This is a genomic window from Leisingera aquaemixtae, assembly GCF_019801145.1.
GTDB lineage: Bacteria > Pseudomonadota > Alphaproteobacteria > Rhodobacterales > Rhodobacteraceae > Leisingera > Leisingera aquaemixtae_A.
Genome location: NZ_JAHVJQ010000005.1, coordinates 1 through 108,033 on the forward strand (window position 1 = coordinate 1; position 108,033 = coordinate 108,033).

At 64.2% G+C, this 108,033-nt stretch carries 115 protein-coding genes, 1 tRNA gene, 1 other RNA gene and 1 riboswitch (1 of these 118 only partly in view); of the genes, 49 read left to right on the forward strand and 68 right to left on the reverse strand.

Translation table 11 applies throughout. From position 1 onward, the window contains the following. Positions 1-358: 358 nt before the first annotated feature. Positions 359-973: a DUF805 domain-containing protein gene (locus KUW17_RS12970; RefSeq protein ID WP_222479776.1), complete on the reverse strand. Its 615-nt coding sequence runs from the start codon at positions 971-973 to the stop codon at positions 359-361. Positions 974-1,209: 236 nt separating this feature from the next. Here KUW17_RS12970 and KUW17_RS12975 point away from each other — a divergent pair, with 236 nt between their 5' ends. After that, positions 1,210-1,392 (forward strand): helix-turn-helix domain-containing protein, encoded by a 183-nt coding sequence (locus KUW17_RS12975; RefSeq protein ID WP_261397197.1) that lies wholly within the window; start codon positions 1,210-1,212, stop codon positions 1,390-1,392. Positions 1,393-1,508: 116 nt separating this feature from the next. Here the strand turns inward: KUW17_RS12975 and KUW17_RS12980 are convergent, their stop codons facing one another. The 4 genes from KUW17_RS12980 to KUW17_RS12995 form a co-directional block, all read right to left on the reverse strand. Continuing rightward, the gene (locus KUW17_RS12980; protein WP_222479780.1) at positions 1,509-2,426 is read right to left on the reverse strand and encodes a hypothetical protein; all 918 of its coding nucleotides are present in this window, start codon (positions 2,424-2,426) and stop codon (positions 1,509-1,511) included. A 206-nt stretch (positions 2,427-2,632) separates the two neighbouring features. Continuing rightward, the gene (locus KUW17_RS12985) at positions 2,633-2,806 is read right to left on the reverse strand and encodes a hypothetical protein (RefSeq protein ID WP_222479782.1); all 174 of its coding nucleotides are present in this window, start codon (positions 2,804-2,806) and stop codon (positions 2,633-2,635) included. After that, on the reverse strand, positions 2,803-4,107 hold the full coding sequence (locus KUW17_RS12990; protein WP_222479784.1) for a DUF6538 domain-containing protein: 1,305 nt from the start codon (positions 4,105-4,107) through the stop codon (positions 2,803-2,805). The genes KUW17_RS12985 and KUW17_RS12990 overlap by 4 nt, the downstream gene beginning before the upstream one ends. Before the next feature lie 42 nt (positions 4,108-4,149). Continuing rightward, the gene (locus tag KUW17_RS12995) at positions 4,150-4,335 is read right to left on the reverse strand and encodes a hypothetical protein (RefSeq protein ID WP_222479786.1); all 186 of its coding nucleotides are present in this window, start codon (positions 4,333-4,335) and stop codon (positions 4,150-4,152) included. 495 nt (positions 4,336-4,830) lie between these two features. Here KUW17_RS12995 and KUW17_RS13000 point away from each other — a divergent pair, with 495 nt between their 5' ends. Both KUW17_RS13000 and KUW17_RS13005 read left to right on the forward strand, forming a co-directional pair. Further along, complete coding sequence (locus KUW17_RS13000) at positions 4,831-6,456, forward strand: Hachiman antiphage defense system protein HamA (protein ID WP_222479788.1); 1,626 nt, start codon at positions 4,831-4,833, stop codon at positions 6,454-6,456. Further along, the gene (locus tag KUW17_RS13005; RefSeq protein WP_222479790.1) at positions 6,446-8,620 is read left to right on the forward strand and encodes a DEAD/DEAH box helicase; all 2,175 of its coding nucleotides are present in this window, start codon (positions 6,446-6,448) and stop codon (positions 8,618-8,620) included. The genes KUW17_RS13000 and KUW17_RS13005 overlap by 11 nt, the downstream gene beginning before the upstream one ends. Before the next feature lie 309 nt (positions 8,621-8,929). Here KUW17_RS13005 and KUW17_RS13010 read toward each other — a convergent pair whose 3' ends face one another. Continuing rightward, positions 8,930-9,802 (reverse strand): LysR family transcriptional regulator, encoded by an 873-nt coding sequence (locus tag KUW17_RS13010; protein ID WP_222479792.1) that lies wholly within the window; start codon positions 9,800-9,802, stop codon positions 8,930-8,932. A 97-nt stretch (positions 9,803-9,899) separates the two neighbouring features. Between KUW17_RS13010 and KUW17_RS13015 the strand changes: the two genes are divergently transcribed. Both KUW17_RS13015 and KUW17_RS13020 read left to right on the forward strand, forming a co-directional pair. Continuing rightward, positions 9,900-10,100, forward strand: coding sequence for a hypothetical protein (locus tag KUW17_RS13015; protein ID WP_222479794.1), 201 nt, complete (start codon positions 9,900-9,902; stop codon positions 10,098-10,100). Between the two features lie 234 nt (positions 10,101-10,334). Next, positions 10,335-11,027: a DUF2270 domain-containing protein gene (locus KUW17_RS13020; protein WP_222479796.1), complete on the forward strand. Its 693-nt coding sequence runs from the start codon at positions 10,335-10,337 to the stop codon at positions 11,025-11,027. A gap of 25 nt (positions 11,028-11,052) precedes the next feature. Here the strand turns inward: KUW17_RS13020 and KUW17_RS13025 are convergent, their stop codons facing one another. Further along, a complete protein-coding gene (locus KUW17_RS13025) occupies positions 11,053-12,036 on the reverse strand; it encodes a calcium/sodium antiporter (protein WP_222479799.1) in 984 nt (327 codons plus the stop codon). A 420-nt stretch (positions 12,037-12,456) separates the two neighbouring features. Between KUW17_RS13025 and KUW17_RS13030 the strand changes: the two genes are divergently transcribed. Next, positions 12,457-13,020 carry an outer membrane protein gene (locus KUW17_RS13030; RefSeq protein WP_222479800.1) on the forward strand — a complete coding sequence of 188 codons (564 nt, stop codon included), beginning with the start codon at positions 12,457-12,459 and terminating at the stop codon, positions 13,018-13,020. Positions 13,021-13,097: 77 nt separating this feature from the next. Here the strand turns inward: KUW17_RS13030 and ccoP are convergent, their stop codons facing one another. Genes ccoP through ccoN form a run of 4 tightly spaced genes read right to left on the reverse strand, consistent with a single transcriptional unit; the run spans position 13,098 to position 16,535 of the window. Further along, complete coding sequence (gene ccoP, locus KUW17_RS13035; RefSeq protein WP_222479802.1) at positions 13,098-13,967, reverse strand: cytochrome-c oxidase, cbb3-type subunit III; 870 nt, start codon at positions 13,965-13,967, stop codon at positions 13,098-13,100. Further along, positions 13,964-14,170 carry a cbb3-type cytochrome oxidase subunit 3 gene (locus KUW17_RS13040; protein ID WP_222479804.1) on the reverse strand — a complete coding sequence of 69 codons (207 nt, stop codon included), beginning with the start codon at positions 14,168-14,170 and terminating at the stop codon, positions 13,964-13,966. The genes ccoP and KUW17_RS13040 overlap by 4 nt, the downstream gene beginning before the upstream one ends. 11 nt (positions 14,171-14,181) lie before the next feature. Beyond that, on the reverse strand, positions 14,182-14,910 hold the full coding sequence (ccoO, locus tag KUW17_RS13045) for a cytochrome-c oxidase, cbb3-type subunit II (RefSeq protein WP_222479806.1): 729 nt from the start codon (positions 14,908-14,910) through the stop codon (positions 14,182-14,184). Positions 14,911-14,924: 14 nt separating this feature from the next. After that, positions 14,925-16,535 carry a cytochrome-c oxidase, cbb3-type subunit I gene (ccoN, locus tag KUW17_RS13050; protein ID WP_222479808.1) on the reverse strand — a complete coding sequence of 537 codons (1,611 nt, stop codon included), beginning with the start codon at positions 16,533-16,535 and terminating at the stop codon, positions 14,925-14,927. Between the two features lie 205 nt (positions 16,536-16,740). Between ccoN and KUW17_RS13055 the strand changes: the two genes are divergently transcribed. Then, the gene (locus KUW17_RS13055; RefSeq protein ID WP_222479810.1) at positions 16,741-17,580 is read left to right on the forward strand and encodes a universal stress protein; all 840 of its coding nucleotides are present in this window, start codon (positions 16,741-16,743) and stop codon (positions 17,578-17,580) included. 81 nt (positions 17,581-17,661) lie between these two features. On the opposite strand, the gene KUW17_RS13060 is transcribed toward KUW17_RS13055, so the two are convergent. Beyond that, a complete protein-coding gene (locus tag KUW17_RS13060; protein ID WP_222479812.1) occupies positions 17,662-17,919 on the reverse strand; it encodes a GlsB/YeaQ/YmgE family stress response membrane protein in 258 nt (85 codons plus the stop codon). A 197-nt stretch (positions 17,920-18,116) separates the two neighbouring features. Next, positions 18,117-19,436, reverse strand: a complete 1,320-nt coding sequence (gene glyA, locus KUW17_RS13065) for a serine hydroxymethyltransferase (protein WP_222479814.1) — start codon at positions 19,434-19,436, stop codon at positions 18,117-18,119. 116 nt (positions 19,437-19,552) lie between these two features. Here glyA and KUW17_RS13070 point away from each other — a divergent pair, with 116 nt between their 5' ends. Continuing rightward, positions 19,553-20,425: a LysR family transcriptional regulator gene (locus KUW17_RS13070; protein ID WP_222479816.1), complete on the forward strand. Its 873-nt coding sequence runs from the start codon at positions 19,553-19,555 to the stop codon at positions 20,423-20,425. A 22-nt stretch (positions 20,426-20,447) separates the two neighbouring features. Here the strand turns inward: KUW17_RS13070 and fnrL are convergent, their stop codons facing one another. Next, a complete protein-coding gene (gene fnrL, locus KUW17_RS13075) occupies positions 20,448-21,188 on the reverse strand; it encodes a transcriptional regulator FnrL (RefSeq protein WP_065269692.1) in 741 nt (246 codons plus the stop codon). Positions 21,189-21,250: 62 nt separating this feature from the next. Here fnrL and hemN point away from each other — a divergent pair, with 62 nt between their 5' ends. Then, entirely contained in the window at positions 21,251-22,606 is a 1,356-nt protein-coding gene (gene hemN / locus KUW17_RS13080; protein ID WP_222479818.1) for an oxygen-independent coproporphyrinogen III oxidase, read from the forward strand. Between the two features lie 239 nt (positions 22,607-22,845). On the opposite strand, the gene KUW17_RS13085 is transcribed toward hemN, so the two are convergent. From KUW17_RS13085 to KUW17_RS13100, 4 genes are all read right to left on the reverse strand, one after another. Continuing rightward, positions 22,846-24,435, reverse strand: a complete 1,590-nt coding sequence (locus tag KUW17_RS13085) for an ABC transporter ATP-binding protein (protein ID WP_222479820.1) — start codon at positions 24,433-24,435, stop codon at positions 22,846-22,848. A gap of 142 nt (positions 24,436-24,577) precedes the next feature. Then, entirely contained in the window at positions 24,578-25,684 is a 1,107-nt protein-coding gene (locus tag KUW17_RS13090; RefSeq protein WP_222479822.1) for an ABC transporter permease, read from the reverse strand. Between the two features lie 3 nt (positions 25,685-25,687). Next, positions 25,688-26,773: a microcin C ABC transporter permease YejB gene (locus KUW17_RS13095; RefSeq protein ID WP_222479824.1), complete on the reverse strand. Its 1,086-nt coding sequence runs from the start codon at positions 26,771-26,773 to the stop codon at positions 25,688-25,690. A gap of 9 nt (positions 26,774-26,782) precedes the next feature. After that, positions 26,783-28,708 carry an extracellular solute-binding protein gene (locus KUW17_RS13100; protein ID WP_222479826.1) on the reverse strand — a complete coding sequence of 642 codons (1,926 nt, stop codon included), beginning with the start codon at positions 28,706-28,708 and terminating at the stop codon, positions 26,783-26,785. 230 nt (positions 28,709-28,938) lie between these two features. On the opposite strand from KUW17_RS13100, the gene KUW17_RS13105 reads away from it, so the two are divergent. Then, a complete protein-coding gene (locus KUW17_RS13105; RefSeq protein ID WP_226430234.1) occupies positions 28,939-29,163 on the forward strand; it encodes a DUF333 domain-containing protein in 225 nt (74 codons plus the stop codon). An 85-nt stretch (positions 29,164-29,248) separates the two neighbouring features. Here the strand turns inward: KUW17_RS13105 and KUW17_RS13110 are convergent, their stop codons facing one another. Then, a complete protein-coding gene (locus KUW17_RS13110; RefSeq protein ID WP_222479830.1) occupies positions 29,249-29,758 on the reverse strand; it encodes a c-type cytochrome in 510 nt (169 codons plus the stop codon). 118 nt (positions 29,759-29,876) lie between these two features. Here KUW17_RS13110 and KUW17_RS13115 point away from each other — a divergent pair, with 118 nt between their 5' ends. After that, entirely contained in the window at positions 29,877-30,710 is an 834-nt protein-coding gene (locus KUW17_RS13115) for a prephenate dehydratase (protein ID WP_222479832.1), read from the forward strand. A 212-nt stretch (positions 30,711-30,922) separates the two neighbouring features. Here KUW17_RS13115 and ffs read toward each other — a convergent pair. Together ffs and KUW17_RS13125 are read right to left on the reverse strand one after the other, a co-directional pair. After that, positions 30,923-31,021: signal recognition particle sRNA small type (gene ffs, locus KUW17_RS13120), an RNA gene on the reverse strand. 63 nt (positions 31,022-31,084) lie between these two features. Beyond that, positions 31,085-33,013 carry a 5'-nucleotidase C-terminal domain-containing protein gene (locus KUW17_RS13125; RefSeq protein ID WP_261397198.1) on the reverse strand — a complete coding sequence of 643 codons (1,929 nt, stop codon included), beginning with the start codon at positions 33,011-33,013 and terminating at the stop codon, positions 31,085-31,087. 262 nt (positions 33,014-33,275) lie between these two features. Between KUW17_RS13125 and nudC the strand changes: the two genes are divergently transcribed. Together nudC and KUW17_RS13135 are read left to right on the forward strand one after the other, a co-directional pair. Continuing rightward, positions 33,276-34,259, forward strand: a complete 984-nt coding sequence (nudC, locus tag KUW17_RS13130) for an NAD(+) diphosphatase (RefSeq protein ID WP_222479834.1) — start codon at positions 33,276-33,278, stop codon at positions 34,257-34,259. 69 nt (positions 34,260-34,328) lie between these two features. After that, complete coding sequence (locus KUW17_RS13135; protein WP_222479837.1) at positions 34,329-34,796, forward strand: SRPBCC family protein; 468 nt, start codon at positions 34,329-34,331, stop codon at positions 34,794-34,796. A gap of 10 nt (positions 34,797-34,806) precedes the next feature. On the opposite strand, the gene KUW17_RS13140 is transcribed toward KUW17_RS13135, so the two are convergent. Then, positions 34,807-35,685 (reverse strand): serine aminopeptidase domain-containing protein, encoded by an 879-nt coding sequence (locus KUW17_RS13140; protein ID WP_222479839.1) that lies wholly within the window; start codon positions 35,683-35,685, stop codon positions 34,807-34,809. Positions 35,686-35,755: 70 nt separating this feature from the next. Here KUW17_RS13140 and KUW17_RS13145 point away from each other — a divergent pair, with 70 nt between their 5' ends. Both KUW17_RS13145 and KUW17_RS13150 read left to right on the forward strand, forming a co-directional pair. Beyond that, entirely contained in the window at positions 35,756-36,376 is a 621-nt protein-coding gene (locus tag KUW17_RS13145) for a TetR/AcrR family transcriptional regulator (RefSeq protein WP_222479841.1), read from the forward strand. 18 nt (positions 36,377-36,394) lie between these two features. After that, positions 36,395-36,616, forward strand: a riboswitch (cobalamin riboswitch). 107 nt (positions 36,617-36,723) lie between these two features. Next, entirely contained in the window at positions 36,724-37,128 is a 405-nt protein-coding gene (locus tag KUW17_RS13150; RefSeq protein ID WP_222479843.1) for a hypothetical protein, read from the forward strand. A 108-nt stretch (positions 37,129-37,236) separates the two neighbouring features. On the opposite strand, the gene KUW17_RS13155 is transcribed toward KUW17_RS13150, so the two are convergent. After that, entirely contained in the window at positions 37,237-37,779 is a 543-nt protein-coding gene (locus KUW17_RS13155; protein ID WP_222479845.1) for a protein-tyrosine phosphatase family protein, read from the reverse strand. Between the two features lie 143 nt (positions 37,780-37,922). Between KUW17_RS13155 and KUW17_RS13160 the strand changes: the two genes are divergently transcribed. Beyond that, complete coding sequence (locus tag KUW17_RS13160; protein ID WP_315899402.1) at positions 37,923-39,779, forward strand: DNA polymerase III subunit gamma/tau; 1,857 nt, start codon at positions 37,923-37,925, stop codon at positions 39,777-39,779. Positions 39,780-40,058: 279 nt separating this feature from the next. Beyond that, positions 40,059-40,403, forward strand: a complete 345-nt coding sequence (locus tag KUW17_RS13165; RefSeq protein ID WP_222479849.1) for a YbaB/EbfC family nucleoid-associated protein — start codon at positions 40,059-40,061, stop codon at positions 40,401-40,403. 61 nt (positions 40,404-40,464) lie between these two features. Here the strand turns inward: KUW17_RS13165 and KUW17_RS13170 are convergent, their stop codons facing one another. Next, positions 40,465-40,968, reverse strand: coding sequence for a GNAT family N-acetyltransferase (locus KUW17_RS13170; RefSeq protein WP_222479851.1), 504 nt, complete (start codon positions 40,966-40,968; stop codon positions 40,465-40,467). A 136-nt stretch (positions 40,969-41,104) separates the two neighbouring features. Between KUW17_RS13170 and recR the strand changes: the two genes are divergently transcribed. Next, positions 41,105-41,704: a recombination mediator RecR gene (recR, locus tag KUW17_RS13175; RefSeq protein WP_222480502.1), complete on the forward strand. Its 600-nt coding sequence runs from the start codon at positions 41,105-41,107 to the stop codon at positions 41,702-41,704. Positions 41,705-41,741: 37 nt separating this feature from the next. Here the strand turns inward: recR and ltaE are convergent, their stop codons facing one another. Further along, entirely contained in the window at positions 41,742-42,791 is a 1,050-nt protein-coding gene (gene ltaE / locus KUW17_RS13180; RefSeq protein ID WP_222479853.1) for a low-specificity L-threonine aldolase, read from the reverse strand. Beyond that, complete coding sequence (locus KUW17_RS13185) at positions 42,788-43,465, reverse strand: hypothetical protein (protein WP_222479854.1); 678 nt, start codon at positions 43,463-43,465, stop codon at positions 42,788-42,790. Before KUW17_RS13185 ends, ltaE begins: the two co-directional genes overlap by 4 nt. Before the next feature lie 138 nt (positions 43,466-43,603). Here KUW17_RS13185 and KUW17_RS13190 point away from each other — a divergent pair, with 138 nt between their 5' ends. After that, positions 43,604-44,491 carry a LysR substrate-binding domain-containing protein gene (locus KUW17_RS13190; protein WP_222479855.1) on the forward strand — a complete coding sequence of 296 codons (888 nt, stop codon included), beginning with the start codon at positions 43,604-43,606 and terminating at the stop codon, positions 44,489-44,491. A 24-nt stretch (positions 44,492-44,515) separates the two neighbouring features. On the opposite strand, the gene KUW17_RS13195 is transcribed toward KUW17_RS13190, so the two are convergent. Together KUW17_RS13195 and KUW17_RS13200 are read right to left on the reverse strand one after the other, a co-directional pair. Further along, the gene (locus KUW17_RS13195; protein ID WP_222479857.1) at positions 44,516-46,663 is read right to left on the reverse strand and encodes an ATP-binding protein; all 2,148 of its coding nucleotides are present in this window, start codon (positions 46,661-46,663) and stop codon (positions 44,516-44,518) included. Between the two features lie 312 nt (positions 46,664-46,975). Continuing rightward, positions 46,976-47,743, reverse strand: a complete 768-nt coding sequence (locus KUW17_RS13200) for a DUF1013 domain-containing protein (RefSeq protein ID WP_222479860.1) — start codon at positions 47,741-47,743, stop codon at positions 46,976-46,978. Positions 47,744-47,889: 146 nt separating this feature from the next. On the opposite strand from KUW17_RS13200, the gene KUW17_RS13205 reads away from it, so the two are divergent. The 3 genes from KUW17_RS13205 (at position 47,890) to KUW17_RS13215 (ending at position 50,290) form a co-directional block, all read left to right on the forward strand. Continuing rightward, positions 47,890-48,534, forward strand: coding sequence for a ribonuclease T2 (locus KUW17_RS13205; RefSeq protein ID WP_222479862.1), 645 nt, complete (start codon positions 47,890-47,892; stop codon positions 48,532-48,534). Between the two features lie 74 nt (positions 48,535-48,608). Further along, a complete protein-coding gene (locus KUW17_RS13210) occupies positions 48,609-49,145 on the forward strand; it encodes a hypothetical protein (protein WP_222479864.1) in 537 nt (178 codons plus the stop codon). Positions 49,146-49,432: 287 nt separating this feature from the next. Next, positions 49,433-50,290, forward strand: coding sequence for a DUF2189 domain-containing protein (locus tag KUW17_RS13215; RefSeq protein ID WP_222479866.1), 858 nt, complete (start codon positions 49,433-49,435; stop codon positions 50,288-50,290). 72 nt (positions 50,291-50,362) lie between these two features. On the opposite strand, the gene KUW17_RS13220 is transcribed toward KUW17_RS13215, so the two are convergent. The 3 genes from KUW17_RS13220 to KUW17_RS13230 all read right to left on the reverse strand — a co-directional run bounded on the left by KUW17_RS13220 (position 50,363) and on the right by KUW17_RS13230 (position 53,154). Beyond that, complete coding sequence (locus tag KUW17_RS13220; RefSeq protein ID WP_222479868.1) at positions 50,363-51,346, reverse strand: NAD(P)H-quinone oxidoreductase; 984 nt, start codon at positions 51,344-51,346, stop codon at positions 50,363-50,365. A 138-nt stretch (positions 51,347-51,484) separates the two neighbouring features. Further along, a complete protein-coding gene (locus tag KUW17_RS13225) occupies positions 51,485-52,300 on the reverse strand; it encodes a methyltransferase domain-containing protein (RefSeq protein WP_222479870.1) in 816 nt (271 codons plus the stop codon). A gap of 152 nt (positions 52,301-52,452) precedes the next feature. Next, positions 52,453-53,154 carry a COQ9 family protein gene (locus tag KUW17_RS13230; protein WP_222479872.1) on the reverse strand — a complete coding sequence of 234 codons (702 nt, stop codon included), beginning with the start codon at positions 53,152-53,154 and terminating at the stop codon, positions 52,453-52,455. Positions 53,155-53,273: 119 nt separating this feature from the next. Between KUW17_RS13230 and rpsU the strand changes: the two genes are divergently transcribed. Both rpsU and KUW17_RS13240 read left to right on the forward strand, forming a co-directional pair. Then, positions 53,274-53,480, forward strand: a complete 207-nt coding sequence (rpsU, locus tag KUW17_RS13235) for a 30S ribosomal protein S21 (RefSeq protein WP_005614280.1) — start codon at positions 53,274-53,276, stop codon at positions 53,478-53,480. 712 nt (positions 53,481-54,192) lie between these two features. After that, positions 54,193-55,224: a CAP domain-containing protein gene (locus KUW17_RS13240; protein WP_222479874.1), complete on the forward strand. Its 1,032-nt coding sequence runs from the start codon at positions 54,193-54,195 to the stop codon at positions 55,222-55,224. Between the two features lie 68 nt (positions 55,225-55,292). Here KUW17_RS13240 and ppk2 read toward each other — a convergent pair whose 3' ends face one another. After that, positions 55,293-56,210 carry a polyphosphate kinase 2 gene (gene ppk2, locus KUW17_RS13245; RefSeq protein ID WP_222479876.1) on the reverse strand — a complete coding sequence of 306 codons (918 nt, stop codon included), beginning with the start codon at positions 56,208-56,210 and terminating at the stop codon, positions 55,293-55,295. 243 nt (positions 56,211-56,453) lie between these two features. On the opposite strand from ppk2, the gene KUW17_RS13250 reads away from it, so the two are divergent. Beyond that, positions 56,454-57,293 carry a CPBP family intramembrane glutamic endopeptidase gene (locus tag KUW17_RS13250; RefSeq protein ID WP_222479878.1) on the forward strand — a complete coding sequence of 280 codons (840 nt, stop codon included), beginning with the start codon at positions 56,454-56,456 and terminating at the stop codon, positions 57,291-57,293. Positions 57,294-57,362: 69 nt separating this feature from the next. Here KUW17_RS13250 and KUW17_RS13255 read toward each other — a convergent pair whose 3' ends face one another. Further along, the gene (locus tag KUW17_RS13255; protein ID WP_222479880.1) at positions 57,363-57,821 is read right to left on the reverse strand and encodes an Lrp/AsnC family transcriptional regulator; all 459 of its coding nucleotides are present in this window, start codon (positions 57,819-57,821) and stop codon (positions 57,363-57,365) included. Between the two features lie 138 nt (positions 57,822-57,959). Between KUW17_RS13255 and ald the strand changes: the two genes are divergently transcribed. Continuing rightward, positions 57,960-59,078 (forward strand): alanine dehydrogenase, encoded by a 1,119-nt coding sequence (gene ald / locus KUW17_RS13260; RefSeq protein WP_222479882.1) that lies wholly within the window; start codon positions 57,960-57,962, stop codon positions 59,076-59,078. A 97-nt stretch (positions 59,079-59,175) separates the two neighbouring features. Here the strand turns inward: ald and KUW17_RS13265 are convergent, their stop codons facing one another. Further along, the gene (locus KUW17_RS13265) at positions 59,176-59,325 is read right to left on the reverse strand and encodes a hypothetical protein (RefSeq protein WP_222479884.1); all 150 of its coding nucleotides are present in this window, start codon (positions 59,323-59,325) and stop codon (positions 59,176-59,178) included. A 38-nt stretch (positions 59,326-59,363) separates the two neighbouring features. After that, entirely contained in the window at positions 59,364-59,618 is a 255-nt protein-coding gene (locus KUW17_RS13270) for a YdcH family protein (protein WP_222479886.1), read from the reverse strand. Positions 59,619-59,746: 128 nt separating this feature from the next. Here KUW17_RS13270 and KUW17_RS13275 point away from each other — a divergent pair, with 128 nt between their 5' ends. From KUW17_RS13275 to KUW17_RS13290, 4 genes are all read left to right on the forward strand, one after another. Next, on the forward strand, positions 59,747-60,694 hold the full coding sequence (locus KUW17_RS13275) for a hydrogen peroxide-inducible genes activator (RefSeq protein ID WP_261397200.1): 948 nt from the start codon (positions 59,747-59,749) through the stop codon (positions 60,692-60,694). Between the two features lie 183 nt (positions 60,695-60,877). Beyond that, entirely contained in the window at positions 60,878-61,474 is a 597-nt protein-coding gene (locus tag KUW17_RS13280) for a LysE family translocator (RefSeq protein ID WP_222479888.1), read from the forward strand. 175 nt (positions 61,475-61,649) lie between these two features. Continuing rightward, complete coding sequence (locus KUW17_RS13285) at positions 61,650-62,561, forward strand: hypothetical protein (RefSeq protein ID WP_261397201.1); 912 nt, start codon at positions 61,650-61,652, stop codon at positions 62,559-62,561. Positions 62,562-62,757: 196 nt separating this feature from the next. After that, positions 62,758-63,564 carry a mechanosensitive ion channel family protein gene (locus KUW17_RS13290; RefSeq protein ID WP_222479890.1) on the forward strand — a complete coding sequence of 269 codons (807 nt, stop codon included), beginning with the start codon at positions 62,758-62,760 and terminating at the stop codon, positions 63,562-63,564. Between the two features lie 57 nt (positions 63,565-63,621). Here KUW17_RS13290 and KUW17_RS13295 read toward each other — a convergent pair whose 3' ends face one another. The 5 genes from KUW17_RS13295 to KUW17_RS13315 all read right to left on the reverse strand — a co-directional run bounded on the left by KUW17_RS13295 (position 63,622) and on the right by KUW17_RS13315 (position 66,674). After that, positions 63,622-64,167, reverse strand: a complete 546-nt coding sequence (locus tag KUW17_RS13295; RefSeq protein ID WP_222479892.1) for a hypothetical protein — start codon at positions 64,165-64,167, stop codon at positions 63,622-63,624. Positions 64,168-64,361: 194 nt separating this feature from the next. After that, positions 64,362-64,892, reverse strand: coding sequence for a GNAT family N-acetyltransferase (locus tag KUW17_RS13300; RefSeq protein ID WP_222479893.1), 531 nt, complete (start codon positions 64,890-64,892; stop codon positions 64,362-64,364). Further along, positions 64,889-65,338: a YtoQ family protein gene (locus tag KUW17_RS13305; protein WP_039183666.1), complete on the reverse strand. Its 450-nt coding sequence runs from the start codon at positions 65,336-65,338 to the stop codon at positions 64,889-64,891. Before KUW17_RS13305 ends, KUW17_RS13300 begins: the two co-directional genes overlap by 4 nt. Beyond that, on the reverse strand, positions 65,329-65,991 hold the full coding sequence (locus tag KUW17_RS13310) for a phosphoribosyltransferase (RefSeq protein ID WP_222479895.1): 663 nt from the start codon (positions 65,989-65,991) through the stop codon (positions 65,329-65,331). Before KUW17_RS13310 ends, KUW17_RS13305 begins: the two co-directional genes overlap by 10 nt. A 47-nt stretch (positions 65,992-66,038) precedes the next feature. Then, positions 66,039-66,674 (reverse strand): class I SAM-dependent methyltransferase, encoded by a 636-nt coding sequence (locus KUW17_RS13315; RefSeq protein WP_222479897.1) that lies wholly within the window; start codon positions 66,672-66,674, stop codon positions 66,039-66,041. A gap of 87 nt (positions 66,675-66,761) precedes the next feature. On the opposite strand from KUW17_RS13315, the gene KUW17_RS13320 reads away from it, so the two are divergent. Then, positions 66,762-67,640: a LysR family transcriptional regulator gene (locus tag KUW17_RS13320; RefSeq protein WP_222479899.1), complete on the forward strand. Its 879-nt coding sequence runs from the start codon at positions 66,762-66,764 to the stop codon at positions 67,638-67,640. Between the two features lie 92 nt (positions 67,641-67,732). On the opposite strand, the gene pheT is transcribed toward KUW17_RS13320, so the two are convergent. Both pheT and KUW17_RS13330 read right to left on the reverse strand, forming a co-directional pair. Further along, positions 67,733-70,129 carry a phenylalanine--tRNA ligase subunit beta gene (pheT, locus tag KUW17_RS13325; RefSeq protein ID WP_222479901.1) on the reverse strand — a complete coding sequence of 799 codons (2,397 nt, stop codon included), beginning with the start codon at positions 70,127-70,129 and terminating at the stop codon, positions 67,733-67,735. Positions 70,130-70,218: 89 nt separating this feature from the next. Next, positions 70,219-71,034, reverse strand: a complete 816-nt coding sequence (locus KUW17_RS13330) for an alpha/beta hydrolase family esterase (RefSeq protein WP_222479904.1) — start codon at positions 71,032-71,034, stop codon at positions 70,219-70,221. A gap of 172 nt (positions 71,035-71,206) precedes the next feature. On the opposite strand from KUW17_RS13330, the gene KUW17_RS13335 reads away from it, so the two are divergent. Further along, positions 71,207-72,337, forward strand: coding sequence for a DUF2652 domain-containing protein (locus KUW17_RS13335; RefSeq protein ID WP_222479906.1), 1,131 nt, complete (start codon positions 71,207-71,209; stop codon positions 72,335-72,337). A 286-nt stretch (positions 72,338-72,623) separates the two neighbouring features. On the opposite strand, the gene pheS is transcribed toward KUW17_RS13335, so the two are convergent. Continuing rightward, positions 72,624-73,697, reverse strand: a complete 1,074-nt coding sequence (pheS, locus tag KUW17_RS13340) for a phenylalanine--tRNA ligase subunit alpha (protein WP_222479908.1) — start codon at positions 73,695-73,697, stop codon at positions 72,624-72,626. 146 nt (positions 73,698-73,843) lie between these two features. On the opposite strand from pheS, the gene KUW17_RS13345 reads away from it, so the two are divergent. Next, entirely contained in the window at positions 73,844-74,404 is a 561-nt protein-coding gene (locus KUW17_RS13345) for a cupin domain-containing protein (protein ID WP_222479910.1), read from the forward strand. A 129-nt stretch (positions 74,405-74,533) separates the two neighbouring features. Here KUW17_RS13345 and KUW17_RS13350 read toward each other — a convergent pair whose 3' ends face one another. Next, complete coding sequence (locus tag KUW17_RS13350; protein WP_222479912.1) at positions 74,534-75,427, reverse strand: LysR family transcriptional regulator; 894 nt, start codon at positions 75,425-75,427, stop codon at positions 74,534-74,536. A 115-nt stretch (positions 75,428-75,542) separates the two neighbouring features. Between KUW17_RS13350 and KUW17_RS13355 the strand changes: the two genes are divergently transcribed. Continuing rightward, positions 75,543-75,995 (forward strand): PACE efflux transporter, encoded by a 453-nt coding sequence (locus KUW17_RS13355; protein ID WP_222479914.1) that lies wholly within the window; start codon positions 75,543-75,545, stop codon positions 75,993-75,995. A gap of 90 nt (positions 75,996-76,085) precedes the next feature. Next, entirely contained in the window at positions 76,086-76,721 is a 636-nt protein-coding gene (locus tag KUW17_RS13360; RefSeq protein ID WP_222479916.1) for a DUF1326 domain-containing protein, read from the forward strand. Positions 76,722-76,778: 57 nt separating this feature from the next. Here KUW17_RS13360 and KUW17_RS13365 read toward each other — a convergent pair whose 3' ends face one another. Next, positions 76,779-77,594, reverse strand: a complete 816-nt coding sequence (locus KUW17_RS13365) for an alpha/beta fold hydrolase (RefSeq protein ID WP_222479917.1) — start codon at positions 77,592-77,594, stop codon at positions 76,779-76,781. Between the two features lie 65 nt (positions 77,595-77,659). Beyond that, complete coding sequence (locus tag KUW17_RS13370; protein WP_222479920.1) at positions 77,660-78,427, reverse strand: AraC family transcriptional regulator; 768 nt, start codon at positions 78,425-78,427, stop codon at positions 77,660-77,662. 68 nt (positions 78,428-78,495) lie between these two features. Here KUW17_RS13370 and KUW17_RS13375 point away from each other — a divergent pair, with 68 nt between their 5' ends. Beyond that, on the forward strand, positions 78,496-79,098 hold the full coding sequence (locus KUW17_RS13375) for a pyridoxamine 5'-phosphate oxidase family protein (protein WP_222479922.1): 603 nt from the start codon (positions 78,496-78,498) through the stop codon (positions 79,096-79,098). Between the two features lie 143 nt (positions 79,099-79,241). Further along, positions 79,242-80,291 carry a PAS domain-containing sensor histidine kinase gene (locus KUW17_RS13380; protein WP_222479924.1) on the forward strand — a complete coding sequence of 350 codons (1,050 nt, stop codon included), beginning with the start codon at positions 79,242-79,244 and terminating at the stop codon, positions 80,289-80,291. A 66-nt stretch (positions 80,292-80,357) separates the two neighbouring features. On the opposite strand, the gene KUW17_RS13385 is transcribed toward KUW17_RS13380, so the two are convergent. From KUW17_RS13385 to pyk, 5 genes are all read right to left on the reverse strand, one after another. Continuing rightward, positions 80,358-80,750 carry an ester cyclase gene (locus KUW17_RS13385; RefSeq protein WP_222479926.1) on the reverse strand — a complete coding sequence of 131 codons (393 nt, stop codon included), beginning with the start codon at positions 80,748-80,750 and terminating at the stop codon, positions 80,358-80,360. 204 nt (positions 80,751-80,954) lie between these two features. Continuing rightward, complete coding sequence (rplT, locus tag KUW17_RS13390) at positions 80,955-81,320, reverse strand: 50S ribosomal protein L20 (RefSeq protein ID WP_008206278.1); 366 nt, start codon at positions 81,318-81,320, stop codon at positions 80,955-80,957. A gap of 15 nt (positions 81,321-81,335) precedes the next feature. Next, positions 81,336-81,536: a 50S ribosomal protein L35 gene (rpmI, locus tag KUW17_RS13395; RefSeq protein ID WP_222479928.1), complete on the reverse strand. Its 201-nt coding sequence runs from the start codon at positions 81,534-81,536 to the stop codon at positions 81,336-81,338. 118 nt (positions 81,537-81,654) lie between these two features. Then, a complete protein-coding gene (locus KUW17_RS13400; RefSeq protein WP_222479931.1) occupies positions 81,655-81,876 on the reverse strand; it encodes a hypothetical protein in 222 nt (73 codons plus the stop codon). A 115-nt stretch (positions 81,877-81,991) separates the two neighbouring features. Beyond that, positions 81,992-83,437, reverse strand: coding sequence for a pyruvate kinase (pyk, locus tag KUW17_RS13405; protein WP_222479933.1), 1,446 nt, complete (start codon positions 83,435-83,437; stop codon positions 81,992-81,994). Positions 83,438-83,554: 117 nt separating this feature from the next. On the opposite strand from pyk, the gene KUW17_RS13410 reads away from it, so the two are divergent. The 3 genes from KUW17_RS13410 (at position 83,555) to KUW17_RS13420 (ending at position 85,078) form a co-directional block, all read left to right on the forward strand. Next, the gene (locus KUW17_RS13410; protein WP_222479935.1) at positions 83,555-84,292 is read left to right on the forward strand and encodes an N-formylglutamate amidohydrolase; all 738 of its coding nucleotides are present in this window, start codon (positions 83,555-83,557) and stop codon (positions 84,290-84,292) included. A gap of 146 nt (positions 84,293-84,438) precedes the next feature. Further along, complete coding sequence (locus KUW17_RS13415; RefSeq protein ID WP_222479937.1) at positions 84,439-84,678, forward strand: DUF6868 family protein; 240 nt, start codon at positions 84,439-84,441, stop codon at positions 84,676-84,678. Between the two features lie 85 nt (positions 84,679-84,763). Continuing rightward, on the forward strand, positions 84,764-85,078 hold the full coding sequence (locus tag KUW17_RS13420) for a DUF1244 domain-containing protein (RefSeq protein WP_065269639.1): 315 nt from the start codon (positions 84,764-84,766) through the stop codon (positions 85,076-85,078). Between the two features lie 110 nt (positions 85,079-85,188). Here KUW17_RS13420 and KUW17_RS13425 read toward each other — a convergent pair whose 3' ends face one another. Beyond that, a complete protein-coding gene (locus tag KUW17_RS13425) occupies positions 85,189-85,677 on the reverse strand; it encodes a winged helix-turn-helix transcriptional regulator (RefSeq protein WP_261397202.1) in 489 nt (162 codons plus the stop codon). Positions 85,678-85,750: 73 nt separating this feature from the next. On the opposite strand from KUW17_RS13425, the gene KUW17_RS13430 reads away from it, so the two are divergent. Next, complete coding sequence (locus KUW17_RS13430) at positions 85,751-86,575, forward strand: dienelactone hydrolase family protein (RefSeq protein WP_222479939.1); 825 nt, start codon at positions 85,751-85,753, stop codon at positions 86,573-86,575. 36 nt (positions 86,576-86,611) lie between these two features. On the opposite strand, the gene KUW17_RS13435 is transcribed toward KUW17_RS13430, so the two are convergent. The 6 genes from KUW17_RS13435 to KUW17_RS13460 form a co-directional block, all read right to left on the reverse strand. Continuing rightward, entirely contained in the window at positions 86,612-87,451 is an 840-nt protein-coding gene (locus KUW17_RS13435; protein WP_222479941.1) for an alpha/beta hydrolase family esterase, read from the reverse strand. 182 nt (positions 87,452-87,633) lie between these two features. After that, on the reverse strand, positions 87,634-87,870 hold the full coding sequence (locus KUW17_RS13440) for a hypothetical protein (RefSeq protein WP_222479943.1): 237 nt from the start codon (positions 87,868-87,870) through the stop codon (positions 87,634-87,636). 322 nt (positions 87,871-88,192) lie between these two features. Further along, positions 88,193-89,053: a D-amino-acid transaminase gene (locus tag KUW17_RS13445; protein ID WP_222479945.1), complete on the reverse strand. Its 861-nt coding sequence runs from the start codon at positions 89,051-89,053 to the stop codon at positions 88,193-88,195. Positions 89,054-89,063: 10 nt separating this feature from the next. Further along, a complete protein-coding gene (gene dgcA, locus KUW17_RS13450; protein WP_222479947.1) occupies positions 89,064-90,029 on the reverse strand; it encodes an N-acetyl-D-Glu racemase DgcA in 966 nt (321 codons plus the stop codon). Positions 90,030-90,181: 152 nt separating this feature from the next. Next, on the reverse strand, positions 90,182-91,183 hold the full coding sequence (gene dgcN / locus KUW17_RS13455; protein ID WP_222479949.1) for an N-acetyltransferase DgcN: 1,002 nt from the start codon (positions 91,181-91,183) through the stop codon (positions 90,182-90,184). A 110-nt stretch (positions 91,184-91,293) separates the two neighbouring features. Beyond that, the gene (locus KUW17_RS13460; RefSeq protein WP_222479952.1) at positions 91,294-92,565 is read right to left on the reverse strand and encodes an MFS transporter; all 1,272 of its coding nucleotides are present in this window, start codon (positions 92,563-92,565) and stop codon (positions 91,294-91,296) included. A 174-nt stretch (positions 92,566-92,739) separates the two neighbouring features. On the opposite strand from KUW17_RS13460, the gene KUW17_RS13465 reads away from it, so the two are divergent. Next, the gene (locus KUW17_RS13465) at positions 92,740-93,699 is read left to right on the forward strand and encodes an L-malyl-CoA/beta-methylmalyl-CoA lyase (RefSeq protein WP_222479954.1); all 960 of its coding nucleotides are present in this window, start codon (positions 92,740-92,742) and stop codon (positions 93,697-93,699) included. 66 nt (positions 93,700-93,765) lie between these two features. Next, on the forward strand, positions 93,766-94,380 hold the full coding sequence (locus KUW17_RS13470) for a hypothetical protein (protein WP_222479956.1): 615 nt from the start codon (positions 93,766-93,768) through the stop codon (positions 94,378-94,380). Positions 94,381-94,853: 473 nt separating this feature from the next. Here KUW17_RS13470 and KUW17_RS13475 read toward each other — a convergent pair whose 3' ends face one another. Then, entirely contained in the window at positions 94,854-95,306 is a 453-nt protein-coding gene (locus KUW17_RS13475; RefSeq protein ID WP_039183969.1) for an Lrp/AsnC family transcriptional regulator, read from the reverse strand. Positions 95,307-95,379: 73 nt separating this feature from the next. Between KUW17_RS13475 and KUW17_RS13480 the strand changes: the two genes are divergently transcribed. Continuing rightward, positions 95,380-95,976: a LysE family translocator gene (locus tag KUW17_RS13480; protein WP_222479958.1), complete on the forward strand. Its 597-nt coding sequence runs from the start codon at positions 95,380-95,382 to the stop codon at positions 95,974-95,976. Positions 95,977-96,042: 66 nt separating this feature from the next. Here KUW17_RS13480 and KUW17_RS13485 read toward each other — a convergent pair whose 3' ends face one another. Then, positions 96,043-96,876 carry a GyrI-like domain-containing protein gene (locus tag KUW17_RS13485; protein ID WP_222479960.1) on the reverse strand — a complete coding sequence of 278 codons (834 nt, stop codon included), beginning with the start codon at positions 96,874-96,876 and terminating at the stop codon, positions 96,043-96,045. 126 nt (positions 96,877-97,002) lie between these two features. On the opposite strand from KUW17_RS13485, the gene KUW17_RS13490 reads away from it, so the two are divergent. Then, on the forward strand, positions 97,003-97,965 hold the full coding sequence (locus KUW17_RS13490) for an acetyl-CoA carboxylase carboxyltransferase subunit alpha (RefSeq protein ID WP_222479962.1): 963 nt from the start codon (positions 97,003-97,005) through the stop codon (positions 97,963-97,965). Positions 97,966-98,154: 189 nt separating this feature from the next. On the opposite strand, the gene KUW17_RS13495 is transcribed toward KUW17_RS13490, so the two are convergent. After that, a complete protein-coding gene (locus tag KUW17_RS13495; RefSeq protein WP_222479965.1) occupies positions 98,155-98,598 on the reverse strand; it encodes a hypothetical protein in 444 nt (147 codons plus the stop codon). A 37-nt stretch (positions 98,599-98,635) separates the two neighbouring features. Next, entirely contained in the window at positions 98,636-99,004 is a 369-nt protein-coding gene (locus tag KUW17_RS13500) for an antibiotic biosynthesis monooxygenase family protein (RefSeq protein ID WP_222479967.1), read from the reverse strand. A 101-nt stretch (positions 99,005-99,105) separates the two neighbouring features. On the opposite strand from KUW17_RS13500, the gene KUW17_RS13505 reads away from it, so the two are divergent. After that, entirely contained in the window at positions 99,106-99,594 is a 489-nt protein-coding gene (locus KUW17_RS13505) for a MarR family winged helix-turn-helix transcriptional regulator (protein WP_222479969.1), read from the forward strand. A gap of 103 nt (positions 99,595-99,697) precedes the next feature. Here the strand turns inward: KUW17_RS13505 and KUW17_RS13510 are convergent, their stop codons facing one another. Beyond that, positions 99,698-100,111, reverse strand: coding sequence for a winged helix-turn-helix transcriptional regulator (locus KUW17_RS13510; protein ID WP_222479971.1), 414 nt, complete (start codon positions 100,109-100,111; stop codon positions 99,698-99,700). Between the two features lie 90 nt (positions 100,112-100,201). On the opposite strand from KUW17_RS13510, the gene KUW17_RS13515 reads away from it, so the two are divergent. Further along, positions 100,202-100,966, forward strand: coding sequence for a YdhR family protein (locus KUW17_RS13515; protein ID WP_222479973.1), 765 nt, complete (start codon positions 100,202-100,204; stop codon positions 100,964-100,966). A gap of 70 nt (positions 100,967-101,036) precedes the next feature. Here the strand turns inward: KUW17_RS13515 and KUW17_RS13520 are convergent, their stop codons facing one another. The 4 genes from KUW17_RS13520 to KUW17_RS13535 form a co-directional block, all read right to left on the reverse strand. Further along, positions 101,037-103,289 carry a tetratricopeptide repeat protein gene (locus KUW17_RS13520; RefSeq protein ID WP_222479975.1) on the reverse strand — a complete coding sequence of 751 codons (2,253 nt, stop codon included), beginning with the start codon at positions 103,287-103,289 and terminating at the stop codon, positions 101,037-101,039. 55 nt (positions 103,290-103,344) lie between these two features. Continuing rightward, positions 103,345-104,001 (reverse strand): GntR family transcriptional regulator, encoded by a 657-nt coding sequence (locus tag KUW17_RS13525; RefSeq protein ID WP_222479977.1) that lies wholly within the window; start codon positions 103,999-104,001, stop codon positions 103,345-103,347. 54 nt (positions 104,002-104,055) lie between these two features. Beyond that, complete coding sequence (locus KUW17_RS13530) at positions 104,056-105,876, reverse strand: adenylate/guanylate cyclase domain-containing protein (RefSeq protein ID WP_261397204.1); 1,821 nt, start codon at positions 105,874-105,876, stop codon at positions 104,056-104,058. Between the two features lie 122 nt (positions 105,877-105,998). Then, a complete protein-coding gene (locus tag KUW17_RS13535; protein ID WP_222479981.1) occupies positions 105,999-106,685 on the reverse strand; it encodes a M48 family metallopeptidase in 687 nt (228 codons plus the stop codon). A gap of 99 nt (positions 106,686-106,784) precedes the next feature. Between KUW17_RS13535 and KUW17_RS13540 the strand changes: the two genes are divergently transcribed. Then, positions 106,785-107,111 carry a TIGR02300 family protein gene (locus KUW17_RS13540; RefSeq protein ID WP_222479983.1) on the forward strand — a complete coding sequence of 109 codons (327 nt, stop codon included), beginning with the start codon at positions 106,785-106,787 and terminating at the stop codon, positions 107,109-107,111. A 185-nt stretch (positions 107,112-107,296) separates the two neighbouring features. Continuing rightward, a tRNA-Ala gene (locus tag KUW17_RS13545) sits at positions 107,297-107,372 on the forward strand. A gap of 346 nt (positions 107,373-107,718) precedes the next feature. Here KUW17_RS13545 and KUW17_RS13550 read toward each other — a convergent pair. After that, positions 107,719-108,033: the 3' end of a WbqC family protein gene (locus tag KUW17_RS13550; protein ID WP_222479985.1), read on the reverse strand. The gene runs 456 nt beyond the window's last position; 315 of the gene's 771 nt are visible here — the last part of the coding sequence; its start codon lies beyond the right edge, outside the window; the stop codon is at positions 107,719-107,721.

The window sequence follows — 108,033 nt, forward strand, 5'->3', positions numbered from 1 at the left end:
CTCGACACGCCAACTCACCCGCAAAACAATGGGGCCGAAACCGGGGGCCTTTTCGGGGCTAACGGGTCCCTCGGGTGCTTGTTTTCTTGTTTGAGAGGCCGATGGCTGGGGTGGTAGGAGACCATCGGTTCCGAGTCTCTTCATCACCTTTGCCGATCCGCTAGAGAAACTGGGGCGGTTTCTGGGGCGTTTCGCTAGCTACCCGGCAGTTTCCAACACGCTCTCCCAACATCCCAGCGCCAACATCCCAGCCAGGAGCCGCGATCGACCCGCCAACATCCCAGCCTGCCGCTATCGGCCCGCTGACGAGTGGTGGCGGTGGAGACCCGATGGTGACGTTGGCCGGTGGTGTGGGTGGTTAGACGGGGGCGTCCTTGAATTCGTCGGTCGGAACCAGCAGCAGGAACACTAGGAGCGCGAGGTTAGCTGGCGGAACGAGAACTAGCAGGAACCACCATTGATTTACTCCGGTGTCTCGAGTGCGGCGAACTCCGAAGGCGACGAGGACCGCTGCGACCGCTCCGATGCTCAGGAGCGACAGGACGCCCAGCCAGCTATCTGGCTCCATCAGAAACAGAGCAAACAACACCAGTGTCAGCAGCCCAGTCAGGATTTGTGCGATCAGGTACTCTTTTCGGGATACACGGCCAGAGAAGCCAAACACATAGCTCAACATCGGCCCGAGTTTACTGCCTGTCTCCTTCAGAACGTCCGAGCTTACCAGTGAAAGCTCCTCGGAGACGGTAGCGGCTTCGCCAGCCACCTTTCGGACTTTCTCGGCCACTTCTGGCTGTTTCAGCATCCGCTGCCCTCTTAGGAGCAGCCATCCCACCAATCCGATCACGGTAAGAGCCGCAATCGACACCCCGGCAGATTCCACTAGCAATGTCATTGGCTGTAAAACCACGTACCAAAACCAAGCCACGCCCCCGGCGGCTCCAGCTAAGAACAATCCCTTAAAAGTGCTTTCCATGAGCTTCCTCGTTTAGTGATGGATGGAGCCGAAAGCCTGCCCACTTTTCCGTCCCTTTGCGCCGCGTAGTTTCGAAGCGGCCGCCACACGCCGCCACCTGATGGTGATGAAGCAATGGCTCCGGCTCCATCTCGAATGTCTCTTAAAACCGGTAGAGCTAAAACCATCAGTGCGCAATAGCATTGAGTGTGAAGAGAACGCCCAAGAGCCCACTGAGAGATATCGTAGCGCGGAACATGAGGTTGTTTCGGGCCGAGCGCGGCTGGTCTCAGGAACGGCTTGCTGCGGAGGCCGGTCTGAATCGCACTTATCTGAGTGCCGTTGAGCGTTCCGAACAGAACATATCCATCGACAATCTTTTCAAGGTGGCAGAAGGCTTGGGCGTTGAGAGCTGGCAGCTCCTGCGAACTCAAGACTAGATCTTAGTGAAGCCAACAGAACCACTTGCAAACCGAGCTAGTACGCCTCCGCCAACTGGCTGAGGCGGTAGTCCGATCCTCTTGGTTTTCGCTGTCGGCGCGGCTCCAACTGCTCACTAAAACGGGGATTCGAAGTCTTCAACCTTTTCGTCCACTGCTTTGACCATGCGTAGAAGTGTCTCTGTCAACCCAAGAAGAAAGGCCTGACTTATCTCGTGAACTTCGCCAGTTTCTCTATCCATGCCATTCCTGTGAACACAATCATGGCGCATCTTTATCGCCTTTTGGATCTGTTCAAGCTCGCTGCTCTCGGGACTGATATCGATACCCAAGCCTACCCGGAAAAGCCCTGTTACCTTCTTCAAATTATGAAACGATACTGCGCGAAGGTACTGAAGCAGTTTCTCTTTTGCAAAGTCTTCGAAGCCAATTGCATCTGAAAGCCGGAACTCGGTACTGCCAATCTGCAACTCCTTCGACTTTAGCAAACGACTTTGGACATCCCTGTTATTGGTAACAGTCAAGATCAACGTGTCCGCAAGAAAAACTTCAAGAGCAGTGATGCTTTGAGCAAGCAACATACGCGCTAGCATCCGGGATCGCTGATCTGCCTGAATGCCCAAAGCCAGTGCTCTTATGTCATCATTCGTCTTGCAAAATGCATGAAATACCGGTCGTGAAAGGCGCTCTTGCTGTTCCAGCCAAGCGAAATAATCCTGATCGTAGTCGTCATAGTCGTCGTAGTCGTGAATCGATCCTTGTACCGGACTAGCTTCGACTTGAAGACCTGGATAATCATCAAGTTCAATCTCGCAACTATACCAGTCAGTTTTTGCCCAGCCCTCAAAACTCTGATTGCAGCTGAAGCAGAGTACACTCACCGGTAGATGCTCTTCACCTCCATCTTCGTAGACGACTGGTAGCTCAACTAGTCCGTCGACGTTCTTCTCACAGTCAGGGCAATAGAAAGATGCATCGGTTTCTTCCCATTTTGCTTCCTCCATCTCCATCATTAGCGCCTTGGCTCTACCCATTCCTGCTCCTCAACCATGCATTTGTTATTGAAGGCTGCGTCTACTTATAAGTGGTGATTGTTGCATTCCTTGCACAGCTATCGAGCTGATAAAAGGTCAATTCTGGAAGGATCCATGCCCCCTCAAGGGGGCGATTGGGTAAAAGTTTTTTCTAAAAAAAATAAAAGTGGTGTCCCCGGCCAGCACGAAGCCAGCCGGGGTTAGAGTCAAGGTATTTTTCGGGTCAGCACGTACTCCGCCAGCCAGCGCCAGTAGTCTTCAGAACCAGCGAACCCCTGAGACCGAGCCGCCAGATCTTCAGCAGCCCTACGAGAAAGACCGCCATCGTATTCAGCGATAGCGGCCCTCTCTTCGAACTCCTCAATGTTGGGAATGCTCATCCCGGCAACCGTATCTGGTCGATGATAGACCGCTTCTGCTCGTCCGAGATGCCTGCGGAGTAGATGCCGTAGGTGATCCCGTTCTCCGATCGAGCCGACTTATGGCCTACCAGAGAAGCTGTGAAGTGCTCCGGAACTCCCGTACGCTCGCACTGGGTTATGAACCACTTCCTTGTGGAGTGAAAAACCAGCCGTGGACGCTCTAGCTTCAACCGTTTTCTGACGTCAGCAAACAGCTTTGATATTCGGTCGACAGTCAGGTCAGGGAATAACGGGCCGAACTTAGGCAGATCCGTGAACAGTTCCTCCAGCGCTGGGTGTACCGGAACCAGTCGTTCAGCAGCATCCGTCTTGAGCAAGCGCAGCTCATTTGGCCTGACCCACGCGAAGGTTCCAAGGTTGCCCTTCACCACGAGGTCTTCCCGAAGCAAGCCCGCAGCTTCCCCCGAACGCATCCCCGTCAACAGGCAGGTCAGCATTACCGGATACAGATCGCGGTCACGATCCAGCAACAGCCGACGCACCTCCTCGTCGGTTGGCACGGCATAAGGCTGAGGACGGATCTTCCGATCAAACCGAACGGTTCTGAAGGGGTTGGCATCCAGGTCTCCCTCATAGACGCACCAGTCGAGGAAGTGGTTCACCTGCGACCAGATACGCTTCTGAGTTCTGACAGAGATCCGAGCCGTTCCGTTGGCGGAGAAAGCGAGCAGAGCATCCAAGCCCAAGCCTCTCGTCGTCGCTGACTTGCCGATCAGCGGGGAGAGCTTGGCGATTGCTCCAAGGAACTCCCGGCCATCGTCTCGCCCCAGACTGCACAGCGATTGTCCACCATACTTGCTAGCGAACAGTTCCACCGAATAGCGAACCGACTTGTATCCACCGTAACGAAGCTGGTTGCTCCGTTTCTTCAGATATAGCTCTGCGCGGTCGCCGGTGGGTATCTTCTCCTTCTCGATCAACGGATTAAAATCCGGACGATCCAGAACAGTACCAGAGGCTGCTAGAGAAGTTCGCAGGCGATCGAGTGCGGTCTCCGGCTTCACCGCCCATGCTGGAGTACCAACCGCGCTCTCCGGTTGGCTAAGCGCTTCCTCGGAGCGCGTCCGAACCTCAGCTACCAGGCTTTCATAGCGAGCATTCAACTCAGCAGTCCGAACCCGGGCCGTAGCGGCATCTCGCGTCTTCAGAGATTGTTTCAGCACTTTCTGGCCGAGAGCCAGAGCGACGTCTTTAGGGAAATGGCGTCTGTAGAGCCACGTGTGACCCTTCAAGTACGCATACTTGATCTGAGCAGACATAGCGTCTCCTCCTTCTAGTTTTGAGTTTGGGAAGAAAGGGCTTCAGTCGCCCTCGTAGACCCTCAGGATCAGGTCGAAGTCCGGCTCGCCGTATTCGCCTTCCAGTGGTCCATTCAGTGAGTAGCCGCCCACGCAGTCGTCGAAGACTTCAGTGATCCGGAACAGATGCTCCGGCCAGTCTTCAGAAGCGCGGATGACCACGATGTCGTCGGGTTGATACTCGACCATCAGTCGATCCTGGCGAACAGTACAATGATGATCTTGCCAATGACGATTTCGCCGCTGCCGGACCGTCTAGCCCTGATCGGCTTAGTTGCTAGCAGGTACTTTGCAAGCATTTGAGACAGCATGATAAACCTCCGTATTTGCTACCGATTTAGATACGGAGGGTTGCTCGGATTTCTGGACGAAGTTCCCTTTCTCTCAAGGTGCAACTAATAAAACTGCCTTCAGTGAGCAGAGTTCTCTACAGCATAGGGCGAGCAAAGATAGAACCAGAAGGGGTCCTTTCGATCTATGACTGCAAACTGGAAAGTTTGTAATGGGGCTACGAATCTATTCAGTTGATGGTGATGAACTTCCCCTAAAAGTGAGCGGCGTTAGCCAAGGCTCAAGTCCGTTGACGCTACGCGCAAACACCGATAGGTGGAATGACTCCCCCAGTACTTGCAATCCAAAGGTTGTTTATGTAGCTGTTATCTCAGTATTTTAGCTTGCGACCCGATGACACTATTCAGCCTTATCGATCCGATCAATGTGAGCGACTCGGGCGGCGTAGCCGGGCGTGTGGGATATGATTTTCAAGCACATGTGGCAGCTGGCTTTGTGCTGGATATGTTAGTCAATCCGGACTTGCTGCAAGTTGAATGTGAAACCGCCGATGATGTGACGCTGCGCTGGGAGAGAGACGGACGAAGCGAAATTGAGTACGTCCAGGTTAAGAGTACCGAAGAGGACGGAAAGTGGGGAATAGGCGAAATCACTAGCAGGGATCAGTCTAAGCGAGGAAGTTCCCTAATGGAAAAGTCACTCGCATGCGACAAGTTTCCTGGAACGGCATTATTTCGCTTTGTTAGCACAAGGGAAATCCGAAAGGATCTAATTCTATTTAAATTGGATCGCTCCCAGAGATCGAGACTCAACTCGGATTTTGACGCATTAGTTCGTCGATTCGCAAAAAAGTATCCAGACTTTAAATCCAAGAACGGTAAAAATACAGAATACTGGGCTCGAAATTTACTTTGGGAAGTGGCTTATTCCGAGTCAGCTGTGGAAACAAGGAACACGAAAAAACTCCTTCGAGCAGCAGAGGGTCAAGGGGTGCTTCCGTCCTACAAACAAGCTGAACTGGCCTATGACAACCTGCTAAAGGCAGTTACTCACGCCTCCAAAGCATCCAGGGTCACTAATTCACCGGAAAAATCTATCAATAGGAAGGACATCTGGCCATGGTGGGACGATTTCTTGAATCAAGTTCGAGAAGACAGCCACAGAACTATTAAAGTCTACACACTCTCTACAGATGAATTTTTCACTGTCATTTCTGAAATAGATGATTTGGCAATACGACGAGCACTAAGAGCATTTGATGCTGAGTTCGATGGCGGCCAATGGAGAGAAGCAGATTTAGCTAGCTACCTTCTAGATTGGCTGCCTGAAGTTGCGCTTCCAGCAAAGGTTCTCGCCTCGCATAACTATTTAGGCGCTCGGCAACTAACCCAAAGAGCTCTTGAGGTAGCAAGCAGAAATCCTGATGTCGAAATTGAGCGTCTAGTTGCAGAGCTTCTATTGCACTCGATTCTTAGGCATTACCATAAAAGTGAGCCGATAGCTTGCAAGTTGTTTACAACGTGCCTCGGTCACGCTCACAAGAATACTGCGCAGATAGTCTCGTCAACCACGTGCGATGAGATCTGGCTAGGTCAGGGCAGGTTGGCAACAGTTCCAAATCGCGATGACGTGGCATCTGAAATCTTCAAGCAAATTACTGAAATCATTGACCGCAAGATTCTCAAAAGCGAACGGGAAGTAATAATCCAACTGAGAGACCCAGATCACATGAGGTCAGCCAATCTCGCGCGAGTGCTTTCGAAGTACGCTAAGATGGACGAGTTTCTGAATGCTCTGCGCATACCTATTTTGCTCGCCTACGACAGTGAGATAATAGCAAAGGGAGAGCTACCTGGTTATGTGGAAGAGTTAAAAAAAGAGGCTGAGGGACTATACGCTGAGCTGAAACGAAGCTCGCCAGCGGAGTTGAAGGATATACCAGTGCACATCTTTCTTGTACCTATCAAGTGCGCCGTCTCGTTGGTAAATACTTTCAGGGAGGGCCTGGATGGGCGCTGAAGTTGGGATCTCGAAACTGAGAGAAGTGCTTTCGGATCGCGCCGCTGTTTCGGAAGATCCTTTTGGGATATTGCAAGCGATTACCCGATTGATCAATGACATTAATACGCTCGATGTAGGTCGGGAAATGGTCATTCGCGCCTTGGCCGTCCAAAACTGTTTCCCAAAAGAGCTGCAGATCATATTGCAATCTCTGATCCAGTCTGTTGGGCTTTTCCCATACCTCGACACGGAAAGCGTTGAAGATCTGAAGGATCAAATTACGGTGGAAGCCCACAAGTCTCCGTTTGAGGAAGAGGGGTTCTTGTTCCACACACTTCAACTGCGTGTCTATCGTGAGTTGTTACTTGGCAAGAACGTAGTGCTGAGTGCTAACACCAGTGTGGGGAAAAGCTTGGTTGTTGATGCGGTAATCGCATCTGGAAAGCACAAGCACATAGCCATCATCGTACCCACTATAGCTTTGATCGATGAAACACGCAGGCGGTTGTTTAGGAGGTTTGGAGGTCAGTTTGACCTTGTTACCCATCCAACGCAAAAAACTGATGCCTCACGACCGACCATATTTGTTTTAACCCAGGAACGCGCGCTTGGACGTGACGACCTTGAGGGGGTAACTTTCTTTGTAATCGACGAGTTTTATAAGCTGGACATTAACAGAGATCCGTCTGATAGAACTATTGACCTGAACATCTGCTTTGATCGCCTTGCCAGATCTGGCGCACAGTTTTATTTAATTGGTCCAAACATTGATGCGGTTAGCGGGCTGGGGGGAGATTACGAATACTCCTTCTATCCCTCAACGTTTTCCACAGTTGCCACTGACGTATTTGTGCGTAATCTCCCTCGAGATTACGACATCAGGTTCGACGCTTTGCGTGAGATTCTGTTCGAGCTATCTTCCCCCACACTCGTTTATTGCCAATCCCCAACGAAAGCCGCTGAAGTTGCCGAGTCATTGTTGGAGACTCCGGTTTTCGTAGAGCCAAAACCGCAGATGGCGAAAGCAGTGGATTGGTTGCGTACACAATACCCTAATGATTGGATTTTCATAAGAGCACTAGAAAGAGGTATCGGTATACACCACGGGAATATTCCTAGGGCGCTACAGCAGTATGTAGTACGAGCGTTTGAGCAAGGGCTCATCAAGCTTATTATTTGCACATCTACAATCATTGAAGGAGTCAATACAGTGGCCGAGAACGTCATTGTATTTGACAAACGCATTGGGAAACCGGGAACCCCTAGTTTAGATAATTTCACATTCAAGAATATCTCCGGACGAGCTGGTAGAATGGCGAAATACTACGTGGGAAAGGTATTCGTTTTAGAGTCTCCGCCGACAGAAGAGAGTTCTTACGAAGTATCAGCGGGTCTTGATGCGCAAGATGAGACCACTCCATTTTCCCTGATACTCGACTTGCCTGTGGATAGCCTCACGTCTATTTCAAAGGAGAGAATTAGAGAAGTTGAATTCTACAGCCCCCTTTCACTATCCACCATTAAACTCAATCGACACATTGATGCCGACGACCAATTAGCTGTCTTTGAGATGATTTCCGAAGATCTGCTACACTTTGAAGACACTCTAGTATGGAAAGGACATCCGAAACCTCATCAGCTTTTGAGTGTTTGCAACATCATATACTCATGCCTCGATCGCGGCCGCTCCCTTGGAAGATATGGCATAAAGACGGGCGCTGGACTTAAAGCCGCTCTAGACCTCTTGAGGACAAATAAATCTTTCCGCCCCACAATCGATTATTGGGTCGAAAATAAGAATTTTGACGATTCAGTCAGCAAGGCAACCGAGAATGCTCTGCAATTCATGAGAAGATATGTAAGTTACACGTTCCCTCGTCAGTTAATGGCAGTCAGCAATATTCAGGCAGAAATCTATCTCTCCGAGGGGCGAGAAAACGTCGGAGATTATAGCCTTTTTGCAGCTCAAGCCGAGAACCTCTTTATGGAGGTCGGACTATTCGCGCTTGATGAGTACGGCATTCCTGCTGAGCTTTCGAGAAAACTTGGGCGCGAGTTTGGCGCGGTCCCTACTTTGGGTGTTGGTTTGGAGATCGTCAAAGGAGTTAACTTGAGCACAGAAAGGTTGCACCCCTTCGAAAAAGAAATCGTTGCAGACGTGCAGGCATCGCTGAATTTCTAGCTGTTTTCCCACCACACCACCGGCCAACGTCACCATCGGGTCTCCACCGCCACCACTCGTCAGCGGGCCGATAGCGGCAGGCTGGGATGTTGGCGGGTCGATCGCGGCTCCTGGCTGGGATGTTGGCGCTGGGATGTTGGGAGAGCGTGTTGGAAACTGCCGGGTAGCTAGCGAAACGCCCCAGAAACCGCCCCAGTTTCTCTAGCGGATCGGCAAAGGTGATGAAGAGACTCGGAACCGATGGTCTCCTACCACCCCAGCCATCGGCCTCTCTCACAACATGCAGACTCCTTCAAAACGGCCAGTGCGTCATTTCTTGACCTGACGCTGCAACCAGGCCGCGAAGCTTCGGGCCTCGGGGCGGAGCACGCCGGGGCGGGTGGCGATGTGGTAGCCCTTGCCGTAACCCTCAGTGAACAAGGCGTGCAGGCGGCCGGTTTGCAGATCCTCCGCGACAAACTCCTGGACGCTGACCGCCACCCCCTGCCCCGCGCGCACCGCCTGCATCAGCAGGTTGCCCGGCAGCCGTGTCCGCGGGCCGCGGAGGCTGTTCGTGACGCCCCGCGATTCCAGCCAGCGCGAGGCCTCGGTGGTGCCCAGCTCCTCCAGCCAGGGCAAATCCAGCAGATCCTCCGGCGCCACCACCCGGCGCCCGCCCAGCAGGCTGTCTGCTGCAATCACCACCATCGGTGATTGCAGCAGCATCCGGGCCTCCAGGCCAGGCCAGGCGCCATCGCCATAGCGGATCGCAATGTCGATGCCGCCCGGCTTCAGCTCAACCACCTCGCCCCGCGGATCCAGCACCAGGTCGATCTCCGGGTGGCTGGCCTGAAACTCCGCCAGTCGCGGCATCAGCCAATGGGCGGCAAACATCGGCGTGCAGGTGACATGCAGCGGCCGGGCGGCTCCGGCGGCTGAGATTTCCTGCACCGCCGCCTCGATCGCGCCGAAGCCCAGCTGCAGCGCCCGCGCCAGATGGACACCGTCCGCGGTCAGCGCCAGCGCCCGGCCGCTGCGGTCCAACAGCGCCGCCCCTAGATGCGCCTCCAGCGCCCGCAGCTGCTGGCTGATGGCAGCGTGGCTGACATTCAGCGCCGCCCCCGCCTGCACCACATTCCCCGTCTCCGCAAAGGCAGCAAAAGCCCTGAGTGCCGCAAGCGGCGGCATGTGCAGCCAGTCCATATGTTACCCCTACTTACATAACGCGATTTTTCTTAACTCGCAGGAATCGCCCCGCCAGGCAAGAGTCAGGTCAGACGCCAGAACAGGAGGCCCCGATATGCTGATTGACATCTATGCCCGCTCAATGGTGACCGCCGCCCGGCAGGACTGCGTGCGGCTGCGCGATCTGCCGCCCGCCAAACCGCTGCCGCGCGCCTATCAGGCGCCGCCCCGCAAACCGGGTCTGCTGGCCAGGCTCACCGCCTGGCTGCGCGGCCGGCCGCCGCAGGCCCGCTGCATCAATCCGCAAAAGATTTGAAGAAAAAAGCGCCGGTTTTCCAGGAAACGCGCGAACAGATCGGAAAACCGGCGCATGGCCCGTCTGGCCTGCACGTCGGCCTCGCGGGATTTCTTGCTGCCCAGGAGGGGGTATTGGCCAAGCAGCAAACTCTTTCACCTGCGGTTTTACCCCGCCTGCGGCGCCCGCAGTTTGATGCGGATCAAACTGGCGCAAATAATTTGCCCGGTTGCAGCAGAAAACTACTCTCAGTTCATGACCAGTTTAGAGCGCGAACAGACTGCAGGCGGCGCCCGCGCGCCGCTGTCGGCGGAGGAAGTCGGCGCGCTTGCGCATCTGTACCGCGGCGAAATCTACCGCAGCACGGTCTGGCGCACCCGGCTCGACACCACCACCAACTGGTCGGTGGTGACACTGGGGGTGGCGCTGTCGATCTCCTATGCCTCGCCGGAGGCCTCGCCGCTGCCGCTGATCCTGGTCGGGGTGCTGATCATCTTCTTCCTGATGCTGGAGGCCCGGCGCTACCGCTATTTCAACGTGTTCCGCGCTCGCGCCCGCTGGCTGGAGACGCATTTCTACACCCCGATGCTGGTGGAGGGCGACCTGCACCTGGAAGAACACTGGCAGGACGTGCTGGCCGCCGACTATTTGCGCCCGGAATACCATGTCGGCGTGATGACGGCGATCGGCCGGCGGATCCGGCGCAACTACTTCTGGGTCCTGCTGATCCAGTCGATGGCTTATGCGGGCAAGCTGGCCGTGCATCCCACGGGCGTGACCAGCTGGCAGCAGGCACTGGGCCGGGCCGACATCGGCCCCTTCCCCGGCGAGCTGGTGCTGGCAACCGGCGCATTCTACGTGCTGCTGTGGGGCGGCATCGCCTGGTGGAGCGCCAGGACAGACGCCGCCCGCGCCCGCAAGCGCAAGTCGATGACCTCGATGGGCTGAGGCCCGCAGGCAGAACGGCGGCCGCTCAGGCCGGCCACAGCCACCAGACATAAGCGCCATAGCCCGCCAGCAGCGCCGCGCCCTCGCGCCGCGACACCCGCAGCCCGGTCCAGGCCAGTCCCAGGAAGGCAACGGTCACCAGCAGCATCAGCGGGTTGTCGAACCCGGCAATCCGCTCCGGCACCTCCGAAGGTGCGATCATCGCGGTGGCCCCGCCGATGCCCAAGAGGTTGTAGATGTTGGAGCCGATGATATTGCCAAAGGCCATCTCGCCCTGGCGCCGCAGCGCTGCTGCGACAGAGGTCGCAAGCTCCGGGGCCGAGGTGCCCACGGCAACGATGGTGAGGCCGATAACGGTTTCGGACACCTGCATCATGCGCGCCAGTTCAACCGCCCCGTCCACCAGCATACCGCCGCCGCCGATCACCAGCGCCAGCCCGCCCAAGGCGGTGGCCAGCGGGCGCCACAGCGGCCGCCTGGCCGTGCTTTCAGGCGTTATCGCCGGGTCCACGCCCTCAAGCGCGGCGGCCTTGTCGTACAGCGCGCCGTGGTCTGCCGCCGTTGTCCGCTCCTGCCGGATGGCGAACCAGACATAAGCCGCCAGCACCAGGACAAAGCTCAGGCCCGCCAGCCGTGTCACCGGCACGGTTGCCGCAAGCGCTGCAAAAACCGCCGTGGCCGCCAGCATGACCCCGCCGTCTCGCCGCAGCGCTGCCGACTGCACCGCAATCGGCGCGATCAGAGCCGACAGGCCGGCGATCAGCAGGATATTGGCAATGTTCGAACCGGTGATATTGCCATAGGCGATCCCCGGCGCTCCGGCCAGCGCCGCGCGGACCGAGGTCACCAACTCGGGCGCCGAGGTGCCGAACCCCACCAGAGTGAGCCCGATCACCAGCGGCGAAATCCCGAACCGCTCGGCAACACGCACCGCCCCGCGCACCAGAAACTCGCCGCCCAGGATCAGCAGCGCAAGCCCGCCCAGAAGCGGAAGCCAGATGTCAAACACTTGAGACCTTTCCGAAAACGGCGTCCGGCCTACCCGGTGCGCCAGCACTCGCCGCCCTGCCCTGCCGGCCGGAACCGGGTCGCGGGCTGCGCCAAGCGCGTCCGCCACGGAAATGAGACCGCACCACCTCCGGTTTCAAGAGGCGCGAGCCGAAATATTCCCCTCCGCCGGGCCTGTTTCGGATTGCAGCCCGCCATTCGCGGGAAATCTGCGGCCCCTTGCTGTGCGGGGCAGGCAGCGGCGGGTGATTTGAGCGGAAACCGGCGCAAATTTGCTGTAGAATGGCAAAAGACCGCCTGCCGCAAGCGGATGAGCCGCCCTCCGTTCCCGCAGCCCTTTCCTGTGCACAAGCTGAGTTATCTTGTTTCACGAGTGCGGCAGCCGGTTTAGCGGCTCCTTCTGTTGAAAGGTATGTGTGTTATGAAGTGCAAATGTTTATCCGCCCTGTTCCTCGCCTCCGCCGTCACGGCCTCATCTGCATTTGCCGGCAACTGGGAAGGCGCCTATGTGGGCGGCCAGATCGGTTACGGCTCCGGGGATTTTGATCTCGGCACGCTGACCGACCTCGACACCGATGGCGCCGTGGGCGGTTTCACCATCGGCTACCTGTGGGAAGTGGGCGACTGGGCGATCGGCCCCGAACTGCAATACGATTTCTCCGACCTGTCGATCGAATCCGGCGGGGCTTCCGGCGATTTCGACGGGATCGCCCGGCTGAAACTCCGTGCCGGCTACGACCTGGGCAACGGGCTGCTCTACGGCAGCCTCGGCTTTGCCTACACCAACTTTGACGGGCTGTCGGGCGTGGACGACATCGACTTCGACGACCCCGGCTATGTCATCGGCTTCGGCTACGACCACCAGATCAACGACCAGTGGGTGATCGGCGGCGAATACCAGTACCATAAGTTCGACGACTTCGGCACCGACGGCAACGACGTCGACTTCGGCACCTTGCACATCCGGGCCATGTTCAGGTTCTGATCCCCTGGCGCCACAGTGCGCAAACGAAAAGGGGCCGCAATCCGCGGCCCCTTTGCTGTTTCCGGTGCTGGTGCTGGTTACTCGCCGCCGCCCAGCTGGTGGACGTAGGAGGACACCGCACGGATCTCCGCCTCGGTCAGGCGGGTGTTCCAGGCCGGCATCACGCCGTAGCGCGAGTTGCTCACGGTCTCGGTCAGCGTCTCGTAGTCGCCGCCATAGAGCCAGATTGCATCAGCCAGGTTCGGTGCGCCCTGCGAGCGGTCGCCGGTGCCGTCCTCGGCGTGGCAGGAGGAACAGTTGTCGGCAAAGACAACGGCACCGGCCTCAACCTTGGAGGCATCCTGCGCCTCGCCCGACAGCGACATCACGTAGTTGACCACCTGGGAAATCTCTTCCTTCTCAAGCAGTTCGTCGCGGCCGAAGGCAGGCATCTCGGAATAGCGCGCTTCGTCGCTGTCCTCGTTGCGGATGCCGTGGGTGACGGTGGCGTGGATATCCTCCATAGAGCCGCCCCAGAGCCAGTCGTCGTCCAAGAGGTTCGGATAGCCCTTGGCGCCGGCCGCCCCGGACCCGTGGCACTGGGCGCACCAGGTCTTGAACACGGCGGAACCGGCAGACACCGCGTAGGAGCCCAGTTCGGGATCTTCCGCAATGGCGGTCAGCTCGGCCGCCTCCAGCTTGGCGTTGATCGGCGCATTGGCTTCCTCGACGGCGGCAATCTCTGCCGCCACGTCGCCACGGGTCGACCAGCCCAGGATCCCCGCCGTGGCAGAGTTCACCAGCGGCCAGGCCGGATAGGCGATGGTGTAGAGAACGCCCCAGATGATGGTGGCGTAGAAGGTCCACAGCCACCAGCGCGGCATCGGGTTGTCGAATTCCTCGATCCCGTCCCACTCGTGGCCGGTGGTGTTCGGATCGCCCTCGAATTTCTGCGATTTCTTGCTCATGCCCTCGCCTCCTTATTCGCGGCGGGTTGGCCCTGGCTGGGCGCGGGTGCGTCATCATGCCGGAACGGGATGTTTGCGGTGTCCTGGTAAGCCTTGGTGCTGCCCGGGCGGAACGCCCAAACAATCACACCGATGAAGAAGGTGAACAGGAACAGCAGCATCCAGCTGTCGGCGAACTGCCTGAGGAGTGTATAAAGTTCCATACCATCCTCCCTCAGCGGCTCGCGTCCGGGGTAAAGGTCGAGAAGTCGACCAGCGTGCCCAGCATCTGCAGATAGGCGATCAGCGCGTCGGCCTCGGAGATCCCCGGGTTGCCATCGAAGTTGCGCACGTTGATGTCCTCGCCGTAGCGCTCCAGCAGCCCGTCATAGTCGCTGTCGGGATCGGCCTGGGCGCGGAAGTCTGCCTGCGCGGCGTCGATCATCTCGTCCGTGTAGGGCGTGCCCAGGAGCGCGTTGGTGGCCATGATGTCGCCGATGTACTTGCCGTCGATCATCTTCTCCTCGAGGAAGCCGTATTTCGGCATCACCGATTCCGGCACCACCGCCTGCGGGTCGCGCAGGTGGTCGGCGTGCCACTCGTCCGAGTAGCGGCCGCCGACGCGGGCCAGATCCGGCCCGGTCCGCTTGGAGCCCCACTGGAACGGGCGGTCATACATCGACTCCGCCGCCAGCGAGTAGTGGCCGTAACGCTCGACCTCGTCGCGCATCGGGCGGATCATCTGGCTGTGGCAGACATAGCAGCCTTCCCGGATGTAGACCTCGCGGCCCGCCATCTCCAGCGGGGTGTAGGGACGCATGCCCTCCACCTTCTCGATGGTGTTTTCCAGGTAGAACAGCGGTGCGATCTGCACCAGGCCGCCGATGGTCACGACCAGGAAGCTGAAAATCAGCAGCAGGGTCGCGTTGGTCTCGAGGATCTTATGTTTGTCGAGAATAGACATAGCTTCCTGGCTCCTTATTCAGCCGGGACCGGGACCGACAGGCTGGCTTCTTTGGCCGGCGCCTTACGGACAGTCATCCACAGGTTGTAGCACATGATGATCGAACCCGCGAGGAACATCACCCCGCCAAGACCGCGCACCACATACATCGGGAACTTCGCTGCCACGGTGTCGGCAAAGGAGTTCACCAGGAAGCCGTTGGCGTCCACTTCACGCCACATCAGGCCTTCCATGATACCGGTCACCCACATCGAAGCGGCGTAGAGAATGATGCCGAGGGTGGCCAGCCAGAAGTGCCAGGAGACCAGCCGCAGGCTGTAGAGGCTCTCACGCTTCCACAGCGCCGGCACCAGGTAGTAGAGGGCGCCGAAAGTGATCATGCCGTTCCAGCCGAGCGCGCCGGAGTGCACGTGGCCGATGGTCCAGTCGGTGTAGTGCGACAGCGAGTTCACCGCACGGATCGACATCATCGGGCCTTCAAAGGTGGACATGCCGTAGAAGCCCAGCGAGATCACCATCATCCGGATCACCGGGTCGGTGCGCAGCTTGTCCCAGGCGCCTGACAGGGTCATCAGGCCGTTGATCATGCCGCCCCAGGAGGGCATCCACAGGATCACCGACATCACCATGCCCAGGGTCGAGGCCCAGTCCGGCAGCGCGGTGTAGTGCAGGTGGTGCGGACCGGCCCAGATGTACAGGAAGATCAGCGCCCAGAAGTGGATGATCGAGAGTTTGTAGGAGAAAACCGGACGCTCGGCCTGCTTGGGGATGAAGTAATACATCATGCCCAGGAAGCCCGCGGTCAGGAAGAAGCCCACGGCGTTGTGGCCGTACCACCACTGGATCATCGCATCCTGCACGCCCGGCCACACGATGACCGACTTGGACCCCCAGATCGAGACCGGGATGGTCATGTTGTTGATCAGGTGCAGCATCGCCACGGTGACGATGAAGGACAGGTAGAACCAGTTCGCCACATAGATATGCGGCTCCTTGCGCTTGATGATGGTGCCCAGAAAGATCGCCAGATAGGCAACCCAGACGATCGTCAGCCACAGATCGACGTACCACTCGGGCTCAGCGTATTCCTTGGACTGGGTGCCGCCAAGCAGGTATCCGGTTGCCGCCAGCACGATGAACAGCTGGTAGCCCCAGAACACGAACCACGCCAGGTTGCCGCCCCACAGCCGCGCCGCGGAGGTCCGCTGCACCACGTAGAAGGAGGTGGCGATCAGCGCGTTGCCGCCGAAGGCGAAAATCACGGCCGAGGTATGCAGCGGGCGCAGGCGGCCGAAATTGGCAAAGCCCTCTGCCCATTCGAAATTCAGCACCGGAAACGCCAGCTGAAACGCGATGAAGGTCCCCGCCAGAAACCCTACCACGCCCCAAAAGGCGGTTGCGATCGCGCCAGCGCGGATCACGCTGTCGAAATACTCGTTTTCTACACCGGCGACCGCCCGTTTCGGCTCGTCGGTGCCGCGCAAAGTGTACAGGAACAGACCACCAGCCACGATCATCACGATGATCGCGTGCACCTGGTAAGCCAGATCCCGCGCGTAGTTGGTGCCGATCATCGCAAACAGCGTGACCAGACCAAGCGCTATCAGCTTGATATAATTAGACATCTTGCGTCCCTTTGCCATGCCCCCGCGAATCCTGCGGATACGGGGACGTTATTAGACCGCGCTCTTCATGCAAAACGCGCCCTTTCACTGCCTTGATCTGCATCAAGACAAATCCCGGCGACATGTGACACTTCTTCCCGTGCAGTGAAACTCAAAGCACCCGCGCCATCCGGGCCTGCGGTGCTCTTTCCGCCGAGAGGTGTCAATGTCCTACAAGTCCTTGCTTACCGTACTCACAGCTGCGGATACCGCAGCGGCGCCTTTGGCGCAAATTGCGGCCCTGGCGGAGGAATTCGGCGCCCATGCCGATGCTCTCTGCCTTGGTGTCGACCGCACCCAGACAGGGTACTACTACGCCGGTGCCAACGCCATGGTGCTGCAGGAAACCCTGGCCCGCGCGCAAGAAGAGGCCGAACAGGTCCAGGCCCAGGCCGAAGCCGCGCTGAAACAGGCCGGCGTGACCTTCGGCACCGACAGCGGCGTTGCGCAGATTGCCGATATCGGCCGCCACGTGGCGCGCCAGGCGCGGTTCTCCGACCTGGTGGTGCTGGGCCAGCCCTATGGTCAGGGCAAGCGCGCGGAGGCAGAGCCGATTGTCGAATCCGCGCTGTTCGAGGGCCGCGCCCCGGTGCTGGTGGTGCCGGACAAGGGCGCGCCGCTGCACCGCCCCCAGACCGTGCTGGTGGCCTGGAACGAGAGCATCGAGGCAATGACCGCGATCCGCCGGGCGATGCCGTTCCTGACCGCCGCCGATCTGGTCCGCATTGCGGTGATCGACCCGCCGCAGCACGGCCCCGAACGCTCCGACCCCGGCGGCATGCTGGCGCAGATGCTGTCGCGCCACGGGGTGAAATGCGAAATCGACGTGCTCAGCAAGACGATGACCCGGGTGTCCGATATTCTCAACCGCCATGCCGCCGACACCGCGGCCGATCTGATCGTGATGGGGGCATACGGCCATTCCCGTTTCCGCGAGGCCATTCTCGGCGGCGCCACCCGCAATATGCTGGAACAGGCCAAGGTGCCGCTGCTGATGGCGCATTGACACTCCCGCCCGGTCGTCTCCCGGCCTGACACACAAAAAGGCGCCCCGCAGGGCGCCTTTTTCGTGCGCGTTCCGGACGAGCTACCGCGCCTTGCGGATCAGTCCGATCAGGAACAGCAGGATCACCGCGCCCAGGGTGGCATGGATCAGCGTCCAGAAAAAGCCGCCGCCCGCGGCAAACCCCAGCACCGGAAAGATCGTCCCGGCCAGGAAGGCACCAACGACGCCGACGATGATATTGCCGAGGATGCCGAAGCCCCGTCCTTGCATGATCTTGCCCGACAGCCACCCGGCCAGCGCCCCGATGATCAGCATCCCGATCAGGCTTCCAAACTGCATTGCCGCCTCCGTTTGTTGTTGCCGCAATAGTAGAGCACAACCTTGGCGCCGGGTCACCCGCTGCCGTCCGGACCACAGGGGGAACCTCTCCCGCCCGTCGTCCGCCTTTCTGACGAAAAGCGTCTGACCGTTGGGCCAGGCTCGCCAGCGGGTCCGGCACAGCCGGGCATGCGCGGGCGCGGGAGAGCGCCCAGACCTCAGCGGACGAAGTGCATGCCCTGGAAGGCGGCGCGGAACTCCGCAACCTCCGCCGCCATGGCCGCCGGATCCTGTGCCCGCAGGGCGCGGGCGATCAGTTCCGCCAGCTTCGGCGCATGTGCCACGGTGACGCCGCGGCGCACCAGTTCAGGGGTGCCGATACGCAGCCCGTTCATGTCGCCCGGCACCTCCGCAATAGGAAGGCCGATGCCGCAGGCCAGGAAGCCCGCCTTGCGCAGATGCTTCGACGCCGCCTGGCCGCCGCCGAACTCCGCCGCTTCCAGTGCGAACTGATGCGACTGCGTAATCCCTCGCGCGGCAGCAAAGACCGGCAGCCCCTGCCCCGCCAGCGCCTCTGCCAGGGCCTGCGACAGATCCGCCATCGCGCGGGCATACTCCGCGCCGTGCTCCACCCAATCCAGCAGGCTCATCGCCAGCGCCGCCGACTTGGCCGCGTCAAAGTTCGCGGTCATGCCGGGAAAGGCAATGGCATCCAGCCGCTCGGCGATTTCCGCATCGTTGGTGACGATCAGCCCGCCCGCCGGGCCGCCCAGGCTCTTGTAGGTGCTCATCGTCATCAGATGCGCGCCCTGCTCCAGCGGGTTGCCCCAATGGCCACCCGCGATCATGCCGCACTGGTGGGCGGCGTCGAACAGCACCTTGGCGCCCACCTCATCGGCAATTGCGCGGATCTCCGGCACCGGGTGCGGGAACAGGTTAAGGCTGCCGCCGATGGTGATCAGCCTGGGCCGCACTTTCAGAGCCAGGTCGCGCAGCGCGTCCAGATCGACGGTATAGCCGTCGCCGTCCACTGGCGCCGGATGGGTCTGAAGCCCGTAAAGCCCGGCACAGCCGCCCGCGTGATGGGTAACATGGCCGCCCACCGCGGCAGGCGGCGCGATGATCGCATCCCCCGGCTTGGTCAGCGCCATGAAGCCATAGAGGTTCGCCAGCGCGCCCGAGCCCACCCGGATCTCCGCGTAACGGGCCTTGAAAACCTTGGCCGCCAGCTCCGCGGCAATCACCTCGATTTCCTCGATGGCCTCCAGCCCCATCTCGTATTTGTCGCCGGGATAGCCCAGCGACGGGCGGCTGCCGAGACCGGTGGCCAAAAGCGCCTCTGCCGCCGGGTTCATCACATTGGTGGCCGGGTTCAGGTTGAAGCAGTCGCGATCGTGGATCTCCGCATTGCGGTCTGCCAGCGCTGTCAGCCGCGCGGCGGTCTCTGCGCTGGTCGCACCGGCGGTTTTGGCGGCGACCGTCTGCACATACTCCTCGCAGGCGGCGGGCACCCAGTTGCGGCGGGCAAGCTCTGTCATGGTCTGTCTCCTTCGCGCAGTGGCGGGTTTCTCTCTGCCCCATCAAAGCGCCGATGCCCCCTTGCCCGCAAATCAGTTTTCCAGAAAACTAGGGCTAGAAAAATTGAGGCTAAGTCATGGCTGTTTCCCCGCCCCCTGCCCAATCCCTGCCGCTGACCGCCCTGCGCGCGTTCGAGGCTGCCGCCCGGCTCGGCGGCTTCTCCGCCGCCGCGCAAGAGCTGGGCGTGACGCCCGGCGCGGTCTCGGCCCAGATCAAGTCGCTGGAAGACGCGCTGCAAGCACAGCTGTTCATCCGGCGCCCGAAGCAGGTGACGCTGACGGCGCTTGGCGCGCGGGTGCTGCAGGGCTTCACCGCCGCCTTTGACCAGCTCAACGCCGCCAGCCGCCACCTGCGCGAAGAAGCCCAGCCCAGCACTGTCCATATCGCCACCCTGCCCGCGATTGCGCAGTTCTGGCTGTCGCCGCGCCTGCCTGCCTTGCGCGCTGCGATGCCGGAGATGGTGGTTTCGGTCACCGCCACCGAGGACCCCCCGAACCTCAAGCGCACGCCCTATGACCTGTGCCTGTTCTTCAGCGGCGATCAGGGAGAGGTCATAGAGCAGGACGTGATATTCCCGGTCTGCGCGCCGTCGCTTGCAGCACAGCTGCGCACTCCCGCAGATCTGCAGAATGTGCCCTGCCTGTCAGACGCGGTCTGGGCGCAAGACTGGGAGCACTGGCAGCAGGCCGCCTGCCCGGGCGAGACCCTGCACCTGCGGGGGCCGCAATACTCGCTCTACTCGCTGGCGGTGGAGGAAGCCATCAATGGCGCGGGCGTTCTGATCGGCCATCAGGCGCTGGTGGCACCGCTGCTGGACAGCGGCAGGCTGGTGGCGCCATTCGCACAGAAGGCCAGTTTGCCGCGCGGCCTGCGGCTGTGGAGCCTGCGCCCCTCCGGCCCGCGCAGCCCTGCAGCGCGGGTGGCCCGCTGGCTGGCGGATAGCAGTTAGGAATTGCGGGGAACAGGCGGCCTCAGCCCAGGAAGCCGCCGTCGCTGTCGTCGCCCGCCTCTTCCATCAGGCGGCGCATATCGGGCACGGTCACATGCCGCTTGCCCTCCAGCTCGATAATGCCGTCCCGCTTGAGCGCCGAGATCTGTCGGCTCACGGTTTCCAGCGTCAGGCCCAGGTAGTCGGCCATTGCCTCCCGCGTCAGCGGCAGATCGAACACCATCCGGTTGGTGGCGCCACCCGGCGTCAGCGAGGCATCGCGGCGGGCAATGATCGACAAGAGGCTGGCGATCTTCTCGCGCGCGGTCTTGCGGCCCAGGACCAGCATCCACTCGCGGGCGGCGTCCAGCTCATCCAGAGTCATTTCCAGCAGCCGGTGGGCGATATGCGGGGTACGCTCCATCAGCTCTTCAAACGGCTTCTTGCGGAAGCAGCACATCACCACGTCGGTGGTCGCCGCCACATCATAGGCCGCGCCTTCGCGGCCCGGGCGGCCGACAAAATCGCTGGGCAGCAGCAGGCCAACCATCTGGGTGCGCCCGTCCTCCATCGTCTGGGTGAGGGAGGCGATGCCGGAGACCACAGAGCCCACGAAATTCATCACGTCGCCGGACCAGATGATCGGCTGGCCCGCCTCGTAGGTGCGGTAGTATTTGATCGCGTCCAGCTCCTCCAGCTCATCAGCGTTGCAGCGCGCGCAGACGGCCCGGTGACGGATCGGGCAGTCGCCGCATCTGGAATGGGAAAGTACAGGAGCGTTCATTCGTTGGTCCGGTTTGATCTGGGTCAAGGCTCAGGTTCGCGGGTTCCCATAACGCTAATTGAATGGAACAGAAAGCTCAATTGGCCGAACTTGGTTTGTTCGACGCCAAAGTGCCGCGCTATACCAGCTATCCAACCGCGCCGCACTTCGGCAAAGAGACTGATTCTGCGCAGTTTTCCAGTTGGATTTCAAAGATTTCCCCCGGCAGCAGCATTTCGCTCTATGTGCATGTGCCGTTCTGCCGCAGATTGTGCTGGTTCTGCGCCTGCCGCACGCAGGGCACCCATTCCGACGCCCCGGTGGAGGCCTATGCAGAGGTCCTGAAAGCCGAGATTGCGCTCTTGAAGGCGCAACTGCCCGAGGGCATCACCCTGTCGCGCCTGCATTGGGGCGGCGGCACGCCGACGCTCCTCAGCGCGGATCTGATCCGCGGCCTTGCCGCCGCCATCACCGAAGCCATTCCGCTGGCGCCGCGGGCGGAATTCTCGGTTGAGATCGACCCGAATGAAATCGGCGACCGGCGCCTGGATGCGCTGGCCGAAGCAGGCATGAACCGCGCCTCTGTCGGCGTGCAGGATTTCGACAGCACCATCCAGCAGGCGATCGGCCGCATTCAGAGCTTCGAATCCACGCGCGCCGCCATCGAGCAGCTGCGCGCGCATGGCATCACCAGCCTCAATGCCGATATCCTCTATGGCCTGCCGCATCAGACGCCGGCCATCATGACCGAAAGCGTGCAGAAGCTGTTGTCGCTGACACCGGACCGGGTGGCGGTCTACGGCTATGCCCATGTGCCCTGGATGGCCGGGCGCCAAAGCATGATCCGCTCCGATGCGCTACCCACCCCCGAATCGCGGCTGGAGCTGTTTGAGACCGCCCGCCAGCTGTTCCTGTGGGACGGCTACCGGGAAATCGGCATCGACCATTTCGCGCGGCCCCACGACGGGCTGGCGGTGGCGCAGCAGACCGGGCGGCTCAGGCGCAACTTCCAGGGCTACACTGACGATCCGGCAGAGGTGCTGATCGGCATAGGTGCCTCCGCGATCTCGCGCTTCCCGCAGGGCTATGCGCAGAACGCGCCGGGCACGTCGAACTATGTCCGCGCCATCCGCGACGGCCAGTTCGCCACCGCCCGCGGCCATGCCTTTGGCGGCGAGGACCTGCTGCGGGCGCGGCTGATCGAGGCGCTGATGTGCGATTTCCGCATCTGCCGGGAGGAGATCCTGTCGCGGTTTGCGGTGCCTGAAGACCGGCTGGAGCAGATGTTTGAAGCGGCCAGCGCGGCCTTTCCGGGGATGCTGGCTGTGTCGGCAAAAGGCCTTGCCATTCGCGAGGAGGCGCACCCGCTGACCCGGATGATCGCCCGCAGCTTTGACGCCTATGACCTGAGTCAGGCCGGCCACAGCACCGCAATCTGACATTTCCCAAAGGAACCCCGCCGCCGCCGCGCCTTGGGGCGCAGCGCTCCCGTTGGGCGAGGCTCAGCCGAGGCACCTGCGGGCGCGGGAGAAGTCCGCTGATTTTTAGGTGACACCCATTAGGTCAGCACTGCTGCCTGAATGTTTCGCGCGCGAAACATTTGGTCAAACGCGCTGCTGCAACTTGTGGGCGTTGCGCGGGCCGCGAACGCATAGATGCTGCAAAACCTGCAGCGGAGTTAACCCGCGGCAGCCAGCAGCTTGCGGGTATACTCGGCTCTCGGATTGGCGAACAGCTCCTCTGCCGCGCCGGTCTCCACCACGTCGCCCTGGTTCATCACCACCACCTTGTGCGACATCGCCCGCACCACGTTGAGGTCGTGAGAAATGAACAGGTAGGCGAGGCCATAGCGCGTCTGCAGATCGCGCAGCAGTTCGACAATCTGCACCTGCACAGTCATGTCCAGCGCCGAGGTCGGCTCATCCAGCACCACCAGCTTGGGCCGCAGCACCATGGCGCGGGCAATCGCAATCCGCTGGCGCTGGCCGCCGGAGAACTCATGCGGGTAGCGGTCCATCGCTGCCGGGTCGAGGCCCACCTCCTGCATCACCTCCGCCACCAGCTCGCGGGTGTCGCGGTGCTGGTCCACCTTGTGGATCGCCAGCCCCTCCGCAATGATCTGGGCGCAGGTCATCCGCGGGCTGAGCGAACCGAACGGGTCCTGGAACACGATCTGCATGTCCTTGCGCAAGGCGCGCAGATCGCGGGTAGACCATTTGCGCAGGTCCTGGCCCTGAAATTCAACTGCGCCCTCGGATGCAATCAGCCGCATGATGGCGAGCGCCAGCGTGGTCTTGCCGGACCCCGATTCCCCCACGATGCCCAGGGTTTCGCCTGCCCGGACCGAGACCGACATCGGGTTCACCGCCTTCACATGGCCGACAGTGCGTTTCAAAAGTCCGCGCTGGATCGGGAACCAGACCTTCAGTTCCCTGGCCGCCACCAGTTCCTCGGCGGTTTCCGGCACCGGCTGCGGCTGGCCGGAGGGTTCCGCCGCCAGCAGTTTCTGCGTGTAGGGGTGTTGCGGATTGGCAAAGATTTCTGCCGCCGGACCTTCCTCGACGATCTCGCCGCTTTTCATCACGCAGACCCGGTCGGCAATACGGCGCACGATGCCGAGGTCATGGGTGATGAACAAGAGCCCCATGCCCTCGCTTTCCTTGAGTTCCGCCAGAAGGTCGAGGATCTGCGCCTGGATGGTCACATCCAGCGCCGTTGTGGGCTCATCCGCGATCAGGATGTCGGGCTTGTTCGCAAGTGCCATGGCGATCATCACCCGCTGCCGCTGCCCGCCTGACAGCTGGTGCGGATAAGACGTCAGCCGGTTTTCGGCGTCGCGGATGCCGACCTTCTCCAGCAGCTCCAGAATGCGCACGCGCGCGGATTTGCCGGCCAGCCCCTGGTGCAGGGCGAGGGATTCCTCCAGCTGCCGTTCGATGGTGTGCAGCGGGTTGAGGGAGGTCATCGGCTCCTGGAAGATGAAGCTGATGTCATTGCCGCGCACCTGCATCAGGTGGCGCTCGCTGGCGCCGACCATCTCGGTGCCGTCATAGGTGACGGAGCCTTCGATCATGGCGCTGTCGCCCAGGAGCGACACAGTGGACAGTGCCGAGACCGATTTGCCGGAACCGCTTTCGCCCACCAGCGCAACGGTTTCGCCGCGGCCGACGGAGAAAGAGACGCCGCGCACCGCTTCGGTCACCTTGCCGTCCTGGCGGAAAGAGACGCGGAGGTTCTGGACATTCAGGAGGGGGGAGGTTTTGGTCATGAGAACGTCCGAAAGTTTGAAGCCCAGCTTTTAAGAACTAACCGGGGTGCGCAGCAGCCCGGATCGCCCCCGACCCGCCCCCCAGGGCGGGGGCGATTTGCCCCCACCCTCGGGCCGGGGGCGACCCTAATGTTCTTAATCCTCATGAAAACGTCTTCCGCGGGTCAAAGGCATCGCGCACACCCTCGAAGATGAAGATCAAGAGCGACAGCATGATGGCAAAGGTGAAGAAGGCGGTGAAGGCGAGCCAGGGCGCCTCAAGGTTCTGTTTGGCCTGCAGGGTCAGTTCGCCGAGCGACGGCGCCGAGGACGGCAGACCGAATCCGAGGAAGTCCAAACCCGCCAGCAGGCCGATGGTGCCGGTGATGATGAAGGGCAGCATTGTGAGCGTCGCCACCATTGCATTGGGCAGCATGTGGCGGAACATGATGGTCAGGTTGCCGACCCCCAGCGCCTTGGCGGCGCGGACGTATTCCAGATTGCGGGCGCGCAGGAACTCGGCCCGGACCACGCCGACCAGCGCGGTCCAGCCGAACAGCACCATGAGGAATACCAGGAGCCAGAAGCTGCGGCCCAAGATCGCAAACATGATGATGATGACATAAAGCGAGTTCACAGAGCCCCAGACCTCAATCACCCGCTGGAACACCAGGTCCGTCAGGCCGCCGAAATAGCCCTGCACCGCGCCTGCCAGAATGCCGATCAGGCTGGCGGCGCCAGTCACCATCAGGGTGAACAGGATCGACAGGCGGAAGCCGTAGATCACCCGCGCCAGCACATCGCGTTTGGTATCATCGGTGCCCAGCAGGTTCAGCCCGCCGGGCGGCAGCGGTGCCGCGCCGGGGCGGTCCACCGTGGTGTCAAAGCTGTACGGGATCGGCGGCCACAAGGTCCAGCCCTCATGGAAATCATCCGCCGCATAGGTGCCAGCGGCGATCTCCTCCAGGATGGTCTCCGGCTCGTCGAAGCAGTCCTCCACCCCGCCGGAGCGGATCAGGCATTCGACCTCCGGGTCGCTGTAGACGGCCTCTGTCTGGAAGTCGCCGCCAAAGCGGGTTTCCGGGTAGAACTTGAACACCGGCGCATAGACCTCGCCGCGGTAGCTCACGAGGATCGGCTTGTCGTTGGCGATGAACTCGGCAAACAGCGACAGGCCGAACAGCACCGCAAAGATCCACAGCGACCAGTAGGCGCGGCGGTTGCGGCAGAAGTTGCGCCAGCGGCGCTGGTTCAGGGGGGAGAGCGCCATGGATCAGCCCTCCCGCTTTTCAAAGTCGATGCGCGGATCGACCACCACATACATCAGGTCGGAGACGATGCCGACCACCAGCCCCATCAGGCCGAAGATATACATGGTGCCGAACATGACCGGGTAATCGCGCGCCACCGCGGCCTCGAACCCCAGCCGGCCAAGGCCGTCGAGCGAGAAAATCGTCTCGATGATCAGGGAGCCTGCAAAGAACACGCCGATGAACACCGCCGGGAAGCCCGCGATGACGATCAGCATCGCGTTGCGGAACACATGGCCGTAAAGCACCCGGTTCTCGCTGAGGCCTTTGGCGCGTGCGGTCATCACGTATTGCTTCTTGATCTCGTCGAGGAAGGAGTTCTTGGTAAGCAGCGTTAGCGTCGCGAAGGCTGCGATGGTGGAGGCGGTGACCGGCAGCGCGATGTGCCAGAAATAATCCGCGATCTTGCCGAACAGGCTGAGGCTTTCCCAGTTGTCCGACGTTAGGCCGCGCAGCGGGAAGATTTGCCAGTAGGAGCCGCCGGCAAACAGCACCAAGAGCATGATGGCAAACAGGAAGCCCGGGATCGCATAAGCAGCGATGATCACGCCGCTGGTCCAGGTGTCAAAGGGCGAGCCGTCGCGCATCGCCTTGCGGATGCCCATCGGGATCGAGATCAGATAGGCAATCAGCGTCGACCAAAGGCCAAGCGAGATCGAGACCGGCATCTTCTCCAGCACCAGCTCGGTCACGCCAATCTTGCGGAAATAGCTCTCGCCGAAGTCAAATCGCGCGTAGTTGCCGAGCATTGTCAGGAAGCGCTCCAGCGGCGGCTTGTCGAGGCCGAACTGCTGTTCCAGCTCCTTGATCAGCTCCGGCGGCAGGCCCTGGCGGCCGGCGTAGTTCTCGTTGGCGCTGATCGCCTCGGTGCCGGTGTCGCCGCCGCCGCCGGCAAAGCCCTCGAACACGTCGCCGCCGCCCTCGAGCTGGGCGATGATCTGCTCGACGGGGCCGCCGGGCACAAACTGCACCAGGGCAAAGTTCACCAGCAGGATGCCGAACAGCGTCGGGATCACCAGCAGCAGGCGGCGGAAGATATAGGCTGCCATTTGTGGTCCTTACCGCAGCGCGCCGGCGGCCTTCAGCGCGGCCTCGCGCTCGGCATCGATCCACCACAAATCCAAAAGGCCGGTGTCAAAAGGCGGCAGATTTTCCGGCTGGCGGTACATGTCCCAGTAGGCGACCCAGTTCACGTCCAGATACCAGGTCGGCACCATGAAACGCTTGGCGCGCAGCAACCGGTCCAGTGCACGCACATTGGCACGCAGGTCTTCCAGGGATTTGGCCTCAACGACGCCGTCAATCAGTGCGTCCACCGCCGGATCGGCCAGCCCTGCCGGATTGAAAACCGAATATTCATGCGCCTCGGACCCGAAGTACTGTTGCAGGCCCGTCGACGGCTCCAGCGACATCGGGAAAGCAGAAAAGATCATATCGATCTCCTTCTCCCGGCGGCGGCTGGTGAATTGGGCGTAGTCGACCCGGTTCACCACCGCATCCAACCCCATGGTGCGCAGGTTGGAGACATAAGGCTGCACGATACGCTCAATAGTCGGGCTATCCACAAGGAATTCGATCTTTAGAAGCTCGCCCGCCGCATTGCGGCGCATACCGTCATCGCCTACGGTCCAGCCGGCCTCATCCAGCAGCTTCATCCCCCGGCGCAGATTCTTGCGATCGCCGGGGCGGGAGGCTTTGGACGCATGCGCCATCACCGGCTCAGACGTCAGGATGGACGGGTCGATCTGATCGCCCAGCGCCTCCAGCACCTCCTTCTCGCGCCCCTCAGGCAGACCTTCGGCGGCCAGCGGCGAATCCTGCCAGAAGGAGGAGCGGTGGCGGAACAGCCCGTATTGCAGGCTTTCGTTGGTCCATTCGAAATTGAACGCCAGCTGCATTGCCTCGCGGACGCGTATGTCCTGGAACTTGGGCCGCAGCAGGTTCATAACGAAACCGCTGGCGGCAGGCACGTTGCCATCGGGAATTTCCGCTTTGATCACCTGGCCGTTTTCAACCGCGGCAAAGTCATATGCGGTTGCCCAGCTTTTCGAGTTGCTTTCCGAACGCAGCGTGTAGACGCCCGCCTTGAAGCCTTCCATCGCGGCAATCGCATCGCCGAAATACTCGACCCGGATGCGGTCATAGTTGTGGCGGCCGACGTTCACGTTCAGGTCCTTGCCCCAATAGTCCGGGTTGCGGCGGTAGACGATGCGCTGGTTCACATCGGCGCTTTCCAGAATGTAGGGGCCGGAACCGATGCCCGGATCCAGCCGCGGCTGGTCTATGCGGCGGTTTTCCGGATCAGCCTCGAACCAGGCCTTGGAGAACACCGGCGTGCCGCCGACCTGGGTGATCATCGCCCGGCGCGGGAAATCCGGGGAGAAATGGAATTTCACCCGGTGCGGGCCCAGCGCCTCTGCCTTGGGGATGCGCTTGCGCACCGCCTCGGCATAGGATTTCAGCCCCTGGTCCAGCAGGATGTTGTGGGAAAACACCACATCGTCGGCGGTGACCGGCGTTCCGTCGGAGAACTTTGCTTCGGGACGCAGGTTGAAGATCACCCAGTCCTGGCTTTCGGGGTATTCCAGGCTTTCGGCAACCAGACCGTAGTAGGATCCGGGCTCGTCATAGGATTCCACCAGCAGACTCTCGTAGTGGCTGGAGGCGAGCATCCCGGCACGGCCCTTGCGAGTGAAGGGGTTCATGCTGTCGAAGGTGCCGACGGCGGAAATCGACAGCTCGCCGCCCTTCGGGGCCTCCGGGTTCACATAGTCGAAATGGGCGAAGCCTTGCGGGTATTTCAGTTCCCCGAACTCGGCAAAGCCATGCGCCTTGATGATGGCCTCTTCCGCCTTGGCCAGCGTTGCGGCGGCCAGCGTCAGGATCAGCCCCAGCATCATGGCCTGAGCCAGCGCGGCGGCGGCCTGCAGCGGGTTCACGTCGTCCTTCGCGCGCGCGCGCGCCGCAGCTTTGGCGGTGTTCATCTGCCATGACCTCCTTTGCCCGGAACTGGAGCCCGGGTTTTTCGCCCCCAAGCTAATGTCCGGGGGCGGTAACATTCAAGTTGAGATTAGGTGATGCAGGCCCGCTTCTGGGCAAAAAGCAGCCGAAACAAGGGCCTGCGCAGAGCCGCGCTTGCGCGAAATAAAATTGCCTGCCAGCCTCAGATCACTATTGCGTTATGAAACGAGGGAGTCTGCCGATGCTGAAGTCAATGAAACTTGCCGCTCTCGCGGTTGCCGGGGCCGCCGCGCTCAGCGCCTGCGCCCAGCAGGAAGAGGAAGTGGTCTACACCAGCCCGGAAGAGGCCTATTGCGTGCAAACCGGCGGCCAGTACGTGCTGCGCAGCGGCAAGGCGGGCACCATCGGCGTCTGCATCCTGCCCGACGGCACGGAGCGCGATGCGCTGGCCTATTACCGGGAAAACAACCCGGCCTGAGCCAACGGCACTCAGACGCGCATCAAAAAAGCCGCTGCACATCGCAGCGGCTTTTTCATTTGGATAGCTGGGACAGCGGCCGGGCTTAGCCGTCCAGGCTGTCCAGATAGGCGATGAGGTTCACCCGGTCCGCCTGTTTCTTCAGGCCGGAGAACGACATGGTGGTGCCGGACGCATAGGCCGACGGCTTGGCCAGGAAGGCGTCCAGCTCTTCCGGGGTCCAGGCGTTGCCGGCCAGGCCGGTCAGCGCGCCGGAATAGCCGAAGCCGGATGCGGAGGCGATATCGCGGCCGACCACGCCGTACAGATACGGGCCGGTGGCGTTGGCGCCGTCTTCCAGCTTGTGGCAGGCAGAGCATTTCTTGAAGACTTTGGCGCCTTTGGCGGCGTCGGCGGAGGCCATCAGCTCTTCGAAGCTGACTTCCGGCTCATCGCCGCCGGCATCTTCGGCAGAGGCGACTTCGATCACATAGGAAGCCTCACCGTGGCTGTCCATGTGATACAGTACTTCTGCGCCCCATTTGCCCAGAAGGAATACCAGGAACGCGCCGCAGACGCCTGCGGTCGCTTTGGTGAGGGTCATCGTGTCAAACATGATCGCGAGTCCATTTAGCTGTCTGCAGGGGTGTCTAAGGCTTCCCCTCCCAAGTGGCAAGGTATAGACAGCGCGACGAAACGCCCAAATATTGAAGTTTTGCACGGGGAACACACCCATGAGCCGCAAAATCGCCATTCAGGGGGAGCTTGGCTCCTACAGCCACGAGGCCTGCCGCATCGCCCGCCCCGGCATGGAGGTGCTGCCCTGCCGCACGTTCGAGGACATTCTGGAGGCGGTGCGCAGCGGCGAGGCGGAACAGGCGATGCTGCCGGTGGAGAACTCTACCTACGGGCGGGTGGCCGACAGCCACCGGCTGCTGCCGCACAGCGGGCTGCACATCATCGACGAGGCGTTTGTGCGGGTGCATATCAACCTGCTGGCGGTGCCAGGGGCGAAGCTGGAAGACATCCGCGAGGCGCACTCGCATCTGGTGCTGCTGCCGCAGTGCGCAACCTTCCTGCGCGAGCACGGCATCCGCGGCCGCGTCAGCCCCGACAATGCCCGCGCCGCCCGCGACGTGGCCGACGCGGGCGACATCCACTCAGCCGCGCTGGCCAGCGAACTGGCGGGCGAGATTTACGGGCTGGAAGTGCTGGCCCGCCATATCGAGGACAACGGCGACAACACCACCCGCTTCCTGATCATGGCCAAGGATATCGATTACACCCGCCGCGGCGCCCACAACATGATCACCAGCTTCGTGTTCCAGGTGCGCAACATCCCTGCGGCGCTCTACAAGGCGATGGGCGGCTTTGCCACCAACGGCATCAACATGACCAAGCTGGAAAGCTACATGGTGGACGGGTCGTTCACCGCGACCCAGTTCTATGCCGATATCGAAGGCCACCCGGACGACGCCAATGTGCAGCTGGCGATGGATGAGCTCAGCTATTTCACCACCAATGTGGAGATCCTCGGCGTCTATCCGGCAGACAACGGCCGGTTCTGAACGCGGTTCGCAAGACTGCCCCAGGCAGGGGCTTCGCCCCTCTTGGCCGTGCGGCCAATTCACCCCAGGATATTTCCGGCCAGATGAAGAGGCGGCCCCCGCCGCACGTCGGCGTGGCGCCCGGCCCAGCGGCGCCGGGGCAATCTCTGGCCGCTGTAGGGCGGGCGGGAGATTCTCCCCTTCTCAAGGTCTATTCAGTTGTTCGGGGAGATAAGTGAGAGGCTGGACATCGACCCAAGCGGGGCTCGTTGTGGCTGCTTCCTTCCGGACCTGACCAGGTTGGCGAGGCGCTTGCCCGCGCCAACCTCTCGAATCCCGATATAAGGACCGCTGCCGGGAATGGCAAGGGCCGCTCCGGCTGCGTTTTCAGGCAGTCAAAGCTGCAGTTCCAGCTCCCAGAAGCCGCTGCTGCTGAAGCCGCGGGGCGTGGCTAGCCCGGCGGGCAGCTCCTCCATGTGCTCCGCTGCACCGGGGCCTGTCACCGCCACCGCGCTGGCGCCCGGCACCGGCGCCAGCCGCCACGGGTACGGCGCCTCTGCCAACGGCTCCGGCGGCAGCCGTCCGGCAATATAGTCGCGGATCGCCTGGCGGATCCGGACCGGCGGCACCGGCTGCTCCTCTGCCGCCTGCAGCATCCGGAACCGGCCGCCGCCGCTGGCCCGGTAGCTGTTGACCGCAACCGCAAAGCGCTGGTCCGGCGCCACCGGCCTACCGTTCCAGCTGAGGTCCGCGACCCGGCAGGCCTCCGGGCTGAGCCGCTCTCCGGCAGCTGAGAACCGCGGCGCCCGGGTCAGGTCGATCTGGTAGCTGAGTCCGAAGATCACATCGAAATTGTGCCCGGCCCGGTGCGGATCGGTCAGCCGCCGGCCGGAGCTGCCCGGCAGTATTCGGTTGAACAGCCCGGCGGACATTTCCAGCCAGTCCCGCAGCTGCGCGCCGCTCACCAGGATCACCCGCAGCTCATTGGGAAAGATCTGCAGGTCGGCGATATTGCGGTTGCACAGCCCACCGGCGGCAATATCGGTATAGAAATAAGGGCCTGAGCGGCCGCCGAATTTGCAGGGCGCCGCTGCCGACAAGAGCGGCAGGCCCTCTACCGCGGTGCCCTGCAGCAGCAGCCGCGCCGCCGCCGCCTGGGCGCTGCCGACCAGCGCCAGGCCGCGGTCCGGCGCAAAGAAGGTGAAATAGGAATGCATGGCCACCGGACTGTGGCCCGCAGGCTCCCGCATCCTTTCCAGCGTGCGCGCGTGATCCTCTGCCAGCGCCCGCACCAGGCCGGGGTCTTCGGCCGCCAGCGGCTGCACCGCGCGGGCCTGCGTTTGCTGCGCCACCGGCTGTAGGCTGGCGCTGCCGCCGGCCGGGCGCCAGCCGCTGCCCGTGTACTCCAGCTCCAGCCGGATCACCCCCAGATGCGAGCCATGCGCCCCCGGCATCACCACCGGCTTGGCAAAGGGATGCTGCGGATCCGGCAGGGTCAGATGGGTGTGGCCGCCGACCAGGGCATCGATGTCCGGCAGCGCGGCAAGCTGCTCCAATGCGTTCTCGCTGCTTTCCCCGCCTGCAGCCGCCAGCCCGGTATGCGCCAGCGCCAGCACCAGGTCGCAGCCCTGCGCCTTCAGCTGCCGCGCCTGCGCCGCTGCCGCCTCGACGATGCCCGCGGCCTGCAGCTGCTCCGCCAGCACCTGGCGGCACCATGTCAGCGTCTGCGGCGGCAGCACCGACAATAGACCGATCCGCACCGGCGGCAGGTCCGGGCAGGCCGGGATCTGCCGCTCCAGCACCGCCGCCGGCGCAAACGGCAGCCGCAGCCCTGGCTGCGCCGCCGTCAGATTGGAGCACAGCACCGGACAGGGCGCGGCCTGCAGCACTTCCGCCAGCGCCTCCAGCCCGAAATCGAAATCGTGATTGCCGAGGCCCGCCGCATCATATTCCAAAACCTGAAATGCACGCACCAAAGGATGCGGCCCCGCCGCGCCCGGCAGGATGTCCCCCAGCGGCGCCCCCAGGAAGCCGTCGCCATTGTCAACCAGCAGGGCGGCGGCGCCCTCGCGCGCCGCGCGGGCGCGCGCTTGCGCGATCAAGGTCGCCACCCGCGAAAGCCCGATAGCCGGGTCAGGCCGGTTGGCATAATAGTCATGGCTCAGCAGATTGCAGTGCAGGTCCGTGGTGGCCAGCACGTGCACTGCCCCGGCGGTCCGAGGGTCCGAGGCCCCTGCCCCGCCGGTCATGTCCGAATTCCAGCTGACACCGCCTGCCCGCCACTCCTTGCGGCGCCATTCAGCGCCATTCTTTGTTGCGGCCATTTGAATCAGCGTTTTAACGATTTGCAAAGAATCCTTTTCGCTGCCTGTTAACTTTTTCACAGAGGCGCGGCCGCGCCGGCCTTGTTCTGCCCTGTTCTGCTGAAAAATGCGCGCGCCTCAGCCGCGCAGGTGTGGCCGCGCGGTGACAGGCAAGCACCGATCGCGGCCGGTTGCTGGCAACGGCTGCGGCACACTGTCATGCATTGCCGCATTCCAAGCGTTGAGCCCGGCGGCCCGGCCGCCAGTCATTAGGAGAGCCGCCATGAAACGCGCAGAACAGGTGACATTCGGCAGCGGCGGGCTGGAGCGGGCCGCGCATCTGCGCAGCGACGCAGCCGCGCTGGACGCCGCCTGGGCCAGCGCGGACACCCGGGTGCTGCTGCTGTGGCGCGGCAAGCCGCTGACCCGGCGCGAAACGGAGGCGGAACTGCCCTGCGGCCTGGCCTGGACCGATCCGACGCATCCGCTGGCCGCCGCCCGCAGGGATGAGGCGCTGTTTCTGGGCCTCGGCAGCGGCGGCGCGCCCTGCTTTGCCTGCGATATCAGCAGCTGGCAGCCCGACAGCCTGGACCAGGACGCCCTAAACAGCTTTGCCGACGCCAGCGAGCAGCAGCATCCGGATCTGCCGCAAGGCCGTGTCTTTGCCGAGCTGCGCCGGGTGATGACCCGTCTCACCCCGCTGGAGGCAGAGCTGGCCGCCACCGCCAAGGCGATGCTGGCCTGGCACCGCAGCCACCGCTTCTGCGCCTGCTGCGGCGCGCCCAGCGATATGGCGCAGGCAGGCTGGCAGCGGGTTTGCCCGTCCTGCAAGGCGCCGCATTTCCCGCGCACCGACCCGGTGGTGATCATGCTGATCACCCACGGCGACGCGGTGCTGATGGGGCGCTCGCCCGGCTGGCCCGAGGGCATGTATTCGCTGCTTGCAGGTTTCGTGGAGCCCGGCGAGACGCTGGAGGCGGCGGTGCGCCGCGAGGTGCTGGAGGAAACCGGCGTTCAGGTTGGCGCGGTAAGCTACCTGTCAAGCCAGCCCTGGGCCTTTCCGATGTCGCTGATGTTCGGCTGCGCCGGCGAGGCGCTGAGCCGCGAGATCACCATCGACCCGGCAGAGATTGAGGATGCGCTGTGGGTCAGCCGCCAGGAAATGATGACGGTCTTTGCGGGTGAGCACCCGGTTCTGAAACCAGCGCGCAAAGGAGCGATTGCGCAGTTTTTGCTGAAGAACTGGCTTGCAGACACACTAGACTAACGCGCATATGATCTGGAAACGGCGCAGCAGCCCGGCAACGCACCGGCAAGGCAACTGAGGCAGGCGAAGATGGAATTTAAGAGCAGCGAAGATATCGAGGCCCCGATTGCCGAGGTGTTCCAGGCGATCTCCGATTTCGACTCGCTGGAACGCTCTGCCCTGCGGCGCGGCATAGACCTGCAGCGCACCGGCGACACCGCTTATCCGGCGGGCGGGCTGGCTTGGGATCTGTCCTTCAGCTTCCGCGGCAAGCAGCGCGACATCGCGCTGACGCTGGCGTCTTATTCGCCGGACACCGGGATGGCCCTGGCCGGCAGCGGCAGCGGCCTGGACGGGCAGATGGGGATCGACCTGCTGGCGCTGTCGCCGCAGCGGACCCGGATGTCGGTGCAGCTGAAATTGGCGCCCACCAGCCTGACCGGGCGGCTGATGGTGCAATCGCTGAAACTGGCGCGCAGCAATCTGAACCGCCGGTTCAAGCTGCGTCTGGCGGATTTCGCCCGCATCACTGAAGAACGGCTGAGCCGCACCGCCTGAGCGCACTGCGCTACGCCTGCGGCACCAGCTTCGGCCACAGGGCGGCATTGGCAAGGGCAAAGGCGCCCAGATGGCCGATCCTGCGCACCCCTGCCTCTTGCGGGTCCAGAACCACCCTGCGCTGCGGCACGCCGCCAAAGACATCGCCCAGCCGCCAGACCGCGGCAGGCGGCACCACATCATCATCCGCCATCGCAAACAGATCCACCGGGATGCCGCTGCCCTGCCATTTCGGCTGCGGCAGGCTGCTGCCGGTTTCCGGCAGGTAGCTGCCCGGCGTGGTGCACCAGCGCCGCCATTGCCAGTAGACGCCAGCCGGCAAATCGGCCCCGAACCCCACCGCGCGCCCGGGCAGGTAGCCCAAGGCACGGACCAGCGGCGGCACATGGCCGAACCAGAAAGCCAGCGCCAGCGCGCGGTAGGGCCAGGGATGATCGTGGTGATGCACCAAGCCGCCCGCAACCACGATCATGCGGGCGACGTCCGTCAGGCCATCCTGCAGGGGCATCAGCATTGCCCCCAGCGAATGGCCGATCACCAGCAGCGGCACGCCCGCATAGCGCCGCTGCATTTCTGTCCGGGCGGCCGGCTGATCCGCCAGCGCCCACTCGGCCATGGTGGCCTGTGACCGGCGCGGGTGCATGCGCGCCGAGGCCCCAAAGTCCCGGTAATCATAGGTCAGGCAGGCCATCTGCCGCTCTGCCGCCAGCCAGCGCGCAAAATGCCGGTAATAGCCCTGCGGCACCCCGGTTGCGCCGTTCAGCACCACCGCTGCCCTGGCCGGTCCCGCCGGGTGATAGAGCCGCCCGGCCAGCACCGCATCGCCTGCGGCAAAGCGCAGCTCCTGCACCCGGATATCCGCAGTGTGTTCTGCATGGCTGTCGAGCATGGCACCCTCCTAGACCGATTGGTCTATTCCACCTCTGGACCAATCGGTCTAATGCTGTCAACCTGCCGCCATGACTGACGTGACGACACCCCAGCCCGGCCCGGACAGCCCCGCCCCGACCCGCGAGCGGCTGCTGCGCGCGGCTGCCGGCTTGTTCCGAAACAAGGGTTACAGCGGCACCGGCCTGGCCGAACTGCTGGCCGCGGCAGAGGCGCCCAAGGGCTCGCTCTACCACCATTTCCCGAACGGCAAATCCGACCTCGCCCTGGCCGCGGCGGACTGGGCCTCCGAGCAGATGCTGGAGCTGATCGCCGCCTCGTTCGACCCTGCGCCCAGCTTCCGGGAAGGCGCCAAGACGGTCTGCTACAAGCTGGCCAAACTATTCGACAAACAGGGAAAATGGAGCGGCTGCCCGGTCTCTGCCACCCTGTTTGAGGGGCCGGAGAACGAGACCTTCCACCAGCACGCCGCCAAGCTGTTCGAGGGCTGGATCACCGAGACCGCGGCCCACGCCCGGCGTCTGGGCCTGGCCGAGCGCGAGGCCCGCGCAGCCGCAGAGAATTTCTATATCCTGCTGCAGGGCGGCTGGCAGCTGGCCCGGGTGCGGCGCGATTCGGATGTGATCCGGGGCTTGCACCTGCAGATGCACACCCCCGGGCCCGCAGCCTTGCAGGCGCAGAAAAACGATTGACGACTCGGGGGGCCAGCCGCTACCGCTTGTGGCGATGGTTCCCGCGCCACAGAATCTTGTGTCCGGGATGAAAAGGGAACACGGTGCGGCCCCGCCCAGCGCAAGGCCAATTCCGCGACTGCCCCCGCAACTGTAAGCGGCGAGCGACCCCGATAGAGCCACTGGCCCGAATAGGCCGGGAAGGATCGGGAAAGCGACGACCCGCAAGTCAGGAGACCTGCCATCGGAAGTGAAACTCGAACCCGGGCGGGGTGTCCGGACAGGGTCTGATGGCAGCGCGGGACTCCCGCTATCTCATCCGGTCTCTTGTCGCCATGACCCCCGTGCCACGCGCGGAGGGCGCTAACATGATGTGGACGGACCAGACGCATTTCTATGCGGCAACGGATTGCAAATACCTGGGGCGGCCCTGCCCCGCGGCAGAGCGGATGATCGCCAAGCTGGCCGAGGCGATGACCAAGGCCAAGCCGCTGACCCAGGAGGACTTCGAAATCACCGGCACCACCGCGCTGGACGGCTGCCCGCGCAACTGCCCGGCGCAGTTTGCTGCCAGCCATGACCGGATCCGGCTTTTCTGCGGCGTCGGCGAAGAGGCGCCGCGCGACGGGCTGGACCGCTTTGCCGATGCGATCCTCAGCCGCGACGGCACCGGCTTTGCCGCCTCGCGGCTGGACGTCCGCCCCTGCGCGCTGATGGAGGCGCTGCCGAAGACGGCAGAGGCGCGCCAAGCCGAGCAGATGCTGGCGCTGTAGGCAAGGCACCCCAAGATTTGGCATCACGGCAAGGGCAGTACCCCTTTCTGCAGGGGACAGATGCTGCCCAGTCTGTCTGCCAGGCGGAACGTTTAGAATGAAACCAGCCTAACAGGCCTTGCTGCCGTCGCAGGCCCAGTCCAGCTGTTCGTCGGTCTCCACCGCGCAGGGCCGCACCGAGCGCAGCCGCGCCAGCGCCTGCGCCGGGTCCTCGCCGCATTCGATCATCAGCCGCATCACCGCCATGCCGGACCGGCCGCAGCCGCCCCTGCAATGCACCAGCACCCGGCCGCCGCCCGCCAGCGCCTGCCGCGCCGATTTGCTGGCGGCAGCCCATTTTGCGTTCACACCGGGCGGCGGCACCTGGAAATCCGGCACCGGCAGATGGATCCAGCGGCAGGCCATGCTTTGGATATCGACGCCCAGCCGCGGCACCCCGGCGGCGACGTGCTCGGCCTCCGTGGTCATCGAGATCACCAGCCCCGGCTTCCATTGATAGATCTGGATCAGGTCGCTGCGGTAGTCGCCCTCGCCGCCAGGCAGCCGGCACAGCGCCAGGATGCCGCCGCCTGCTGACAGCGCGTGGATGGTCAGGCCGGCCTGCACCGCAGTTTCCTGCACGGCAGGCTTTGAAGTGTCTTCAGTTCGCATACCGCCTCCCTGGACGCTGCGCTCCTGCACTTCCCCCGCTTTTTCCCCTCCCCCTCAGCCTAGCCGCTAACCGCGCAAAGCCAAAGCGCTTTTACTGCCCGGGGAATGCTGCCATCTGCGGTGGACGAACGGGCTGCGCTTCAATACCCTGCGCGGAACGCAGCGCCCCCCGCAAACCGAATCCGGCACGAGACACCATGAACGATACTCCCAGCGGCACCACCCAATCCCAATACCAGGTTCTGGCCCGCAAATACCGGCCCGAAACCTTTGCCGATCTGGTGGGCCAGGATGCGATGGTGCGGACGCTGAAGAACGCCTTTGCCGCCGACCGCATCGCCCAGGCCTTCATCATGACCGGCATCCGCGGCACCGGTAAGACCACCACCGCCCGGATCATCGCCAAGGGCATGAACTGCATCGGCGAGGACGGCCAGGGCGGCCCCACCACCGATCCCTGCGGCAAGTGCGAGCATTGCGTGGCGATCATGGAAGGCCGCCATGTCGACGTGATGGAGATGGACGCGGCCTCGCGCACCGGCGTCAACGACATCCGCGAGATCATCGACTCGGTGCAATACCGCGCCGCTTCGGCCCGCTACAAGATCTACATCATCGACGAAGTTCACATGCTGTCGACCTCCGCCTTCAACGCGCTGCTGAAGACGCTGGAGGAGCCGCCCGCGCATGTGAAATTCATCTTCGCCACCACCGAGATCCGCAAGGTGCCGGTGACGGTGCTGTCGCGCTGCCAGCGCTTCGACCTGCGCCGGATCGAGCCGGAGGTGATGATCGCCCTGTTGCGCAAGATCGCCGCCGCGGAGGGCGCCGAGATTGCCGAGGACGCGCTGGCGCTTATCACCCGCGCCGCCGAAGGCTCCGCCCGCGATGCGACCTCGCTGTTGGATCAGGCGATTTCCCACGGCGCCGGTGAGACCACCGCCGATCAGGTCCGCGCCATGCTGGGCCTTGCCGACCGCGGCCGGGTGCTGGACCTGATGGACATGATCCTGCGCGGCGATGCGGCGGCGGCGCTGACCGAGCTCAGCGCGCAATATGCCGAGGGCGCCGACCCGCTGGCAGTGCTGCGCGATCTGACGGAGATCACCCATTGGGTCTCAGTGGTGAAGATCACCCCGGACGCAGCCGAGGACCCCACCGTCAGCCCCGATGAGCGCGCCCGCGGGCAAGCAATGGCCGAGGCGCTGGCGATGCGGGTGCTGACCCGCATGTGGCAGATGCTCTTGAAAGCGCTGGAGGAAGTGGCCGCCGCCCCGAACGCGATGATGGCCGCCGAAATGGCGGTGATCCGGCTCACCCATGTGGCCGACCTGCCGAGCCCCGAAGAGCTGATCCGCAAGCTGCAGGACACGCCGCCTCCGCCGCCCCCCGGTCCCGGCGGCCCCGGCGGCGGTGTGCCTATGCAGGGCATGGGCGCCCCGGCGCTTGGCGGCGGCGCACCCGCTGGCGCTGCGCCGCAAGGCGGCGCACCCGGCGGCGCGCCGGTAGCCCATGGCGGCGGCGGCACGGTGGCGGCGCTGGCGCCTCAGGTCAGCTCCGCGCTGGCCCGTTATCCGTCCTTTGAACATGTGGTCGAACTGATCCGGGTGAACCGCGACGTGAAACTGCTGGTCGAAGTGGAAACCGGCGTGCGGCTGGTCTCCTACCAGCCCGGGCGGATCGAATTCACCCCCTCGGCACAGGCCCCGCGCGATCTGGCCGCCCGGCTCGGCTCGGCGCTGCAGAACTGGACCGGCGCGCGCTGGGTTGTCTCCATCGCGCCGGACGGCGCGGCGCCCACCATTGCCGAGGTCCGCGACGCAGCTGAGAACGCCCTGCGCGAGAAGGCCACCGCGCATCCGCTGGTGCAGGCGGTGCTGGAAAGCTTTCCCAAGGCCAAGATCACCCGCATCCGCACGCCCGAGGAACTGGCCGCCGAGGTTGCCGCCGAGGCCCTGCCCGAGGTGGAGGACGAATGGGATCCGTTCGAGGACGGGTAAAGCTTTACTGCGGTTGGCTTGGCACTCCCTCCGCCTCAAAGAACTTCTTTTTTCAGCCACTTATGGCAGCGTCCGCCCCGGCAGGGCAGGAAGCGAAGCGCCCGCCACCGTTTTGCCGGAGGCAAACCTTCGGTTTGATGGGGGGCGGGTCGGGCGCTGCCCGGCCTATCGGACGGGCGAAAGAGCGCTAAACCGCTCCACGAAGACAATCCTGCCCCTTGTTTCGCGGTCCCGCGGCCCGTATCTGTGCCCCAAACTCGGAATCTCAGGAGAAACCACATGCTCAAAGGCCTCGGCGGTCTTGGCGACATGGCCAAGATGATGAAATCGGCACAGGAACTGCAAACCAAGATGGCGCAGATGCAGGAAGACCTGCACAACGTCATGGTGACCGGCGAGGCCGGCGCGGGCCTGGTCAAGGCAACCGCGTCCGCCAAGGGCGACCTCAAGGCGCTGGACATCGACCCGTCGATCTTCAACGGCGACGACAAGGAAGTGGTCGAGGACTTGATCCTGGCCGCAATCAAGGACGCCCAGGCCAAGGCGGCGGAAAAGGCGCAGGAAGAAATGGCCAAGCTGACCGAAAGCATGGGCCTGCCCAAGGACATCAAGCTGCCGTTCTGAGCTGCACGAAATTCCCCTGCAAAAGGCGGCCCGTCAGGAGCCGCCTTTTCTTTTGCCCGCCTCAGCCCGTCTCCAGCCGGAACTTCAAAAAGCGCTGCCCTTCGTATTGCACCTCCCCGGTCTGCACCGCCCCAAGCCGCATCAGCGGCCGCAGATGCTGCCGTGTCGGCGGCAGCAGGAAGGTGACATAGGGGATACGCGCGTCCGTGCGGGCAAATTCCAGCGCCTTGCGGGCGATGGCGGGGCCAAGGCCGAAGCAGTCCGGGCGCAGCACCAGCCCGAAATCCCACTCATCCCCCTCTTTCTGGAAGCCGCCCCAGCCAAGGTAAGCATCACCGCGCAAGAAAGCCCAATGGCCCAGCCCGTCGCGCTGCCAGCAGGCCTCCTTGGCCGCAACAAACTCCCTGGCGGCAGCCTCATCCCACTGCCCTGTCAGCAAGGGCATATGCTCCGCCATACGCGGGTCTGACATGTGGCGGGCAATTTCCTGCGGCGTAACCTCCGTCAGCCGGCCAAAACGCAACTGGGGAGAAATTCCTGCTTCCCGCGCTATCTCGCCGCCCATCCCGAACCCTCCGCATTTTCAGGCAAGGCATACCCCCGGGGCGCCAGAAAAACAAACCCCGAACATTTTACCGCGCGGCCCTTGCGCTCCGCGGCCCCGGGTGGCCTATATGGCAAGGAACCTTAAGGCCCGCGGCATGATCAAGAACTCCACCACCAACATCGAAGACCTGATTGCCCTGATGGCCAAGCTGCCGGGGCTGGGGCCGCGCTCGGCCCGGCGCGCGGTGCTGCACCTGATCCGCAAGCGGGCGCTGCTGCTGACGCCCTTGGCCGACGTGATGAGCGAGGTGGCCGCGACCGCCCGCGAGTGCCTCAACTGCGGCAATGTCGGAACCAGCGAGATCTGCCCGATCTGCACCGACGAGGTGCGCGGCAACGGCGAGCTGTGCGTGGTCGAGGATGTGGCTGACCTCTGGGCGATGGAACGCTCGGGCGTGTTCAAGGGCCGCTACCATGTGCTCGGCGGCACGCTCTCGGCGCTGGATGCAGTGGGGCCGGAGGATCTGCGCATCCCGCGGCTGATCGACCGGGTGGCGACCGAGGGCGTCCGCGAGGTGATCCTGGCCCTCAATGCCACCATCGACGGCCAGACCACCGCCCACTACATCGCCGACCAGCTGCAAGGGCAGGTGAAACTGACCTCCCTCGCCCAGGGCGTGCCGATCGGCGGCGAGCTGGATTACCTGGACGACGGCACCATTTCCGCAGCACTCAACGCACGCAAGGAAATCTGACGGCGCGGCCCTAGTGTCGCAGCGGTTCCTGCGTTCTTCAGGCGTAAAAGCTTTTCAGCCCCAGTACCACCCGCGCCAGCGCAGCATCCTCCACACCCTTGTGCAGCACCATGCGGATGGCGCCGGAGCTGCTGCCGCCGATTGCCACGCCCTCTGCCGCCAGATGCGCCCGCAGATCATCATTGCGCCCGTCAGCGGGCGTGAAGAACACCATATTGGTGGCCTGCACGACCTCGCCCGCGCCCAAGCCCCGCAACACATCAGCCAATTCCACCGCACGCGCGTGATCCTCTGCCAGCCGCCCCGCGTTGTGCTCCAGCGCATAAAGCCCGGCGGCAGCCAGCACCCCCGCCTGCCGCATGCCGCCGCCCAGCATCTTGCGCCAGCGCCGCGCCTTGGCAATCAGATCCGCAGGCCCGGCCAGAACCGAACCCGCAGGCGTGCCCAGCCCCTTGGACAGGCAGACCGAGACCGTATCGGCCAGCCCGGCCAGATCTGTTTCCGAACACCCCAGCGCGGTGACCGCATTGAAGAACCGCGCCCCGTCCAGATGCACGGACAGCCCTGCGGCCCGCCCGGCCTCTGCCGCCGCGGCCATATCCGCCAGCGGCACAGCGAGCCCGTTATGGGTGTTTTCCAGCGACAGCAGGCGGCTGATCGGCAAGTGCGGGTCATCCTCTTTCACCGCAGCCCGGATCTCTGCCGGGTCCAGCGCCCCGTCCGCGCGCACCGGCACCGGGCACAGCGCAATGCCGCCCAGCACCGACGCTCCCGCGGCCTCATAGGCGTAAACGTGATAACCGCGGCCGCAGATCACCTCCTCGCCGCGCTGGCAATGCGCCAGCAGGGCGGTGAAATTGCTCATCGTGCCTGTGGGGAGGAAAAGGCAGGCCTCCTTGCCCAGACGCTCGGCCAGCACAGCCTCCAGCCGGTTGACCGAAGGGTCCTCGCCAAAGACGTCATCGCCCAGCTCTGCTGCAGCCATCGCCTGCAGCATGCCCGCATCGGGCCGCGTCACCGTATCGCTGCGCAGATCGCAAAGGGGTCCATCGCCCCCTGCGCCCGCCAGCCCTGTGTATTGGCTCATTCCGTCACCTGCTCATAAGCCAGCGCCGCCACGATGTGGACGCGGCGGGTTTCGCCTCCGTTCAATGCGGTGTGGTAGCCGCGGGTGTCAGTGAAATAGACCGAGCCGTCCGCTGGCAAGTGGGTGACATGATGATTGACGATAAACAGGGAACCGGGGTTGGTGACCACCGGGATATGCAGCCGCGGCTCCGGGTCGCGGTGCCAGGAGTTGCAGTTATAAAGGCCCTTGGACAGCACCCGCGTGCGCCCGATCGGAAAGCGTTTCGCCAACTCGGCATGCACATGCTCGAAATAGGTGCCCGCAAACTTCGGATTGAACTCGCAGAACTCCACCTCCGGCACCAGATCCTCGCGCGGCTCCTCGACATAGCGGTCGTCGGCGCGCAGCCAGTAGCGGCCCGACAGGTCGTTGGCGGTCCACTCGGTCTGCCCCGGGCGCTGGGTCAGCGGCAGCGCGGCAAATCCCTGGTCCTGCATGCCGCCCATGAACTCCTCGCGGCGCAGGCACTCCGCCAGCGCCTCCTGCAGCAGCCGGACGTCAAACTTCAGCTCCAGCCGCTGGATGCCCGGTCCGGGCACAAACTCCGCCACTGAGGCGGAATCTGGCATGGTTTGCATGGCCTGGGCCACGGACCCGGCATCGGCGTCGTTGATCTGCGGAACAAATGTCATGCCGCGCGCTCCCAAATTTTCGTGCTGATCGTGAGTGGTGATGCATTCGGCGCCATGGTCGCAGGCCATTTTCCCAAAATAAAGCCAGGCTTTCGCAATGCATGTTGCAAAAATTGCAACACCTGGCAGGGTATCCACATGCGCCGCAAGATCCCGCCCATCTCCGCCCTCCTGTGTTTCGAGGCCGCCGCCCGCTCCGGCAGCTTTGCCGCAGGCGCCCGTGCGATGAACCTGTCGCAAAGCGCCTTCAGCCGCCAGATCCAGGGGCTGGAGGCGCAGACCGGCCAGACCCTGTTCAAGCGCGAACGCCAGCGGGTGCAGCTGACAGGCGCAGGCGGGATGCTGCTGCAGGAGCTTGCGCCGCAGTTGGAGGCGCTGGAGGCCACGTTTTACCGGCTGCGCACCCGCGACAATCCTTACGGCGCGCTCAACATCGGCACCTATCCGACCCTGGGCAGCCGCTGGCTGATGCCGCAACTGGCGCGGCTGGCGCAGGACCAGCCGCGGCTGACGGTGAACACCATCACCTATCTGGACAATGCGCAGGTTGATGCCAGCCTGGTGGATCTGGCCATCGTGCAGGGCGATCCGCCCTGGCCCGGCTTCCGCGCCGACCTCTTGATGCCGGAAACCCTGGTGGCGGTGGCGGCGCCCGGCCTGCTGGAAGCCCCGCTGCAGGACGCCGCCCGGCTGCTGGAGCATCCGGCGCTGCAGCACACCACCCGCCCGCTCAGCTGGCAGATCTGGTTCGAGGATCAGGAACAGGCGCTGCCCGCCCGCCCCACCGGGCCGCTGTTCAGCCAGTTCGAGATGCTGATCGACGCGGTGAAATACGGCCACGGGGTCGCCATCCTGCCGGAACTGCTGGTCAAGCGCGAACTGGCGGATGGCACGCTGGCCCTGGCCCACCCGCACCGCTGCACCCCCGCCAGCGCCTATTACCTGCTGACCCCGCAGGCCAAGGCAGGCACCAGCCGGATCGAGCGGGTCCGGGCCTGGCTGCTGGAACAGGCGCCCGCCGGATAGGCGCCGCCGCCCGGCGGCAGGCCGCTAGCGGAAAAGCGCCTTGTAGAGTTTTTCGCGGGTGAAGGGCTTGTCCAGCACCTGCACGCCCTCCAACTCCGGGAAACCGGCCTCCGCGGCGCTGAAGGCAAAGCCGCTCATCATCACCGCGTTCAGGCCGGGCTGCATATCCAGGAGCCGCGCCAGCGTCTCCCAGCCGCCGCGGCCCGGCATGCTCATGTCGATCACTGCGCCGTCAAACGGCCCCTGCGCCTGCAGCAGCGCCAGCGCCGCGTCATAGCCGTCCGCCTGCGCCACTTCGCAGCCGCGCAGCTGCAGCAGGCCAGCGACGGCCCGGCGCACGGTGTCCTCATCATCGACCACCAGGATCCGCCGCCGCTGCTCCCGGCGCGGCGCCGCCGCCGCAGCCGCTGCCCGGGGGGCAGGCGCCGCCGCAGCAGTGCAGGCCGGAAAGTAGAAACGGAAGGTGCTGCCGCCGCCTTCGCGGCTGTCTACCGCCAGCCCGCCGCGGTGACGGCTGATGATCCCCAGCGCCACCGCCAGCCCCAGGCCGCGGCCGCCGGGCTTGGTGGTGAAGAAGGGGTCGAACATGCGGGCCAGGGTGTCGCGGCCCATGCCGTGGCCGGTGTCGCGCACCTCCAGCAGCAGGCAGGGGCCTGGGGCCATTCTGCGCCCCTTCAACAGGCGGCGGCGTTCCGCTGCGGACAGGCTGATGCGCCGGGTGGCGACCGTGACAGTGCCCGCGCCCGGGCCGATCGCCTCCACCGCATTCAGCACCGCCTGCATCAGCAGCCGGCCCGCCTGCGCCGGATCCATCTGCGCCGTCAGTTCCCCCTCCGCCAGGTCCAGCACCACCGCCTTGCCCAGCCGGCACTCCACCGGCACCAGCGCCAGCGCATCGCGCACGATGCAGTTCAGGTCGCATGTCTCCGGCTGCGGATTGCCGCCGCCCCTGGCATAGCCCAGCAGCTGCCGCATCAGCCGGGCCGAGGCCTGCAGCCCCTCCTCCACCGCCGCGACATGGGCCTGCGCCGGATGCGCCGCCCCCAGATGCGCCAGCGCCAGCTCGCTGCGGCCCTGCATCGAGGCCAGCAGATTATTGAACTCATGCGCAATGGTGCCCGCCAGCAGCCCCAGGCTTTCGCTCTTGTGCCGCAGCAGCAGCGCTTGCTCTGCCTGGCGCCGCCGCCGCTCCGCCCGGCGGCGGCACAGCTCCAGCGCAATCCGCGCGGCAAACACTTCCACCAGGCTGTTTTCACTTGGCTCCAGGCGGATTTCCCGGCTGTGCAGCAGCGCAAAATGGCCAATCATCTGCCCCTCGGCATCCCGCAGCGGCACCCCGAGGTAGGACTGCAGGCCCTGCTCGCGGAACTGCGCCTGCGCCGGGAACGCCTGCTGCAGCCCCTCCGGCACCAGGAACCGCTCGCCCTCCTTCAGAAAGGCGCAAGGGCGGCCCGCGTAACCCACAAGGCTGTCCTCCATCGCCGCCTCCGCTTGCCCGTCCGTGCAGCAGGCCAGCACCTGGAATCGGTCCGCGCTGTGCGCGGTGTTTTCGGCGATGAAGGCCGTGCGCACACCCAGTGCGCCCTGCAGCTGCGCCGCCAGCTGGCGGAAGGCCGCGCGCGGCGATGTGCTGCCCGGCCCCCTGGCCAGCGCCGCCAGCGCGGCCCGCGTCTGCAGCCCGGCAATTTCCGCCCCCAGCCGCGGGGCGAACTGCTGCATCAGGGCGGTGATCTCCGCCGCCCGCCCGGTGCCGATTTCGCGGCGCCAGGCCGCCTGCACCAGGCCGGCAGTGCGGCCCGCAGCGTTCTTCAGGGCCAGTCCGGCAAAGGCCTGAATGCCTTCCTCGGCAAACATCCCGTTTTCGGGATAGCGCTCCTGCACCTGCCGCAGGAATACCTGCGGGCCACCGCTCTGCACCACATCGTGGCACGGCGTCGCGCGCATGTCGTATTCGAAGTCCCCCAGCTGCAGCCCGTCGAACCAGCTGGCGAGCACCCGGATGCTGCCGCCCCCGCCGGGCTGAAGCTCGCCCACAGTGACAAGATCGGCGCCGAAGCCCCGTGCCAGCTGATCCACAAATGCCTGACAGAATTGCCGGCCGTTCAAGGCTGCTAGCTCTCCCAGATCCAAGCGGCCGCTTTCGCCAAGCGCCGCCGCCCCCGATGCGTCCATAACCAATACTCCTGCCATCCCTGCGCGGACCGGCTTCCCAGGCAGGACCGCTGGCAATACTCAGTAACTTTTGCGTCCCCGTCGCAGCGCGGCCCAGCCCCTTCTGGCAGGGGGCGCTTTCCGCGTGCTCGAACCTGCGGGCAGCCAGGAACACGGCTGCACCGCAACATCATGCTGCGCGAATAACCGGCGCGCAGTCAACATCTTGTAAGGTTGGGACTCAATTCTAACAGAAAAAGCCGCAAATCCGGAGCATCGGATTTGCGGCTTTTTAATGATTTAGCGCTTGCCGGCCCGGCCGGCAGGCCCGGATCAGTACCGGTTGTCCTCTTCGTCCTCGTCGTCATCGCTGCCGGCAGGAAGGTTGAAGAAGCTGTCGGCATCCAGGATGTCGTCTTCCTTCTTCTCGTCTTCCGCGCTGGAGCCGCCGCCCAGGGTGAAGGTTTCCAGGCCTTCGATGGCGGTCGGGATCTTCGGCTCGGCTTCCATCTCCAGCGACTGCTCGGTGGAGACCAGCTTGCGGCGCTCGTCGTCGCTCATCACGCCGCCTTCGGCTGCTTTCTTGGCTGCCGCCTTCTGGACTGCCGCATCCAGCTCGGACTGTTTGCACAAGCCCAGCGCCACCGGGTCGATCGGCTGCATGTTGGCGATGTTCCAGTGGGTGCGCTCGCGGATCGACTGGATGGTCGGCTTGGTGGTGCCCACCAGCTTGGCGATCTGGCCGTCCGACAGTTCCGGGTGGAATTTAACCAGCCACAGAATCGAGTTGGGGCGGTCCTGGCGCTTGGACAGCGGGGTGTAGCGCGGGCCGCGGCGCTTTTCCTCGCCGGCCGCGGCCGGGTTGAACTTGAGCTTCAGCTTGTGCAGCGGATTGGCCTGCGCCTTGTCGATCTCGTCCTGGGTGAGCTGGTTGTTGGCCACCGGGTCAAAGCCCTTGACGCCCACCGCCACTTCGCCGTCGGCAATGCCCTGGATCTCCAGCTCGTGCATGCCCACGAAATCGGCGATCTGCTTGAAGCTGATCGTGGTATTGTCCACCAGCCACACGGCGGTTGCCTTGGCCATCAACGGTTTTGCCATGTGCTCATCTCCTTAAAACACCTCTGGTCCCCGGATACATCTCTCCCGCCGCCTGAAATGGCGCCCCCGGCGATCCGGGGCAGGTTTCCGTTGTCGGGGAACTTCCGACCTATATAGTCGGCTTCATTGCATAAGGAAAGAGGCCAATGCGCAAGTTATTGCTGGGGTTTGCCGCCGTTCTGGCCGGTTGGGCCGCGTTTGCCGCAGCGGACGGCGAACAGGCCGGCGACTTCGACTATTACGTGCTGTCGCTCAGCTGGTCGCCGAACTGGTGCGCGCAGGAGGGCGACGCCCGGGGCGCCGACCAGTGCGATGCCCGCCATGACCATGGCTGGACGCTGCACGGGCTTTGGCCGCAGTACCACCGCGGCTGGCCCAGCTACTGCCGCAGCGCCGAGGCGCCGCCGAGCCGCGCCATGAGCCGCGGGATGGCAGACATCATGGGCAGCCCAGGCCTCGCCTGGCACCAGTGGAAGAAACACGGCACCTGCTCCGGCCTCAGCGCGCAGGCCTATTACACCCTGATGCGCGAGGCTTATGGCCGCGTCACCCGCCCCGCGGTGTTCCGCAAGCTGGACAAACCTGTCACCCTGCCCGCGGCGGTGGTAGAGGCGGCCTTTCTCGAGGACAACCCGGCACTCACGCCCGACAGCCTCACCATCACCTGCCGGAAGGGCGCCATCCAGGAGGCGCGCATCTGCCTGTCCAAAGCGCTGGAGCCGGTGCCCTGCGGCCGGGACGCGATCAGGGACTGCACGCTGAAGAACGCGCACTTTGCGCCAATCCGCTGAGCCTGCAGGACGCCCCTGCGGCCCAAATGACATTCCAGCGCAAATTTGATAAGGTATGCGCAGGAGAAACTAAGATGAGGGTTCTCGTTTCCCTTCTGTTGTCAGTTGCTGCGGCTCCATCTTCTGCGCAGGACGGCCTGATCGCAGGCCGCATTGCCTGTCTTGCAGATGGCAGCCACTATGTCGCCTCGGACGGGTCCCAATCCGGCATGGAGAACGGGTACAGCAGCAGTTTTCCAGCTGAGGCTTCCTTGATCTTTGAATACGTGCTTGATCACTCCGGCCGCCTGGAGGTCTTCTTCCGGGAGGAAAACCGCGAGTCTGTCTATTTCGAGGATCCTTTTCTGGCTCAGGGTTTCAAAGGCTTCTCGCCCTTCACAGACGTGGCGGAGTTCAGGTCAAACTACCGCGAGTTTTCCTTTGCCCGCCATCACATCAACTACAGCGGCAACGACCAGCTATTCCTGAAAAAATGCTCTGGAACCGATTGGCGCGGCCACTATGTCCAGACGTTTGTCGGGGGCCGCCACACACAGGTCACGAACCTGCTTTGCCAAACGGAAGTGGACGCCGTTGATGAGGTTCTCGCCCGCCTGAGAGGGATGAACTAGGCCGGAAACCTCCGCCCGGCCGGAAACCTCCGGCCTTTCCACGCAGTTGATGCGCATGCCCGAAACAGCCCGCATTTCCACACGCCTGACCCCATGCGCAAACTTCCCTGCCATCTCCGCTTTCCGGCCCCGCCAGCGGCCGTTGCAAAGCGCCCTCTCCGGTTTCACGGCGGTAAATGGCCTGTGAAGCGGACTTTGCCGCGTTTCGTGCTACAATAAGTCCACGTGCCGCGCCCGGCCCTGCCTGAACGGCACTTCCGTTTTGGTCAGCGAGAAGGAGGAAGCGCATGGCAAAAACAATCGGTAACCCGCTCAGCTGGCTTCTGCAGGGTGCAGAGACCACCGGGCATCATATCAGCGAAACCGTGGGCGAAATGGGCAGCGACGGCGTTAAGTCGATGCCCAAGGCGCGCAAGCTGACCATGGACGACATCATCCACTCGCTGGCCGCAGGGCTGGAGGATTTTGCCGCCTGCCGCAGCGACGCCATGTTCCTGGTGCTGTTTTACCCGATCATCGGCATTGCCCTGATCGTGATGAGTCTGTCGATGAACCTCCTGCCCCTGATCGTGCCGATGATCATGGGCTTTGCAATTCTGGGGCCGGTGGCCGCGGTCGGGCTTTACGAGATGTCGTCGCGCCGCGAAGCCGGTTTCGAACCGCGCTGGATGGACGCCTTTGGCGTCATCCGCTCACCTGCATTCGGCGCCATTCTGGTGCTCGGCCTGTATCTGGCGGCGCTGTTCATCATCTGGCTGGTGGCAGCCGACATGATCTACAGCCGCACCCTGGGGCCGGAGCCGCCGGAATCGATCGCCAGCTTCGCCGCCGCTGTTCTAACCACCCGCGAGGGCTGGATCATGGCCATCGCCGGCAGCGCAGTCGGCGCGGTCTTTGCCTTTGCCGCTCTGGCGATGAGCCTGGTGTCCTTCCCGCTGCTGATGGACCGCCATGTGGGCCTGCCGGTGGCGGTGGCAACCTCGATCAAGGTGCTGCGCAAGAACCCGTTGGTCTGCATGACCTGGGGCGTGATTGTCGGTGCCTCGATAGCCGTCGGATCGATCCCCTTCTTGGCCGGGCTGATCATCGTCGTTCCGGTGCTGGGGCACGCGACCTGGCACCTGTACCGGCGCGCAGTGGATTAAAGCCGCCGCAGCCCAGCACGAAAAAAGGGCCGGCACCAAGGCCGGCCCTCTTCAGAACGCCATCCCTGAAGATCAGCCGACCTTCAGAACGATCTTGCCGATATGGCCGGAGCTTTCCATCCGGGCGTGGGCCGCTGCCGCTTCCTCCAGCGCGAACTCGCTGTCCATTACCGGCGCCACCTTGCCCGCCTCGATCAGCGGCCAGACCGCCTCGCGCAGGTCCTGAGCGATCTGCGCCTTGGCCAGATCGCTTTGCGGACGCAGGGTGGAACCGGTCAGGGTCAGCCGCTTGACCATCATCAGGGCAAAGTTCAGCTCCACCTTCGGCCCCTGCAGAAAGGCGATCTGCACCAGCCGCCCGTCTTCGGCCATCGCCTTGACGTTGCGCGGGATGTAGTCGCCGCCAACCATGTCCAGCACCAGATCGGCGCCGCCCTCGTCCCGCAGCACTTTGACGAAATCCTCGTCGCGGTAGTTGATCGCCCGCTCCGCGCCCAGATCCAGGCAGGCCTGGCATTTCTCATCCGACCCCGCGGTGGCAAACACCCGCGCACCGAACGCCCTGGCCAGCTGGATCGCGGTGGTGCCGATGCCGGACGAGCCGCCATGCACCAGGAACCGCTCCCCGGCTTTCAGCCCGCCGCGGTTGAAAACGTTGGACCAGACGGTAAAGAAGGTTTCCGGCAGGCAGGCCGCCTGTTTCAGGTCCAGCCCTGCAGGCACCGGCAGGCAATGCGCCGCGGGTGTTGCCACGTACTCCGCATAGCCGCCGCCGGGCAGCAGCGCGCAGACCTGATCGCCCGCCGCGATGCCGCTGACGCCTGCGCCCACCGCCACAACCTCGCCCGAGGCCTCCAGCCCCGGCAGGTCGCTGGCGCCCTTGGGCGGATCATAAGCACCTGCGCGCTGCAGCGCATCGGGGCGGTTCACACCGGCATAGGCCACCTTGATCACCACCTCGCCATGGCCCGCCTGCGGCACCGGGCGCTCACACAGCTGCAGCACCTCCGGCCCGCCGGGTTTGGTGATCTCCACCGCGCGCATCATCTCTGTCATCGGCTGATTTCCTCCTGATCCTTGCCTCTTGCCTAGCATCAGCCCCGATGCTCGCAAACAGCAAAGGCGCCGCAGTTGGGGCGCTTTGCGGACAGCCCGGTCCGGGGACCCTGTATCAGCAGGACGGTTTCCCCGTTGTCAGGGCTTGCGCAGGATATAGGACACGAAGTTGCAGGATCCGAAAAAGGTTCCCGCCTCAGAGGCAGCGTGATGCGTCTCCGACCACCGCCGTGCGTCCTCTTCGCCAATGTGCCCCGCCGCCACCATCGAGGGCCTGTAGCTGTCCAGCATGCTCTCGAAAAACTCCGCCTTGCCTGCCTCGGCGAGAATCTCAGGCAGAAAACCCACCAGTTCCAGTCCCGCCACGGGGACCAGTTCGGGGAACTGGCGCATCGCACGCGGGTGGGCAACAACTGTCTTCAACAGAGCCTGCAGCGCTGCATCGTTCAAGTCCGGATCGCCGGCGCCGAATGTGATTGATGCGTAGTCGCCATCAAAGACCACGACATGGCCTCCGGGCGCGGTCACGCGGGCGGCCTCCTTCAAGACCTGGGCAGGGCTGGTGACGTGGCTGAGTAGTGTATGCATCACGACGAGGTCATACTGGTTCTGGTTTTCCCTGGTGCCGTGACTGTCGGCAACTTCGAACGAGATCCGGCCGCCGAGGCCTTCTGCGGCTGCCAGGCGGCGGGCCACCTCGATAAGCCCGGCGGAGAAGTCGGTCCCTGTCAGACTTGCCTCGTCAGTAAGTCTTTCGGCCAAGGCCCGCGTGACTACGCCGGTTCCGCACCCCATGTCGAGCACTTCACGGCACTGCTCCAGCGGCAAGGAGTCAAAGTACCGTTCGCGCATGGCGACAAACGCCGGATAGGTTCCCCGGTACTCAAGACGGTCAACGACCATCTGCAGTTTTTCACTGTCGAGCTGATCGAGCGACTGAAATATATCCGCCATGGGTCTTCCTTTCCGATTGGAATGCCAAGCAAAGGGAGCTTGGCACCAATTCTGGAATGACAGCGGCAATCTGTCCACAGCAGCACCCGCGGGCCGGTGAAGCAAGTTTTGCATCCAGCGGCAGGCGGCAAGTCCGCCCGGCTGATACGGTCTTACCGCCGCGGGTTCAGCGACCCCGGCAGATCATCGCGCGCCTTCGGCGGCTTGATCTGCTCCGCCAGCCAGTTCGGCCCGGCCAGCAGGGGTTTCAGCAGCGGGTTCTTCTGCAGCCCGGCTTTGAGCTTCTCGAAATCCATCACATTGTCGATGCGCCGGTCGAGGAAATCCCAGGTCGCCTGGTGGTCCAGGCTGTCATCGCCCAGCCAGTAGAGCACGGTGGCGGAATAGACACCGGCCAGCGAGGCGCGCTTGGTGTACCAGTTCAGATCATCCGAGCCGTCCCCCAGCGCCTCCCAGATCAGATCGCAGGTGTTCCAGATCGCCTTGACGCCGTCGCCTGCGTATTGCGGCAGGGTCAAAAGCGTGGTGCCGCGGCGCACCGCTTCCTTGTCATCGACCGCCTCCAGCCGGAAGCGCACCGCTGCCGCCACCTTGTCGCGGAACCTGAGCCCCGACAGGTCCTCGCTCTCCAGCCGCTCCAGCATCCGCGAATCGCCGCGCGCGTGATAGGCCAGCGCCAGATCGACGCCGCCGCGCGGGCACACCGCATGGGCCAGCACCTCCGGCACGCCGACATCGTGGCAGGCGGCGCGGAAGGTCACCTCTGACCAGCCGTCAAACGGCACATGCATCAATGCCGCATCCAGCAGCTTTTCCTTGATGTCATCCTGTGCGTGATCGTGGTCTTCACTCATCTCAGCCTCCCGCTGGCAGCGTCCTGACACTCTACTAGACAAAATATACGCGCTTTGCTATACGGCCACTTCCTGCAATTTCCTTGCAACTCAAAACTTAGAAAGGTGGTGAATACCACATGCAGGTTAGTGTTCGCGACAACAACGTCGATCAGGCGCTCCGTGCCCTGAAGAAAAAGCTGCAGCGTGAAGGCGTCTTCCGCGAAATGAAGCTCAAGCAACATTTCGAAAAGCCGTCCGAGAAAAAAGCGCGCGAGAAAGCTGAAGCGATCCGCCGTGCCCGTAAACTGGCACGCAAGAAAGCCCAGCGCGAAGGTCTGCTGTAAGCACACCTGGCTCTCCAGCTTTGGACAGCACTAAGGCAGGTCTTCCCGATCCGCCGGAACATACGTTCAGACGACCCCCGCGGCCCCGCCCGGGGGTTTGTCATTTTCGGCACCCCGTTCGGCTGGCTTCGAACCCTGCCCTGGCCTGGCGGGTTGCACCCAAAGGCGCACAGGCAACGATAGCGAATTAATTCGAATTACATCTTTAGGGTGTATTTCATGCCGCCCCTCTGCTATAAAGTGAGCACGGCTGGGCAGGCCGGTTGCGTTTCCCTAACCCTTGCCCCGCCGGCCGGGCTTGGAACACCCGGTTTCCTGAAACCCTGGGCAGGCGGCGCTTCCCCCCGATTACCGGCGCTGGTCTTGGTCCCTGCAAACAAGGCTCGCCTCCCGGGTTTCCCTTTCTTCCGGACGCCGCCACCCCCCGGCGGCGTCCGGGCGCTTTTCCCAACTGCCGGCCCCGCCAGCCTGCCGCCCGCGCCGCTGCCGAATCTCTCACCATTCGGCTGCCGATCCTTGCGGCGGGCCTCCGCCCGGCCCGCCATGACCCCGGCCCCAGGCCGCCAGACAGCTGCAACGCGCAGGAATCCGCGTACCCATCCCTGCACTTCGGGCAGAGCTTTGCCGTAAATCCGCCTTTTCCCGGCCCTGCGCTTCCGGCCCCGCCAGTTTCCGGTAACCGGACTGCGCAACACTCACGGAGCAGTAAACGATGTCACAGGCAAGCGATCTCGAGCGGCAAATGCTCGAGCTGATCAACGCAGAGCGCACCTCGCGCGGGCTGAACCCGGTTCAGCTGGAGCTGCGGCTGAACGATTCCTCCGAAGATCACAGCGAATGGATGCTGCAGCAGGATGTGTTTTCCCACACCGGCGCAGGCGGCTCCAGCGCAGGCGACCGCATGGAAGACGCAGGCTTTGTCTTTTCCGGCAGCTGGACCTGGGCCGAAAACATTGCCTGGCAAAGCGAGCGCGGCGCGCCCGGCCTGGCCGATGATGTCATCGACCTGCACAATTCGCTGATGAACAGCCCCGGCCACCGCGCCAACATCCTGAACGCCAATGTCGAGGTGATCGGCATCGGCATCGAACAGGGCAACTTCAACGGCTGGGACGCGGTGATGGTGACCCAGAACTTCGCCAGGACCAGCGCCCCCTTGCAGCTCGACACCGGCGGTTCGGGCGGCGGCTCAGGCAGCGGCGCCACCGCCGGCGATGACAGCCTGACCCTCAGCAGCGCAGGCAGCCTGGACGGTCTGGCCGGCAACGACACCCTGACCGGCAGCAGCGGCGGCGACAGCCTCAGCGGCAATGACGGCCGCGACAAACTGCTGGGCAAGGCCGGCAGTGACGGGCTGAACGGCGGTTCGGGCAACGACATCCTGCGCGGCAACGGCGGCGCGGACGACCTGAACGGCGGCAGCGGCAATGACAAGCTGTTTGGCGGCTATGGTAAAGACACTTTGGACGGCGGCAGCGGCAACGACAGGCTGACCGGCAAGAACGGCGGTGATATCTTCGTCTTCAGCAGCGGCAGCGATACCGTCACCGACTTCAACCCGAATGCCAGCGGCGAGTTCATCGATCTGGGCGCGGCCACAGGCATCAGCAGCTACAGCGACCTGATGAGCAACCATACCCGCCAGACCGTTGACGGGGTGCTGATCACCGACGGCGACGGCGACAGCATGCTGCTGGCAGGCATCACCGAGCAGCAGCTTCAGTCAGGCGATTTCCTGTTCTGACATCCCCACCGGGCAAACAGCAAAGGGGGCGCGCCGCGGCGCGCCCCTTTCAGCTTTTGCATCAGCCCTCAGTAAATCTTCGGCACATACAGCTCATCCGGCAGAACCTGGCGTTCATAGTCCGGATTGTACTTGCGGTCCGGCAAATCCACCTTCTCGCCTGGCACCTCTTCATAGGGGATCTTGGTCAGCAGGTGCTCGATGCAGTTCAGCCGCTCGCGCTTCTTGTCGTTGCCCTCGACGATGTACCACGGCGCCTCGGGGATGTTGGTGCGCTTGAACATCTCCTCCTTGGCCTTGGTGTACTGTTCCCAGCGGATCCGGCTTTCCAGGTCCATCGGCGACAGCTTCCACTGCTTCATCGGGTCGTGGATGCGCATCATGAACCGCAACTGCTGTTCCTCGTCGGTGATCGAGAACCAGTATTTCAGCAGGATGATGCCCGACCGCACCAGCATCCGCTCGAATTCCGGAACGTCCTGAAAGAACTGTTCCACCTGGTCGTCGCTGGCAAAACCCATCACCCGCTCGACGCCGGCGCGGTTGTACCAGGAACGGTCGAACAGCACGATCTCGCCGCCTGCCGGCAGATGCGGCACATAGCGCTGGAAGAACCACTGGCTCTGCTCGCGGCGGTTCGGCGCCGGCAGCGCCACCACCCGCGCCACCCGCGGGTCCAGCCGCTGGGTGATCCGCTTGATCACCCCGCCCTTGCCCGCCGCATCGCGGCCCTCGAACAGGATACAGACCTTGGCGCCGGTGTGCTGCACCCAGTCCTGCACCTTGATCAGCTCCGCCTGCAGCCGCAAAAGGTTGCGGAAATAGACCTGCCGGTCGAGCATCTCCGGGTGCTGCTCGCGGTAGATCTTGCGGATCTCCTGGCTCAGCATCGGCTCGGAAAACTCGATCTCGATGTCTTCGTCCAGCGTGTCCTGCAGTTCCGCTTCCAGCCAGTCCAGAGAGGCGGTCTCATATTCGCGGGTCACAGACGGGTTCCTTCCTTGTCAGGTGGTGCAAACGCCGCCTTCTAGCAGCGTCATATGACGGAGTGATGTCACGCGGGGGGCCGGGCGGCTGGCGGTTGCATCCGCACCGCCGGCCCGTGATGACCTCGCGGCAGCATCCTTCTCCAAGGCAAGCGGAATTCCCGGCCGGGTTCAAGCGCAAAAGCCGCGGGCCGCCTGCACAACCCGCTGGAAACCAGGCGGATGAGCGGATTATGTGCAGCCATGAGCTTTGTTCTGACCTCCCTGCCCCAGACCTGGCCCTGGCTGATCCTGATGGCGGCGCTTACTGCGGGCTGGGCCGGGCGGCGCGGGCTGGCCTTTGCCCTGCTTGCGGTCTTTGCCGGGGCCGCGGTTGCGCTCGGGCATCTGACGCCGCTGGCGCTGATGGCCCTGGCCACGGGCCTGCTGTTTGCCGCCTTCCTCCCCCGCACCCGCGGGCCCGCCGGGCTGATCGGCCACGCCGTGCTGGTGCTGTGGTCGCTGGCGCTTGGCGCGCATCTGCTGCCGGGGGTGCAGAACCTGTCTGTCCTCGACCAGGTCCGGGCCACTCCCGCCAGCGCCCCCTACTCGCTGCATCTGAACCTGGATAAGCCGCTAGTGTTTTTCGCACTGCTGCTGGCCTGGCCCGCCCTGCTGCAGCGCAATGATCCGACGGGGCGCCCCGTCTTGGCCGCTGGCCTGCTGCTGCTCGCCGCGTTGCTGCCGCTGGCCCTGCTGACGGGCGCGCTGCGACTGGACCCCGGCCTGCCCGAGTGGACCCTCCTGTGGATGGCCTCAAACCTGCTGCTCACCTGCCTGGCAGAGGAAGCCTTCTTCCGCGGCTACCTGCAGCAGGGCCTTTGCCGCCGCTTCGGGCCTGCCGCGGGCATCGCCGCCGCCAGCCTGCTGTTCGGCCTCGCCCATCTTGGCGCGGGGCCTGCGGTGGCCGCATTCGCAACGTTACTGGGGCTCGCCTGCGGGCTGGGCTACTGGGGCGCGGGCCGGTTCTGGGTGCCGGTGATGATGCATTTCGCGTTCAACCTCACCCACCTCCTGCTGTTCACCTACCCCGGCCCGGCCTGACACCCGGCACCGCCTGGTGCACGGGTGGTGCACAGGGGGTGCACGCGTGCCACCACCCGAAATCCCGCCTCAGACCGGCAGCGCCGTGGTCTTGAACACCGTCCGCAGGGCAAAGCTCGACTGCATCTGCGCCACCCCCGGCAGCCGCGCCAGATGCTGGCGGTGGATGCGGGCGAAATCCTCGGTGTTCTCCGCCACCACCTTGAGGATATAGTCCGCGGTTCCCGCCATCAGGTGGCACTCCAGCACGTCCGGGATCCGCGCCACCGCCTTCTCGAAGGCGTCCAGCACCTCATCCGCCTGGCCCTGCAGGGTGATCTCGACAAACACCGTCGACGGCACGTTCATCTTGCGCGCATCCAGAAGCGCAACATAGTCGCGGATATAGCCCTCCGCCTCCAGCCGCTGCACCCTGCGGTGGCAGGCCGAGGCCGACAGGTTCACCCGCTCCGACAGGTCCGCGTTGGAGATGCGCCCCTGCTTTTGAAGCACCGAGAGAATGCGACGATCTGTTTCGTCCAGCGACATTTTGCGAAGATCCTTGCTGTGTTTCGCCATATTACGCGAAGATTCTTCGAAACGCATGTTTTTATTCTGCCCAAATAAGCAGCACATTTTGCGCTGCCTGCGGCAATATGACCGCAGAGAGTTTGAGGAGATACTCACATGAAAATCGGCTGCCCCACCGAAATCAAACCGCAGGAATTCCGCGTCGGCATGACCCCGGACGCGGCCCGCGAGGCCGTCCTGCGCGGCCACGAGGTCGTCATCCAGCAAGGCGCGGGCCTCGGCGCCGGCTTCACCGACGAGGATTATGTCTCCGCCGGTGCCGCGATCCTGGACACCGCCGAGGAAATCTTTGCCACCGCCGATATGATCGTCAAGGTGAAGGAACCGCAGGCGGTTGAACGCAAGATGCTGCGCGAAGGCCAGCTGCTGTTCACCTACCTGCACCTGGCACCCGATCCGGCACAGACCCACGACCTGCTGGAAAGCGGCTGCACCGCCATCGCCTATGAAACCGTTACCGACGACCGCGGCGGCCTGCCGCTGCTGGCGCCGATGTCGGAAGTGGCCGGCCGCCTGGCACCGCAGGTTGGCTCCTACACCTTGCAGAAGGCCAACGGCGGCCGCGGCGTGCTGATGGGCGGCGTCCCCGGCGTGGCCCCGGCCAAGGTGGTGGTGATCGGCGGCGGTGTCGTCGGCACCCATGCAGCCAAAATCGCAGCCGGCATGGGCGCGGATGTCACCATCCTCGACCGTTCGCTGACCCGCCTGAAATACCTGGACGACGTTTTCGGCCGCACCTTCAAGAACCAGTACTCCACCGCCGGCGCCACCGCCGAACTGGTGCGCGACGCCGACATGGTGATCGGCGCGGTTCTGGTCCCCGGTGCGGCAGCCCCGAAACTGGTGTCCCGCGCACAGCTGTCCGAAATGAAGCCGGGCGCGGTGCTGGTGGACGTTGCGATCGACCAGGGCGGCTGCTTCGAGACCTCCAAGGCAACCACCCACGCCGACCCGATCTATGAGGTCGACGGCATCATGCACTACTGCGTGGCCAACATGCCGGGCGCTGTGGCACGCACCTCGACCCAGGCTCTGGGCAACGCCACCCTGCCCTTCATGCTGAACCTGGCCAACAAGGGCTGGCGCCAGGCCTGCGCGGATGACCGCCACCTGCTGAACGGCCTGAACGTGCACGCCGGCAAGCTGACCTACGCCGCCGTCGGCGAGGCCCTGGGCCTCGACGTGCTGGCACCGGAGCAGGCGCTCAAGCAGTAAAACTGCTGCCTTCCGGAAACACTGAAGCCCCGCCTTTCGGCGGGGCTTCTTCTTTTCTGGTTCCCCTGCTGGACTTTGCGGCCTTGCTTTGCGGTCCTTAGGTCCGGCTGGACCCGATTTCGGCAACCAGAACCGTCCGGCGGCGCCCTTGGGCACAAACATGCGGGCTGCCTCCGTCCGGGCCGTCATCATCCTCCTCGTCATCGAGAATGGCCGCACGCATGTCGTCAAGGTCAGCGCTGTGCATGAATCGCCTTCCCGGATGCCGCAGATCAGAATGCAAGATCATGCGGGCTCTCCTGAAACGGAGCGCTGCGGTGACAGACGAGCCAGCCCGTGTTTCTGCAGCAACGCCATGCAGCGCGCCATCTCATCCTTGAGCTGCAGACGCCGCAGTTTCAGCCCGCGCAGGATCAGGCTGCACGGTGCAGGCCGCTTCAGCTCCGCCGCGATTTTCGCCTTTACGTCCTGATGCTTCAATCGCAGCTGCGCCAGCCGCACTTGCAGAGAGAACGTCTTGACCCGGGGACTGTCTTTCATGAGTTGCCTCCTTTTCTGATTCCTTGGCCTGTCTGCATCCTCGATGCATCCTTGGCCCGCTTTTCAGATAGGCAGGCATTGTCCTCCGAAGAAGCCAATCTTATTCTAAAGAAAGATAGGTTTTTCCTATGCAGCGACACAGAGAGGATCCTTTGGCCGCCGTAACCTTGCGCCAGCTCCGCTACTTCAGCGTGCTCAGCAAATCACTGCAGTACCGCAATGCTGCCCGCCAGCTTGGCATCAGCCAGCCCTCTCTCAGCCTGCAGATAAACGCGCTGGAAGAGGCCCTTGGCACCCGCCTGGCAGAAAGACGGCGCAGCGGCCTGATCCTGACACCCGAAGGCCGGGAGGTTGCAGCGCAGGCCGAAAAGATCCTGCAGGATGTCGAAAAGCTCCAGCGGATCAGCGGCCCGTCTGAAAACAGCCTCACAGGCACCCTGCGCCTCGGCTCTTCCCCGACGATCGGCCCGTACCTGCTGCCCCGAGTCCTCAGGCAGCTGCACACGGCATATCCGGACCTGAAACTTGTCATTCGGGACGGAACGCCGCGCGACATGATCGAGGACCTGCTGGCCGGCAAACATGACCTTGTTCTGACCCAGCTGCCCATCGCCCGGGACGACATTTGCCACAAGTTTCTGTTCCGGGAGCCGCTGCACCTTGCAGTGCCCCGGGAACACGCTCTGGCAGGCCGGGACCATGTCAAGAAGACGGATTTGGCTGGCGAAAACCTGATTAGCCTGAATTCGTCCTACATGCTCAGCCGTCAGGTTTCCGAGCTTTGTGCTGCCTCCGGGGCCCGCCTGCGCGACGATTTCGAGGGCACCAGCCTGGATGCGCTGCGCCAGATGGTATCGCTTGGAATGGGCATGACACTGCTGCCCGCGCTCTACGCCGGCTCCGAGGTCAAACCCGGGGAGGGCGACGTCGCCATCACGCAGATGAAACCCGGGCTGTACCGGCAGGCCGGTCTGGCCTGGCGGCAGTCGAGCGGCACGCCGGCAAGCTTCCTCAAACTGGCGGAATTCATTCGCGGCGTGGTTGCAAATGAGTTTGCCGGAAAGGTTTATCTGTAGCCGCGGCCGATGTGCCTAAGACTGGCAAAGAGACCGCCGGCCTTGCACAAGCGGATAGTAGAAAGAACAACAGAGCCCCGCCGCACCGGCGTGCGCTTAATGACTACCTGCCTTTGCGCAAGAACCGGATCGACCCGGCCGGCAGAAAAGCCATTTCTGGAACCGCACCAAGAGGTTTTCCAGATGCTCCAGACAACCGCTGCCCTGATCCTGTTCCTGTTCCCGCTCGCCTACAGCCCCGGCCCCGGCAACCTGTTCTTTGCAGCCAATGCCGCGCGCTTCGGATTCGCTGCAACAGTGCCCGCCAATGCGGGATACCACCTGGCGACCTGGATTGTGACGGCAGCAATCGGCTGTGGCTTCGTCACTGCGCTGGACCGGGCGCCGCAGCTCTTTGCTGTGCTGAAGACGGCAGGCTCCCTCTATATTCTGTGGCTGGCCTGGAAGCTGCTGCGGGCCGGGGTGCTGAAGAACGCGCAGGCGCCGCAGCCGGCCAGCTTTGCCAGCGGGGCCGCACTGCTGGTGCTGAACCCCAAGGCGTATGTGATCATCGCCCTGATGTTCTCGCAGTTTCTGGAACCGGATGCACCGGGAACCGCGGCGCCTGTGCTGTGGATCACCACCGTGTTCACCCTCAACAACCTGCTGGCCTTCACGGTCTGGGCCCTGGCGGGCGGCAGCCTTGCAAAACTGTTCCGGACCTCCGGCGGCGCCCGCAGTCTGAACGTCCTGTTCGGCGCCATTCTGGCCGGGGTTGCGGTTTGGATGCTGCTGTCCTGAGGCCGGAAGGCGGGGCACCCTCTGTTCACCCAGCAGCAACAATCGGCAGGGTTTGTTCCCGGCCAAGCGGTTTTTGGATCGCCCCAATTTTGTTAAAAATAAGGCAATTTTTTGAAATGCGGCATGCCCGGACAGCACCGGCCGGCAGAGCAAGGCCGTTCAGCTTTTTCCGGTCATGACTGAAAGCACACCGATGCCCGATAGCTCCAAAGTCTTTACCTACGAGGTGGACGGCCTTGCCTACACCGTCACCGTTTATGAGGAAAACGGCGCGTTTTACGCCGATATCACTGTCGATGAAGGCGCCATGGACGTGAACGCCATCTATTTCGGCGACGATGAATTCTCCGGCTCCAGCGACTCCTTAAAAGGGCCGCTGAAGATGAACGGCGCCAGCCTTGATGGCGAGAAGGTTCAGTGGGACGAGGCCACAGCGCTCAGCGATCCCGGCCTTGGCCCGGAGGGCGAGGACAAGGAAACCTATCTGCAGACCGGCGACACGCTGACCGTCTCCCTGGACATCGGCAGCCTGGACGAGATCGACATTTTCGGCATCCGCGCCACCTCCACCAGCACCGACGCGGGCTCCATCAAGGGTGTCAGCGACGACCCCGAGGAACCGGAAGAGCCGGAGGACCCGGAAGAGCCCACCTTTGAAAAGGTCTTCTTCGGCGAGGTGTTCACGGCGTCCGGCGACCCGCAGGGCGGCACCTACATTCTGGACGAAGAGCCCGACCCAAACCCCTATGGCAACCTGGCCCTGCCCGAAGGCACCGAGCCGGTGTTCGAGAACTACCTCAGCTTTTTCCTGTCCGATGAGGTCGGCGGCGATCTGGCCGCGGTGCAGGGCGTGGTCTTCTATGGCACCGGCGAGGACGGCAATCCGGAAGAGCTGTTCCGCATCGAGGCGCCGGATGGCGGCTTCCAGGACGCTGATGAGCTGCTGGCGGCCTATGACGATGCGCTCGAAGGGACTGAGGACCTCTCCGGCCAGGACCTGATGGCGGCGCTGAGCCTGGACGACTATGCAGAGCCGGAACCGGCCGGCGAGGAAGAGCTGGACGCGCAAGAGTTCGACCTCGCCTGACCTGCAGGCGGGCGCCCGGCCACCCTGCCGCCCGGCCACAGGCGGCAGCGCACGCATCGTTCACCGCATCTTGTCCAGCCCCACCCCAATGGGTTGAGCCGCTGCCGCGTGATCTTTCCCCGCTGCGCCCTATTGCCACAGCGCTCTGCTTGCACGACAGTCCGGCGCACAGAAAAAACCGTTAGGGACAGCGGACATGGAACAACTTATCGAACAGGCGGGCGCGCTGTGGCCGCTGCTGGTGGCAGGGGTCAAGGCGCTGGTGGTGCTGATCCTCGGCTGGATCGCAACCGGCTGGATCAGCGCCGCTGTGCGCAACCGCATCAACAAGACACCGCAGATCGACCCGACGCTGGGCAATTTCGCCGCCAGCATGATCCGCTGGGCGCTGCTGGCGGTAGTGCTGGTTGCCATCCTCAACATCTTCGGGATCGAGGCCACCAGCCTGGTGGCGATGCTGGGCGCCGCCACCCTGGCCATCGGCCTGGCTCTTCAGGGCACGCTCAGCGATCTGGCAGCGGGCTTCATGCTGGTCCTGTTCCGCCCCTACAAGATCGGCCAGTATGTCGACATCGGCGGCACCGCCGGCACGGTGAAGGACGTGAACCTGTTCGTGACTGAGCTGGCGACACCCGACAACGTGCAGATCATCGTTCCCAACGGCCAGGCCTGGGGCTCTGTCATCACCAACTTCTCGCACCACCCCACCCGCCGCGTCGACATGGTGTTCGGCATCGACTACGGCGACAGCGCCGAGACTGCCAAGGCAATCATCCTGACTGCGGCCAATGCCGATTCCCGGGTGCTGCAGGATCCGGAACCCTGGGTCCGGGTCACCAATCTGGGCGACAGCTCAGTCGATCTGACCGCGCGGGTCTGGTGCAAGGCCGAGGATTACTGGGAGCTGAAATTCGCCCTGACCCAGGGTGTGAAGGAAGCCTTCGATGCCAAGGGCATCTCGATTCCCTATCCGCATTCGGTGGAAATCAAGAAAGCGGGCTGAGGGCTCCTGCCCGGCTTCTGCCCCTGCCGGGGCCGCATCCCGCCTTTGGCGGGGCGCTTATCTGTCCTGGGGCGTCCGGGCGGCGGTTCTGGCCTTGGCCTCCGCCTGGCGGGTGCGGGCCGCGCGGGCCCGCTCCTGCCGCCTGTCGTCCGGCTCAGCAGGCGGCATGCCGCACAGCACTGTCATCCCGTCTTCATCCACAAAGGCCCACTGCGCTGCCATCAGCTGATAGCTCTTCACTTCCCAGCCGGACTCGTCGGGCTGGAAGCGGAACCGCCAGGTGCCGCGCACCTGCACCGGCAGCCGCAGCCGGCTGATCTGGTTCATCGCCTCATGGCCGTTCAGGGCCGACCGCGCTCCCTGCATCCGCAGCTTGCGCATCCGCTCGACCAGGCTCGCGGCCTCGCGCAGGCGGCGGCCGGCAAAAACCACCTCGATCTCAGCGCCCGGCTGGACAATGCCCTTTACCACCAGGTCGCCGCGGTTGTTGCGGCTGAACACCGGCACCAGCTCCACTGGCACATCGCGCACCTCGCGCTTGAACAGCCCCGAGTCCTCAATCAGCGGTGTGATTTGCGAAGCAGGTCTGCGGCGGTTTGTCATAAAGGGGGCTCAAACACCGCCCTGAAAAACAGTGCGGCGCCTTATTTAGTGTTCCAGTCTCGGGACGAATGTAGGCCGCTCCCGTTAAAGAACTGTTGAATGGGCTGCAAGCCGAACCGCCCGCACCTCAGCTTATGGCCAGGCAAAGCGCTGCAATAATTCAAGTTTCAGTTGCGCGCCTGCACACCCCGGCGTCACCGCCGGGAAATTGCCCGTTTCATGACCAGCGTGGGATTGCCCCGGTACAGGGCTTCGCCAGCAGGCGCATACCCCAGCTTGCGCGCCACCCGGTGCGACACCGTATGGGACGGGTCAAAGATGCAGGCGGTTTCCGCCCAGTCCGTCATCTCTGCCGCCCATTGGTGGATGCGGCCCACCGCCTCGGTGGCGATGCCCTGCCCGTGCACCCCGGGCGCCAGCACCCAGCCCGCTTCCGGCACATCCGCCAGCGGCGGCTCCATGCAGCGCTGGAAGTTGGCGAAGCCCACCTCGCCGATAAACCGGCCGCTGCCGCGCAGGGTGACCGCCCAATAGCCGTACCCCAGCGCCTGCCAATGGCCGATATAGCGCAGCAGCCGGGTCCAGCTTTCCTCCGGGGTGGAGGGCTTGCCGGAGATGAAACGCACCACCTCCGGCTCTGCCCAGAGCGCGGCCACATCATCAAAATCCTGCACCCGGTGCGGGCGCAGGATCAGCCGCTCTGTCTCGAGCACCGGTGGCGTCATGCAGGCAGCTTGCCGGTCAGAACATAGGTGAGGATTTCGACCACCTGGCGCGGCTCCTCCGCCACCGCCAGCGCGGCGGCGTGGACCTCTTTCAGCGCGTGCTGATGCTCCGGCGGGCTGAGCACGATGATCGACTTGCCCAGCGCCGCGGCATAGCCCGCGTCAAAGGCCGCGTTCCACTGCTTGTACTTGTCGCCAAAGCGCACGACCACCACGTCGGCGTCGGCAATCCCCTTGCGGGTGCGGATCGCGTTGACCATCGCGCCCTTGTGGTCATGCCAGTACTTGTTTTCCTCGGCGCCCAGCACCGCCACGCCGCAATCGTCGCTGGCGTCGTGATCCGTCACCGGCGCGCTGAAGCTTACCTCCAGCCCCTTTGCGCCTTCGATGATCTGCTCCCGCCAATCGGTGTGGATCTCGCCCGAGAGATAAACATTCAATGCCACGTCTTGTCCTTTCCTGCGCCAGCCTGCGGGGCCGCGGCCAGGGCGGCCGTGACCTCGTCATCGCTGGTTTGCGTAAAATCCCTGTAATGCGCGCCGACCGCCCAGAACTCCCTGGGGCTCAGCAAACAGACCAGAGTATCCACCAAGGGGCGCAGTTCGTCCACCGCTTCCGGCGGCGCCACCGGCACCGCCAGGATCACTTCCGCAGGTTTGCGCTCCTTGAGCCAGAAATGCGCGGCCATGAAGGTGGCGCCGGTGGCAATCCCGTCATCCACCACGATGACCGTGCGGCCTTCCAGCTCCACCGGCGGATGCCCCTGCAGATAGCGGGCGCGGCGGGCGGCGTTCTCTTCCCGCGCCTGGGCCACCTGGGCAGCAAAATCCTCCGGCTTCATGCCAGTGGCCTGCAGCAGGGCGCCGTTGAATATGGGATTGCTGCCCTCGGCCAGAGCGCCCGCGGCCAGCTCCGGATTGGAGGGCATGCCGATCTTGCGGATCAGGATCAGGTCCATGGGGGCCTGCAGTTTCTGCGCGATCGGCAGCGCTACAGGAACCCCGCCCCGCGGCAACGCCAGCACCGCGGGATCCGTCATCGGCAGTTCAGCCAGTTTCTCGGCCAGCTGAAGCCCGGCAGAAATCCGGTCCTCAAACATGTCAGCCTCCACCCCGTTACCTAGCGCGGATGGGGCAAAGGCAAAGCTCAGCGCCGCCGCGCCACCAGATAGCGCCCCGGCGTGTCCGCCGGGTAGTTGCCGGTCTCGATGATCTCAAAGCCTGCTTTCTGCACTGCCGCCTCCAGCTTGCGGATGTCCATGAAGTCCACATAGCTGGGTGCCTTGCCCGCCAGCCGCATCAGCGGGATGGCCGCCGAAAACAGCCAGTACTTCCAGCTGCCCCGCGACTCGCCCAGGCAGGGCGTCTTGGAGATGAACAGCCCGCCAGGGCGCAGCCGCGCCGCGACACCATCCAGTACCTGCTCCAGATCCGGCAGCAAATGCAGCAGGTTATGCGCCAGCACCGCGTCAAACGGCCCCTCAGGCGCCTGCCCGGCGCTGCAGCAGTGGAATTCGATGTTGGCCGCGCCTGCATCCCAGGCCCGCTCGCGGCCGACCTCCAGCATCGCCTCCGACAGATCGGTTGCGACAATCCGGGCGATGCCGGGCGCCAGTTCGATGGCGGTGGAGCCGGTGCCGCAGCCCAGTTCCAGAACGGCATCATCCGCCTTGAGATAGGACCGTGTTCGCTCCAGCGTGTAGCGGTAGGCATCCATGTCGCGGATCGGCGATTTGGCGTATTTGGGGGCGATCTTGTTCCAAAAGCGGGCGTCGGCGGTCAATGCGAGTCTCCTTGGTTGCCCAAACCCTACCTATGCAGGAACCACGGATAAATTGCCGAAATCCGCAAGGCTGATATACGTATTTGCATGATAACCCCCGACTGGAACCATATCCGCGCCTTTCTCGCCACCGCTGAAACCGGTTCGCTGTCGGCCGCCGCGCGGCAGCTTGGCCTGACCCAGCCGACGCTGTCGCGCCAGGTCGCGGCGCTCGAGGCGGAGCTGGGCGTGCTGCTGTTCGAGCGCCTTGGCCGCTCGCTGGCCCTGACCGAAGCCGGGCATGAGCTGCGCGCCCACAGCCGCCGCATGGGCGCGGCCGCGGATGCGCTGGCCCTGGCGGCCAGCGGCCAGGCGCAATCCATCGAAGGCACCGTAAGGATCACCGCCTCCGACGTGATGTCCGCCCATGTGCTGCCGCCCCTGCTGCAGCAGCTGCGCCAGCGCGCGCCCAACCTCACCGTCGATGTGGTGGCCGCAAACGACATCCGCGACCTGATGCGGCGCGAGGCGGACATTGCCATCCGCCACGTCCGCCCGGAGCAGCCCGAGCTGATTGCCCGCCTGGTGCAGGAAGCCACCGGGCATTTCTATGCCGCCAAGTCCTATCTTGACCGGCGCGGCCGCCCGTCGTCGCTGGATGATCTGGGGGATCATGATTTCGTCGGCTTCGGCGACGCCAGCCGGATGATCGAATATCTGGAACCGATGGGTATCCCGATCACGCCGGACAATTTCCGCATCGGTTCCAATAGCGGCCTGGTCGCCTGGGAACTGGTCCGGCACGGGTTCGGCATTACCCCGATGTCAGATGAGGTCGCCGCCGCCGCGCCGGAGGTGGAGCGGCTGCTGCCCGGCAGCGACGCCATGACCTTCCCGGTCTGGCTCACCACCCACCGCGAGTTGCACACCAGCCGCCGCATCCGGCTGGTGTTCGACCTGCTGGCGGAGTTCTTTTCCGGTAGATGATATGAAAAAGGGCAGCGCCCCGCAGGGTGCGCTGCCCAAAAGTTTTCTGAAACCTATTGCCAAGGCTTTTCAGAAAAGCCTTGGAACCGCCGTTACCCGCGCAGAGTGCCGCCGGTTGCCTTGGTGACCTTGGCGATGATCTTCTCGCTCACCGCTTCGATGTCCTTTTCCTTCAGCGTCTGGTCGCTGGGCTGCAGCCGCACGGTGATCGCCAGCGACTTCTTGCCCTCGCCCAGGGAGCCGCCGATGAACTCGTCAAAGACACGCACATCCTCGATCAGCGCCTTGTCGGCCCCGGCCGCGGCATTGACGAGGGTGAGCGCTTCGACGCTGTCGTCGACGACAAAGGCAAAGTCCCGCTCCACCGCCTGCAGGTCGCTGATCGCCAGCGCCGGGCGGGTGGCGCCGGACTTGCGCGGCAGCGGCACCTCATCCGGGAAGATGGTGAAGGCCACGGCTGCGCCCTTGATGCCCATCCTTTTCAGCACCTTCGGGTGCAGCTCACCAAAGACGCCGAGGGTCTTTTTCGGGCCCAGGCAGATGCGACCATGGCGGCCCGGGTGCCACCAGGCAGCGCCTTCGCGCAGGATCTGCACTTTAGCCGGCGCGCCGATGGCGGCCAGCACCGCCTCGATGTCGGCCTTGGCATCATAGAGATCCACCGCGCGCGATGCGCCATGCACGTCCTTCGGCCCGGTGCGCCCCACCAAGAGGCCCGCGATCTGGGTGACCTGCTCGCCCGGCTCGCCGCCGGTGAAGGCCGGTCCAGCCTCAAACAGCGCCAGATCCATGTAGCCGCGCGCCTGGTTGCGGGCCGCAGCCTGCAACAGGCCTGCCAGCAGGTCGGGGCGCATGTGCGACATCTCGGAAGAGATCGGGTTGGCCAGCATGGTGGCATCGTCACCGCCGCCGAACAGCGCAGCGGAGGCCTGATCGATGAAGCTGTAGCTCACTACCTCATTATAGCCGAGGCTGGCGCAGGTGCGGCGCGCCATCTGCTGGCGCCGCTGCTGCGGGGTCATCACCGGCTTGGGGATGCCGTCGGTCAGCCGCGGCAGCGGCTTGCCCACCAGCTTGGTCAGCGAGGCAATCCGCGCGACCTCTTCCACCAGGTCGGCCTCGCCCTGCACATCCGGGCGCCAGCTCGGCACATGCGCCATGCTGCCCTCCAGGCGGAAGCCCAGGCGGGTTAGGGTCTGGCGCTGATCGCTTTCCGCGATCTCCATCCCCACCAGCGACTGCACCCGGTCGGCATCCAGCTTGTAGGCGCGCGAATGATCCGGCACGTCGCCCGCGATCACCACCTCGGACGGCTCGCCGCCGCAGAGGTCCAGGATCATCTGGGTCGCCCGGTGCAGGCCCTCAATGGTGTATTCCGGATCGACGCCGCGCTCAAAACGGTAGCGCGCGTCGGAATTGATCTTGAGCGCCCGGCCCGCCATGGCGATCTGAACGTGATCCCAGAACGCGCTCTCCAGGAACACGTCCACGGTTTCCTCGGTGCAGCCGGTCTCCTCGCCGCCCATGATGCCGCCGATGCTTTCCGGCCCGTTGGCATCCGAAATCACCATCTGGCCTGCGCCGAAGGTGTATTCCTTCTCATCGAGCGCCTTCAGGGTCTCGCCGCCAGCCGCGCGGTGCACCCGCAGGTCGCCCGCGACCTTGGCCGCGTCAAACACATGCAACGGGCGGTTCTGGTCGAAGGTGAAGAAGTTGGTGATGTCCACCAGCGCCGAAATGGGGCGCAGGCCGATCGCCTTCAGCCGGTCCTGCAGCCACTGCGGGCTGGGGCCGTTCTTCACGCCCTTGATCACCCGGCCCGCAAACAGCGGGCAGCCGTCCAGAGTGTCGGCGTCGATTGTGACCTTGATCGGGCTTGCGAAGTCACCCGGGATCGCCTCAAACGCGCGGGTCTTGAGGGTGCCGAGGCCACGCGCCGCCAGGTCGCGGGCAATGCCGTAGACGCCCAGCGCATCGGGGCGGTTCGGGGTGATCGCGATCTCGATGACCGGATCGACCTTGGCCGGATCGTTCTCCGCCAGCCAGTCCACAAACTTGTCGCCAACCGCGCCGGAGGGCAGCTCGATGATGCCGTCATGCTCTTCCGACAGCTCCAGCTCGCGCTCGGAGGCCATCATGCCAAAGCTCTCGATGCCGCGGATCTTGCCGACGCCGATGGTGATGTCGAGGCCGGGGATATACATGCCCGGCTTGCAGACCACCACGGTGATGCCTTCACGCGCGTTCGGCGCTCCGCAGATGATCTGCAGCTCGCCCTCGTCGGTGTCCACCTTGCAGACCCGCAGCTTGTCGGCGTCGGGGTGTTTCTCGGCGTGTTTCACATAGCCGAGGGTGAAGTCCTTCAGCGCGTCAGCCGGATTGACGACCCCTTCGACCTCAAGGCCCAGATCGGTCAGGGCGTCAGTGATCTCTTCCACCGAGGCGTCGGTGTCGAGGTGGTCTTTCAGCCAGGAAAGCGTGAATTTCATCGGTCGGGGACCCCTTGGCAGACATGCGTGTTTGACCTGAGGCAATGGCAAAGAATGCGCCAAGGTTCAAGGGTTCAGCACGCCCGCACTCAAGGATAGCTGGGAGTGAGGTTCAAAAGCTCATCCAATTGCCGCCCGATCCAGCCGTGCGGGATGAAATGGCCGCCGGGATGGGTGTCCAGCACCACCTTCCCTTCTGTGCAGCCCGCCCAGACCGTGCGCTCCAGCTTCAGCCATTCCACCGCCTGCCACTGGCCCAGCACCCGCGCCGCGCCGCAGCCCAGCCGCGCGCGCCACAGCGCCACCGGATAGGTCCGCTCGCCGCCGGGGCCGTAGGGGAAATCCATTACCGTGTCCTTCAGCCCATGCACATGGCGCACCTCGCGCGGGGCTTCGGGACAGTTTTCACTCTGCTGGATAGTGCCCGCCACCGCCAGCAATGCCGCCACATCATTGCCGCTGTGGCAGACATAGCGCCAGGCCATGGCTGACCCGTAGGAGTAGCCCGAAACATAGATCCGTTCCGCGTCAACGGGATAGCGCCTGGCGACGTCCGCCAGCACCGCATCGGCAAAGGCGACATCCTCTGTCTCCGCCGACCAGAAATCCCAGGTCTTGCGCCGCCCGTTCGGTGTCACCAGCAGGATGCCCCGCCGCTTGGCGGATGCCCCCACCCTGTTGCTGTGCTGCGCATGGCGCCCCGTGCGCGACCAGCCGTGGAAATGCAGCAGCACCGGCAGGGGCGAGACCCCGTCCCAGCCTGCAGGCTCCATCACGTGATAGGAGCGGTCACCCAGTTCGCAGGGCATCTCCCCGTGGCACTTTGCGGATTTCGACGGTCCCATGGCGGCAGCGGCAGAGGCCCACAGCAGGGCGGCGGAGAGGGAAAGAACGGTGCGGATCATTCGCCCTAAGGTAGCCACCGCACGGCAGCTGTCACGTCACAAGTTTGTGGGGCGGGGCGTCCGCCCCGCGATACGTTCAATGACCGGTAATTTGGCCCTCCCCCCAAGCTGCTATGTTTTGAATTTCCACCAACTTCGAGCATACTGCCCTGACATTGCCAAGGAGGTGCCAATGACGGCCCAGCATTCCGAAGTCCAGAAAGCCTTCTTCGTCATTGCTGACCTGTCGGGCTACACCAAATTCATGGCCGGCACCCCGCTGGAGCATTCCAAGGGCATACTGGATGCGCTCTTCGGCGCGCTGCTCCCCGCCATCCGGGCGCCGCTCCAGGTCTCCGGCCTGCAGGGCGACGCTGTGTTTGCCTATGCCATCGAAAACGAGGTGATGACCAAGCAGTTCATCCTCGATTTTGCCGAGCACCTCTACTGCATCTTCGCCCGTGAAAAGGAGAAGATGATCCTCAACACCGGCTGCACCTGCGATGCCTGCAGCAAGATCGGCGACCTGGAGCTGAAACTGGTGGTGCATCACGGCGAATGCATCCTGCAGGACACCCAGGGCAGGCATGAACTGGCCGGCCCCGACGTGATCACTGCCTTCCGGCTGCTGAAGAACTCGGTCACCAAGCGCACCGGCCTCACTGCCTATACGCTGCTGTCCTGCGACGCGCTGCGGGCAATGGACCTAGTCGATTTCTTTGATGAAAGCGAGTTCCACAGCGAGGAGATCGAACATATCGGCCCGGTCGAGTATGTGGTCCGCGACATGCGCGCCGCCTGGCAGCGCCGCCGCTCCAGCGAGCGCAGCTTTGTCGGCGCCACCGATGACCTGCTGCTGGACGAGTGGATCATCCCGCTGCCGGTTTCACCCGAGATCGCCTTTACCATCTGCACCCGGCCTGACCTGCGGACGGAATGGCTGGGCGCTGACCGGATGGACCTGCTGAACACCAACAAGGGCAAGATCGAGCCCGGCACACTTTATCACTGCTACCACGGCGACGCGCTGTTCCCTTACGAGGTGGTGGACTGGAACCCGGGCGAATATGTCACCGGCCGCTACAATCTGGCGATGGGCCTGCAGATGTATGAAACCATCGAGATGGAGGAGATCGGCGGCGGCACCCTGGTCAAGCTGCGCTATGCCAAGACGCGCTCGCCAAAGCTCTTGGGCAAGCTGATGGCCGGCATGGTCAACCGCAAGATCCGCGGCTTCATCATCCCCGACAAGGAAAACCGCGTCTCCAAGATCAAGGCGCTGGGGGAACGACTGGCGGGGGCTGGTGCCGCGGCGCCTGCATGAGGAAAGCGCATTAGGACCGTTAGCCGCGCCATCGCCTGACCGCGGGGAGGCGATCCAACAGCAGTGTTTGGCAGTTTATCCCTGCCAAGTCCGTACGACGTCTGGCTGGTGCGCCTGCATTACTAAATCGCCTGCCCGTGCGGGCGGTCAGGCGATGGCGCGGCGGCCTCTCGGCCTTGAATCCGCGCTGAGGACTAAACTTGCAGGGCAGCGCCCGCCCCGTGGGGGACGGGACGGGCGCTGCCCGGCCGATCGGCCGGGCGAAAGTTCTGAACCTTTGGAGGGTTTACCGGCTCAAACCGCCATGCAGCGCCGGCATGTCCAGGCTCTGGAAGCCGTAGTGGCGCAGCCAGCGCAGGTCGCTGTCGAAGAAGGCGCGCAGGTCGGGGATGCCGTATTTCAGCATCGCCAGGCGGTCGATGCCGATGCCGAAGGCAAAGCCCTGGTAGATCTCCGGGTCGATGCCGCCGGCCGCGATCACCTTGGGGTGCACCATGCCGGAGCCGAGGATCTCCATCCAGTCGTCGCCCTCGCCGATCTTCAGTGTGCCGCCCTCCCAGGAGCAGCGGATGTCCACCTCGGCCGACGGCTCGGTGAAGGGGAAATGCGAGGCGCGGAAGCGCAGCTCGACGTCGTCCACCTCGAAGAAGGATTTGACGAATTCCTCGAGCACCCACTTGAGGTTCGCCATCGAGATGTCCTTGTCCAGCGCCAGGCCTTCGACCTGGTGGAACATCGGCGTGTGGGTCTGGTCGTAGTCGGCGCGGTAAACACCGCCCGGGCAGATGATGCGCAGGGGCGCGCCCATCTTCTCCATCGAGCGGATCTGCACCGGCGACGTATGGGTGCGCAGCACATGCGGCGGGCGGTTGTCGCCTTCGGCACGGTGCATATAGAACGTGTCCATTTCGGCGCGTGCCGGGTGGTGGCCGGGGATGTTCAGCGCATCGAAGTTGTACCAGTCGGTATCGATCCGCGGGCCTTCGGCAACGGAGAAGCCCAGCTCGGCGAAGATCGCAGTGATCTCTTCCTGCACCTGGCTGATCGGATGCAGGCTGCCCTGGCGCGCGGGGCGCGACGGCAGGGTCACGTCCAGCCACTCGGTGCGCAGGCGCTCATCCAGCGCCGCATCTTCCAGGCCTGCCTTCTTGGCCGTGAGGGCCGAGTTGATCTCATCCTTCAGCGCGTTCAGCGCCGGGCCCGCCACCTGGCGCTCTTCAGGGGTCATCTTGCCCAGCTCGCGCATCTTCAGCGCCACTTCGCCTTTCTTGCCGACGGCGGCAAGGCGGATCGCCTCCAGCGCCGCCTCGTCGGCGGCCTCTGCAATCTGACCCAGGTATTTGGCTTTAAGATCGTCCATCACGGCCCCTCGAATTCTGCTTGTGCCCTGCTACCACAAGGGCCGCTGAAAGCAAGAGGGCGGGGACGGATGGCGGGCGTCTGTGTTGCGGGGGCGTGCTGCGCGGAAATGATGCGAGCCTGCGAACAAAGCGCCCTCCTGTCACAATGGCTCAAAATGCCGGAACCACGCCCGCATTCGCTTGCCGGCAAACCGACACCTTCGGTTTCAGGAATTGGCCGCAGAATTCTGTTAATATGGAACCATTCAAAGCCAAACAGGAGAGCACGATGGGAAGCATGAAACCTGCAATCCTAGGTTCACTGCTGTTCGCGGCCGGAGCTTTGATGGGAAGCTTCGGCGTTATCGCCGTGACGGCACAGGAAACACCTCCAACGGAACACAAAGGGATCAGCGTTTCAAAGTTGGGTGTTGTCCCCGAGGAATCCATGAAAAAGCAGACCGGTCTCGAAGGTTACTTCTTGCAATTACGGCTAGCGACAGTCGCTCCCGGAGGACAGGTCGCACGGCACGATCACACGACTCGGCCCGGGCTTGTCTACACGCTGGAAGGCACTTGGATAGAAGGCCGGCCGGAGGGTGAACGGGAATACCCAGAGGGCACCGAAACCGCCTTGGTTGAAGATGCGGAAACCGACCACTGGTTCTACAATCGAAGCGACAGCCCCGTTAAGGTTCTAATTTGTGATCTGGGCCTCGTTGAGTGAACGGTTCCAGGGTTTAATTGCGCGCAGCTCTTCCCAAGGCCATTGCAAACGCCAGAGCCACTGGCAAGTCTTGGCCGCCTTTCGCTTCAGGTGGGCCTTTAGCTGCGGTCTTTTACCGGCAGCTGCCCCTCAGCACCGCCACGCCTCCTGCGGCAGCTTCAAGAGGTGCTGCTGCAGCCACTGCCCCGCCTGCCCCAGCACCCGCCGCGCGGTCCAGACCACGTCGATACCGGCCAGCGCATCGCTTTGCTGGAAGCCAAAGCGCAGCCGCACCAGCGCGCCGCTTTCCAGATGCGGCAGCACAGCGGGCAGCGGCAGTTCGGCCCAGCCCAGCCCCTGCTGCAGCAGCTCGACGATCATGGCAGGGTTCTCCGCGGACCAGATTGTGGCGCTGTGGGTTTCCCCGATCAGCCAGCGCGCTTCCTGAGCGCGGCTTTGCAGCACCAGCTGCCGGTGCGCCCGCAGGTCGCGGTGGGCCAGCGGGCCAAGGGCGGCCAGCGGGTGATCCCGCCCGCAGACCGGCACCACCGCCGTGTGGCCGACACCGCGGAACTGAAAGCCCTCCGGATAGCTTTCCTGCTCTGTCATCAGCCCAAGATCGGCACGCCCCTCCTTCAGCAGCGCCGCGGTGCCGTTGGGGCCTGCCGACAAAATCTCCAGCGCCACATGCGGATAGGCTTCGGCAAAGCCGCGCAACGCCTCCAGCAGCGGCGCCAGGTTCAGCCCCTGCTCCACCGCCAGGCACAGGCTGTCCTCCACCCCTTCCGCCATCGACGCCGCCTTGGCGGCAAACTCCCGCTGGCCCAACAGGATCCCGCGCGCGTGCGGCAGCATCTCCTGCCCCGCCCTTGTCAGCACCGGCGACCGCCCGCTGCGGTCAAACAGCTGCAGCCCGCAGTCGATCTCCAGATTGGCAATCGCAGTGGAAACCGCCGACTGCGCCTTGCCCATCCTGCGGGCTGCTGCCGAGAAAGAGCCCAGTTCGGCGGCCAGCACAAAAGCCTGCAGGGTTTCGGGGGACATCACGGCTCACCTATCTAACTTTCAGATACATTCTGACTGGATGCATCATGAAATGCGGATAGAACAAAGGCAACGCTCACCCCCGCAGCCCAAACCCGCAAGAAGGAGGCACAGGATGGCAGGCAAAGTTGCAATGCGCACGGCGAAGGACCGGCTGCGCTACACCATCAGCTTCGAAATCCTGCTGATGGCAATGCTGGTGCCGGTCGGCGCGGCTTTCTTCGACAAGCCGCTCAGCGACATCGGACTGCTGGGCGCCTTCCTGTCGGTCAAGGCGATGCTGTTGAACCTACTCTACAACTGGATCTTCGATCACGCGGATGCCAGGGCGGGCCGGGTCGCCAGCGACCGCTCGCCGCTGGGCCGCCTGCTCCATGCCGCAGGGTTTGAGGCGACGCTGCTGCTCACCTCGCTGCCGGTCTATATCTGGTGGCTGAACCTGGGCCTGTTGCAGGGGCTGGCCGCCGACCTGACGGTGACCTCCTTCGTGGTGGTCTACACCTACGGCTTCACCCTCGCCTATGATCGCCTGTTCCCGGTCGCCGCGGCGGAGAGCGGCCGCGCCTGACCCGCGGCCCGGCATGGCTGCCGGTTTTGTGCTATACTTGCGGTGCGCGGCCCAGCGCATCCCATTCAGCAGAACAACCGGAGGACAGCCATGGCACATGTGGATTGGTATATCGAAGGCCCAAGCTTCGGGAACTGCAACTGCAACTACGGCTGCCCCTGCCAGTTCGAGGATCTGCCCACCCACGGGCATTGCACCGGGTTCGAGGTGATCCATATCGACAAGGGCCATTTCGGCGATACCGACCTGACCGGCACCCGCGCCGCGCTGTTCTATGCCTGGCCCGGCCCGGTTTTTGAGGGCAAGGGCGCGCTGCAGGCGATCATCGACGACCGCGCCACCGACGCCCAGCGCGCGGCGCTGGAAACCGTGATGCTTGGCGGCGAAACCGATGAGGAAGCCACCCACTGGTGGGTGTTCCGCGCCATGTGCGACACCGTGCACGAGACGCTGATCAAGCGGATCGACTACGAGGTGGACATCGAAAACCGCACCGCCAAGCTGGACATCGAAGGGCTGGTCACCTCCACCGGCCGCCCGATCCAGGCCCCGCATGGCGGCGGCGAGCACCGGGTCCGGATCGACATCCCCGGCGGGATCGAATTCACCCTGGCCGAGATCGGCAGCGCCTCCACCAAGTCCGACGCAGCGATCAAGCTGGATCTGGACGACAGCTACGGCCAGTGGGCGATCATCCGCCACGGCCCGCACGGAATTGCCGCCTGAGGCGGCAGATCGCGCTGCCGGGGCCAGTGGCGGCCTTGCGGCGCCGGTCCGCAGGGCCTAGGCCAGCCGGGCAATAAAGGCGTCCAGCACTGCATTGAACTGGTCCGGGTGCTCCCAGAACATGAAGTGCCCGCCCAGAAGTTCCACACCGGTATTGGGCAGGTGCCGCTGCAGATAGGGCAGCGCCTTGTCCGCCGAGCTGTCCGCGACCACGAACAGCCCCGGCAGCGCCTGATCCACTGCCTTGGCCTCTGGCAGAAAGTCCGAAAACCATTCCGCCGCGCAATAGGCCGCCGCCGCCCAGCAGGGGGTTGAGGTGGACTGGGACACGATCCAATCCAGCTCCGCTTCCGTCAGGTCCCGCTGCACCATGATCTCCCGGGCGTACCAGGTGACAATGTCGCGGTGGCCTTTCGGTGTCATCAGCGCCTGGTAAAACGCCATCGCCCCGGGCATGTCGAACTCCGTCCAGTCCTCGCCGCAGCCGGTCAGCGGCGCGGGCGGCATGTCGATGGTGACGATCCCCCGGAGCGGTGCCGTGCCCCTATTGCGGACAACGCCCCACACCGTGAGCGAGGCCGCGGACCAGCCGACCAGAACCGGGTCTTGCAGCCCGAGATGGTCGATCAGCCTGCAAAGATCCGCGCTTTGCGTCGTGTAATCGTTGCCGGTCAGCACAAGCGTTGAGCGCCCCTGGCTGCGCGGATCGAAGCTCACTACCCGGTGGTGCTTGGAAAAATGCGCAAACTGGTGCTGGAACACCTCGGTGGTGAAGGTCCAGCCCGGCACAAAAACAATCGGCGGGCCGTCCCCGTGGTCTTCGTAGTACAGCTCCACTCCCGGCTCGGTTTCGAAAAATGACCCTTTACCCATGGCACCCTCCATCAGCCGGAGTGTACCAATTTTCCGGACCGCACGCGAATGCAGCCGGGCTGCGTTCAAGCCAGCCGCCGCATCATCGTCTGCAAGGACTGGCGGCTGGCGTAGCCCAGCCTTTGCGCCACCTGCTCCATCCGCTCACCGCGCGCTGCGGCCCGCAGCGCGATCTGGCAGCGCAGGCGGTTGCGCCAGCCGCCGAAGCTCAGCCCCGTCTGCTGCTGGAACCGGCGGGTGAAGCTGCGGCGGCTCATCCCCGCCAGCGCCGCCCAATGGTCAATGGTCTGCACGCTGCCCGGGCTGTCCATCAGCGCATCGCAAACCCGCCGCAGCCGGTCGTCCGCCGGATACGGCAGCGCCAGCGGCGATTTCTCCGCCGTGCCCAGCTCGATCAGGATCAGCCGGCTCAGATGATGCGCCCGCGGCGGCAGCGGCCAGGGGTTGTTCATGGCGCACAGCGCCGCGATCAGCCGGGCCAGCAGCGCGGAGATGGCCACGGCCCGGCATTCCGCCATCATCTCCGCCCCCGGCTCCGCCGGATCGATATAGAGCGACTGCAGCTGCACCTCGCCCGCCATGCGGATCTCGTGCAGCATCCCTGCCGGCACGATCAGCCCCGCCCCCGCAGGCACCGCCCAGGTGGTGCCGCCGGCCTCTGCCATCATCAGCCCGGCCACCGCATAGACCAGCTGATGGCGCGGGTGGTCATGCCAGGCGGAGACATAGCCGTCCGGGTAGGTGCGCGCATAGGACGCCACCCCATGCGGCAGCATCTGCACCGCATCGGACGAGGACGACCCCCGCCGCCGGATATCCGCATTCTGGCCCATTTGCGCAAAAACTGGCCCCATCACCACGAAAGGGCAAGGTAAAACGCAACCAAAAGGAGGCCGGACCCATGCAGACAATCACCAGCACCAATGAGCTTGAGGAGATCTACGGCGCCCCGGTGCCGCAGTCGCTGACCAAGGTCACAAGCCATCTGACGCCGCTTTACCGCGACTGGATCGGCGCCGCGCGGTTCCTGGTCCTGTCCACCATCGGCCCTGAAGGCACCGACGCAAGCCCCCGCGGCGATGACGGCCCGGTGGTGCATATGGCGGACAGCCGCACCCTCTGGCTGCCCGACTGGCGCGGCAACAACCGCATCGACAGCTTGCGCAACATCGTCCGCGACCCGCGGGTCAGCCTGATGTTCATGGTGCCGGGCTGCAACAACGTGGTGCGGGTGAACGGCACCGCCGTGCTGACCGCAGACGAGAAAACGCGCGCGCATTTCGCCCGCAAGTCCCTGCGGCCCGCCACCGTGGCAGTGATCACCATCGAAGAGCTTTACTTCCAATGCGCCAAGGCGCTGATGCGCTCGCGCCTGTGGGACCCGGAGGCAGACCGCCCCGCGGTGCCCACCGCAGGCCAGTTTCTGCAGGAACAGCAGCAGGATTTCGAGGCCGGCGCCTATGACGCGGGCTACGCGGAATACGCCAAGTCCAGGATGTGGTAGGCGCCGCTGCAGGCTGCGGGCCGCCGGGCGCGGCTGATGCACGCGGAAGATGCATTTTCCCGCCGATCCAATACCTTGAGGCTTGCCAGATACTTTGCGGCATGTGCAAAATGGCGCGTTGACGCTGCTCGGGAACCGCGCCCATGCCCACCCATATCGACCGCACCAGCCTGACCTGGAAGGTCACGCCCGACCTGTTGGGCGTGGTCGATGCCTCCGGCATATTCACCGACACCAACCCCGCCTGGTTCCGGACCCTCGGCCTGCTGCCCGCGGAAATCGAAAGCCGCCAATTCTTCGACTTCCTGCACCCCGGCGACATGTCCCGGACCGAAGCCGCCTTTGAACGGCTCAAGCACGGGGAGCCGGTGCTGCAGTTCGAGAACCGCTACCGCCACAAGGACGGCAGCTACCGCTGGCTGTCCTGGAACGCAGTGCCGGAAGGGGACCGGTTTATTTGCAACGCCCGTGACGTGACTCAAGCCAAGGAAAACGCGGCCCACCTCGCAAACCGCGAGCAGGAAGCCCATTTCCGCGAGCAGTTCATCGCGGTGCTGGGCCACGACCTGCGCAACCCGCTGTCGGCGGTCGGCGCCGCTCTGCGGCTCTTGGAAAATGAGCCGCAATCGGCCAAGGCGCTGGAAATCCTCGCCCTGGGCCGCCAGTCGGTCACCCGCATGTCGGCGCTGATCAACGATATCCTCGATTTCGCCCGCTCCCGCCTCGGCGACGGGATCGAAATCGCCCGGTCGCGCGAAGCGCCGCTTCTGCCGGTGCTGCAGCAGACGGTGGAGGAGATCCGCCTGGCCAACCCCGACACTCCGCTGCAGGAGGACTACAGTTTCGCCGATCCGCTGGACTGCGACCCGAGCCGGATCGCGCAGCTGGTCTCCAACCTCTTGGCCAACGCGGTGACGCACGGCACCCCCGGCAAGCCGGTGCAGGTCAGCGCCCGTGACGAGAGCGGCGAATTCGTGCTCTCCGTCGCCAACGAGGGCACGCCGATCCCGCCGGACACCGTGGCGCTGCTGTTCGAACCCTTCACCCGCGCCGAAACCCGGGAGTCGCAGAACGGCCTCGGGCTGGGGCTGTTCATCGCCCAGCAGATCGCCAAGGGCCACGGCGGCCTCCTGTCGGTGCAGTCGGATGAACGGCTGACTGTCTTCAGCCTGCGGGTGCCGCGCCAGGGCTGAACGGTGCAGGCGCGCGGAATCTGCCGGAATGGGTGAACAGGCCTGCCCCGCCGCGCCCGTCAGACCTTATCCTGAGACCTGGCGCTCGTAGTCTTCTGCGTCGAACCATCCCAGGGAGGAGGTAATCTTCATGCCGCCGCCCAACTCCCACTCTTCCCAGCCGCTTACCTTGAGCGGATTGCCGGTCCCGGCATGGTGGCCTGTGAACGTCCACATGTACAAGACGTGGGCGCCGGCCCCGCGGATGCCATCGCAGGTAAGATGCAGGTCAGGCACATCCGTATGAAACCCCGCAGCCATCTCGGTGACGCCGCTGTGACCGCTCGAAGGCTCCCCACGGTTGATCACGATACTGCTGTCCGGAGCATGGAAAGCCGCGACCTGCTCAGGCACTAGTGAGTTCCAAGCTTCGGTGTAGCGCTTAGCAAGATCGTCCAGCTGGCTTTGAGAGTATGGCATTTTCAACCTCCTGCGGTGCTGAACAGGCTAACTAGCGCTGGCATTTCAGGCGGCAAGCCGCCCTCCCCCGGACATTCCAGCATGTAGGCCGGGTGCCGCTTGCAGCCGATCCAATGCTCGCCTGCCCCGTATAGCGCCCCCCAAGCAGCAAAAAAGGCCGCCCCGACCAGGGCGGCCTTTTCTGAATTCGAAAACTCCGGAGCCTTAGGCTGCCAGCGCGTCCTGTGCCTGGCGCACGATCGCACCAAAGGCTTCGGGCTCGTGCACGGCCAGGTCGGCCAGAACCTTGCGGTCCACTTCGATGCCGGCCAGGTTCAGGCCGTTGATGAAGCGGGAGTAGGTCAGCGCTTCGTCATGCGAACGCACAGCGGCGTTGATACGCTGGATCCACAGCGCGCGGAAGTTGCGCTTGCGGTTCTTACGGTCGCGGGTTGCGTACTGGTTCGCCTTGTCGACGGCCTGACGGGCAACCTTGAAGGTGTTCTTGCGGCGGCCGTAGTAACCTTTGGCTGCCTTGATGACCTTCTTGTGACGGGCGTGAGTCGTGGTACCACCTTTTACGCGGGACATATCTCAGATCTCCTCTTAGCGGTCGTAGGGCATGAAGCCCTTAGCGATCTTTGCGTCCGGTGCGGACAGGGTGGTGGTGCCGCGGGCGTCGCGGATAAATTTCTTGGTGCGTTTGATCATGCCGTGGCGCTTGCCGGCCTGACCAGCCATGACCTTGCCGGTCGCGGTCACCTTGAAGCGCTTCTTGGCGCTCGACTTCGTCTTCATCTTGGGCATTTCCGTCTCCTTCAATGCAGGTTCGCTAGACGCGCGACTCGGCATGCCTAAGAAAGGCCGGCCGCGCGGAACAGAGCTGCCCTTTAAGCAATGCAGGCGGGATGGGCAAGCGGATTCTCTAGAAAAGCTGCCCGGCGACCCGGAAAAACGCCTCCGGGATATCAGCCAGGCTGTAACCGCCGGGGTTCATTCCAACGGCATAGCCGATCAGGCCGATGGCCGCCAGTATGGCAACTGCCGGAAAGCGCGGCGGCCGCTGTTCGCTGGCCGCGGACAGCGCCGCCGGCACCGACAGCCCTGCCAGCACGAGCCCCAGGATAAGCGCCAGATCAGTATCCATTCCTTCCCCCCCGGAACAAAACGAACCTAGGGAAAATGGTAGGCGCCTGCGGCGGGATTTCAATCTGGCGGCTGCCGCCGCCCCCTGCCGCATCAGCCCGGGGCAGCGGACCGGGTCACTCCGGATCGGTGCTGTAGATCAGCCGCTCGTCGCAAGGGGCGATGCGCAGGATGTTGGTGGTGCCCGGCACGTTGAAGGGCACGCCCGCGGTGACCACGATCTGGTCGCCCTCGGAGGCATAGCCGCCCGACCGCGCCGCCCGCGCGGCGCTGACCACCGCGCCCTTGAAGCGGTCCAGTTCCGGCGTCATCACGCATTTGCAGCCCCAGCTGAGGCACAGCCGCCGCGCCGTGGCGCTGACCGGGGTCATCGCGATGATCGGCACGCCGGGACGCTCCCGCGCGGTCAGGAGCGCGGTGGTGCCGGACTGGGTGAAACAGCAGATCGCCTTGATCTCGGTCTTCTCCGCGATCTCCCGCGCCGCGGCGACGATGCCGTCGGCCACCGTGGTGCCCTTGGCGGAGCGCGAGGCGGTGATGATCTGGGTGTAGGTCGGGTCGGCCTCGACCTCGATGGCGACCTTGTCCATGGTCTTTACCGCCTGCACCGGATACTGGCCGGCCGCGCTTTCGGCGCTCAGCATCACCGCATCGGCGCCCTCATAGATCGCGGTGGCCACGTCGGAGACCTCGGCGCGGGTCGGCATCGGGCTTTCGATCATGCTTTCCAGCATCTGGGTCGCCACGATCACCGGCTTGGCCGCGGCCCGGCACTTGCGCACCAGCCGTTTCTGGATCGGCGGCACCGCCGCCACCGGCAGCTCGACGCCGAGATCGCCGCGCGCCACCATGATGCCGTCTGAGGCGTCCAGGATGGCCTCGAAATCCTCCACCGCCTGCGGCTTCTCGATCTTCGACAGCACTGCCGCGCGGCCATCCGCCAGCGCGCGCGCCTCATAGACATCCTTGGCCCGCTGCACAAACGACAGCGCCAGCCAGTCGACGCCCAGGGCGCACACAAACTCCAAATCCGCCCGGTCCTTGTCCGACAAGGCGGCCAGCGGCAGCACCACGTCCGGTACATTGACCCCCTTGCGGTTGGAAATCGTGCCGCCGGTCTCCACCGTGCAGTCGGCAAAATCCGGGCCGCAGGCGTCCACCACCAGGCGGATCTTGCCGTCATTGACCAAGAGATGCGCGCCGGGCTCCAGCGCCTGGAAAATCTCCGGATGCGGCAGGCACACGCGGGACACATCGCCCTCCGCCGGATCCAGGTCGAGGCGGAACTTGGCGCCCTCCTCCAGCTCCTCGGCGCCGTTGGCGAACACACCCACCCGCAGCTTCGGGCCCTGCAGGTCGGCCAGAATCGCAATCGGGCTGTCCAGATCCTGCTCCACCTGGCGGATGATCTTGTGCTTCTCGGCAATCTCCGGGTGGCTGCCGTGCGACATGTTCAGGCGGAACACATCAGCCCCTGCCTCATGCAGCGCGCGGATGGTCTCATAGGTCTCCGACGCCGGCCCCAAAGTGGCGACAATCTTCACATTGCGCGATCGTTTCATTGGGGTCCTCTCCTCCGGGCCTGAATTATGTTACCGCAAACAGCTCGGGTGCTTATCCCCCAATTCCCATTTCCGCGCAACTCCCGTAAAGAGATTGCGGCAAAACATATCAGGCTCATGACATACACTCCCTTTTTTGTTCACGGCGCAGACCGTCCCGCCCGCTGGCTGATCACCTGCGACCACGCAACCAACCATGTGCCGCCTTTTGCCGGCGGCGGCGACCTGGGCCTCCCGCGTGAGGATATGGAGCGCCACATCGCCTATGACGTCGGCGCCTACGAGGTGTCCAAGCTCTTGGGCGAAATGCTGGACGCGCCGGTGGTGGCCTCGAATTTCTCCCGCCTGGTGATCGACCCCAACCGCGGCGAGGACGATCCGACCCTGCTGATGAAGCTTTATGACGGCACCATCATCCCCGCCAACCGCCACGCGGGCGAGGCCGAACTGAAGGAGCGGCTGGAGAACTGCTACCGCCCCTATCACCGGGCACTGGCGCGGCTGGCGGAACGCCCCCGCACGGTGATCGTCTCGGTGCACAGCTTCACCCGCCAGCTGCGCGGACGGCCGCCGCGGCCCTGGGAGATCGGCATCCTGTTCCCCGAAGGCGAACGGTTCTCGCCCTTCGTCGTGGACGAGCTGAACCGCGAGGACGGCCTGTGCGTCGGCGTCAACGAGCCCTACACCGGCTATCTGCCCGGCGACGCGATCGAAACCCACGCCACCAAACAGGGCCGCGCCAACACGCTGATCGAGCTGCGAAACGACCTGATCGCCGAGCACACCGGCCAGCACGCCTGGGCCGAACGCCTCGCCCGCATCCTGCCCAAGGCGCTGGAGGCCTCCGGTCTCTGACCCGGACTTCGGCGCGAATTCCGGCCGGGAAGTATCAATTTTTCCTGGCCGATTTCCGCGCCGGAAATCGGCCCCGCGTTGCAGAACCGGCGGCACATCCCCATATCTGTAACGGAAACGCGGGATTTTCCGGGAAAGGAGCAGTCATGACCCAGGAAACCCTCTCTGCCTTTTTCGGCTGGCTGACCGTTTTGCATATCGGCCTGTTCACCCTCTCCGCCGTGCTTCTGATGCTGCTGCGGGACTGGACCGCCCGCCTGCACGCCCGCATGTTCGGGCTGGCGCCTGCGGATGTCAGCCTCACCGTCTACCGCTGGCTCGGCACCTACAAGATCGTGATCTTTGCCACCGCGCTGGGGCCGTGGCTGGCGCTGCAGCTGATCTGACCCCGCCGCACCCCGCCATTGCCCGCCCCCGCCGCGGCTGCTAGGCCTGTGCCCAAACGCCCCGCACTTAGTCAGGACCTCCGCAATGGACAAGCAAACCGAGATCGAAATCCAGGCCGCCGCCTTCCGCCGCCTGCAAAAGCACCTGATGGAAGACCGCACCGATGTGCAGAACATCGACCTGATGAACATGGCCGGCTTCTGCCGCAATTGCCTGGCCCGCTGGTACCAGGAAGCCGCCAACGAACGCGGCATCGAAATGGACAAGACCGAGGCCCGCGAAATCTACTACGGCATGACCATGGATGAGTGGAAAGCCAACTACCAGACCGAGGCCAGCGCCGAGAAACAGGCCGCCTTTGAAGTCGCCTTCAAGGAAAACGTCACCGACAAGCAGTAAGCGGCTGGCCCGCTGAACCGGGGCAGAGGGGCTCTGCCCCTCTTGGCCTTGCGGCCAATTCACCCCGGAGTATTTGCTCAAAGGTGAAATCAGGCGGGCTGGCCGCTGCTTTAGCCCCTCAGCCGCAAGGCGGCGCGCGCAAGATCAACCGGCACGCCATCCGCATCCACCAATGCCACGTGCAGCGGCGCGCCGGTCTCCCGGTCCGCCGCCCCGACCGGCGCCGCGCCGCCGGTCACATGCGCCTCCCCCCATTGCGCCAGCGCCAGGAAGGTCAGCGCCAGTCCGCGCCCGGCTTCGGTCAGCACATAGGCCCGGCGCACCCGGTCGCCCGCCTCCTGATAGGGCTGTTTCTCCAGTATCCCCCGCGCCACCAGCATGTTCAGCCGGTCGGTCAGGGTAGAGCGCGGCGCCTTCAGATCCTCGCGCATGTCGTCATAGCGGCAGACGCCGTAAAACGCCTCCCGCAAGATCAAGAGCGTCCAGCGGTCGCCGAGGATTTCGGCGGCCAGCGCCATCGGGCACTGCTCCTTGGGCACTAGAGCGCGGCGGCGGACGGCGGGCAGGGTTTCACGGGAATCAGAAGCTGGGTTTGACATGTGGACCCAGATAGGGGATTTCTACCTGAGTTCAAAATTTAGACTCAGATTCGCATTCGAAAGGACAGCCCCGATGACCCAGCGCCCGATGGACCGCGACGATGCACTCGAAGACTTCGAGCCGCGCCTGATCACCCTCAACGATGCGGAGAAAACCGTGCATATTTCCGGCCAGGGACCGGCGGTGATTGTGATGGCGGAGATGCCGGGGATCAGCCCGCATGTGGCCCGCTTTGCCCGCTGGGTGCGGGATGCCGGGTTTACCGTCTACATGCCGTCGCTGTTCGGCCGCGATGGTGCGGTGGCCACGGCGGAGGACGGCGCAGAGGTGTTCCGCCGCGCCTGCGTCAGCGCCGAGTTCCGCGCCTTTGCCGGCGGCGGCGCCAGCCCGGTCACTCAGTGGCTGGGGGCGCTGGCGCGCCTCGCGCACCAGGAATGCGGCGGCCCCGGCACCGGTGCCATCGGCATGTGCTTCACCGGCAACTTTGCCCTGTCAATGATGCTGGAGCCCGCCATGCTGGCACCCGTGCTGGCGCAGCCCTCACTGCCGCTGGACAATCCTGCGGAGGTCGAAAGCCCGCCCGAGGAACTGGCCGCCGTGCGCGCGCGGCTGGAGCGCGAGGACCTCACCGTGCTCGCCTACCGGTTCCAGGGCGACGCCTTCTGCCAGGCGCAGCGCTTTGCGGCGTATGCCGAGGCGCTGGGAGAGCGGTTCGACGCCCGCACCCTGCCGGACAGCGCCGCCGCCGCAGAGGTGCCGCCGTTCTTTGCCAAACACGTCCCCGCCCCGCACAGCGTAATGACCGCGCATCTGGTGGATGAGGCAGGCAGCCCGACTCTGGCAGCGCGGGATGAAATTCTCGGGTTCTTCAGGCAGCGGCTGACTGAGGGCAGCTGACCGCAAGGGACCGCGGGGCAGCCCTGCCCTGCCCCCTCAGCGCTCCCGGCTTTCGAACCAGTCCAGCGCCATGGCGCTCCAGCCCTTGGGCAAGCCGTGCCCGCCCTTGTGCAGGATCAGCTCCAGCCCGCCGCTTCCGCAGTCCCAGCGCTTGCGCCAGACCCGGTCTTCCATCTCATGCCCCGCCGCGTTGCTGGGGCAGCCGTTTTGCCTCCGCCACAGCTGCAGCCCCTCCCAGATGTCGGCCTGCACGATGTCGGCTACTGAGCCCTGGATCGCCCGGCCTTCCAGCGGCACCACCTTGTCGGCAAAGCCGTGGATGTGGAGCAGCTGCACAGGGCCTTTGCAGGTTCTGGACATCGGCAGCCAGAAGCCGCCCGACACCGCCGCGTAACCGGCGGCAAAATCCGGCGCCAGGCAAGCCATCTCCCACACCATCGAGCCGCCGCGGGAAAAGCCCGCCAGCAGCACCCGGCCCGGATCCACCCCGGCGCGGGCCTCGGCATCCGCCAGCACCTCGCGCAGGAAGGCCGCATCGTTGCGCGGATAGGTGTTCCAGCCGTCCCGCACCGACCAGTCGGAGGGCTTGCCCGGCTGCCAGGGCAGCCCGTTGGGGGCAATCACCGCATAGCCCCGCGCGGTGAAGGCCCCGATAAAGCCCTTGTTCGCGACAACCTTGGCGCCGCTGCCGCCGTAGCCATGCAGGTAGATCACCGCAGGCCCGCCCTGCCAGCCGTCCGGCAGGGCCATGTGATACGCCCCGCTCTCGGTTTTGCATGGGGTTTCACCGCCGCAGTCCGCCGCCCCCGAAGGCACCGCGGGCACCGCAAACAGCGCCGCCGCCATTGCAACCTGCATCCTCAGCCAGCCCAGCATCAGCGTCCCTCCCCTGCCTTCCGTGCTGCCAACTCTAGCACAAACAATCGACGGCGCGGCTTCTGCCCTCCTGCAGAACATAAAAAGGCCGCCCGTTCTGGGCGGCCGTCGCAACAAATGCATTTAATAAAATTGCCAGGCTGCGGTTCCGCAGCTGGGTGCGCTCCCCCCGGATGGCGCGCCTAGCCGCGGAACCGGCCCAAAAGCCGCGCCGCCAGCGCGCCCGATGCCGGACGCTCCCGCGCCAGGAGCTTGCCAGCCAGCCACCCCCGGCCGGCAGGCGCCTCAGCGTAATCGGGATGCTCCACCACCTCGGCGGTCAGCACCTGACGGACAGCAGCCAGGATTTCCGCGTCGCTGGGCTCCCCTGCCCGGCTGTTCACGGCCTCACCAATCTCCGGCTGATAGCACTGTTCCATCTTGCACCTCCAAGGTCTGAAGTTCTGGCTCGCGGCCCCCCGGCCCGTCCCCATCAACAGAACCCAGACTATCCCATTCCCCTGCCTAAGGGCGCATTTTGTGTAAAATTAGTTAAAATTCCGAGCCGAAGCAGGGCTTTCCGGGACAGTCCGATACAGCAGCAGCCATTGTTGCCATGGCCTGCATAATACACCGCTTGTTCGCTCTCGAACCCGGGCCTTATGGCCCCTCTGCACGGCCAGGCACAGCGGAATTGATTCTCTTTTGAACGAAAAAAGCCGCCCGAACTGGCGGCCTTTCGTTGCGGTCCGGCAAGCAGCCTCAGACGGCTTTCTTGCGGCTTTCCTCCAGGTAGATCTCGCGCAGGCGCTTGGCAATCGGGCCCGGGGTGCCGTCACCCAGCTGCACGCCGTCAATCTCCACCACTGGCATCACAAAGGCGCTGGCAGAGGTGGTGAAGGCCTCATCCGCCTCCTTGGCTTCCTCGATGGTGAACAGGCGCTCCTCGATCTCCATCTGCGCTTCCGCCGCCAGGCGCAGCACCGCGGCGCGGGTGATGCCGTGCAGGATGTCGTTGCTGAGCGGCCGGGTCACGATCTTGCCGTTCTTGACGTAATAGGCGTTGTTGGAGGTGCCTTCGGTCACATAACCGTCCTCGATCAGCCACGCGTCGTCGGCGCCCGCCTTCTTGGCCATCATCTTACCCATCGACGGGTACAGCAACTGCACGGTCTTGATGTCGCGGCGGCCCCAGCGGATGTCCTCGATCGAGATCACCTTGGCACCCTTGGCGGCGGCAGGGCTGTCGGCCAGGCCCGGCTTGTTCTGGGTGAACAGCACCAGCGACGGCGGGGTGTCCGCGGACGGGAACACGAAATCCCGGTCGCCGTCGGAACCGCGGGAGACCTGCAGGTACACCAGGCCCTCTTCGATGCCGTTCAGCTCCACCAGCTTGCGGTGGATTTCCAACAGCTCCTCCTTGGAGCACGGCGACGCCATGTCCAGCTCCTTCAGCGAGCGGTCCAGACGCACCGCGTGGCCTTCAAAGTCGATCAGCTTGCCGTCGAGGACCGAGGTCACCTCATAAACCGCATCGGCAAACAGGAAGCCGCGGTCAAAGATCGAAACCTTGGCTTCACCCTCGGGCAGGTATTCGCCATTCACATAAACGGTACGGGTCATGGTATTCTCCTCAGCCCCAGAGTGCAGCCACGGGCGGGTGCACGCCGTCGGCATCAAATGTCAAAGGTTCCTCGCGGTCTTCGGCCAGAAGCAGCGGCCCGTCAAGATCCGTAACCGCCGCACCCTGCGCCACAAGCGTCGCGGGCGCCATCGCCAGCGACGAGCCGACCATGCAGCCGACCATCACCTGGTATCCCTCGGCCAGGGCCTGCTCGCGCAGCTTCAGCGCCTCGGTCAGGCCGCCGGTCTTGTCCAGCTTGATGTTGACCACGTCATACTTGCCCTTGAGCTTCGGCAGGCTCTCACGGTCGTGGCAGCTCTCATCCGCACAGACCGGAACCGGGCGCTCCATGCCAATGAGGGCCGCATCCTCGCCCGCGGGCAAGGGCTGCTCTACCAGTTCCACGCCGAGGCGCACCAGATGCGGCGCCAGCTCGGCGTAAACTTCTGCTGACCAGCCCTCATTGGCGTCGATGATGATCTTGGCATCGGGTGCCCCGGCGCGCACCGCTTCCAGGCGGGGCATGTCATCGGGGGTGCCAAGCTTGATCTTCAAGAGCGGCCGGTGGGCGTTCTCGGCCGCCTGCGCCTGCATCTTCTCGGGCGTATCCAGCGACAGCGTGTAGGCGGTGATCTCAGGCCCCGGCTCCGGCAGGCCTGCCAGTTCCCAGACGCGTTTACCGGCCTGTTTTGCCTCCAGGTCCCACAGCGCGCAGTCGACCGCATTGCGGGCAGCGCCGGCCGGCAGCAGCGCTTGCAGCTCCTCGCGGGTGAAATCGGCAGGCAGCCCCTCGATCTCGGCGGTCACGCTGTCCAGCGTCTCGTTATAGCGGGCGTAGGGCACGCATTCGCCCCAGCCGGTGACGCCGTCCTTCTCCACCCGCACGGTCAGCACCTTGGCCTCGGTGCGCGAGCCGCGCGAGATGGTGAAGACCTGCGCCAGTTTGAAGACGTCCGGGGTGACGGTGATGTTCATGAAACTGCCCTTTCCTGCGGCCCTGCGCGCGAGCCGCGGCGGGCCTTGGCACGGCGCCGGAAACTCCTGGCGCCTGCCTTTTCATCTTTCCATAAATACTCCCGCCGGAGGCACCTGCCCTGTCGGCACGCGCCTCCGGCGGGGGTGTTAGATCAGACCGCGGCCAGCGCGTCCACCAGGCGGCCTGCGCCGTGGCGGTAGGGGTCGACGGCGGGCAGGCCCATGCGCTCTTCGACCTCGGCCAGGTATTTCACCGCCTCATCCTCGGACAGGTGCTGGGTGTTGACCGAGATGCCGACGATCTGGCAGGCCGGGTTGGACCGCTGCGCCAGCGGCAGGGCCACCTCGCGAAGCTCTTCCAGGGTCGGCACGTCGTAGTCCGGCAGGCCGCGCATATGGGTGCGTGTCGGCTCGTGGCACAGGATCAGCGCATCCGGCTGGCCGCCGTGCACCAGCGCCATGGTGACGCCGGAGTAGGAGATGTGGAACAGCGAGCCCTGGCCTTCGATCAGGTCCCAGTGGTCATCGTCGTTGTCCGGGGTCAGGTATTCGATCGAGCCCGCCATGAAATCGGCGATAACCGCGTCCAGCGGCACGCCGTGGCCGGTGATCAGAATGCCGGTTTGGCCGGTGGCGCGGAAGGTGGACTTCATGCCGCGCTTCTGCATCTCGGCGTCCATCGCCAGGGCGGTGTACATCTTGCCGACCGAGCAGTCGGTGCCAACCGCCAGGCAGCGCTTGCCGGTGCGGTTCTTTCCGTTAGCAATAGGGTAGCCGACGGTCGGGACGCGCACATCGTGCAGGGTGCCGCCATGGGTCTGGGCCGCGGCCACCAGGTCGCCCTCGTCGCGCAGCAGGTTGTGCAGGCCGGACGCCAGGTCATAACCCATTTCCAGCGCTTCGATCAGCACTTCTTTCCACGCGGGCGAGATCACGCCGCCGCGGTTGGCGACACCGATCACCAGGGTCTTGGCGCCGGCTTCCTTGGCCTCGGCCAGGGTCATTTCCTTGAGGCCCAGGTCGGCGCCACAGCCCGGCAGGGAGATCTGGCCGACGGCGTGGTCGGGGCGCCAGTCGCGGATGCCGATGGCAACTTTGGCGGCCAGCATGTCGGGCGCGTCGCCCAGGAACAGCAGATAAGGGGTTTCGATCATGGCGGGTTTCCTCTTCACTCTTGCCGGTGAGTTTGCGGAGTTTCCCGCACAAGTTCATACCTATTCCGCCGCTACGCGCCCCTGAGGCGCAAGATTCTTCTGCACTTTTGTTACCTGACAGGAGATTCCGGCGTTACGTCACTATTACTGACATTATTTTCCTCCTCGAGCCAGGATTCGGCCTGAAGCACCCCGGATTGGGGCGCGCCAAGCACCGCAATCGCCTGCTGGGAGCCGGTTTCCTCTGGCGCATCAGCCTGCGTGCGCCGCAGCGCGGCAACGCCTGCAACCATAAAACACAGGGCTGCGAGCAGGATCAGCAGGCCATTTCCGTCAGCAATGCTGACCATATTTGGGGCCGCCAGCGTGCCGCCGAACTGGCCGACGTTCAAAAGGAACACCATCGCCCCGCTGGCCGGCACGATCTGGGAAGGCTTCAGCTGGTCGTTGGCATGGGCGGAGCAGACCGCATACATCGGCAGGCTGGCGCCCGCGAGCACCGCAAAGCCGATCACCAGCGCCTGCGGCGTGGGGGTCGCCAGCATCCACAGGCAGGCCGCGGCGCCAATCACGCCCAGCCCCATCAGCACCAGCCGCCGGTCGGTCTTGTCGCTGATCCAGCCCACCGGGTACTGCACCACAGCGCCGACGATCATGGCCACCACCAGCGCGCCGGAGGCCTCAGCCGGGCTCATCCCGCGCGACAGGGCATACAGCGGCAGTGCGATGAACCAGCCCGCCACGGCGGTGGCACTGACCAGGTTGCCCAGCACCGCCATCGGTGACACGCGGTAGAGTTTCCTGACCGGCATCCGGTCCGGCACCTCATACTCCGGCGCCTTAATGCCGGACAGCAAGAGCGGCACGATCGACAGCGAGATCAGGATCGACACCGCCCCGAACAACAGGTTGCCGCTGGGGTCCGGCAGCGCCACCAGCGCAGTGCCGATGGCCGGGCCTGCCATCCAGATCATGAAGTAGATCGACAGGATCTGCGCCCGGTTGCTGTTCTCCGACTTTGCCTGCAGCCAGCTTTCGGTGATCACATACATGCCGGGATAACAGACCCCGGCCAGGAACCGCATCGCCGACCAGGAATAGGGGTCCGAGGTCAACAGGTGCAGGATCGCCGAGATCGACACCAAAGAGGCCAGCGCCGAAAACGCCCGGATATGGCCGACCTTGGCCACCATCCCCGGCGCCATCACGGTGCCCAGCAAGGCGCCGGCCGGATAGGCCGCCTGCATGATCGAAATGGTGAGGTCGGAGAAGCCAAGCCCCGCGCCCCGGATTGTCAGCAGGGTGACCAAGAGGCCGTTGGCCACCATCAGCATCAGCATGCCCAGAAACAGGGCCCAGTTTTCAATGAATGCACGTCTCATACCCGGTTGCTCGCACGGGTGCCCGGCGGGTGCGCGCCTGTTTGCGGCAAAGTTTCCGGCGCCGCAGCGCAGCGGCACTTTCTGCATCTGCAAAATTCCCTTGCACATGCCCGCGCAACTTTCTAACACTTCACCCCAGCAGAATTGAAACGTCATTACCCGGAGGATTGCCCCATGAGCTTCCGCATCCAGCCCGCCGCCCCGGCGCGCCCCAACCGCTGCCAGCTGTTCGGCCCAGGCTCCAAAGTGAAGCTGTTCGAGAAAATGGCGGCCTCGGCGGCGGACGTCATCAACCTCGACCTGGAGGATTCGGTGGCGCCGGATGACAAGGACCAGGCCCGCGCCAATGTGATCGAGGCGATCAACACTGTGGACTGGGGCAATAAATACCTGTCGGTGCGGATCAACGGGCTCGACACGCCCTACTGGTACCGCGATGTGGTGGACATTCTGGAACAGGCGGGCGACCGGCTCGACCAGATCATGATCCCCAAGGTGGGCTGCGCCGAGGATGTCTATGCGGTGGACGCGCTGGTCACTGCCATTGAGCGCGCCAAGGGCCGCACCAAGCCGGTCTCCTTTGAGGTGATCATCGAATCCGCGGCAGGCATCGCCCATGTGGAGGAGATCGCCAAATCCTCCCCCCGGCTGCAGGCGATGTCGCTGGGTGCTGCGGATTTCGCCGCCTCGATGGGAATGCAGACCACCGGCATCGGCGGCACCCAGGAGAACTACTACATGATCCGCGAGGGCCAGAAGCATTGGTCCGACCCCTGGCACTGGGCGCAGGCGGCGATTGTCGCGGCCTGCCGCACTCACGGCATCCTGCCGGTCGATGGCCCGTTCGGCGACTTCTCCGACGAAGACGGCTATATCGCGCAGGCTAAGCGCTCCGCGACCCTGGGCATGGTCGGCAAATGGGCCATCCACCCCAGCCAGATCGCGCTGGCCAATCAGGTGTTCACCCCATCGGATGAGGCCGTCGCGGAAGCCCGCGAAATCCTGGCGGCGATGGAAGAGGCCAAGGCCTCTGGCGCCGGCGCAACCGTTTACAAGGGCCGTCTGGTCGATATCGCCTCAATCAAGCAGGCAGAGGTGATTGTGGCGCAGGCCGAGCTGATCGCGGGCAGCTGACGCCGGTCCGCGGCTGAGGGTTTCAAGGGCGTCCCGCGGGGGCGCCCTTTTTAGTTGGAGGAAGAGATGCCGGATTTGACCTTGCTGCATACGGCTGAGGTGCATGTCGAAACCTTTCGCGCGCTGGCGCCTGAAGCGGCGCTGGATCAGCAGGTGCGCCCCGACTGGCTGGAGCGGGCACAGGGCGGAATTGACGCGGGCCTGAGGGCAGAGATTGCCGGGGCGGTTGCGGCGGCGGACGGGCCGGTCTTGTGCACCTGCACCACCCTTGGCCCGGCGGCGGAGGACGCGGGCGCCATCCGCATCGACTGGCCGATGATGCAGGAAGCGGCGCGCACCGGCGGACCGGTGCTGATGGCCTATTGCCTGGAGAGCACCGCCGGGCCTTCGGAAGCGCTGCTGCGCCGCGCCTTCGGCGCGTGCGAGCCGGAGCTTACCTGCCTGGAGCTGGGCCGGCACTGGCCGCTGTTCGAGGCTGGGGACAGCGCGGGCTTTGCAGCTGCAATCGCAGAGGATGTGGCCGAGGCGCTGGCGGCAATGGATTTTGCCTGCGTGGTGCTGGCGCAGGCCTCGATGGCCGGGGCGGCAGAGCTGCTGCGAGACCAGTCACGGGTGCCGGTCCTGGCCTCGCCGGAGATTGCGGCGCGGGTCTTGCTCGCGGAACATATGGGGCGCGCCTGACTTTGGGGAGGCGGGCAGCGCCTTCCCAAGGTCAGGCGCTGCCCGTGCCGCAAGCGGCACAGCACGCGTTCCTCCCGGCCAAGGCCCCTGCCCTGCCGGTATATCTGGTCCGTTTCTGCCTGTTTCCATGTTCCGGTTCAGCGAAGGCATTATGGACTGGCGGCGCCGCCAGAATGGCGGAGATGGACGGGCGTATCCGCCCGCGTGCTAAACGTTGTCTCTGCACGGCCCCGCTGCCAGGCAGGGGTCCGGTTCCAAATGTGCCGGGGAGCCAAGCCCCGGCGGGTGATCGCGACCGGGAGCAAGACTGCCAAAAGCGGCTTAAGTTCCGGTGAGACCAGCGTACGGTGGGTGCGCAACACCTGCAGCCGCGCGTCTGAAGCCAACGCAGCGCAATGAGTATTTGGGGAAAGATGAAGCGCATCAGTCTTTCATCTTTCCCCAAATACTCAAAATCCAGCCTCAGCCGGATTTCACGCCCGCAGATCCTTGGGCGAGCCCATCACCACATAGGTTGTGATCGCGGTGACATAGGGCGAGGTGCCGAGGATATCGGTGTGGAACTTCTTGTAGCTGGGCAGGTCGGCGCATTCGACCCGCAGCAGGTATTCGATGGTGCCGGTGATATTGTGGCACTCCACCACTTCCGGCGCCGCCTGCATGGCGCGCTCAAACGCCTCCTGCGCCTCCTTGGTGTGCTCGCCCAGGCCGACGCCGATATAGGTGGCAAAGCCCACCCCCAGCTTCTGCCGGTCCAGGACCGCCCGGTAACCGGTGATGACGCCTGTGCGCTCCAGCTCCTGTACCCTGCGCAGGCAGGCGGAGGGCGACAGGCCCACCCGCTCCGCCAGTTCCAGGTTGCTGATCCGGCCGTCGCGGCTGAGTTCTTGCAATATTTGCTGGTTTATCTTGTCATTTTTCGCCACTGGTTGCAAAAATACGCACAAGGCACAGCAAAACGCAATTTCATTTGGCCAATTTAGCGCAATGTTTTTGCGCATGACTTATGAACTCCTCACTGCCCTTGCGCTTTTCGCCTTTGTCTCCTCGATCACGCCGGGGCCGAACAACCTGATGCTGATGGCCTCAGGCGCCAATTTCGGCTTCCGCCGCACCATCCCGCATATGCTGGGGGTGGCGCTGGGTTTCGTGTTCATGGTGCTGCTGGTCGGCGCCGGGCTGGTGCAGGTGTTTGATGCCTTCCCGGCCAGCTACACGGTGCTGAAGGCGGTGTCGGTTTTGTATCTGCTGTGGCTGGCCTGGAAGATCGCCAATGCGGCGCCGGTGCAGGCCAAGGGGGCTGAGGGGCGCCCGATGACGTTTTTGCAGGCCGCCGCGTTTCAATGGGTGAACCCCAAGGCCTGGGCGATGGCCCTCACGGCGATCAGCGCCTACACGCCGGATCAGACGCTGGTGGCGATCCTGCTGGTGGGGGTTATTTTCGGCGCGATCAACCTGCCCTCGGTCGGGTCCTGGACGGTGCTGGGCCAGCAGATGGCGCGGTTCCTGACCAGCCCGCGGCGTCTGGTGCTGTTCAACTGGACCATGGCGGCGCTGCTGGTGGCCTCGCTCTATCCGGTGATCTGGCCGCAATAGCGCAAGCGGCACTCCCGGCCTGCAGGGGCTGAGCGCCCGCCCCCGCGCAAGGGGCCGGGCGGGAAATCATTTCAGCGGCAAGCAGATCTCTGTCAGAAGATCCTCCGGCGCGGTGTCGCGGGGATTGTTGAGATAGACCTCATAGCAAGGCTGGTCGGCCGGCTCCTCCCCCGACGCAGGCAGCCAGTTGCCGAACAGGCTGTGATAGGCAGCGTGGATTCCGGAATACGGCCCCTTGTAGGTGAGCACCGCGGCACGGCCGCCGGGCAGGCTTACCTCTTCCATGCCCTCGGGCAGCGCCTCGCCGGTGAACTCCGCACCTGCAAAGCTGCGCAGCTCGGCCTCGGCCACCTCATCCGGACTGTCGAAATAGACCCCTAGAACGGCGCCGAAGCGCGGCCAAAGCTGGCGGCTCTCGCAGATTGCGCCGAAGGCCTCGAAGCTCTTGCCGATTTCGTGGTAGGCGCCCTTGTGCGGCAGGCCGGCCAGGCGGCGGGCGGGGTCGGTGCGGGTGATCACGTCATACATGGGATAGCTTCCTGTTCTGAGGGCTGGGTTGGGCAGCCGCACCTGGCCGTCGCGGCGGAAGGCCGCCGGGCTGCTGCCGTAAGCATCAGAGAACGCGCGGGAGAAGCTGTTCTGGTTCGGGTAGCCTGCGCGGGCGGCCACCCGGGCAATGGGCATGTCCGCCATCACCAGCCAGACCGCGGCGCGGTGCAGCCGGATCCGGCGCACGGCTTGCGCGCAGGTTTCACCCGTCAGGGCGCGGAACACCCGGTGCCAGTGGAACCGCGACATCGCCGCCACATCCGCAAGCCTGTCCAGCGACAGGTCGCCGTCAGTGTTGTCGTGGATATAGGCCAAAACCCGCAGGATCCGGTCTTCGTAGCTGGCGGCCATTTGCGGCGTCTCCTTCGTGTCTCTCTGCCCTCAGGTGATGGCATAAGCCTAGATCACAAATCTTGCTGAGTTGCATCTTGGCGCCGCTAAGGCCATATAGCTGCAAACCTGCAGAGCAGAGGCAACATGACCCAGTATCTGGAATTCGAAAAACCGCTGGCCGAAATCGAGGGCAAGGCGGAGGAGCTGCGGGCGCTGGCGCGCGCGAATGAGGAAATGGATGTGGCGGATGAGGCCAAGGCGCTGGACGCCAAGGCGGAGCAGCTGCTGAAGGACCTCTACAAGAACCTGACGCCCTGGCGCAAATGCCAGGTGGCGCGCCATCCGGAGCGGCCGCACTGCAAGGACTATATCGAGGCGCTGTTCACCGAGTACACGCCGCTGGCCGGCGACCGGAACTTTGCCGATGACCTGGCGGTGATGGGGGGCCTGGCGCGCTTCAACGACCAGCCGGTGGTGGTGATCGGCCATGAGAAGGGTTCGGACACCAAGTCGCGTATCGAGCGCAACTTCGGCATGGCGCGCCCCGAGGGCTACCGCAAGGCGATCCGGCTGATGGAAATGGCCAGCCGCTTCAAGCTGCCGGTGATCACCCTGGTGGACACCGCAGGCGCCTACCCCGGCAAGGGGGCGGAGGAGCGCGGCCAGTCCGAGGCGATTGCGCGCTCGACCGAGATGTGCCTGAAGATCGGCGTGCCGCTGATCTCGGTGATCATCGGCGAAGGCGGCTCCGGCGGCGCGGTGGCCTTTGCCACTGCCAACCGTGTGGCGATGCTGGAGCATTCGATCTATTCGGTGATTTCCCCCGAGGGCTGCGCCTCGATCCTGTGGAAGGACGCCGAGAAGATGCGCGAGGCAGCGGAAGCGCTGCGCCTGACCGCGCAGGACCTGAACAAGCTGGGCGTCAACGACCGGATCATCCCGGAGCCGCTGGGCGGCGCCCACCGCGACCCGAAGGCGGCGATCAAGTCTGTCAGCGGCGCGATCCAGGATATGCTGGACGAGCTGAAAGAGATGGACGCCGCTGCGCTGGTTAAGGACCGGCGCCAGAAGTTCCTGGCGATCGGCTCCAAGGGTCTGGCTGCGTAAGCCTCGGCATTGGCACAAGACAGGAAAACCCGGCTGAGAGGCCGGGTTTTTTTGTATTGAGCGGAGCGCCCGGCAACTGAAAACGCTTTGCGGCAGGACCAGGAGCAGCCGGAGAGTTCAACGCGTCCTTCCGGCCATCTCCTGAAAAGAAAATGCGGAAGCCGGCCGGTTCGAAAGTCTGCAGCCGCTTCAGCGGGAACGCCGGATTCTGCCGGTCATCTTCAGGCCATCCCGTATATTCATTCCCATCATGGCCAGGTTTCCTGCGCCGGCGATCAACTCGACCACCTGGACCGCATAAAAGGTGCCATCAAATTCGCCGGCAGCAGCCTTTCCAGCCAGGAACCATGCCGCCGGAACGAGGATCAGCAAACCATTCAGCGCGATAACCGGCATGCGTTTCTTCTTGGCTCTCGCCGGCGCATCCTTGCGCCGCCGCCCCATCGCCATACCAGAGCCGCCAACAATGATCATCACCGGGATGAGGACAAACATGCCCTGCATGATCAACGCCTTGACCGCCGCGATAGCCTCATGGCTTGCAAGTAATTCACTGATTGCCGTTGATGTCCAGAAGAGAAGGATCATCAGGAACCCGATGCCGCCTGCGAAGGCATGAACCCTTGTTTTCATTGTTTTTTCCCAGTTTTCCTTGCCACTAAAAAAATCGTCAGGATGTGCAGCAATCAGGCACGGCGACTTTTTCGAACAGATGGGGAGCCGCCACAGCACTGGACGGGTAGTGGCTGAGTTGCTGCTGAAACTCCGGATTGGAGAACGCCGCGCGGAAGTCCGCAACGGAATCCCAGACGGCATAATTCATATACATGCTGCCATCGCCGACGGCCTTGTGGAGCTGGGTGCTGATGTAACCCGGCTGCTTCTTCATCCAGAGGGCGTCATTTCTCCACGCTTTAACTAATGCGTCCTGCTCAGCGGGGTCGACCGTGAAGAGATTGACCAGAACGACTGGCCCGGTCTCCACACCCAATTGCTGGTCGATGGGAAACGCGGGATCGAGCGGTTTGAAATTGACCATAGGGATGCTCCTTGAAGGTTCGTTCAATTTGGTGCCATGTTGTCATATATGGGGTTGCAAACCACATTGACAACGTATTGTCAACTTTCAGAGGGGCCAGCATGCCAGACAAACAACGAAGCGAAGCGGGAGAAGCGGTGACAGCGCTGATACTGGATGTGTTCCGGCTCAATGGCCGGTTGCAGCTTGCCGGTGACCGCCTGGTTTCCGAGCTTGGGCTGACAAGTGCGCGATGGCAGATACTTGGAGCCATTGCATATGCGGACAATGCGGAGTCTGTCGCCTGGCATGCCCGGACCATGGGGGTCCACAGGCAGGGCATTCAAAGGATCGTCAACGAACTCGAGAAAGAAGGCATCGTTGAGTTCCGGCCAAATCCGCACCACAAGCGCGCGCAGCTGGTTGTCATGACGCCAAAGGGAAAAGACCTGTATGATGCCGCTATTGCGAGGCAGATCCCCTGGGTGAACGAGCTTTCCAACGGTCTTTCACCAGAAGAACTCGCTGCAGCTCAACGGGTTATTGGCCGCCTTCGGGAGCGCCTTGAAGAGGCATCAGCACGTCAGGATGAAAGCCGGGCCCAAGGCTGACGCTTGCGCAAGTTGCGGCGCGGTGTGTCATGGACGCCGCCAGGAAACACGCTGCGCGCATTACTAAACCCCGGCGTTGAAACGCGCACCAGCGGGCATGATCCTAAGGCAGCTCCCCTGCCCGCATCCTGGCCTCGGCGCCTTGCCGGTCGGCTTCGATCTTGTCGAGGAATCCGGTCATGGCATGGGCGGCCGGGTTGTGCCGCCCGCTCCACAGGGCGATTTCGATCAGCACCGGCGCCAGGTCGCGGCCCTTTTCTGTCAGCGCATAGACATAGCTGCGGCCATTGTCCGGGTCCTTGGCCTTGGTGACGATGCCCGCCGCCTCCAGCTGCTTCAGCCGCTGCGCCAGAATGTTGGTGGAGATCCCCTCCCACCCCGCCAACAGCTCGCCATAGGTGCGGGCGCCCTTCACCGCCATGTCGCGGATCACCAGGAGGCTCCAGCGGTCGCCGAAGATGTCCAGCGCATAGGCAACGGGACATCCGGAGTCGTATTTGCTGCGCGATTGAGTCATGTCCCTTGCGTAAAGTTTTTACTTGCAAAATGCAAGTCCTCGTGCAAGCCATTAAACCACTTGCAAAACGCAAGCATTACAGGAGCGACCATGACTGATACCCTCAAGAACGCGGAGTTCCGCGAACGATCGCGGCTGTCCCGCGGCCAGCTGCTGGCCGCCTCAGCGGGCGCGCTGCTGCTGCCCTCCCTTCCCAAAGCACAGGAACCTGCCATGACCCCCAAAGCCTTTGTCTATACCGAAGTTGCCATCTCCGTTCCGTTTGATCAGGCACCCTGGCAGGAAATCAACGAGGCGATCCGGCAGCAACCCGGGTTCCTGAACAAGACCTGGCTGTCGGGCCACGGCAACAACTCGCTGGGCGGCTTCTATGGCTTTGACAGCATTGAAAACGCACGCAAATTCGTGACGGGCTATTTCCCGTCGGAGCCTCGGGCCTTTGGCGTGGCGCACAATACGCGGGTGTTCGATGCCGGGGCAACCGAGGCCGCCAGCCGGGACATGGGCGCGGTCCATTACGGCGGCGCGGCGGCGGTGCCCGGCGCCTTTGTCTATACCGAACTGCAATTGTCGGCGCCGTTCGAGGATGCGCCCTGGCAGGCCCGGAACAAGGCGCTGAAGATGCTGCCGGGGCTGCAAAACAAGGTCTGGCTGAGCGGGCTGCAGACGCAGACGCTGGGCGGCTTCGATGCTTTTGACACGTTGGATCATGCGCTGGATTTTGCGGTAAACATGTTTCCGGAAGCCGCCGCAGACTTGGGCTGCGCCTTTTACACAAGGGTGTTTGACGCCTCGGTCACCGAGACCGCCAGCCGGGCGATGAACTCGCCCTATTATCCCGCCAGCGGCGCCTGAGCGGCGGGCCGGACGCTGCCGCTGGCCGCCACGAGGCGGCGTCAGCGGACGGGCGGCGGCGCGGCAGGTTTCACTGCTCCGCCAGTTCCGTGCGGATCTGTCCGATGGCGCGGGCCGCGATTTTTCCGGCCAGGGATCCATCGGCCCGGGCCTCGAGCGCTGGCAGGGCCGCTGCCGCGGCAGCTCCGATGCTGCCCAGCGCGTTGGCGGCCTCCTTGCGCACAAACGCCGAGGGGCTGTCCAGCAGAGCGGTTAGCTCAGGCACCGCGGGGGCCGCGGCGGCGCCGAACAGCCCCAGCGCCTTTGCGGCCTGCCGCTGGGTGCTGGCATCGGCCAGCGACAGCTCTGCCCTGAGGCCCGCCACTGTTGTCCCCGGCGGCAGCGCCGCAAGCCGCAGCCCGTCCGTCAGCCGCCGGTTCAGATGCTGGCTGGCACCGGTCCAGCGCAGGATGAAAAAATAATCCTGCACCGCGGCCGGAAGCGCAGCGGTGCTGTTGCCGCTGTGCCAGCGCTCGACCATGGCGCGCGCGGCCCGAAGATCCCCACTGAGCGCCAGAATCGAGGCCGCAACCGGCATCAGCTCCTTGGCCTGGGGATTGCGCTTCAGCTCGGCCTGCAGAACCGCGGAAGCCTGCGGCAGGTCCTCCATCGCGAAAAGGGCCGCCGCTTCGAAAAGCGCATAGTGGCTGGGATGCTTGGGATCGAGCCGCATGGCGGCGCGGACAAAGGCCAGTCCCTGCTCCGGCTCCCCCGCGGCAATCAGCGCCCAGCCCATGGTCAGATGCGCCTCAGGGTCGCTGGGCTGGAGTGAAATCGCCTTGGCTGCCGCCTGCCGGGCCTCATTGGTGCCCCGGCTGCCGCCGTACGCCCCCTCCCAGTCCGGCAGGTTCAGCAGCACCATCGCCCGGACGACATGATTGAGCGGCGTGTCGTGCCGGGAAGCCTCGCGCAGGTATTTGTAGAAATGACCGATATGCGTCTGGCCGGTCTCTGCGGTGTAGCCTTGCCAGTGGTGGAGGATATGCGGGCGCAGATGCGCCATCGCCAGGAAAGCCCAGGCGCGGCCATAGCCGGGATCCAGACCCACCGCGTGCTCGAAATACGGAATCGCGGCCAGATTGTCCTGCTCATTGAACTGCGCGTAGAGTTCCCAGCCCTGCTGGAAAGCCTCGCGGGCGGCGATGGTGGCAGTGTCCAGCTTTTCGATCCCGGTGCGTTCCTCTGCGTCCAGCGGCAGCTCCAGCGCCTGGGCGATGGCCAGCGCGATGCGGTTCTGGACCGAGAAGATGTCCTCCAGCGCGCCGTCGAACCGTTCCGCCCAGACCAGCTGGCCGCTGGCGGTGTCGGTTAGCCGGATATTGGCCCGGAAGGCCTCGCCGGTGCGGCGCAGGCTGCCATCGACCACGTAGCGCACGCCCAGCTCCTCGGCGAATTGCGCGGCGGTGATTTCCTGCCCCTGGTAGGCAAAGGAGCTGTTGCCGGAGATCACGAACAGGCCCGATATCCGCGACAGGTCGGTGATCAGATCCTCTGAGAAGCCGTCCGCCAGCATGGCGTTGCCGCTGTCGCCGGTGGAATCGGCAATCGGCAGCACCGCAACGGAGGGCAGATCCGGCAGCGGAAAGGCCATGCGCGCCTGCACTGCCTGTTCCGGGTTCGGGGCCAGGTCCGGCAGCCGCGGCCGCGGCCCGGTCCACAGGAACGCCCCAACGGCGGCTGCGGCAACAAAGGCGCCAAACGCAATCGCCAGCCGCACCCGCGGGCCGGTGGCGCGGGCGGTCAGCCCCTGCTTCCCCCCTGCCTTGCGGACGCGGTAGGCCTTCACCGGCTCCGGGATGTTCTTGACCTTCTGCGGCCCCATCGGGATGTAGTCCGCGGCAATGCTGCGGCGGGCATAGCTGACGGCGGCGTGGGAGGCGGTGATGCCGCCGGGTTCCGCCAGGGCCTCCAGCCGGGCCGCCACATTGACGCCGTCGCCCAGGATGTCATCGCCGTTGGAGATGACATCACCGACGTTGAGGCCGATTCGCAGCAGGATGGCGCGGTCCGCCTCAACCCCGGCATTGCGGGCCAGCAGCCGGTCCTGGATGCTGAGCGCGGCGCGCAGCGCATCGACGGCGCTGCGGAATTCGATCAGGAAACTGTCGCCCGCGGTATTGGCGATCCGGCCGCCGTGCCGCTCCGTCAGCGGCTCCACCACTTCGCTGCGGATGGCGCGGAGCGCCGCCACCGTGCCCTCCTCATCCGCTGCGGTCAGCCGGGAATAACCCGCCACGTCAGCGGCCAGGATCGCTGCCAGGCGGCGATTTGAGCGGCTTTTCATAGGCTTGGAGTGTACCAGTTCCGCGGCCGCCTGGGAACCTGATTCAATTCCGGCGCTACCCCGCCAGCAGCCGCAGCCCCTGGGTCACGTCAGAGCGCACCGCCAGGCGCAGACCGGGCTCGTCGCCGGCCTTGAGCGCAGCAATGATCAGGCGGTGGTTCTGCGGCGGGTCAGTGCGGCGCAGGCGGCCGTAAAGCGCGCGCATGGTGGGGCCAAGCTGCAGCCAGACGGTTTCCGCCATTGCCAGCATGGCCGGCGCCTGGGCGCGCAGGTAGAGGGTGCGGTGGAACTCCAGGTTGGTGCGGATATAGCCCACCGCGTCGCGTTTCGAGACCATCTCAGCGACGTTGGAATTGATCGTCTGCAGCCGGTCGATCAGCGCCATGTGGGCGCGCGGCAGGGCGCGGCTGGCCAGTTCCACCTCCAGGAGCGCGCGCAGGGCGGCCAGCTCCTCGATCCGCTCGTTGGTCAGCTCCGGCGTGGTCACCCGGCCCGAGGAGGACAGGAACAGCGCACCCTCTGCCGCCAGGCGGCGCACCGCTTCGCGCGCGGGGGTCATCGAAACGGCAAATTCGCTGCCGATGCCGCGCAGGGTGAGCGCGGCGCCGGGGGCGATTTCGCCATGCATGATACGGGTGCGCAAGGCCCGGTAGACGCGGTCATGGGCCGGAGCGGCGGCGGTTTCCTGGGCGGGGCGGGCTGTAACGGTCATACCGGCATGTGATCACAAATCCCGCCACGGTCAACCGCGCATTTGCGCGCGCCCTCAGGGGCGGCCGGCAAGCCCCGCCAGGCTGAGGCCGGTGCGCAGGCCCCTGAGCGGCGCGGAGGCGGAATAGGGAAAGCCCGCGGCAGCCTGATCCACCGTCAGCGGCACCCCATCGAGCCGGGCGCAGGCAGCGGCAGCAGCGTCGAAATCGCCCAGTGCGGCCAGGCTGGCGCAGTGCAGCACCAAGGCCAGCTGCGCCGCGGGCTCCAGCGCCAGCGCCTCGGCGGCGGCGGCGGCGGCTTCCGCCTCGCGGCCGGCTGCCAGGTGGAGAGCCGATTGCACGGTCAGGACCATCGGCTGCGGCACCGGTTCAAGCACGCGGACATGGGCAAGCACCTGTTCGGCTGCCCCGCCCTGCCCGGCCAGATGCAGCAGCCAGGAGCGCATGAGCTGGGCCGGGGCATCGTTAGGCGCCGCCGAGGCCAGCGCCCCGGCCAGCTGCTGCGCCTCGGCGGCGCGGCCGCCGAATTGCGCCGCCAGCGCCCGCAGCTGCAGCACCAAGGGCTGCGGCGGCAGGCCCTCGGCCATCTCTGCGGCCTGCGCCGCCCGGCCCGGCAGGCCAGCCACCGGGCCGGTCACCAGGTCCAGTTCCCACCAGGCCGCAAGCGCCTGCGCCTCAGGCCAGCCCGGCGCCAGCTTTTGTGCCCGCCGCAGCGCCGCTTGCGCACCGTTGCGGTTGCCCTGCGCCATCAGGCTGCGGGCGGCGGACAACTGCAGCACGGCGCCGTCACCGATTTCCGGGCGGGCAGGTTCCGGCTGCGGCTTGCCGAAGTAGCGGAGGATGCGGTCTGCCAGGCCGGCTGCGGCGCCGGAGAGGGTCTCTTGCGGCTGCGGCGGCAGGATGCTGTGCGGCTCCGCCCCGCCCTGGCTGCCGCCGCCAGGGCCAGTCTGCAGGATGTCCAGCCGCACCCCCTGCTGCAGCGGCCCGGGCAGATGGCCGGCAACCACGAAGTCCGCACCCAGCAGCGCCGCCGCCTCCTCCGGCAGCAGGCCGGCCGCTGCGCGGGCGCTGGCGGGGGCGATGATGCGGACACCGCTGGCCGCTGCGAGGCTGCGGATCACCTCCTCGGACAGGGCGGCGGCGGTTTCCGGTGGCAGCTCAGCCGCGGTGAAGGGCAAAACTGCAATCACAGGGCTGCCCTCGAACGCGGCGGCGGCAGGCCGGCCCGGTCCCGGGGCAGCGGCAGTGGACTGACGGGCGGCGTAGTGCCAGCCCCAAAGCCCGGCACCCGCGGCGGCGGCTGCGAGGCAGACCGCCAGCAGCAGCACCGCTGGCCGCAGGCCCCTGGACGGCGCGGGCTTCGGCACTTTCGGCGGCTGGCTGCTGCGGCGCAGGGACGGAAGCGAGGTCAGCTCGTCGCCCAGGAAATAGACCTGCACCGGGTCCGGTATATTCTTGACCTCATGCTGGCCGAAATCCTCGAAGTCATAGGGGATGCGGTTGCGGACCTGGTCATAGGCGGAAGCGGACAGCGCCACACCGCCCGGACGGGCAAGGTTTTCGAGCCGGGCGGCAATGTTCACCTCGTCGCCGAACACATCGCCCTGGGCGATCAGCACCTCGCCCAGATTGATGCCGATCCGCAGCGGCAGATGCCGGGTGCGCGCGGCGTCCGCCTGGATATGCGCCGCCGCCTCCACCGCAGAAATCACACTGGGAAACAGCGCCAGCACCCCATCGCCCATCAGCTTGATGATGCGGCCGCCGTGGCTGCGGATGGCAGGGGCGATCAGGCTCTGCTGCTGGGCCAGCACCTGGTTCAGCGTGCCGGCCTCATCCGCGGCCATCATGCGGCTGAAGCCGGCGACATCCAGCATGAAAATGGCGGCAAGGCGTCTTTGCGGCTTGTCTGACACGGGGCGGGCCTCTGGACCGGGAAACTGGCAACAGCTACTGGCGCCAGCTTAGCCCGGGCATCCGCAGGGTCAAAGCACTGATTCTATTCGCCGAAACGGTAGCGGTGCAGGCTGGCGCCGTTTTCGCGCAGCCAGGCGCGCTGGTCCTGCCAGCGGCCATGGATACACTCCACCGTGTCCCAGAAGGCCTGCGAGTGGTTCATTTCCTGAAGATGCGCCACCTCGTGGGCGGCGACATAGCGCAGCACCGCGGGCGGCGCCAGGATCAACCGCCAGGAATACATCAGCCCGCCGTCGGCGGTGCAGGAGCCCCAGCGCGAGCGGGTGTCGCGCAGGGTCAGACGGCTGTAGCCCCGGCCCAGCCGGGCGGCATAGAAATCAGACGCCTCGGCCAGCCGGTTGCGCGCCAGCTCCTTCAAGTACCGCTGCAGCGGCCGCCCCGGGCTGGGCCCCGGCACCGCGACGCGGCCGGCATCCAGCTGGATGCGCCGCCCCTCTGCGCGTTCGATCACCCGGTCCTGGCCGTCGATGGGCAGCACCGAGCCATAGGCCGCCTCAACCGCCTGCGGATGCTTCTGCAAATGCGCGCGGATCCAGTCCGCCTTTTCCTCGGCAAAGGCCAAAGCGGTCCGTTCCGGCAGGCTTTGCGGCAGGGTCAGCGTCACCCGCCCGTCCAGCGAGGAAATCCGCAGGCTGATCCGCCGCGCCCGCGCAGACCGGCGCAGGGTCAGCGGCACCGGCGGGTCTCCGGGCAGGTGATAGTCGGCCATGCGCGCCCCTTTCCAGGCTTTGGCTTTGACAGTGCCCCCCTCATATGGCAAGGCACCGGAATCGTCGATACGACTCACCAGTAAATCAAGGGGATCCACATGCCCAAGGAAGAATGGGGTGTAAAGCGCGTCTGCCCCACCACTGGCAAGCGCTTTTATGACCTGAACAAGGACCCGATCGTCAGCCCCTACACGGGCGAGGTCGTCGAGCTGGATACCGGCAAGACCCGGATGATCGAAGCAGATGCTGAAGACGCGGCCACCCTGAAGGCCAAAGAGAACCTGGACGCGGATGACGTGGTCCTGGATGATGACGACGACGTCGATGTCGATCTGGGCGATGATGTCCTGGATGATGACGATGACGACGACAACGTCTCGCTGGACGACATTGCCGACATGTCGTCGCCGGACGACGATTCCTGAGGCAGTTCAAGCTGTTCGGGGAAGCCTTGCGCCTTCCCCGGACCGCGCCCCGGCAGGTGCCGGAAAAAAATTGGACCCCGGCGCATTTTCCGCTTGCAGCCCGCGCCGCCGTCCCGTAAACGACGCTCACACCGCAAGACGGGCCGCACCGGAAACGGAACGGACACTGAAAAGCGGACAGGTTTGGGGCCTTAGCTCAGCTGGGAGAGCGCCTGCATGGCATGCAGGAGGTCAGCGGTTCGATCCCGCTAGGCTCCACCAAATCTCCACAACACGTTGATGTCGCTCCACACGCTTGAAATCATTGTGGTATTTTCTGGACTGTTTCAGTGAGGTGTTACAGTGGCGGCATCAGATGACAAGCCCAAACACGCCGCCTTTTCCGCCGTGGAGCCACCTGCTAACGCCATGCGGCCATCCCCAAAGACATCGCTGACAGCTACGTGCACGTTGGGTCGCACATCATGCCATTCACGGCGCGAGCAGGTTTAAGGGGGTATAGAGTGAAGCGGGCCAAATGGATCAGCTTCAAACCGCGGCACGTCCACAAAAGTCTTACTGTCAGCCACCTCCCCCGCCGCTCCTGCCATCTGCTGGTTTTGAGGCCTCAGCTTAATACGCGGCAGGTTTCAGGCGGCCGCGGTTCATTGCAGACGGGTTGATTGCCCTTTGTGATCAATTCATAGCTGTCCATCATTAAGCTGATTTCATTGGGCTTGAGATGCGCGAACACGTCCAGAATCGACAGTCCGGGCTGAAACTCTGAACATCCGACTTGAGGATAAGGTGCCAACGCACCTTTCAGGAAGAACAGCTCAATACCCTTCTCGGCAAAGGCTTCTGCATCATAAAGTGATTGCCCGCCAATTGGGTTCACGTAACGGGTCGCATTTACGGATTGGCAAATTTCCACAATTCGGTC

Excerpts from the sequence above, each read along its gene's own strand:
- KUW17_RS12970 (WP_222479776.1), bottom strand. The coding sequence starts at position 973 with ATGGAAAGCACTTTTAAGGGATTGTTCTTAGCTGGAGCCGCCGGGGGC.
- KUW17_RS12975 (WP_261397197.1), top strand. The coding sequence starts at position 1,210 with ATGAGGTTGTTTCGGGCCGAGCGCGGCTGGTCTCAGGAACGGCTTGCT.
- KUW17_RS12980 (WP_222479780.1), bottom strand. The coding sequence starts at position 2,426 with ATGGGTAGAGCCAAGGCGCTAATGATGGAGATGGAGGAAGCAAAATGG.
- KUW17_RS12985 (WP_222479782.1), bottom strand. The coding sequence starts at position 2,806 with ATGAGCATTCCCAACATTGAGGAGTTCGAAGAGAGGGCCGCTATCGCT.
- KUW17_RS12990 (WP_222479784.1), bottom strand. The coding sequence starts at position 4,107 with ATGTCTGCTCAGATCAAGTATGCGTACTTGAAGGGTCACACGTGGCTC.
- KUW17_RS12995 (WP_222479786.1), bottom strand. The coding sequence starts at position 4,335 with ATGGTCGAGTATCAACCCGACGACATCGTGGTCATCCGCGCTTCTGAA.
- KUW17_RS13000 (WP_222479788.1), top strand. The coding sequence starts at position 4,831 with ATGACACTATTCAGCCTTATCGATCCGATCAATGTGAGCGACTCGGGC.
- KUW17_RS13005 (WP_222479790.1), top strand. The coding sequence starts at position 6,446 with ATGGGCGCTGAAGTTGGGATCTCGAAACTGAGAGAAGTGCTTTCGGAT.
- KUW17_RS13010 (WP_222479792.1), bottom strand. The coding sequence starts at position 9,802 with ATGGACTGGCTGCACATGCCGCCGCTTGCGGCACTCAGGGCTTTTGCT.
- KUW17_RS13015 (WP_222479794.1), top strand. The coding sequence starts at position 9,900 with ATGCTGATTGACATCTATGCCCGCTCAATGGTGACCGCCGCCCGGCAG.
- KUW17_RS13020 (WP_222479796.1), top strand. The coding sequence starts at position 10,335 with ATGACCAGTTTAGAGCGCGAACAGACTGCAGGCGGCGCCCGCGCGCCG.
- KUW17_RS13030 (WP_222479800.1), top strand. The coding sequence starts at position 12,457 with ATGAAGTGCAAATGTTTATCCGCCCTGTTCCTCGCCTCCGCCGTCACG.
- ccoP (WP_222479802.1), bottom strand. The coding sequence starts at position 13,967 with ATGAGCAAGAAATCGCAGAAATTCGAGGGCGATCCGAACACCACCGGC.
- KUW17_RS13040 (WP_222479804.1), bottom strand. The coding sequence starts at position 14,170 with ATGGAACTTTATACACTCCTCAGGCAGTTCGCCGACAGCTGGATGCTG.
- ccoO (WP_222479806.1), bottom strand. The coding sequence starts at position 14,910 with ATGTCTATTCTCGACAAACATAAGATCCTCGAGACCAACGCGACCCTG.
- ccoN (WP_222479808.1), bottom strand. The coding sequence starts at position 16,535 with ATGTCTAATTATATCAAGCTGATAGCGCTTGGTCTGGTCACGCTGTTT.
- KUW17_RS13055 (WP_222479810.1), top strand. The coding sequence starts at position 16,741 with ATGTCCTACAAGTCCTTGCTTACCGTACTCACAGCTGCGGATACCGCA.
- KUW17_RS13060 (WP_222479812.1), bottom strand. The coding sequence starts at position 17,919 with ATGCAGTTTGGAAGCCTGATCGGGATGCTGATCATCGGGGCGCTGGCC.
- glyA (WP_222479814.1), bottom strand. The coding sequence starts at position 19,436 with ATGACAGAGCTTGCCCGCCGCAACTGGGTGCCCGCCGCCTGCGAGGAG.
- KUW17_RS13070 (WP_222479816.1), top strand. The coding sequence starts at position 19,553 with ATGGCTGTTTCCCCGCCCCCTGCCCAATCCCTGCCGCTGACCGCCCTG.
- fnrL (WP_065269692.1), bottom strand. The coding sequence starts at position 21,188 with ATGAACGCTCCTGTACTTTCCCATTCCAGATGCGGCGACTGCCCGATC.
- hemN (WP_222479818.1), top strand. The coding sequence starts at position 21,251 with ATGGAACAGAAAGCTCAATTGGCCGAACTTGGTTTGTTCGACGCCAAA.
- KUW17_RS13085 (WP_222479820.1), bottom strand. The coding sequence starts at position 24,435 with ATGACCAAAACCTCCCCCCTCCTGAATGTCCAGAACCTCCGCGTCTCT.
- KUW17_RS13090 (WP_222479822.1), bottom strand. The coding sequence starts at position 25,684 with ATGGCGCTCTCCCCCCTGAACCAGCGCCGCTGGCGCAACTTCTGCCGC.
- KUW17_RS13095 (WP_222479824.1), bottom strand. The coding sequence starts at position 26,773 with ATGGCAGCCTATATCTTCCGCCGCCTGCTGCTGGTGATCCCGACGCTG.
- KUW17_RS13100 (WP_222479826.1), bottom strand. The coding sequence starts at position 28,708 with ATGAACACCGCCAAAGCTGCGGCGCGCGCGCGCGCGAAGGACGACGTG.
- KUW17_RS13105 (WP_226430234.1), top strand. The coding sequence starts at position 28,939 with ATGAAACTTGCCGCTCTCGCGGTTGCCGGGGCCGCCGCGCTCAGCGCC.
- KUW17_RS13110 (WP_222479830.1), bottom strand. The coding sequence starts at position 29,758 with ATGTTTGACACGATGACCCTCACCAAAGCGACCGCAGGCGTCTGCGGC.
- KUW17_RS13115 (WP_222479832.1), top strand. The coding sequence starts at position 29,877 with ATGAGCCGCAAAATCGCCATTCAGGGGGAGCTTGGCTCCTACAGCCAC.
- KUW17_RS13125 (WP_261397198.1), bottom strand. The coding sequence starts at position 33,013 with ATGGCCGCAACAAAGAATGGCGCTGAATGGCGCCGCAAGGAGTGGCGG.
- nudC (WP_222479834.1), top strand. The coding sequence starts at position 33,276 with ATGAAACGCGCAGAACAGGTGACATTCGGCAGCGGCGGGCTGGAGCGG.
- KUW17_RS13135 (WP_222479837.1), top strand. The coding sequence starts at position 34,329 with ATGGAATTTAAGAGCAGCGAAGATATCGAGGCCCCGATTGCCGAGGTG.
- KUW17_RS13140 (WP_222479839.1), bottom strand. The coding sequence starts at position 35,685 with ATGCTCGACAGCCATGCAGAACACACTGCGGATATCCGGGTGCAGGAG.
- KUW17_RS13145 (WP_222479841.1), top strand. The coding sequence starts at position 35,756 with ATGACTGACGTGACGACACCCCAGCCCGGCCCGGACAGCCCCGCCCCG.
- KUW17_RS13150 (WP_222479843.1), top strand. The coding sequence starts at position 36,724 with ATGATGTGGACGGACCAGACGCATTTCTATGCGGCAACGGATTGCAAA.
- KUW17_RS13155 (WP_222479845.1), bottom strand. The coding sequence starts at position 37,779 with ATGCGAACTGAAGACACTTCAAAGCCTGCCGTGCAGGAAACTGCGGTG.
- KUW17_RS13165 (WP_222479849.1), top strand. The coding sequence starts at position 40,059 with ATGCTCAAAGGCCTCGGCGGTCTTGGCGACATGGCCAAGATGATGAAA.
- KUW17_RS13170 (WP_222479851.1), bottom strand. The coding sequence starts at position 40,968 with ATGGGCGGCGAGATAGCGCGGGAAGCAGGAATTTCTCCCCAGTTGCGT.
- recR (WP_222480502.1), top strand. The coding sequence starts at position 41,105 with ATGATCAAGAACTCCACCACCAACATCGAAGACCTGATTGCCCTGATG.
- ltaE (WP_222479853.1), bottom strand. The coding sequence starts at position 42,791 with ATGAGCCAATACACAGGGCTGGCGGGCGCAGGGGGCGATGGACCCCTT.
- KUW17_RS13185 (WP_222479854.1), bottom strand. The coding sequence starts at position 43,465 with ATGACATTTGTTCCGCAGATCAACGACGCCGATGCCGGGTCCGTGGCC.
- KUW17_RS13190 (WP_222479855.1), top strand. The coding sequence starts at position 43,604 with ATGCGCCGCAAGATCCCGCCCATCTCCGCCCTCCTGTGTTTCGAGGCC.
- KUW17_RS13195 (WP_222479857.1), bottom strand. The coding sequence starts at position 46,663 with ATGGACGCATCGGGGGCGGCGGCGCTTGGCGAAAGCGGCCGCTTGGAT.
- KUW17_RS13200 (WP_222479860.1), bottom strand. The coding sequence starts at position 47,743 with ATGGCAAAACCGTTGATGGCCAAGGCAACCGCCGTGTGGCTGGTGGAC.
- KUW17_RS13205 (WP_222479862.1), top strand. The coding sequence starts at position 47,890 with ATGCGCAAGTTATTGCTGGGGTTTGCCGCCGTTCTGGCCGGTTGGGCC.
- KUW17_RS13210 (WP_222479864.1), top strand. The coding sequence starts at position 48,609 with ATGAGGGTTCTCGTTTCCCTTCTGTTGTCAGTTGCTGCGGCTCCATCT.
- KUW17_RS13215 (WP_222479866.1), top strand. The coding sequence starts at position 49,433 with ATGGCAAAAACAATCGGTAACCCGCTCAGCTGGCTTCTGCAGGGTGCA.
- KUW17_RS13220 (WP_222479868.1), bottom strand. The coding sequence starts at position 51,346 with ATGACAGAGATGATGCGCGCGGTGGAGATCACCAAACCCGGCGGGCCG.
- KUW17_RS13225 (WP_222479870.1), bottom strand. The coding sequence starts at position 52,300 with ATGGCGGATATATTTCAGTCGCTCGATCAGCTCGACAGTGAAAAACTG.
- KUW17_RS13230 (WP_222479872.1), bottom strand. The coding sequence starts at position 53,154 with ATGAGTGAAGACCACGATCACGCACAGGATGACATCAAGGAAAAGCTG.
- rpsU (WP_005614280.1), top strand. The coding sequence starts at position 53,274 with ATGCAGGTTAGTGTTCGCGACAACAACGTCGATCAGGCGCTCCGTGCC.
- KUW17_RS13240 (WP_222479874.1), top strand. The coding sequence starts at position 54,193 with ATGTCACAGGCAAGCGATCTCGAGCGGCAAATGCTCGAGCTGATCAAC.
- KUW17_RS13250 (WP_222479878.1), top strand. The coding sequence starts at position 56,454 with ATGAGCTTTGTTCTGACCTCCCTGCCCCAGACCTGGCCCTGGCTGATC.
- KUW17_RS13255 (WP_222479880.1), bottom strand. The coding sequence starts at position 57,821 with ATGTCGCTGGACGAAACAGATCGTCGCATTCTCTCGGTGCTTCAAAAG.
- ald (WP_222479882.1), top strand. The coding sequence starts at position 57,960 with ATGAAAATCGGCTGCCCCACCGAAATCAAACCGCAGGAATTCCGCGTC.
- KUW17_RS13265 (WP_222479884.1), bottom strand. The coding sequence starts at position 59,325 with ATGCACAGCGCTGACCTTGACGACATGCGTGCGGCCATTCTCGATGAC.
- KUW17_RS13270 (WP_222479886.1), bottom strand. The coding sequence starts at position 59,618 with ATGAAAGACAGTCCCCGGGTCAAGACGTTCTCTCTGCAAGTGCGGCTG.
- KUW17_RS13275 (WP_261397200.1), top strand. The coding sequence starts at position 59,747 with ATGCAGCGACACAGAGAGGATCCTTTGGCCGCCGTAACCTTGCGCCAG.
- KUW17_RS13280 (WP_222479888.1), top strand. The coding sequence starts at position 60,878 with ATGCTCCAGACAACCGCTGCCCTGATCCTGTTCCTGTTCCCGCTCGCC.
- KUW17_RS13285 (WP_261397201.1), top strand. The coding sequence starts at position 61,650 with ATGACTGAAAGCACACCGATGCCCGATAGCTCCAAAGTCTTTACCTAC.
- KUW17_RS13290 (WP_222479890.1), top strand. The coding sequence starts at position 62,758 with ATGGAACAACTTATCGAACAGGCGGGCGCGCTGTGGCCGCTGCTGGTG.
- KUW17_RS13295 (WP_222479892.1), bottom strand. The coding sequence starts at position 64,167 with ATGACAAACCGCCGCAGACCTGCTTCGCAAATCACACCGCTGATTGAG.
- KUW17_RS13300 (WP_222479893.1), bottom strand. The coding sequence starts at position 64,892 with ATGACGCCACCGGTGCTCGAGACAGAGCGGCTGATCCTGCGCCCGCAC.
- KUW17_RS13310 (WP_222479895.1), bottom strand. The coding sequence starts at position 65,991 with ATGTTTGAGGACCGGATTTCTGCCGGGCTTCAGCTGGCCGAGAAACTG.
- KUW17_RS13320 (WP_222479899.1), top strand. The coding sequence starts at position 66,762 with ATGATAACCCCCGACTGGAACCATATCCGCGCCTTTCTCGCCACCGCT.
- pheT (WP_222479901.1), bottom strand. The coding sequence starts at position 70,129 with ATGAAATTCACGCTTTCCTGGCTGAAAGACCACCTCGACACCGACGCC.
- KUW17_RS13330 (WP_222479904.1), bottom strand. The coding sequence starts at position 71,034 with ATGATCCGCACCGTTCTTTCCCTCTCCGCCGCCCTGCTGTGGGCCTCT.
- KUW17_RS13335 (WP_222479906.1), top strand. The coding sequence starts at position 71,207 with ATGACGGCCCAGCATTCCGAAGTCCAGAAAGCCTTCTTCGTCATTGCT.
- pheS (WP_222479908.1), bottom strand. The coding sequence starts at position 73,697 with ATGGACGATCTTAAAGCCAAATACCTGGGTCAGATTGCAGAGGCCGCC.
- KUW17_RS13345 (WP_222479910.1), top strand. The coding sequence starts at position 73,844 with ATGGCTCAAAATGCCGGAACCACGCCCGCATTCGCTTGCCGGCAAACC.
- KUW17_RS13350 (WP_222479912.1), bottom strand. The coding sequence starts at position 75,427 with ATGTCCCCCGAAACCCTGCAGGCTTTTGTGCTGGCCGCCGAACTGGGC.
- KUW17_RS13355 (WP_222479914.1), top strand. The coding sequence starts at position 75,543 with ATGGCAGGCAAAGTTGCAATGCGCACGGCGAAGGACCGGCTGCGCTAC.
- KUW17_RS13360 (WP_222479916.1), top strand. The coding sequence starts at position 76,086 with ATGGCACATGTGGATTGGTATATCGAAGGCCCAAGCTTCGGGAACTGC.
- KUW17_RS13365 (WP_222479917.1), bottom strand. The coding sequence starts at position 77,594 with ATGGGTAAAGGGTCATTTTTCGAAACCGAGCCGGGAGTGGAGCTGTAC.
- KUW17_RS13370 (WP_222479920.1), bottom strand. The coding sequence starts at position 78,427 with ATGGGCCAGAATGCGGATATCCGGCGGCGGGGGTCGTCCTCGTCCGAT.
- KUW17_RS13375 (WP_222479922.1), top strand. The coding sequence starts at position 78,496 with ATGCAGACAATCACCAGCACCAATGAGCTTGAGGAGATCTACGGCGCC.
- KUW17_RS13380 (WP_222479924.1), top strand. The coding sequence starts at position 79,242 with ATGCCCACCCATATCGACCGCACCAGCCTGACCTGGAAGGTCACGCCC.
- KUW17_RS13385 (WP_222479926.1), bottom strand. The coding sequence starts at position 80,750 with ATGCCATACTCTCAAAGCCAGCTGGACGATCTTGCTAAGCGCTACACC.
- rplT (WP_008206278.1), bottom strand. The coding sequence starts at position 81,320 with ATGTCCCGCGTAAAAGGTGGTACCACGACTCACGCCCGTCACAAGAAG.
- rpmI (WP_222479928.1), bottom strand. The coding sequence starts at position 81,536 with ATGCCCAAGATGAAGACGAAGTCGAGCGCCAAGAAGCGCTTCAAGGTG.
- KUW17_RS13400 (WP_222479931.1), bottom strand. The coding sequence starts at position 81,876 with ATGGATACTGATCTGGCGCTTATCCTGGGGCTCGTGCTGGCAGGGCTG.
- pyk (WP_222479933.1), bottom strand. The coding sequence starts at position 83,437 with ATGAAACGATCGCGCAATGTGAAGATTGTCGCCACTTTGGGGCCGGCG.
- KUW17_RS13410 (WP_222479935.1), top strand. The coding sequence starts at position 83,555 with ATGACATACACTCCCTTTTTTGTTCACGGCGCAGACCGTCCCGCCCGC.
- KUW17_RS13415 (WP_222479937.1), top strand. The coding sequence starts at position 84,439 with ATGACCCAGGAAACCCTCTCTGCCTTTTTCGGCTGGCTGACCGTTTTG.
- KUW17_RS13420 (WP_065269639.1), top strand. The coding sequence starts at position 84,764 with ATGGACAAGCAAACCGAGATCGAAATCCAGGCCGCCGCCTTCCGCCGC.
- KUW17_RS13425 (WP_261397202.1), bottom strand. The coding sequence starts at position 85,677 with ATGTCAAACCCAGCTTCTGATTCCCGTGAAACCCTGCCCGCCGTCCGC.
- KUW17_RS13430 (WP_222479939.1), top strand. The coding sequence starts at position 85,751 with ATGACCCAGCGCCCGATGGACCGCGACGATGCACTCGAAGACTTCGAG.
- KUW17_RS13435 (WP_222479941.1), bottom strand. The coding sequence starts at position 87,451 with ATGCTGGGCTGGCTGAGGATGCAGGTTGCAATGGCGGCGGCGCTGTTT.
- KUW17_RS13440 (WP_222479943.1), bottom strand. The coding sequence starts at position 87,870 with ATGGAACAGTGCTATCAGCCGGAGATTGGTGAGGCCGTGAACAGCCGG.
- KUW17_RS13445 (WP_222479945.1), bottom strand. The coding sequence starts at position 89,053 with ATGACCCGTACCGTTTATGTGAATGGCGAATACCTGCCCGAGGGTGAA.
- dgcA (WP_222479947.1), bottom strand. The coding sequence starts at position 90,029 with ATGAACATCACCGTCACCCCGGACGTCTTCAAACTGGCGCAGGTCTTC.
- dgcN (WP_222479949.1), bottom strand. The coding sequence starts at position 91,183 with ATGATCGAAACCCCTTATCTGCTGTTCCTGGGCGACGCGCCCGACATG.
- KUW17_RS13460 (WP_222479952.1), bottom strand. The coding sequence starts at position 92,565 with ATGAGACGTGCATTCATTGAAAACTGGGCCCTGTTTCTGGGCATGCTG.
- KUW17_RS13465 (WP_222479954.1), top strand. The coding sequence starts at position 92,740 with ATGAGCTTCCGCATCCAGCCCGCCGCCCCGGCGCGCCCCAACCGCTGC.
- KUW17_RS13470 (WP_222479956.1), top strand. The coding sequence starts at position 93,766 with ATGCCGGATTTGACCTTGCTGCATACGGCTGAGGTGCATGTCGAAACC.
- KUW17_RS13480 (WP_222479958.1), top strand. The coding sequence starts at position 95,380 with ATGACTTATGAACTCCTCACTGCCCTTGCGCTTTTCGCCTTTGTCTCC.
- KUW17_RS13485 (WP_222479960.1), bottom strand. The coding sequence starts at position 96,876 with ATGGCCGCCAGCTACGAAGACCGGATCCTGCGGGTTTTGGCCTATATC.
- KUW17_RS13490 (WP_222479962.1), top strand. The coding sequence starts at position 97,003 with ATGACCCAGTATCTGGAATTCGAAAAACCGCTGGCCGAAATCGAGGGC.
- KUW17_RS13495 (WP_222479965.1), bottom strand. The coding sequence starts at position 98,598 with ATGAAAACAAGGGTTCATGCCTTCGCAGGCGGCATCGGGTTCCTGATG.
- KUW17_RS13500 (WP_222479967.1), bottom strand. The coding sequence starts at position 99,004 with ATGGTCAATTTCAAACCGCTCGATCCCGCGTTTCCCATCGACCAGCAA.
- KUW17_RS13505 (WP_222479969.1), top strand. The coding sequence starts at position 99,106 with ATGCCAGACAAACAACGAAGCGAAGCGGGAGAAGCGGTGACAGCGCTG.
- KUW17_RS13510 (WP_222479971.1), bottom strand. The coding sequence starts at position 100,111 with ATGACTCAATCGCGCAGCAAATACGACTCCGGATGTCCCGTTGCCTAT.
- KUW17_RS13515 (WP_222479973.1), top strand. The coding sequence starts at position 100,202 with ATGACTGATACCCTCAAGAACGCGGAGTTCCGCGAACGATCGCGGCTG.
- KUW17_RS13520 (WP_222479975.1), bottom strand. The coding sequence starts at position 103,289 with ATGAAAAGCCGCTCAAATCGCCGCCTGGCAGCGATCCTGGCCGCTGAC.
- KUW17_RS13525 (WP_222479977.1), bottom strand. The coding sequence starts at position 104,001 with ATGACCGTTACAGCCCGCCCCGCCCAGGAAACCGCCGCCGCTCCGGCC.
- KUW17_RS13530 (WP_261397204.1), bottom strand. The coding sequence starts at position 105,876 with ATGCTGGATGTCGCCGGCTTCAGCCGCATGATGGCCGCGGATGAGGCC.
- KUW17_RS13535 (WP_222479981.1), bottom strand. The coding sequence starts at position 106,685 with ATGGCCGACTATCACCTGCCCGGAGACCCGCCGGTGCCGCTGACCCTG.
- KUW17_RS13540 (WP_222479983.1), top strand. The coding sequence starts at position 106,785 with ATGCCCAAGGAAGAATGGGGTGTAAAGCGCGTCTGCCCCACCACTGGC.